General features: G+C 55.7%; 106 protein-coding genes, 1 tRNA gene and 1 other annotated feature (1 of these 108 running past the window's edge). Of the genes, 44 read left to right on the top strand and 63 right to left on the bottom strand.

The window, feature by feature from the left end; translation table 11 throughout:
- The 6 genes from F3J41_RS13915 to F3J41_RS13890 form a co-directional block, all read right to left on the bottom strand.
- On the bottom strand, window positions 1-614 hold the 5' portion of the coding sequence (locus tag F3J41_RS13915; RefSeq protein WP_058757363.1) for an ABC transporter ATP-binding protein. Its footprint begins 136 nt before the window's first position; the window shows 614 of its 750 coding nt (coding positions 1-614); it begins with the start codon at window positions 612-614; its stop codon lies beyond the left edge, outside the window.
- Window positions 607-1,482, bottom strand: a complete 876-nt coding sequence (locus tag F3J41_RS13910; RefSeq protein ID WP_021509824.1) for an ABC transporter ATP-binding protein — start codon at window positions 1,480-1,482, stop codon at window positions 607-609. Before F3J41_RS13910 ends, F3J41_RS13915 begins: the two co-directional genes overlap by 8 nt.
- Window positions 1,475-2,758, bottom strand: coding sequence for a high-affinity branched-chain amino acid ABC transporter permease LivM (gene livM, locus F3J41_RS13905; protein ID WP_058757362.1), 1,284 nt, complete (start codon window positions 2,756-2,758; stop codon window positions 1,475-1,477). The genes F3J41_RS13910 and livM overlap by 8 nt, the downstream gene beginning before the upstream one ends.
- A gap of 10 nt (window positions 2,759-2,768) precedes the next feature.
- Window positions 2,769-3,683 carry a branched-chain amino acid ABC transporter permease gene (locus F3J41_RS13900; protein WP_021509822.1) on the bottom strand — a complete coding sequence of 305 codons (915 nt, stop codon included), beginning with the start codon at window positions 3,681-3,683 and terminating at the stop codon, window positions 2,769-2,771.
- A gap of 81 nt (window positions 3,684-3,764) precedes the next feature.
- On the bottom strand, window positions 3,765-4,823 hold the full coding sequence (locus F3J41_RS13895; RefSeq protein WP_021509821.1) for a branched-chain amino acid ABC transporter substrate-binding protein: 1,059 nt from the start codon (window positions 4,821-4,823) through the stop codon (window positions 3,765-3,767).
- 162 nt (window positions 4,824-4,985) lie between these two features.
- Window positions 4,986-5,147: a hypothetical protein gene (locus F3J41_RS13890; protein ID WP_155519940.1), complete on the bottom strand. Its 162-nt coding sequence runs from the start codon at window positions 5,145-5,147 to the stop codon at window positions 4,986-4,988.
- 74 nt (window positions 5,148-5,221) lie between these two features.
- Here F3J41_RS13890 and F3J41_RS13885 point away from each other — a divergent pair, with 74 nt between their 5' ends.
- The gene (locus F3J41_RS13885; RefSeq protein WP_021509819.1) at window positions 5,222-6,676 is read left to right on the top strand and encodes an AMP nucleosidase; all 1,455 of its coding nucleotides are present in this window, start codon (window positions 5,222-5,224) and stop codon (window positions 6,674-6,676) included.
- A gap of 46 nt (window positions 6,677-6,722) precedes the next feature.
- On the opposite strand, the gene F3J41_RS13880 is transcribed toward F3J41_RS13885, so the two are convergent.
- Together F3J41_RS13880 and F3J41_RS13875 are read right to left on the bottom strand one after the other, a co-directional pair.
- Window positions 6,723-7,097 carry a hypothetical protein gene (locus tag F3J41_RS13880; protein WP_064511415.1) on the bottom strand — a complete coding sequence of 125 codons (375 nt, stop codon included), beginning with the start codon at window positions 7,095-7,097 and terminating at the stop codon, window positions 6,723-6,725.
- Between the two features lie 260 nt (window positions 7,098-7,357).
- A complete protein-coding gene (locus F3J41_RS13875; protein ID WP_021509817.1) occupies window positions 7,358-8,656 on the bottom strand; it encodes an NCS2 family permease in 1,299 nt (432 codons plus the stop codon).
- Window positions 8,657-9,110: 454 nt separating this feature from the next.
- On the opposite strand from F3J41_RS13875, the gene F3J41_RS13870 reads away from it, so the two are divergent.
- Complete coding sequence (locus F3J41_RS13870; protein WP_021509816.1) at window positions 9,111-9,857, top strand: response regulator; 747 nt, start codon at window positions 9,111-9,113, stop codon at window positions 9,855-9,857.
- On the opposite strand, the gene F3J41_RS13865 is transcribed toward F3J41_RS13870, so the two are convergent.
- From F3J41_RS13865 to F3J41_RS13840, 6 genes are all read right to left on the bottom strand, one after another.
- Window positions 9,794-10,846: a carbohydrate kinase family protein gene (locus tag F3J41_RS13865; protein WP_059012353.1), complete on the bottom strand. Its 1,053-nt coding sequence runs from the start codon at window positions 10,844-10,846 to the stop codon at window positions 9,794-9,796. The two genes, F3J41_RS13870 and F3J41_RS13865, sit on opposite strands and share 64 nt — an antisense overlap.
- A gap of 1 nt (window position 10,847) precedes the next feature.
- Entirely contained in the window at window positions 10,848-11,708 is an 861-nt protein-coding gene (locus tag F3J41_RS13860; RefSeq protein WP_166711563.1) for a ketose 1,6-bisphosphate aldolase, read from the bottom strand.
- 12 nt (window positions 11,709-11,720) lie between these two features.
- Window positions 11,721-12,404 (bottom strand): D-lyxose/D-mannose family sugar isomerase, encoded by a 684-nt coding sequence (locus F3J41_RS13855; protein ID WP_021509813.1) that lies wholly within the window; start codon window positions 12,402-12,404, stop codon window positions 11,721-11,723.
- Window positions 12,405-12,460: 56 nt separating this feature from the next.
- Entirely contained in the window at window positions 12,461-13,399 is a 939-nt protein-coding gene (locus F3J41_RS13850) for an ABC transporter substrate-binding protein (protein ID WP_058757358.1), read from the bottom strand.
- 367 nt (window positions 13,400-13,766) lie between these two features.
- The gene (locus F3J41_RS13845) at window positions 13,767-14,750 is read right to left on the bottom strand and encodes a COG4158 family protein (RefSeq protein WP_021509811.1); all 984 of its coding nucleotides are present in this window, start codon (window positions 14,748-14,750) and stop codon (window positions 13,767-13,769) included.
- Between the two features lie 10 nt (window positions 14,751-14,760).
- The gene (locus tag F3J41_RS13840; protein ID WP_059012350.1) at window positions 14,761-16,266 is read right to left on the bottom strand and encodes a sugar ABC transporter ATP-binding protein; all 1,506 of its coding nucleotides are present in this window, start codon (window positions 16,264-16,266) and stop codon (window positions 14,761-14,763) included.
- 144 nt (window positions 16,267-16,410) lie between these two features.
- Here F3J41_RS13840 and F3J41_RS13835 point away from each other — a divergent pair, with 144 nt between their 5' ends.
- Entirely contained in the window at window positions 16,411-18,996 is a 2,586-nt protein-coding gene (locus tag F3J41_RS13835) for an ATP-binding protein (protein ID WP_166711562.1), read from the top strand.
- Here the strand turns inward: F3J41_RS13835 and phnE (F3J41_RS13830) are convergent.
- From phnE (F3J41_RS13830) to phnF, 14 genes are all read right to left on the bottom strand, one after another.
- Complete coding sequence (gene phnE / locus F3J41_RS13830) at window positions 18,950-19,834, bottom strand: phosphonate ABC transporter, permease protein PhnE (RefSeq protein WP_136548083.1); 885 nt, start codon at window positions 19,832-19,834, stop codon at window positions 18,950-18,952. The two genes, F3J41_RS13835 and phnE (F3J41_RS13830), sit on opposite strands and share 47 nt — an antisense overlap.
- Window positions 19,831-20,694 (bottom strand): phosphonate ABC transporter, permease protein PhnE, encoded by an 864-nt coding sequence (gene phnE, locus F3J41_RS13825; RefSeq protein WP_058782066.1) that lies wholly within the window; start codon window positions 20,692-20,694, stop codon window positions 19,831-19,833. The genes phnE (F3J41_RS13830) and phnE (F3J41_RS13825) overlap by 4 nt, the downstream gene beginning before the upstream one ends.
- A 127-nt stretch (window positions 20,695-20,821) precedes the next feature.
- Complete coding sequence (phnD, locus tag F3J41_RS13820) at window positions 20,822-21,751, bottom strand: phosphonate ABC transporter substrate-binding protein (protein ID WP_031280167.1); 930 nt, start codon at window positions 21,749-21,751, stop codon at window positions 20,822-20,824.
- A gap of 26 nt (window positions 21,752-21,777) precedes the next feature.
- The gene (phnC, locus tag F3J41_RS13815; RefSeq protein ID WP_021509805.1) at window positions 21,778-22,605 is read right to left on the bottom strand and encodes a phosphonate ABC transporter ATP-binding protein; all 828 of its coding nucleotides are present in this window, start codon (window positions 22,603-22,605) and stop codon (window positions 21,778-21,780) included.
- 80 nt (window positions 22,606-22,685) lie between these two features.
- A complete protein-coding gene (phnP, locus tag F3J41_RS13810; RefSeq protein ID WP_166711561.1) occupies window positions 22,686-23,456 on the bottom strand; it encodes a phosphonate metabolism protein PhnP in 771 nt (256 codons plus the stop codon).
- The gene (gene phnN / locus F3J41_RS13805) at window positions 23,453-23,989 is read right to left on the bottom strand and encodes a ribose 1,5-bisphosphokinase (RefSeq protein ID WP_104188816.1); all 537 of its coding nucleotides are present in this window, start codon (window positions 23,987-23,989) and stop codon (window positions 23,453-23,455) included. The genes phnP and phnN overlap by 4 nt, the downstream gene beginning before the upstream one ends.
- Window positions 23,989-25,125 (bottom strand): alpha-D-ribose 1-methylphosphonate 5-triphosphate diphosphatase, encoded by a 1,137-nt coding sequence (phnM, locus tag F3J41_RS13800; RefSeq protein WP_021509802.1) that lies wholly within the window; start codon window positions 25,123-25,125, stop codon window positions 23,989-23,991. Before phnM ends, phnN begins: the two co-directional genes overlap by 1 nt.
- On the bottom strand, window positions 25,122-25,826 hold the full coding sequence (phnL, locus tag F3J41_RS13795) for a phosphonate C-P lyase system protein PhnL (RefSeq protein WP_166711560.1): 705 nt from the start codon (window positions 25,824-25,826) through the stop codon (window positions 25,122-25,124). Before phnL ends, phnM begins: the two co-directional genes overlap by 4 nt.
- 244 nt (window positions 25,827-26,070) lie before the next feature.
- The gene (phnK, locus tag F3J41_RS13790; RefSeq protein ID WP_166711559.1) at window positions 26,071-26,832 is read right to left on the bottom strand and encodes a phosphonate C-P lyase system protein PhnK; all 762 of its coding nucleotides are present in this window, start codon (window positions 26,830-26,832) and stop codon (window positions 26,071-26,073) included.
- Window positions 26,822-27,670 (bottom strand): alpha-D-ribose 1-methylphosphonate 5-phosphate C-P-lyase PhnJ, encoded by an 849-nt coding sequence (locus tag F3J41_RS13785; protein ID WP_021509799.1) that lies wholly within the window; start codon window positions 27,668-27,670, stop codon window positions 26,822-26,824. The genes phnK and F3J41_RS13785 overlap by 11 nt, the downstream gene beginning before the upstream one ends.
- Window positions 27,663-28,739, bottom strand: a complete 1,077-nt coding sequence (locus tag F3J41_RS13780; protein ID WP_021509798.1) for a carbon-phosphorus lyase complex subunit PhnI — start codon at window positions 28,737-28,739, stop codon at window positions 27,663-27,665. Before F3J41_RS13780 ends, F3J41_RS13785 begins: the two co-directional genes overlap by 8 nt.
- On the bottom strand, window positions 28,739-29,314 hold the full coding sequence (phnH, locus tag F3J41_RS13775) for a phosphonate C-P lyase system protein PhnH (RefSeq protein WP_059012654.1): 576 nt from the start codon (window positions 29,312-29,314) through the stop codon (window positions 28,739-28,741). Before phnH ends, F3J41_RS13780 begins: the two co-directional genes overlap by 1 nt.
- Window positions 29,311-29,760 (bottom strand): phosphonate C-P lyase system protein PhnG, encoded by a 450-nt coding sequence (phnG, locus tag F3J41_RS13770; protein ID WP_058757348.1) that lies wholly within the window; start codon window positions 29,758-29,760, stop codon window positions 29,311-29,313. Before phnG ends, phnH begins: the two co-directional genes overlap by 4 nt.
- A complete protein-coding gene (gene phnF, locus F3J41_RS13765) occupies window positions 29,757-30,473 on the bottom strand; it encodes a phosphonate metabolism transcriptional regulator PhnF (protein ID WP_132466836.1) in 717 nt (238 codons plus the stop codon). Before phnF ends, phnG begins: the two co-directional genes overlap by 4 nt.
- A gap of 312 nt (window positions 30,474-30,785) precedes the next feature.
- Between phnF and F3J41_RS13760 the strand changes: the two genes are divergently transcribed.
- A complete protein-coding gene (locus F3J41_RS13760) occupies window positions 30,786-32,951 on the top strand; it encodes a bifunctional diguanylate cyclase/phosphodiesterase (protein WP_088518067.1) in 2,166 nt (721 codons plus the stop codon).
- A gap of 423 nt (window positions 32,952-33,374) precedes the next feature.
- Entirely contained in the window at window positions 33,375-33,827 is a 453-nt protein-coding gene (locus F3J41_RS13755) for a transposase (protein WP_166711558.1), read from the top strand.
- Between the two features lie 68 nt (window positions 33,828-33,895).
- Here F3J41_RS13755 and F3J41_RS13750 read toward each other — a convergent pair whose 3' ends face one another.
- From F3J41_RS13750 to nac, 4 genes are all read right to left on the bottom strand, one after another.
- On the bottom strand, window positions 33,896-35,677 hold the full coding sequence (locus F3J41_RS13750; protein WP_166711557.1) for a thiamine pyrophosphate-requiring protein: 1,782 nt from the start codon (window positions 35,675-35,677) through the stop codon (window positions 33,896-33,898).
- 126 nt (window positions 35,678-35,803) lie between these two features.
- Window positions 35,804-36,643, bottom strand: coding sequence for a GNAT family N-acetyltransferase (locus F3J41_RS13745; protein WP_166711556.1), 840 nt, complete (start codon window positions 36,641-36,643; stop codon window positions 35,804-35,806).
- 93 nt (window positions 36,644-36,736) lie between these two features.
- Window positions 36,737-37,696, bottom strand: a complete 960-nt coding sequence (cbl, locus tag F3J41_RS13740) for an HTH-type transcriptional regulator Cbl (protein WP_166711555.1) — start codon at window positions 37,694-37,696, stop codon at window positions 36,737-36,739.
- Between the two features lie 491 nt (window positions 37,697-38,187).
- Window positions 38,188-39,105 (bottom strand): nitrogen assimilation transcriptional regulator NAC, encoded by a 918-nt coding sequence (gene nac, locus F3J41_RS13735; RefSeq protein ID WP_058757341.1) that lies wholly within the window; start codon window positions 39,103-39,105, stop codon window positions 38,188-38,190.
- Between the two features lie 185 nt (window positions 39,106-39,290).
- Here nac and F3J41_RS13730 point away from each other — a divergent pair, with 185 nt between their 5' ends.
- Window positions 39,291-39,440 carry a hypothetical protein gene (locus F3J41_RS13730; RefSeq protein WP_166711554.1) on the top strand — a complete coding sequence of 50 codons (150 nt, stop codon included), beginning with the start codon at window positions 39,291-39,293 and terminating at the stop codon, window positions 39,438-39,440.
- Between the two features lie 122 nt (window positions 39,441-39,562).
- On the opposite strand, the gene F3J41_RS13725 is transcribed toward F3J41_RS13730, so the two are convergent.
- The 3 genes from F3J41_RS13725 to F3J41_RS13715 are packed head-to-tail and all read right to left on the bottom strand — an operon-like array spanning window position 39,563 to window position 43,049.
- Window positions 39,563-40,594 (bottom strand): ABC transporter permease, encoded by a 1,032-nt coding sequence (locus F3J41_RS13725; protein WP_021509787.1) that lies wholly within the window; start codon window positions 40,592-40,594, stop codon window positions 39,563-39,565.
- A gap of 14 nt (window positions 40,595-40,608) precedes the next feature.
- The gene (locus F3J41_RS13720; protein ID WP_166711553.1) at window positions 40,609-42,093 is read right to left on the bottom strand and encodes a sugar ABC transporter ATP-binding protein; all 1,485 of its coding nucleotides are present in this window, start codon (window positions 42,091-42,093) and stop codon (window positions 40,609-40,611) included.
- A gap of 32 nt (window positions 42,094-42,125) precedes the next feature.
- Window positions 42,126-43,049, bottom strand: coding sequence for a sugar ABC transporter substrate-binding protein (locus F3J41_RS13715; protein ID WP_104093152.1), 924 nt, complete (start codon window positions 43,047-43,049; stop codon window positions 42,126-42,128).
- 507 nt (window positions 43,050-43,556) lie between these two features.
- On the opposite strand from F3J41_RS13715, the gene F3J41_RS13710 reads away from it, so the two are divergent.
- From F3J41_RS13710 to F3J41_RS13700, 3 genes are all read left to right on the top strand, one after another.
- A tRNA-Asn gene (locus F3J41_RS13710) sits at window positions 43,557-43,632 on the top strand.
- Between the two features lie 303 nt (window positions 43,633-43,935).
- Complete coding sequence (locus tag F3J41_RS13705; RefSeq protein ID WP_166711552.1) at window positions 43,936-44,781, top strand: DUF3289 family protein; 846 nt, start codon at window positions 43,936-43,938, stop codon at window positions 44,779-44,781.
- On the top strand, window positions 44,778-45,170 hold the full coding sequence (locus tag F3J41_RS13700) for a DUF943 family protein (protein WP_021509783.1): 393 nt from the start codon (window positions 44,778-44,780) through the stop codon (window positions 45,168-45,170). The genes F3J41_RS13705 and F3J41_RS13700 overlap by 4 nt, the downstream gene beginning before the upstream one ends.
- Before the next feature lie 136 nt (window positions 45,171-45,306).
- Here F3J41_RS13700 and F3J41_RS13695 read toward each other — a convergent pair whose 3' ends face one another.
- The gene (locus F3J41_RS13695) at window positions 45,307-45,756 is read right to left on the bottom strand and encodes a GNAT family N-acetyltransferase (protein WP_021509782.1); all 450 of its coding nucleotides are present in this window, start codon (window positions 45,754-45,756) and stop codon (window positions 45,307-45,309) included.
- Window positions 45,757-45,841: 85 nt separating this feature from the next.
- On the bottom strand, window positions 45,842-46,786 hold the full coding sequence (locus F3J41_RS13690; RefSeq protein WP_021509781.1) for a LysR family transcriptional regulator: 945 nt from the start codon (window positions 46,784-46,786) through the stop codon (window positions 45,842-45,844).
- Between the two features lie 146 nt (window positions 46,787-46,932).
- Between F3J41_RS13690 and F3J41_RS13685 the strand changes: the two genes are divergently transcribed.
- The 9 genes from F3J41_RS13685 to F3J41_RS13645 all read left to right on the top strand — a co-directional run bounded on the left by F3J41_RS13685 (window position 46,933) and on the right by F3J41_RS13645 (window position 55,839).
- On the top strand, window positions 46,933-47,883 hold the full coding sequence (locus F3J41_RS13685; RefSeq protein WP_021509780.1) for a PDR/VanB family oxidoreductase: 951 nt from the start codon (window positions 46,933-46,935) through the stop codon (window positions 47,881-47,883).
- Complete coding sequence (locus F3J41_RS13680) at window positions 47,880-49,076, top strand: amidohydrolase family protein (RefSeq protein ID WP_166711551.1); 1,197 nt, start codon at window positions 47,880-47,882, stop codon at window positions 49,074-49,076. Before F3J41_RS13685 ends, F3J41_RS13680 begins: the two co-directional genes overlap by 4 nt.
- Complete coding sequence (locus tag F3J41_RS13675; RefSeq protein WP_021509778.1) at window positions 49,066-49,521, top strand: RidA family protein; 456 nt, start codon at window positions 49,066-49,068, stop codon at window positions 49,519-49,521. The genes F3J41_RS13680 and F3J41_RS13675 overlap by 11 nt, the downstream gene beginning before the upstream one ends.
- 14 nt (window positions 49,522-49,535) lie before the next feature.
- Window positions 49,536-50,414, top strand: coding sequence for a creatininase family protein (locus tag F3J41_RS13670; protein WP_166711550.1), 879 nt, complete (start codon window positions 49,536-49,538; stop codon window positions 50,412-50,414).
- Between the two features lie 13 nt (window positions 50,415-50,427).
- On the top strand, window positions 50,428-51,399 hold the full coding sequence (locus F3J41_RS13665) for an ABC transporter substrate-binding protein (protein ID WP_021509776.1): 972 nt from the start codon (window positions 50,428-50,430) through the stop codon (window positions 51,397-51,399).
- Entirely contained in the window at window positions 51,396-52,226 is an 831-nt protein-coding gene (locus tag F3J41_RS13660; protein WP_021509775.1) for an ABC transporter ATP-binding protein, read from the top strand. Before F3J41_RS13665 ends, F3J41_RS13660 begins: the two co-directional genes overlap by 4 nt.
- The gene (locus F3J41_RS13655; RefSeq protein WP_021509774.1) at window positions 52,223-53,020 is read left to right on the top strand and encodes an ABC transporter permease; all 798 of its coding nucleotides are present in this window, start codon (window positions 52,223-52,225) and stop codon (window positions 53,018-53,020) included. Before F3J41_RS13660 ends, F3J41_RS13655 begins: the two co-directional genes overlap by 4 nt.
- Before the next feature lie 54 nt (window positions 53,021-53,074).
- Window positions 53,075-54,463, top strand: a complete 1,389-nt coding sequence (locus F3J41_RS13650) for an FAD-binding oxidoreductase (RefSeq protein ID WP_021509773.1) — start codon at window positions 53,075-53,077, stop codon at window positions 54,461-54,463.
- Between the two features lie 104 nt (window positions 54,464-54,567).
- Window positions 54,568-55,839 carry a TonB-dependent receptor gene (locus tag F3J41_RS13645; RefSeq protein ID WP_021509772.1) on the top strand — a complete coding sequence of 424 codons (1,272 nt, stop codon included), beginning with the start codon at window positions 54,568-54,570 and terminating at the stop codon, window positions 55,837-55,839.
- Window positions 55,840-56,013: 174 nt separating this feature from the next.
- Here F3J41_RS13645 and F3J41_RS13640 read toward each other — a convergent pair whose 3' ends face one another.
- From F3J41_RS13640 to F3J41_RS13630, 3 genes are read right to left on the bottom strand one after another with little or no spacing between them, the layout of a single operon-like run.
- On the bottom strand, window positions 56,014-56,670 hold the full coding sequence (locus F3J41_RS13640) for a methionine ABC transporter permease (RefSeq protein WP_166711548.1): 657 nt from the start codon (window positions 56,668-56,670) through the stop codon (window positions 56,014-56,016).
- Window positions 56,651-57,775, bottom strand: a complete 1,125-nt coding sequence (locus F3J41_RS13635) for a methionine ABC transporter ATP-binding protein (RefSeq protein WP_166711546.1) — start codon at window positions 57,773-57,775, stop codon at window positions 56,651-56,653. The genes F3J41_RS13640 and F3J41_RS13635 overlap by 20 nt, the downstream gene beginning before the upstream one ends.
- 11 nt (window positions 57,776-57,786) lie before the next feature.
- On the bottom strand, window positions 57,787-58,614 hold the full coding sequence (locus tag F3J41_RS13630) for a MetQ/NlpA family ABC transporter substrate-binding protein (protein ID WP_166711544.1): 828 nt from the start codon (window positions 58,612-58,614) through the stop codon (window positions 57,787-57,789).
- A gap of 212 nt (window positions 58,615-58,826) precedes the next feature.
- Between F3J41_RS13630 and F3J41_RS13625 the strand changes: the two genes are divergently transcribed.
- The 3 genes from F3J41_RS13625 (at window position 58,827) to F3J41_RS13615 (ending at window position 61,795) form a co-directional block, all read left to right on the top strand.
- Window positions 58,827-59,468, top strand: coding sequence for a TetR family transcriptional regulator (locus F3J41_RS13625; RefSeq protein WP_059012086.1), 642 nt, complete (start codon window positions 58,827-58,829; stop codon window positions 59,466-59,468).
- A 78-nt stretch (window positions 59,469-59,546) separates the two neighbouring features.
- Window positions 59,547-60,929, top strand: a complete 1,383-nt coding sequence (locus tag F3J41_RS13620) for a D-arabinono-1,4-lactone oxidase (RefSeq protein WP_166711542.1) — start codon at window positions 59,547-59,549, stop codon at window positions 60,927-60,929.
- Between the two features lie 38 nt (window positions 60,930-60,967).
- Window positions 60,968-61,795, top strand: coding sequence for a glycosyltransferase family 8 protein (locus F3J41_RS13615; RefSeq protein ID WP_058757330.1), 828 nt, complete (start codon window positions 60,968-60,970; stop codon window positions 61,793-61,795).
- 174 nt (window positions 61,796-61,969) lie between these two features.
- Here the strand turns inward: F3J41_RS13615 and F3J41_RS13610 are convergent, their stop codons facing one another.
- Window positions 61,970-62,992, bottom strand: coding sequence for an LLM class flavin-dependent oxidoreductase (locus tag F3J41_RS13610; protein WP_058777956.1), 1,023 nt, complete (start codon window positions 62,990-62,992; stop codon window positions 61,970-61,972).
- Between the two features lie 217 nt (window positions 62,993-63,209).
- Between F3J41_RS13610 and F3J41_RS13605 the strand changes: the two genes are divergently transcribed.
- Both F3J41_RS13605 and F3J41_RS13600 read left to right on the top strand, forming a co-directional pair.
- On the top strand, window positions 63,210-64,277 hold the full coding sequence (locus F3J41_RS13605) for a fatty acid desaturase (protein ID WP_058777968.1): 1,068 nt from the start codon (window positions 63,210-63,212) through the stop codon (window positions 64,275-64,277).
- A complete protein-coding gene (locus F3J41_RS13600) occupies window positions 64,174-64,959 on the top strand; it encodes a phosphate/phosphite/phosphonate ABC transporter substrate-binding protein (RefSeq protein WP_058777957.1) in 786 nt (261 codons plus the stop codon). The genes F3J41_RS13605 and F3J41_RS13600 overlap by 104 nt, the downstream gene beginning before the upstream one ends.
- 39 nt (window positions 64,960-64,998) lie before the next feature.
- Here F3J41_RS13600 and fusA read toward each other — a convergent pair whose 3' ends face one another.
- Window positions 64,999-67,098 carry an elongation factor G gene (gene fusA / locus F3J41_RS13595; protein WP_166711540.1) on the bottom strand — a complete coding sequence of 700 codons (2,100 nt, stop codon included), beginning with the start codon at window positions 67,096-67,098 and terminating at the stop codon, window positions 64,999-65,001.
- 211 nt (window positions 67,099-67,309) lie between these two features.
- Here fusA and F3J41_RS13590 point away from each other — a divergent pair, with 211 nt between their 5' ends.
- A complete protein-coding gene (locus tag F3J41_RS13590; RefSeq protein WP_166711538.1) occupies window positions 67,310-68,221 on the top strand; it encodes a ketopantoate reductase family protein in 912 nt (303 codons plus the stop codon).
- A 170-nt stretch (window positions 68,222-68,391) separates the two neighbouring features.
- On the opposite strand, the gene F3J41_RS13585 is transcribed toward F3J41_RS13590, so the two are convergent.
- Window positions 68,392-69,162, bottom strand: a complete 771-nt coding sequence (locus F3J41_RS13585; protein WP_166711535.1) for a YdcF family protein — start codon at window positions 69,160-69,162, stop codon at window positions 68,392-68,394.
- Between the two features lie 99 nt (window positions 69,163-69,261).
- Between F3J41_RS13585 and F3J41_RS13580 the strand changes: the two genes are divergently transcribed.
- Window positions 69,262-70,329, top strand: a complete 1,068-nt coding sequence (locus tag F3J41_RS13580; RefSeq protein ID WP_166711533.1) for a LacI family DNA-binding transcriptional regulator — start codon at window positions 69,262-69,264, stop codon at window positions 70,327-70,329.
- 43 nt (window positions 70,330-70,372) lie between these two features.
- On the opposite strand, the gene tmaR is transcribed toward F3J41_RS13580, so the two are convergent.
- The 3 genes from tmaR to dacD form a co-directional block, all read right to left on the bottom strand.
- A complete protein-coding gene (gene tmaR, locus F3J41_RS13575; protein ID WP_021509369.1) occupies window positions 70,373-70,693 on the bottom strand; it encodes a PTS system regulator TmaR in 321 nt (106 codons plus the stop codon).
- A gap of 171 nt (window positions 70,694-70,864) precedes the next feature.
- Window positions 70,865-71,923, bottom strand: coding sequence for an FUSC family protein (locus F3J41_RS13570; protein WP_021509368.1), 1,059 nt, complete (start codon window positions 71,921-71,923; stop codon window positions 70,865-70,867).
- Window positions 71,924-72,085: 162 nt separating this feature from the next.
- The gene (gene dacD / locus F3J41_RS13565) at window positions 72,086-73,252 is read right to left on the bottom strand and encodes a serine-type D-Ala-D-Ala carboxypeptidase DacD (RefSeq protein WP_031280074.1); all 1,167 of its coding nucleotides are present in this window, start codon (window positions 73,250-73,252) and stop codon (window positions 72,086-72,088) included.
- A gap of 202 nt (window positions 73,253-73,454) precedes the next feature.
- Between dacD and sbcB the strand changes: the two genes are divergently transcribed.
- Entirely contained in the window at window positions 73,455-74,876 is a 1,422-nt protein-coding gene (gene sbcB / locus F3J41_RS13560) for an exodeoxyribonuclease I (RefSeq protein ID WP_152390676.1), read from the top strand.
- A gap of 377 nt (window positions 74,877-75,253) precedes the next feature.
- Here sbcB and F3J41_RS13555 read toward each other — a convergent pair whose 3' ends face one another.
- Both F3J41_RS13555 and F3J41_RS13550 read right to left on the bottom strand, forming a co-directional pair.
- A complete protein-coding gene (locus F3J41_RS13555) occupies window positions 75,254-76,612 on the bottom strand; it encodes an APC family permease (RefSeq protein ID WP_058757322.1) in 1,359 nt (452 codons plus the stop codon).
- 366 nt (window positions 76,613-76,978) lie between these two features.
- Window positions 76,979-78,394 carry a glutamine synthetase family protein gene (locus F3J41_RS13550; RefSeq protein ID WP_021509364.1) on the bottom strand — a complete coding sequence of 472 codons (1,416 nt, stop codon included), beginning with the start codon at window positions 78,392-78,394 and terminating at the stop codon, window positions 76,979-76,981.
- A 211-nt stretch (window positions 78,395-78,605) separates the two neighbouring features.
- Here F3J41_RS13550 and puuD point away from each other — a divergent pair, with 211 nt between their 5' ends.
- Genes puuD through F3J41_RS13535 form a run of 3 tightly spaced genes read left to right on the top strand, consistent with a single transcriptional unit; the run spans window position 78,606 to window position 81,226 of the window.
- On the top strand, window positions 78,606-79,370 hold the full coding sequence (gene puuD / locus F3J41_RS13545) for a gamma-glutamyl-gamma-aminobutyrate hydrolase (protein WP_166711531.1): 765 nt from the start codon (window positions 78,606-78,608) through the stop codon (window positions 79,368-79,370).
- Window positions 79,367-79,924, top strand: a complete 558-nt coding sequence (puuR, locus tag F3J41_RS13540; protein WP_166711529.1) for an HTH-type transcriptional regulator PuuR — start codon at window positions 79,367-79,369, stop codon at window positions 79,922-79,924. The genes puuD and puuR overlap by 4 nt, the downstream gene beginning before the upstream one ends.
- Window positions 79,925-79,945: 21 nt before the next feature.
- Window positions 79,946-81,226 (top strand): FAD-binding oxidoreductase, encoded by a 1,281-nt coding sequence (locus F3J41_RS13535; protein WP_058771096.1) that lies wholly within the window; start codon window positions 79,946-79,948, stop codon window positions 81,224-81,226.
- 254 nt (window positions 81,227-81,480) lie between these two features.
- Here F3J41_RS13535 and F3J41_RS13530 read toward each other — a convergent pair whose 3' ends face one another.
- Entirely contained in the window at window positions 81,481-82,308 is an 828-nt protein-coding gene (locus tag F3J41_RS13530; protein WP_058757317.1) for an SDR family oxidoreductase, read from the bottom strand.
- Between the two features lie 180 nt (window positions 82,309-82,488).
- Between F3J41_RS13530 and hisL the strand changes: the two genes are divergently transcribed.
- The 15 genes from hisL (at window position 82,489) to F3J41_RS13455 (ending at window position 96,201) form a co-directional block, all read left to right on the top strand.
- Entirely contained in the window at window positions 82,489-82,536 is a 48-nt protein-coding gene (gene hisL / locus F3J41_RS13525; RefSeq protein WP_100396937.1) for a his operon leader peptide, read from the top strand.
- Window positions 82,512-82,633 (top strand) — a sequence feature (His leader region). (Overlaps the previous gene by 25 nt.)
- Window positions 82,634-82,687: 54 nt before the next feature.
- On the top strand, window positions 82,688-83,587 hold the full coding sequence (hisG, locus tag F3J41_RS13520; protein WP_031280070.1) for an ATP phosphoribosyltransferase: 900 nt from the start codon (window positions 82,688-82,690) through the stop codon (window positions 83,585-83,587).
- A 3-nt stretch (window positions 83,588-83,590) separates the two neighbouring features.
- Entirely contained in the window at window positions 83,591-84,898 is a 1,308-nt protein-coding gene (hisD, locus tag F3J41_RS13515) for a histidinol dehydrogenase (protein WP_058757315.1), read from the top strand.
- Window positions 84,895-85,971, top strand: a complete 1,077-nt coding sequence (gene hisC / locus F3J41_RS13510; protein WP_166711527.1) for a histidinol-phosphate transaminase — start codon at window positions 84,895-84,897, stop codon at window positions 85,969-85,971. The genes hisD and hisC overlap by 4 nt, the downstream gene beginning before the upstream one ends.
- Entirely contained in the window at window positions 85,968-87,035 is a 1,068-nt protein-coding gene (hisB, locus tag F3J41_RS13505; RefSeq protein WP_021509354.1) for a bifunctional histidinol-phosphatase/imidazoleglycerol-phosphate dehydratase HisB, read from the top strand. The genes hisC and hisB overlap by 4 nt, the downstream gene beginning before the upstream one ends.
- A complete protein-coding gene (hisH, locus tag F3J41_RS13500) occupies window positions 87,035-87,625 on the top strand; it encodes an imidazole glycerol phosphate synthase subunit HisH (protein ID WP_021509353.1) in 591 nt (196 codons plus the stop codon). Before hisB ends, hisH begins: the two co-directional genes overlap by 1 nt.
- Window positions 87,625-88,362 (top strand): 1-(5-phosphoribosyl)-5-[(5-phosphoribosylamino)methylideneamino]imidazole-4-carboxamide isomerase, encoded by a 738-nt coding sequence (gene hisA / locus F3J41_RS13495; RefSeq protein WP_166711525.1) that lies wholly within the window; start codon window positions 87,625-87,627, stop codon window positions 88,360-88,362. The genes hisH and hisA overlap by 1 nt, the downstream gene beginning before the upstream one ends.
- Window positions 88,344-89,120, top strand: coding sequence for an imidazole glycerol phosphate synthase subunit HisF (hisF, locus tag F3J41_RS13490; protein ID WP_021509351.1), 777 nt, complete (start codon window positions 88,344-88,346; stop codon window positions 89,118-89,120). The genes hisA and hisF overlap by 19 nt, the downstream gene beginning before the upstream one ends.
- On the top strand, window positions 89,114-89,725 hold the full coding sequence (gene hisIE, locus F3J41_RS13485; protein ID WP_021509350.1) for a bifunctional phosphoribosyl-AMP cyclohydrolase/phosphoribosyl-ATP diphosphatase HisIE: 612 nt from the start codon (window positions 89,114-89,116) through the stop codon (window positions 89,723-89,725). Before hisF ends, hisIE begins: the two co-directional genes overlap by 7 nt.
- A 105-nt stretch (window positions 89,726-89,830) precedes the next feature.
- Window positions 89,831-90,307 carry a YbaK/prolyl-tRNA synthetase associated domain-containing protein gene (locus F3J41_RS13480; RefSeq protein ID WP_072209928.1) on the top strand — a complete coding sequence of 159 codons (477 nt, stop codon included), beginning with the start codon at window positions 89,831-89,833 and terminating at the stop codon, window positions 90,305-90,307.
- Window positions 90,308-90,373: 66 nt separating this feature from the next.
- Window positions 90,374-91,171: an ABC transporter substrate-binding protein gene (locus F3J41_RS13475; protein WP_058782016.1), complete on the top strand. Its 798-nt coding sequence runs from the start codon at window positions 90,374-90,376 to the stop codon at window positions 91,169-91,171.
- Window positions 91,172-91,283: 112 nt separating this feature from the next.
- Window positions 91,284-92,399 carry a succinylglutamate desuccinylase/aspartoacylase family protein gene (locus tag F3J41_RS13470; protein WP_166711523.1) on the top strand — a complete coding sequence of 372 codons (1,116 nt, stop codon included), beginning with the start codon at window positions 91,284-91,286 and terminating at the stop codon, window positions 92,397-92,399.
- 72 nt (window positions 92,400-92,471) lie between these two features.
- Window positions 92,472-93,899 (top strand): UbiA family prenyltransferase, encoded by a 1,428-nt coding sequence (locus F3J41_RS13465; RefSeq protein ID WP_166711521.1) that lies wholly within the window; start codon window positions 92,472-92,474, stop codon window positions 93,897-93,899.
- Complete coding sequence (locus F3J41_RS13460; RefSeq protein ID WP_166711519.1) at window positions 93,896-94,234, top strand: hypothetical protein; 339 nt, start codon at window positions 93,896-93,898, stop codon at window positions 94,232-94,234. Before F3J41_RS13465 ends, F3J41_RS13460 begins: the two co-directional genes overlap by 4 nt.
- A 119-nt stretch (window positions 94,235-94,353) precedes the next feature.
- The gene (locus tag F3J41_RS13455; protein ID WP_166711517.1) at window positions 94,354-96,201 is read left to right on the top strand and encodes a hypothetical protein; all 1,848 of its coding nucleotides are present in this window, start codon (window positions 94,354-94,356) and stop codon (window positions 96,199-96,201) included.
- A gap of 71 nt (window positions 96,202-96,272) precedes the next feature.
- Here F3J41_RS13455 and gndA read toward each other — a convergent pair whose 3' ends face one another.
- The 14 genes from gndA to F3J41_RS23305 form a co-directional block, all read right to left on the bottom strand.
- Window positions 96,273-97,682, bottom strand: a complete 1,410-nt coding sequence (gndA, locus tag F3J41_RS13450) for an NADP-dependent phosphogluconate dehydrogenase (RefSeq protein ID WP_166711515.1) — start codon at window positions 97,680-97,682, stop codon at window positions 96,273-96,275.
- 133 nt (window positions 97,683-97,815) lie between these two features.
- Window positions 97,816-98,931 (bottom strand): glycosyltransferase family 4 protein, encoded by a 1,116-nt coding sequence (locus F3J41_RS13445; RefSeq protein WP_072208597.1) that lies wholly within the window; start codon window positions 98,929-98,931, stop codon window positions 97,816-97,818.
- A complete protein-coding gene (locus F3J41_RS13440) occupies window positions 98,928-100,094 on the bottom strand; it encodes a glycosyltransferase family 1 protein (protein WP_166711513.1) in 1,167 nt (388 codons plus the stop codon). The genes F3J41_RS13445 and F3J41_RS13440 overlap by 4 nt, the downstream gene beginning before the upstream one ends.
- Complete coding sequence (locus F3J41_RS13435) at window positions 100,070-100,972, bottom strand: GDP-mannose 4,6-dehydratase (protein ID WP_058776323.1); 903 nt, start codon at window positions 100,970-100,972, stop codon at window positions 100,070-100,072. The genes F3J41_RS13440 and F3J41_RS13435 overlap by 25 nt, the downstream gene beginning before the upstream one ends.
- A 1-nt stretch (window position 100,973) precedes the next feature.
- A complete protein-coding gene (gmd, locus tag F3J41_RS13430; RefSeq protein WP_058776324.1) occupies window positions 100,974-102,008 on the bottom strand; it encodes a GDP-mannose 4,6-dehydratase in 1,035 nt (344 codons plus the stop codon).
- Window positions 102,009-102,022: 14 nt separating this feature from the next.
- Entirely contained in the window at window positions 102,023-105,751 is a 3,729-nt protein-coding gene (locus F3J41_RS13425; protein WP_166711511.1) for a glycosyltransferase, read from the bottom strand.
- On the bottom strand, window positions 105,751-107,502 hold the full coding sequence (locus F3J41_RS13420; protein ID WP_058787691.1) for a hypothetical protein: 1,752 nt from the start codon (window positions 107,500-107,502) through the stop codon (window positions 105,751-105,753). Before F3J41_RS13420 ends, F3J41_RS13425 begins: the two co-directional genes overlap by 1 nt.
- A gap of 55 nt (window positions 107,503-107,557) precedes the next feature.
- Window positions 107,558-108,844: an ABC transporter ATP-binding protein gene (locus F3J41_RS13415; RefSeq protein ID WP_058775754.1), complete on the bottom strand. Its 1,287-nt coding sequence runs from the start codon at window positions 108,842-108,844 to the stop codon at window positions 107,558-107,560.
- On the bottom strand, window positions 108,844-109,638 hold the full coding sequence (locus F3J41_RS13410) for an ABC transporter permease (RefSeq protein WP_058775755.1): 795 nt from the start codon (window positions 109,636-109,638) through the stop codon (window positions 108,844-108,846). The genes F3J41_RS13415 and F3J41_RS13410 overlap by 1 nt, the downstream gene beginning before the upstream one ends.
- Entirely contained in the window at window positions 109,635-111,017 is a 1,383-nt protein-coding gene (gene cpsG / locus F3J41_RS13405) for a phosphomannomutase CpsG (RefSeq protein ID WP_058775756.1), read from the bottom strand. Before cpsG ends, F3J41_RS13410 begins: the two co-directional genes overlap by 4 nt.
- 14 nt (window positions 111,018-111,031) lie before the next feature.
- Window positions 111,032-112,447, bottom strand: a complete 1,416-nt coding sequence (locus tag F3J41_RS13400; protein ID WP_058757298.1) for a mannose-1-phosphate guanylyltransferase/mannose-6-phosphate isomerase — start codon at window positions 112,445-112,447, stop codon at window positions 111,032-111,034.
- 519 nt (window positions 112,448-112,966) lie between these two features.
- The gene (gene galE / locus F3J41_RS13395; RefSeq protein ID WP_166711509.1) at window positions 112,967-113,980 is read right to left on the bottom strand and encodes a UDP-glucose 4-epimerase GalE; all 1,014 of its coding nucleotides are present in this window, start codon (window positions 113,978-113,980) and stop codon (window positions 112,967-112,969) included.
- Between the two features lie 45 nt (window positions 113,981-114,025).
- Window positions 114,026-114,922: a UTP--glucose-1-phosphate uridylyltransferase GalF gene (gene galF, locus F3J41_RS13390; protein ID WP_021509335.1), complete on the bottom strand. Its 897-nt coding sequence runs from the start codon at window positions 114,920-114,922 to the stop codon at window positions 114,026-114,028.
- A 238-nt stretch (window positions 114,923-115,160) separates the two neighbouring features.
- The coding region (locus tag F3J41_RS23305; RefSeq protein WP_211075234.1) for a hypothetical protein at window positions 115,161-115,343 on the bottom strand (183 nt) is incomplete at its 5' end.

The raw sequence follows: 115,343 nt of genomic DNA, 5'->3' as shown, positions 1-115,343 counted from the left end.
TCCGCCAGTTGCAGCGCGTGGCGTGCGTTCTGCTCCACCAGAAACAGCGTCATGCCCTGCTGCGTCAGCTCGCGCAGGATGCTGAAAATCTGCTTTACCACCAGCGGGGCCAGCCCGAGGCTGGGTTCATCCAGTAGCAGCAGACGCGGCCGGCTCATCAGCGCGCGGGCGATCGCCAGCATTTGCTGTTCGCCGCCGGAGAGCGTCATTGCCCGCTGTTTTCGCCGCTCCAGCAGGCGTGGAAACAGCGTGTACATGCGTTCTTTATCCTGCTTCATGTAGCGCTCGCCGATGGCGATGGTGCCCATCAGCAGGTTTTCTTCCACCGTCATATCCGGAAAGATGCGCCGTCCTTCCGGCGCCTGAGCAATGCCGCTGGCGGCGATAAAATGGGTCGACCGCTGGCTGATGGGCTCACCGCGCAGACGGATTTCGCCGCTGGCAATGCGCGGCTGACCAAAAATTGACATCAGCAGCGTGGATTTTCCCGCACCGTTGGCCCCAATCAGCGCCACGGTTTCCCCCTCCGCCACGGTCAGCGACACCTGTTTCAGCGCCTGCACCGGGCCGTAAAACACATCCACCTGTTCAAACGCCAGCATTGCTTCAGCCATGCTCGCTCTCCTCTTCCGCGCCGAGATAAGCGGCGATCACTTTCGCATCGTGACGAATCTGCTGCGGCGTGCCCTGGGCGATCACGTCACCGTGATCCAGCACGACGATGTGATCGGAAATGCGCATCACCATCGGCATATCGTGTTCAATCAACAGCACGCTGATGCGATGATCGGCGCGCAGCTGATGCAGAATCTGACTCAGCGCCTCGGTTTCGACCGGATTAAGCCCCGCTGCGGGCTCATCGAGGCAGATCAGTTCCGGCCGGGTGCACATGGCGCGCGCAATCTCCAGCCGGCGCTGCTGGCCGTAAGAGAGCGTACCGGCCAGCCGGTTGGCACTGCTGACCAGATCAACACGCTCCAGCCAGTAAAAAGCGCGATCGAGCGCGCGACTCTCCGCTGCCCGATAGCCGCGGGTATTGAGGATGCCGGCCAGCAGCTGACGGTTGACCTGCATATGCTGCGCCACCAGCAGGTTTTCCACCACCGACATCTCGCGAAACAGGCGGATGTTCTGAAAGGTACGCGCCAGACCGGCGCGGTTGACCAGATGTGCGCCGCCAAACATCTTGTACCAGATGCGCGAGCCCAGCCGCGCCGGCCGCAGCCAGTCACCCGGCTGAATCTTCTGGCCCAGCACCTGAATCACATCGGTGCTGCGCTGATGGGCATTGAGCACAATGCGCCCGCCGCTGGCGCGATAAAATCCCGTCAGGCAGTTAAATACCGTGGTTTTGCCCGCGCCGTTGGGGCCAATCAGCGCGGTGACCGAGCCGCGCTCCACGCGCAGGCTGACATCATTCAGCGCTTTGATGCCGCCAAAGCGCATCATCAGGTTATCCACCTGCAGGATGGCATCACTCATGGCGTACTCCTTTTCTCAGCGGCACCCCGACGCGTGCGGTGCGCACCAGGCCGCGCGGACGCCAGATCATCATCAGCACCATCAACATGCCAAACAGCAGCACGCGGTACTCGGCAAAGCTGCGCAGCAGCTCGGGCGCCACCGTCAGCACAAACGCGGCCAGCACCACGCCGAGCGTCGAGCCCATCCCGCCCAGCACCACGATGGCCAGAATAAGCGCGGACTCAAAAAAGGTAAACGAGGTGGGATTAACGAACCCCTGATAGCTGGCGAAAAATACCCCGGCAATACCGGCGGTTGAGGCACCGAGCATGAAGGCCGACAGCTTCACCAGCACGTGATTCAGCCCCATAGCGCGACAGGCGATTTCATCTTCACGCAAAGCTTCCCACGCCCGGCCAATCGGCATGCGCGTCAGCCGGTGCTTGATAAACAGCACCAGCAGCACCACCAGCACCAGCACGACGTAGATAAAGATGAACTTCATGTTGGGGTTGTAATCGAGATGCAGAAACTGGTGGTACGGTATGCCGCCCTCTTTTGCCCGGCGGGCGAATTCAAGGCCGAGAAAGGTCGGTGACGGCACCGAGACGCCGTTCGGCCCCCCGGTGAACGACAACCAGTTATTCAGCACCAGCCGGATAATTTCACCGAAGCCGAGCGTGACGATAGCCAGATAGTCACCGTGCATGCGCAGCACCGGAAAGCCCAGCAGCGCACCGGCCAATGCCGCCAGCAGCGCAGCGATGGGGATCATGCTCCAGAAACCCAGCCCGAGATACTGATAGCCCAGCGCCAGCCCGTAGGCACCAATGGCGTAAAATGCCACATAGCCCAGATCGAGCAGCCCGGCGAGGCCGACCACGATATTGAGCCCGAGTCCCAGCAGCACATAGATCAGCCCGAGAATCGCCACCGTCAGCAGATACTTGCTGGAGAGAAACGGAAACGCCAGGGCCACAACCAGCAGCAGCGGTATTATCCAGCGCAGGCGCGAGCGGTACCCGGGTTCACGCACGTATACGCCGTCATCGTTGCCCTCAAACTTGCGCAGAAAACGGCGCCCCACGGCGGTATGCAGAAACAGCCCCAGCAGCAAACGTCCTGCCATCACCACCGCCACCAGCAGCGCCACGCGCAGCGGCGACAGCGTAAAACTGTAGCCGCTGAGCACCACGCCCACTACCGGGCCGAACACCACCAGCGCGACGGCACCGGCCAGCAGCGTGTCGAGCAGCACCTGACGGATGCCGCTTGTTTGCGTCATTGCCTTCATTCTGGCTTCCTCACACTTTGGCGACCAGCGGCCGGCCCAGCAGTCCCTGCGGACGGAAGATTAAAATCACCACCAGCAGCGAAAACGAGAACACATCTTTGTAATCGGAGTTCACCAGCCCGGCGAACTGCGCCTCGGCCACGCCCAGCAGCAAACCGCCCAGCATCGCGCCGGGCAGCGAACCGATGCCCCCCAGCACCGCCGCGGTGAAGGCTTTGATGCCGATAATGAAGCCGGCGTAGAAATCAAACGTGCCGTAGTTCATGGTAACCAGCACCCCGGCCAGCCCGGCCATCGCCGCGCCGATGACAAACACCAGCGAAATCACCCGGTCGGTATTGATACCGAGAATCGACGCCATGCGCCGATCCTGCTGGACCGCACGGCAGATACGGCCCAGTTTGGTGTACTGGATAATCCAGGTCAGCAGCGCCATCCCGCACAGCGCCGCCACCAGGATAAACACTTTGGTCCAGGTGATTTGCACCACGCCGCCGTCGATCTCCATACGCAGCACGCCACTGAGCAAGGTGGGAATGCCCTGCTGATTCGGTCCCTGACTGAGCTGCACATAGTTTTGCAGAATCAGCGACATACCAATGGCAGAGATCAGCGGTGCCAGTCGGGTGGAATTGCGCAGCGGGCGATAGGCAATGCGCTCAATGGCCCAGCCGTAAGCGGCGGTGACCACGATGGTGAACAACAGCGTGCCAAAGATCAGCAGTGGAAAGGAGTGAATGCCAAAGTAGCTGAGCAGCGCCAGCCCGATCGCACACAGATAAGCAGAGATCATGTACACCTCGCCGTGGGCGAAGTTGATCATGCCGATAATGCCGTAAACCATGGTGTAGCCGATGGCGATCAGCCCGTAGACCGCACCCAGCGTCAGGCCGTTAATCAGCTGCTGTATAAAGAAGGCGTCCATATTGTCTCTCGCAGGTGGAAGGCGTGCACAGGACACGCTCAGATGCGAACGGCCCCGCTGCGCGCGGGGCCGCAGAGCGAATTACAGCTGGTGGTATTTGCCTTTGTCATCCCACTGATAGACCACGTAATCCGAGACTTTCAGGTCGCCTTTTTCGTCCCACGCCTTCTTGCCCATCACGGTGTCAACGCTGTTGGCCTTCAGCCAGTCGCTGGCTTTGGCATTGTCTTTACCTGCCGCTTTGTAGGCGGCGGCCAGAGCCTGAATGGAGGCGTAGGCGTACAGCGTATACCCCTCCGGCTCAAAACCGCTGGCGCGGAATTTTTCAATCACCGCTTTGCCATCCGCGATGGTGCGCGGGTCATTGCCGAAGGTCATGTACACGCCTTTAGTGAACTGCGGACCGCCGGCGGCAGTCACCAGTTCTTCCGTCACGATGCAGTCGCCGGAGAAGAAAGCCGCATTGACGCCCTGCTCACGCATCTGCCGCACCAGCGGACCCGCCTCCGGATGACAGCCACCGAAATAGACCACATCCGGTTTCACCGCGCCGATTTTGGTGACCAGCGCGTTAAAGTCTTTTTCACCGCGCGACAGCCCCTCATACAGCACTTCTTTCACGCCGCGTTTCTCCAGCGCCGCTTTGGTGGCATCCGCCAGCCCCTGACCGTAAGTATCTTTATCGTGGATCACCGCCACTTTCTTCGCTTTCAACGTATCGAGAATATAGTTAGCGGCAATTGTCCCCTGCTGGTCATCACGCCCGCACATTCGGAACAGGGTTTTCATGCCGCGCTCGGTGATTTGTGGATTAGTTGAACCGGGCGTAATCGCCAGTACGCCCGCCTCGTCATACACCTCTGAGGCTGGCATGGTCGAGGACGAGCAGAAATGGCCCACCACCGCCATCACTTTGTCCTGATCCACCAGCCGGTTGGCAACGGCCACCGCCTGCTTGGGTTCGCAGGCGTCATCGCCCTGCACCAGCACAATTTTTTCACCGTTTATGCCGCCCGCCGCGTTAATGTCCGCCGCAGCCTGGCTGGCGCCCTTCCAGTATTGTGTACCGTACGTAGCATTCGGTCCGGTAAACGGACCGGCCACGCCAATCTTTATGTCAGCCTGCGCGTAGAACGCCATGCTTAAACAACCTGCCATCACCACCTTCAATGGGTGTTTTATGAATTTCAAAGACATGCTTTCAATCCTCAACGGGTCAGGAACGGAGCCATACCACGGCCTGGGAGAAATCAATCTGAAACACTTCGAGAGCAGTGTGGTCTGTGCGACCACGGTTGAAATTTAAGCAAAAAGCTCGCCAGAGAAGACAATCGGTGACAATTTTTTTGCAGCGGCATCGCAGCCGGGCGGAAAACGTGCGATGTGGCCTCCCTGCACCTGATAAACATAGCCAGCCTTTTGCCGCCTACCAGCACCGTGATGGTGCAGAATGCGGTCGATCACAGATTCTTCATCGTGATGAGAGGTTTATCCGCTATGCTCTGGTCAAATCGGTCCAAATTGCTGAAGGAGAATCTATGAATACGCAACGGAACGGATTGACCACTGAGCAGGCGCTGGATCAACTGGAGCGTCTGTATGACGACGCGGTTGAAGCGCTGCGCAACGCCATTCGCACGTTCACTGCCAGCGGCACACTGCCGGACGCCGGACTGCGCCAGCAGGGGCTGTTTGTCTATCCGGAGCTGCGCATCACCTGGCAGGGTGAAGGCCCGCAGCAAAATCGCACCCGCGCCTGGGGACGTTTTACCCACACCGGCCGCTACAGCACCACCATCACGCGCCCGGCGTTGCTGCGTCACTATCTCAGCGAACAGCTGCAGATGATCGAAAAAGAGTACGACGTGCTGATCGAGGTGGGCCCGTCACAGCAGGAAATCCCTTATCCCTATGTGATTGATGGCTCCGACCTGTCGCTGGACCGCTCCATGAGCGCCAGTATTGCGCGCCATTTCCCGACGACCGAACTATCGCAGATTGGCGATGAAACCGCTGATGGCCTGTTCAACGCCGACGCGCTGTTCCCGCTGTCGCATTTCGACGCGCTGCGCACCGATTTCTCCCTGGCGCGCCTGCGTCACTACACCGGCACCGCGGTAGAACACTTCCAGCCGTTTGTGCTGTTCACCAACTACACGCGCTACGTCGATGAGTTCGTGCGCTGGGCGATTGAGCAGGTGCAGGATCCCAGCACGCCGTACGACAGTCTCGCCTGCGCCGGCGATGTGGTGATCACGGCGGAGACGCAGGACCCAACGGCGATGATGTCGGATCTGGCGTGGAAGAAGCATCAGATGCCCGCCTGGCATTTAACCTCGCCCAACCGTCGCGGCATCACGCTGGTGAATATTGGCGTCGGTCCGTCGAACGCCAAAACCATCTGCGATCACCTCGCGGTGGTGCGCCCACATGCGTGGCTGATGATTGGTCACTGCGGTGGCCTGCGTGAAAGCCAGAGCATCGGCGATTACGTGCTGGCACACGCCTATCTGCGTGACGACCACGTGCTGGACAGCGTATTACCGCCGGATATCCCGATCCCGAGCATTGCGGAGGTGCAGCGTGCCCTGTACGACGCCACCAAAGCAGTCAGTGGTATGCCCGGCGAAGAGGTGAAGCAGCGCCTGCGCACCGGTACGGTTGTCACCACAGACGACCGCAACTGGGAGCTGCGCTACTCCGCATCTGCGTTACGTTTCAACCTGAGCCGCGCAGTGGCGGTGGATATGGAGAGCGCCACCATTGCCGCACAGGGCTATCGTTTCCGCGTACCGTACGGCACCCTGCTGTGCGTCTCGGATAAACCGCTGCACGGTGAGATCAAGCTGCCCGGCCAGGCCAACCGTTTCTATGAGGGCGCCATCTCGGAACATCTGCAGATTGGCATCTGCGCCGTTGAGCTGCTGCGCGCCGAGGGTGACAAACTGCACTCCAGGAAACTACGTACCTTCAACGAACCGCCCTTCCGCTAAATCCGCTGTTCCGGCCCATGGACGGGCCGGATTTCTGCTGGCAACCTTAAATTTTCAGCACCGCCACTTTTACCAACCATGCCAGTACGGCGAGGAGAGTCGGCAGCATGAGGGTCCAGATCAGCCTGTCATTTAATTGTTCGAACTTTTTATCGATGCGCTTCTCCACCTGACCGATCTCATTCATCAGTTGATTGCACATCAGCCCCTGTTCGGTACGCACGCGTTCCACGTCCGCTCTGGTGGCAAGGTTTTCAAAACGCGCGGTCAGGACCGCGACATCCTGCTGTAATAGCTGGGTGGTATTCGCCAGCTGTTCCACGTGTTGGGTTAATCGTACCATTAGCGGTGCTCCCTGATTTCTTAACGCCAGAAGGCGAGGCGGCAACCGATGCGGCAGCGTGCAAACGGGATAATCCATTATCTTGTCCTTCTTCAGCAACCTTGTGTCATCGCCTCACTCCAACGCTATTTAAGCAGAGCGGCAGCGATTAAACATTCCACGATCCCGCCACTGCAGGCAAAAAATTTGCGCATGGCAGAATTTACGGAAAGACAGTAAACAACAGGCCTGAAAGAGAAAAGTGGCGACGGGCAGGAATTGCGAGACATCACGCAAACAATGATTGCGCGCATGTAACAACTTACACGGAAGCCCGGGCGGGCTTCCGTTACACAGCATCAGGCACTCAGCCAGCCGAGTTTAATCACAAACAGAATCGACAGAATCACCAGCGCCGCATTGACCTCTTTGGTGCGGCCACTCAGCAGTTTCACCACCGTCCAGGTAATAAAACCAAAGGCGATACCGTTGGCGATCGAGTAAGTCAGCGGCATGGTCAGCGCGGTCACGGTGACCGGTGCCGCCGTGGTGACATCTTTCCAGTCAATTTCTGCCAGACCGGAAGCCATCAGCACCGCAACGAACAGCAGCGCTGGCGCCGTGGCGTAGACCGGCACGCTACCCGCCAGTGGCGAGAAGAACAGGCTGAGCAGGAACAGAATGGCGACCACAATCGCCGTCAGACCGGTACGGCCGCCGGCGCTGACGCCCGCAGCGGACTCCACATAGCTGGTGGTGGTTGAGGTACCCAGCAGTGAACCGAACAGCGCAGCGGCACTATCGGCGATCAGCGCACGGCCCATTTTCGGCACGTTGCCCTGCTCATCGGCCAGACCGGCGCGTTTCGTCACGCCCAGCAGCGTGCCGGTGTTATCAAACACGTCGACAAACAGGAACGCAAAGATCACGCTCACCAGGCCAACGTTGAACGCGCCGGCGATATCCAGCTGCATAAAGGTCGGCGCAATCGAAGGCGGCGCAGAGAACACGCCCGCGAACGGCGTCAGGCCAATGCCCATCGAGATAAAGGTAACAACCAGAATGCCGATCAGTACGGCTCCGGTCACGCGACGCGCTTCCAGCACCACAATGATAAAGAAGCCAAGCAGCGCCAGCAGCGGACCCGGTTTAGTCAGGTCGCCCAGACCGACCAGCGTAGCCGGGTTATCCACCACGATGCCCGCCCCTTCCAGCGCAATCAGTGCGAGGAACAAACCAATGCCTGCCGCAATCCCGGCACGCAGTGGCAGCGGAATGCTGGCGATAATCCATTCGCGAATTTTAAAAATCGACAGCGCAAAGAAGATCACCGCCGAGAGGAACACCGCACCCAGCGCGATCTGCCAGGTGTAGCCCATATGCAGCACCACGGTGTAGGTGAAGAAGGCGTTCAGGCCCATGCCCGGTGCCAGCGCGATCGGATAGTTGGCGATCAGGCCCATCAGAATCGAACCGATGGCTGCAGCCAGACAGGTGGCGACAAACACCGAGCCTTTATCCATACCGGTCGCCCCGAGGATGCTGGGGTTAACAAACAGGATGTAGGCCATTGCCAGAAAGGTCGTAATACCGGCAATGATTTCGGTGCGCACCGTAGTGTGGTGTGCTTTTAACTTAAAAAGTTTTTCTAACATCATCATCTCTCATCAGCGGAGACGGCCCGCAGGCCTGCTCTCTCTTGCCAAGGCGTTTTCCCGCTATTCCGCGCGTGGTGGCTAAGCTGACGCGGAAAAAGTGAGGAAAATTATTTTTTTATGCCGGCGTTTTGCCACCGCTGGCAGCAGAACGTCGTGTGCTATCCCCTGTCCACATAGCAATTGCTATGCCACTCCCTGACGCAATCGTTTCCGTTTCAGCGTGCCGTTGCGGCTAAGAAAATTCTGAACCAGAACGAGGCGCGATTATGGTGCATTGCACCACCTGCGCGCAAACGTTTTCCCGCCGTGCGCAGCCGGGGGTGAAATATTGCGGTAACGCACGCTTTCACACTCTGCCAGGCGATGGCGCTCACGTTTCTGCTGCGCGTTTCAGCAGCTTAAAAACGCCGGGTTACACTGCGTTTAACCCTTTCGCAACAAAAGAGGCAGTGCAATGAAGCCCGCGATTCTGGTCGTTGATGATGATCGTGCCATCTGCGAATTGCTGCACGATGTGCTGAGCGAACATGTGTTTACCGTTTATAGCTGTCATCAGGGGCGCGACGCCCTGGCGCTACTGGCGCAGCATCCGGAAATCTCCCTGGTGATGCTGGATATGATGCTGCCCGATACCAACGGCCTGCTGGTATTACAGCAGATGCAGCGTCAGCGCCCTGAGCTGCTGGTGATCATGCTGACCGGCATGGGATCGGAAGCCGATATGGTGGTTGGGCTGGAGATGGGCGCCGACGACTATATCGCCAAACCCTTTAATCCCCGCGTGGTGGTGGCGCGGGCCCGTGCGGCGCTACGCCGCTGCGGGCGACTGGCGCAGCCGGAAACGGTGATTGATGAGGGCTGGCAGTTCAATGGCTGGCGGCTGGATGATGTGCGTTGTCAGCTGTTTAATCCGCAGCGTGAAAGCGTACCGCTCACCCAGGGCGAATACAGCCTGCTGCGCGCGCTGGTCGGCCACGCGCGTAAGGTCCTGACGCGCGACCAACTGCTGGAGCTGACCCACAGCGAGAGCCTCGACGTGTTCGATCGCACCATTGATGTGCTGATCATGCGCCTCAGACGCAAAATCGAGGCTAATCCGCATCAGCCGATCCTGATCCGCACCATTCGCGGACTGGGCTATGTTTTTTCCGCCGATGTGATGCGCCCGTCCGCCGCGGCGCGCGAAACGCAAATCGCCTGATCCATCCAGCGCTGCATCTCGCTTAGTGGCCGGATGCCGTCCAGCGCGTTGGCCGCATGCAGATTAAAGCTGGCGCAGGTATGGGCCAGCTTTAACGTCTGCTGCAGGCTGTAGTTCTGATGGCTGGCATACAGCACGCCGGCGCAGAAGGCGTCGCCCGCCCCAACGCTGCCGACAATCTCCTCTGCCGCTAAGCACCAGGCGGGCTGCCACAGGCCGTCGCCCGCTGACTGCTGGCCCCAGGCGCCTTCCGGTGCATGAATTACCACGCGCTGGCGCACGCCCTGCGCCAGCAGCCAGCGTGCCGCCGCAGCAAAAGCCGCCGGTGACGCCAGCGTGCCACTGCTGCGCAGCTCGATGCCGGTGAGCGCCTGCGCTTCCAGTTCGTTAATCACCAGATAATCGAGCCAGCGCAGTGCCGGCTTCACCAGCGCCTGATACTCGCCGGCGCGCGAAACCAGATCGAGCGAGGTGAGATAGCCGCGCTGCTGCATCTCCGCCAGCAGCCGGGCACTGCGGGTACCGTACTGCGCATCGGGCTGGTCGAGCTTATCCAGTAACAGCAGATAGCCGAGGTGGAAGATGCGGTGCGCGGTGGCGAGGTGAGCGAAGTGCGCCACATCGAGCTGCGCATTGGCCCCGCGCGCATGAAAAAAGGTGCGCTGACCGTCCGGCGCGGTCATCACCTGCGTCATTGCCGTGGCTACCGCACCGGTGCGCTGTACGTGCTGACGATCCACATGATGTTCATCCAGCAGCTGCAGCAGGTAATCGCCGTCGCTGTCCTCGCCCAGCATCCCCACGGCGGCCAGCGGCAGACCGACCTGCATGCGCGCCAGGGTAAACAGCACATTCAGCGCCGCACCGCCGCTGCATTTCTCGCTATGGTTAATCTCCGCCAGCCAGCCCTGTTCTGGCCAGTGGCTGATGCGCTGCACGTGATCCACCAGCATGTTACCCGCCGCCAGAATGCCGTTGCGTGCTGCCATGTCAGGCCCTCCCGGCGCTGCCAAACACCTGCATCTGCTGGGCAACAACGCTGGCGATGTCGCGTTCAACCGCCATTAACAGTTCGGCGAACGAGTCGTAGCGCGCGTCGCGCTGGGTGATTTGCGTTTCAATCGCCCCGAGCGCCGCCTGCGACATCCCGGTGTAGAAGTTGATTTTGTGGATGCCGAGGCTGATGGCGCGACGGAAATCGGCGTCGCTGATGCCGGAACCGCCGTGCAGTACCAGCGGAATGCCGGCCGCTGCGCGAATCGCCGCCAGACGGTCAAAATCAAGCTTTGGCTCGCCTTTGTATTTGCCGTGCGCGTTGCCGATGGCCACTGCGAGGCAGTCGATGCCGGTTGCCTGGACAAATTCCGCCGCCAGCGCCGGGTCGGTGAATTTATTGCTGTCCGCTTCGCCAAACAGCGCGCCACCCTCATCGCCGCCCACGGCGCCCAGCTCGGCCTCGACCAAAATGCCCAGCGCGTGGCACATCTTCACCACTTCCCGCGTCTGGCGAATGTTCTCGTCATAGCTCAGGGTTGAACCATCGAACATTACCGAGGTGAAGCCGAGGCGAATCGCCTGCATCACCGCATCATAATGCAGGCCATGATCAAGGTTGAGCACCACCGGGATGGCGTGTAGCGCCGCTTCGGCACGGATAGCGGCGATTAGCGGTTCCAGGCTGACGTATTTAAAATGCACCTCGGCAATGTTGATGATAAACGGCGAACGCTGCTGCTCCGCCGCATGGAACAGCGCGCGCAGAAAGTGGGTGTCGAGAACGTTGAACGCGCCGAGCGCGTAACCGTGCTGCTGCGCATGGGCGAGGCCCTGCGCCAGAGAGATCAGTGCCATGGAACACTCCTGTTATGCCAGCCAGCGGTGATATTCGTTACACAGCAGCCAGCGCGGCGCTTCATCCTCATCAATCGGATTAAAGCGCGCCAGCGGGGTAAGAAAGACGTTGTCGTGCTCATCGTCATTGGGCATGGAGACTTCGCCCACCAGCACATCGCCGTAGCCGGTTTCGCCCCAGAAGCTGTGCCAGACACCGGGCAGTAACGTGACGCTTTCGCCGGGTGACAGCCGCAGCTGGGAGCCGGCGGCATGGGTCTGGCAGATGCCATCCAGCGTGACCTGTACCGGCGAATCCGCCAGCCGATCGCCGTCGCGATTGTGTAGCGTGACAATCAGGTTGCCACCGCCGCGGTTGATAATGTCTTCCATTTTTTGCGGATGATAATGCATCGGCGTCACCTGCCCTTCGCGCACGTGCATGATCTTCTCCGCATACGGTTTGCCCCACGGCTGTCCGCCGCGTGAACCGTTGCGCAGGGTAAACAGCGTCAGGCCGGTCTGGCTGAAATCATCGGCACCAAAACTGGTGACATCCCAGCCGAGGTGCAGCGCCAGCAGTTCGGCAGCGGCTGAGGTGTCCAGCGCACGCCACTGGCTGAGACCGTAATCGGCCCACGGCGGCAGATGCACATCCTGCCGCAGAAAGAATTCACGGGTCAGTTGCAAAATCGCGTTAACTTCGGAACGTTGCATAGCTGCATCTCCGGCGGGCGTCGCGGCGCGCATGTGCACCGCGACGCCCGTGTGGCTTATTTCACCGTCCAGCCTTTGTAGCTGCTGACATTGTTACGATCGATCAGCGTTACCGGAATCAGCACCGGCTTATCCGGCGCTGGCTTGCCCTGCAGGATGTCATAGCCAATCTCAACTGCTTTAGCCGCCATCACCTGCGGATCCTGGGCTGGCGTTGCGACAAAGAGCGAGCCTTTGCGCTTCAGCGCCTCTTCGCCGTCTGGCGATCCATCGACGCCGACAATAAAGAATTCGCTACGCTGCGCCTGTTTCGCCGCCAGATCGGCACCGATAGCGGTAGGATCGTTGATGGCGAACACGGCATCAATCTTCGGATTGGCCGACAGCAGACCGGTCATCACTTCCAGTCCGCCTTCGCGACTGCCTTTGGCGTTCTGGTTGTAAGAGAGCAGTTTGATATCCGGGTGGGTTTTCAGCTCATTCATGCAGCCTTCCACGCGGTTCTGCACCGCTGACACCGGTGGTCCGTTGATGATGACCACGTTGCCTTTGGCTTTCAGGCGGTCGGAGATGTATTTACAGGCCATGGCCCCGGCCTGGGTGTTGTCAGAGGTGATGGTGGCATTGGCACCGTCCGCGGCCACGTCCACCGCCACTACCACGATGCCGGCATCACGCGCACGCTTCACCGCCGGCGCGATGCCTTTGGAGTCGGCAGCGTTGAGGATGATCATGTCCACTTTAGCGGCAATGAAGTTGTCAATCTGCGCCACCTGCTGGCCAAGATCGTAGCCGCTGGAGACCAGCGTCACGTTGACCTTATCGCCCGCCAGCTGACGCGCCTTGAGCTCCGCCCCTTTGGTGATCTGGACGAAGAACGGGTTAGCCAGATCGCCCACCGTAACGCCGATGGATTTCAGTTCTTTGGCCTGCACAAATGGCGCACTGAACAGCGTCGCGGCCAGCAGTCCGGTGATAATCGGATTAAAACGCATAGTCGATGTTCTCCTGCTTTTTTGGTTTTATGCCCTGATTGCCTTTGCCCTCACACTGGCCCTCTCCCGCCCGCGGGAGAGGGAACCGTTCTGCATGGTGTTCAGGTGAAGTACGTTAGTTACCTCTTCTCACCGAGCCGCCCCCTCTCCCGCGAGCGAGAGAGGGAACCGTTCTGCATGGTGTTCAGGTGAAGCACTTGTTTTCTAAATCTTCTCTCCGGACTGCCCCCTCTCCCGCGATCGAGAGAGGGAACCGTTCTGCATGATGTTCAGGTGAAGCACGTTAGTTACCTCTTCGCTCCGGGCTGCCCCCTCTCCCGCAAGCGGGAGAGGGTTGGGGTGAGGGCCAAAGCCAGCGCCCGCCCCCTCACCCCACGTGATGCCGCGTACGGTACTTATCGATCAGCACCGCAATAATGATCACCCCGCCCTTAATCACCAGCTGCCAGAAGTACGACACGCCCATCAGCGTCATGCCGTTGTTCAGCGTGGCGATAATCAGCGCGCCAATCAGCGTGCCGGTAATGGTGCCAATGCCGCCGACAAAGCTGGTCCCGCCCAGAATCACCGCGGCGATCGCGTCCAGCTCATAGCCCACGCCAAGGTTGCCGTTAGCGCTGTACAACCGCGATGCGCTCATCAGGCCACCCAGCCCGGACAGCAGGCCGCTCATGGCGTAGACAAACACCAGCACCGCACCCACTTTGATGCCGGTCAGGCGCGCTGCCTGCATGTTGCCGCCCACCGCATAGATGTGCACGCCAAGCGTGGTGCGGCGCAAAATAAACCAGCACAGCGCAATCACCGCAAAGGCAATGATAATCAGCCACGGGATCGGGCCGAGATAACCGTTGCCTATCCACTCAAAGTTGATATCCGAGTTAATCACCGTGGTGCCGTTAGCCAGCAGATAGGCCGCCCCGCGCAGCGCGGTATAGGTGCCCAGCGTGACGATAAACGGTGGCAGGCCCGCCCAGGCGACCAGAATGCCGTTGAACAGCCCCATGATCAGCCCGGCTCCCAGCGCGGCCGGGATGGTCAGCCCGGCAAACGCCGGATCGAGCGACACCACCATCGCCACCACCGCCGTGGTACCCAGCATTGAGCCAACCGACAGGTCAATACCGCCGGTGAGAATGACAAACGTCATGCCCGCCGCCAGCACAATGTTGATGGAGGCCTGACGCGTGATATTCAGCAGGTTAGCTTCGGTAAAAAAGTTCGGGGCGACAAAGCCAAATACCGCCACGATCAGGATCAGAATCGGCAAGATACCCACGGTTTGCAGCAGGTCACTCATCAACGCACGTTTTAGCGTTGGACTTTTTACGCGTGCGGTTTCACTGGTCATTCCCGTCTCCTCAGGCCTGGACCGGCTGCGCGCCGGTGGCCAGTGTCATTATGTTTTCCTGGCTAATCTGCTCGCCGCTCAGCTCGCCGGCGATGGTGCCTTCGCGCATCACGTACACGCGGTCGCTCATGCCCACCACTTCCGGCAGCTCGCTGGAGATCATCAAAATCGCCACGCCCTGCTGCGCCATCTGGTTCATCATGCGGTAGATTTCACTCTTAGCGCCGACATCCACGCCGCGCGTCGGCTCATCCAGAATCAGGATGCGCGGCGCTATCGATACCCAGCGCGAAATCAGCAGCTTCTGCTGGTTGCCGCCGGATAAACCGCCAGCGCGCACCTGGGCGTGCGGCACGCGGATATTCAGTGATTGAATCGCCTCGCTGGCGATTTTCTGCCCTTTGCGCCGGTTAAGCAGGCCGTAGCTGGCATCGCGCTCAAGTGTGGCCATCACGATGTTTTCCTGCGCCGCCAGTTCCAGAAACAGCCCCTGCTCTTTGCGGTTTTCGGTCAGGAAACCGATGCCGCGCGCAATGGCGTCTCGCGGCGAGTGAATCTGCACTTTTTCACCGTCGATCCAGATTTCCCCGCCGGCTGGCTGATGCACACCAAAAATCAGCTGCGCCAGCTCGCTGCGGCCGGCACCGACCAGTCCGGCCAGTCCGACGATCTCCCCGGCGCGCACCGCGAGGCTGCTGGGATGCACTTTGCGGTTGTCGGTCAGATGATTTACCGCCAGGCGGATTTCGCCGAAGGTAATGGCGCGATCTTTGTTGAACAGATCGCTGAGCGGACGGCCGACCATCATGCGCACCAGTTCGCTGGCGTTCAGCTGTTCGCGCGTCAGGCTGCCGACGTACTGGCCGTCGCGCAGCACGCTGACGCGATCGGAGAGTTCATACACTTCTGCCATGCGGTGGCTGATGTAGATGATCGCCATGCCTTCGCTGCGCAGGCGTTTGATCAGCGCAAACAGCTGTTCGGTTTCGCGATTCGAGAGCGCAGCGGTGGGTTCGTCCATCACCAGGATGCGGCTGTTGCGATGCAGCGCGCGGGCAATTTCCACCTGCTGCTGTTCGGCGATGCTCAGGCGGCTCACCAGATCGGTGGCGCTGAACTGCGCGCCAAGGCGGTTAATCACCTGCTGCGCTTCTTCCGCCATCTGGCGACGCTTCACCAGCCCGCCGCGGGAAATTTCACTGCCGAGAAAGATGTTCTCTGCCACCGTCAGATTCGGCGCCAGGTTGATTTCCTGATAAATCAGGGTGATCCCTGCCGCCAGCGCCTCTTTCGGGCCCCTGATCGCGTAGGGTTGACCATCGATAAGAATTTCCCCGCTGCTGGCGGTATACGCGCCGGCCAGAATCTTCATTAAGGTACTTTTACCGGCACCGTTTTCGCCCATCAGCGCGTGCACTTCACCCGGCCAGACGGTCAGGTCGACGCCTTTCAGCGCATAGAAGCTGCCGAAGCGCCGGGTAATTGCCCGCATTTCTAATATCGGTGTCGCCGCCATCTTCAGGCTCCTGCTGCCAGTGGATAGCCGCGAGTTAAGCAACGCCAGATAAATGGAAAATGTCAGACGCCGTTCATATTTGTCATATTGCGCTCCGGCCGCGCTTCTATACTCGCCGGAGTTGAGCGGTAAGGAGCGGCAGCAATGAGTCACAGTCTGCACTGGCACGCCGGCGCGCGCGGGCGCCTGCTGATGTTTAACCTGTTGGTGGTGAGCGTTACGCTGGCGGTGAGCCTGGTGGCTATTTTTGGTTTTCGCCACGCCGGTCACATTCAGGAGCAGGCGCAGGCACAAACGCTGGCCGATATGAACGGCAGCCTGGCGCTGGCGCGTGATACGGCCAATGTCGCTATCGCCGCGGTGCGGCTGGCGCAGGTGGTGGGCGCGCTCGAATACCAGAGCGAATCGGCGCGCCTGCAGCAGACCCAGCAGGCGCTGCAGCAGTCGCTGAGTCAGCTGGCCAGCGCACCGCTGGCCGCACAGCAGCCGGCGCTGCTGGCACGCATCCGCGAGCGCAGCCAGATGCTGGAGCAAAGCATCAGCCAGCTGCTGCTGGAGGGGCATCAGCGCCATTTACAGCGTAACGTGATGCTCAGCGGCCTGTGGCAGGCGCAGCTGCTGCTCAACCGTATCGACCTGCTGGCCAGCGACGGCGCGTTTCTGCCGCTGCGCCAGCAGACGGCCGCGCTGTTAACCGTGGCAATTAAGTCCGCCACGCCGCAGGCCGCAGTGCAACAGCTCAACAGCGTGCTGCCGATCTGGTCTGCGCTGCCGCTGCAGGGCGTGCTGGCGATGCAGCGCGCGCGGCTGGTCAGCACCAGCCAGCAGCTGCTGCCGGTGGCCGGTCAGCTGGAGCAGAGTGACATCGCCATCGCCTACGCCACGTATCGCATCAAGGCGCTGGTGGCGATGCTCAACGAAGACATCACCCACTACGTTCAGCTGGTGGCGCAGCAGAGCGATGCGCGCAGCGCCACCGCCCATCAGGAACTGGATTCAATCATCGGTTTCATCGGTCTGTTTATGTTACTGGCGCTGCTGATTACCGGTTACGCCGGTTACTACATCTACCGCAATCTCGGTTCCAGCCTTACCGCCATCGCGCACGCCATGACGCGGCTGGCGCAGGGGGAGAAAAGCGTCAGCGTGCCCGGCCTGGCACGGCGCGATGAGCTGGGCGATCTGGCGCGCGCCTTTAACGTGTTCGCGCGCAACACCGCTTCGCTGGCGCACACCTCGCAGCTACTGAAAGAGAAAAGCAACCAGCTGGAATCGACCTTCCTCGCCATGCGCGACGGCTTCGCGCTGTTTGATAACAGCGGTCAGCTGGTGGTGTGGAACGCGCAGTACGCCGAACTGCTGGGCTTCGCGCCGCGCGAGCTGCATCGCGGCATGCACTATCAGCGTTTGCTTGATCGCGTCGATGTGCAGCTCAGCAGCCTGCACGACGCGCAGGAAGTCAGGTTACCGGATGGCCGCACGCTGGAACTGCGCTTCAGCCCGGTGCCGCGGCGCGGCATGGTCAACACGGTGCTGGAGCGCACCTCGCGTAAGGCGCTGGAAGCGGCACTGCTGCACAGCCAGAAGATGAAAGCGGTCGGTCAGCTGACCGGCGGCCTGGCACACGATTTCAATAATTTGCTGGCGGTGATCATCGGCAGCCTGGCGCTGACCGTCGATCAGCTGCCGCCCGGCACGCTGGCCAGCCGCATTGAGCGCGCGCGGCTGGCCGCCGATCGTGCCGCTCAGCTGACGCAGCGTCTGCTGGCCTTCTCACGTAAACAGGCACTTTATCCGCGTGCCGTTGCAGTGGTGGAGCTGGTGGAAAATCTGCAGTCGCTGCTGCAGCACTCCCTGCTGCCCGGCCAGCATCTGGTGGTGGATGCGCAGCGCCCCGGCTGGCCGGCGTGGATTGATGCCGGCCAGCTGGAGAACGCCCTGATGAATCTGGTGGTGAATGCGCGCGATGCCATGGAGCGCCAGAGCGGCGAGATCCGCCTGCGCATCTGGAATCAGCGGATTCAGGAGGCCGATGGCAAGCGCGACCGCGTCACCATTGAAGTGATTGACCACGGCTGCGGCATGTCCGCTGAGGTGCGGGAACAGGTGTTTGAACCCTTCTTTACCACCAAAGCCACCGGCAGCGGCAGCGGGCTGGGGCTGTCGATGGTGTACGGATTTGTGCGCCAGTCCGGCGGACAGATCGAACTGGAGACCGCGCCGGGCCAGGGCACCACGGTGCGGCTGCTGCTGCCGCGCGCGCCGGAAGCCGCGCAGCCGCTGGTGAGCGCGCCGGTGCTGACGCCGCGTGCCAGCCGCGATCGCCTGATACTGGTGCTGGATGACGAGCCGGCGGTGCGCCAGACGCTGTGCGAACATCTGCATCAGCTGGGTTACCTGACGCTGGAGTGTGCTGACGGCGAGAGCGCGCTGACGCTGCTGCGCCAGACGCCGGATATCGATCTACTGATCAGTGACCTGATGCTGCCGGGCGCCCTGAACGGTGCAGATGTGATTCGTCAGGCGCAGCAGCAGTGGCCACAGCTGGCCACCCTGCTGATTAGCGGTCAGGATCTGCGCCAGACGCCGGTGACGCTACCGCTGTGTGAACGGCTGGCGAAACCCTGGCAGCAGGCGCAGCTGGTGCAAACGCTGGAGCGCGCCTGGCAGCGCAGCGAACGGCTCAGTCGCGCACGGCAGGCTGCCACAGCGGCACCCCTTTCCCGGTGATGTAGCGTTTACGCAGCCGGCTGGAGATGGCGTCCATCACCATCACCACGACCACCAGAATCACGGTCAGGAACATCACCACATCCCAGTTCCACAGGCGCATGTTTTCGGCGTAGACCAGCCCGACGCCACCGGCGCCGACAAAACCCAGCACCGCCGCCGAGCGGGTGTTGGATTCAATCTGATACAGACTCAGCGCGAGAAAGGTGGGAAACGATTGGGTAAAAATGCCGTAACGGTGTTTTTGCAGGCTGTTGGCCCCCACTGCGCTCAGGCCGCGACTGGGTGAGCGTTCAACCGCTTCATGCCCTTCGGCATACAGCTTGCCCAGCAGGCCGATGTCCTGCATCACAATCGCCAGCACCCCGGCCAGCGGCCCCATGCCTACCGCCCGCACGAAGATCAATCCCCAGATGGCCATGTCGATGCCGCGCAGCACATCCAGCAGCCGGCGCACCAGCAGCGATATCGGCCGCGTCAGCGGATCGTGCATCACATTGCGCGCCGCCAGAAAGGAGACCGGCAGCGCGATGACGGTGGCGGTGAGCGTGCCGGCAAACACGATAGCCAGCGTGATGCCGACCTGCGAGAAATAGTAGCCAAACGGCCAGTTGACGAAATCCTGCCAGACGAACATGCGCAGGAAATAGCGTCCGAGCTGCTGGCAGCCGATGACAAAGCGCTGCCAGTCGATGCCGAACACGCTGAAGAAGAACAGATAGTAGAGCACCAGCGCCAGCGCAATCAGCGCGATGCGGCGCAGATAACGGTTTTGCGCGGCAAACAGTGCAGCGTGCTGCTGTTTCAGTTTCGCCACGTCGGGCGCTAAGGCGATCATTTTACGTCTCCTTCAACCACACGGCGGCGCAGCCAGCCGGATAGCGTATCCAGCAGCGACACCACCACGATGATCAGCAGCAGCGTCATGCTGACCTGATCGTAGCGATCCAGTTTGATGTTGGTCATCAGCTCCTGACCGATGCCGCCCGCGCCCACCAGCCCGAGGATGGTGGAGGAGCGGAAATTAATTTCCAGCCGCATAAAGCTGTAGGAGAGAAAGGTCGGTTTCACCTGCGGCCAGAAGGCGAAGCGCATACGCTGCAGCTTGCTGGCACCACAGGCGGCGAGACCGCGCACCGGTTTGTCGGAGGCGCTCTCAATTGATTCGTAGAACAGTTTGGTCAGGCTGCCGATGGTGTGCAGTGCCAGCGCCAGAAAGCCGGGGATAGCACCGATGCCGAACGCCATCACGAACATTACCGCCCACGCCAGCTCCGGCATGGTGCGCAGGAAGGCAACAAAGGCGCGAATCGCCATGCGCAGGCTGCGCGGTGTCTGGGTGTTATCAGCGGCGAAAAACGCCAGCACGGCGGCGATCAGCACTGCAATCAGGGTGGAGGACAGCGCCAGCTGCAGGGTTTCCCAGATCAGCGGCAGCTGAAAGTGCAGGCGGTAGCCCCAGTAAGCCAGCGAACCTTCGGTTTTGACGTCCGCGAACAGCAGCGGCAGGTGCAGCACCGGCAGCGTTTCGCCGATGTAGTCAAAAAAGTGTGGCAGCGATTGCCAGACCGTGACCAGGTTGAATTCCGCCACGTTGCCGGCCGCGAGATAAAGCGCCACCAGCAGCAGCGACCACAGCAGCGTGTCGCGCTTTTGCTGGCGGCGGATACGTTGGTAGTAGTGTTCGAAATCGGTCAAGGGAGAGATCCTTTGTTGATGCCGGCAGGGTAATCAGGTCGCCATAAATGGCGACCCTACAATATTGTCTGCATGGCGTCGTAGGGTGCGCATTGATGCGCACCTTGCCACGCGTTGCCCTGAGCGGTTACCCGCGTGCACCCTTCATCAGGTCGCGCTTCATATCGATGATATTCTGGTAATCCGCGACGCTGGCGGCGCCGATGTGCTGGGCACCGCCCACCGCTTTAACAAAGCAGCTGTGATCTTCTTTATCCAGCTTTTTGATCGCGGCCACCACTTTCGCTTTGAAGTCAGCGGGCAGGTTATTACTCACCAGAATCGGGCCGTTAGGAATCAGCGGCGACTGCCAGATGATGCGGATCTGCTTCATCAGATCCGGGTGATCCATACGAATCAGACGACCAAAGGCCCCCGAGGTATAACCACTGTTGTAATCGCCAATCAGCGACGTCCAGGTCACCGCGCCGTCGAACTGGCCATTCAGCACGCCGAGGATGTCCTGCTCGTGGCCACCAGAAAACGTCACGCTGGAGAAGGTGTTGTTGTACTTATCATCCACCGTACCGCCAAACTCTTTCTTAAAGGCCTGATTCGGCATCAGGAAGCCGGAGGTGGAATCCGGATCGGCCATGCCAAACGATTTACCTTTCAGATCTTCCAGCTTCTTATACGGGCTGTCGGCTTTGACGATCACCACCGAGTGGTAACCTTTCGAGCCATCTTTGTCGTCCACCACGATACCGACGATATCCACGGCCTTCGGGTTTTGCAGATAGACCGAGGCGTAAGACGCTGGCGACATGCTCAGCACCATATCGATCTTGTTGCCCAGAAGTCCCTGAATCACGCCGGCATAGTCAGACGAGTTGCGCAGTTGCGTATCCACGCCCAGTTCTTTGTCGAAGAAGGTTTTCACACACTGGTTATCGCCAATCTGCTGGGTGGCGTTCTGCCCGCCCAGAATTCCCAGGTTCAGCTGTTTCGGTGCATCCGCTGCGTTAACGCCAAAAGCCATCAGAGCGCCTGTCAGTAAAGCTAAAGCAGTCAGTTTCATTGTGAGATTTTCTCTTGCCGTGGGAGTTAGTGGAGCTGGTTAATTTCGTCGCCGTACAGCGCATGCAGCAGGCTGTCGGTCAACTGAGCGGGATGGCCGTCAAACAGCACTTTGCCGCGCTGGATGCCGATCACCCGGGTGCAATACTGCTGCACCAGTTCAATCGAGTGCAGGTTGACCATCACGCTGATGCCCTGCTCGCTCACCTGGCGCAGCACATCCATGATGCGTTTGGTATTTTTGGGATCGAGCGACGCCACCGGCTCGTCGGCCAGCAGGATTTTCGGGCGCTGCATCAGCGCGCGGCAGATGGCGACGCGCTGCATCTGGCCGCCGGACAGATTCTCCGCCCGCTGCAGCGCCTGCGGCAGCATGTTCATCCACTGCAGCAGTTCAATCGCCTGCGCACGGTCGGTGTCGGAGAAGATTTTGAAAAAGGATTTCAGCGTTGAAGTCTGGCTGAGCCGGCCCAGCAGCACGTTGGTCAGCACGTCGAGGCGCGGCACCAGGCAGAAGTCCTGAAAGATCATGCCGCACTCGCTGCGCCATTCGCGCATCTGCCGGCTGTTAAGCGTCACCACATCGCGGTCCGCCTCGCCGTGACGCATGCTGAGAATCGCGCCTTCGCTGCTGGCAATGGTGCCGTTCAGCATATGCAGCAGGGTCGATTTGCCTGCGCCCGAGCGGCCGATTACCGCCACCAGCTCGCCCGCATGCAGATCGAAACTGACATCATCCAGCACGCGGTTATCACCGAAGGCTTTGCACAGCCCCTGCACCGACAGCACCTTGTCGCCATGGCGCTGGGCAGGATGTGCATTGTCGACGACGGTTTTGAGTAGTGCCTGTGCCATGTTGCGCTCCATCTCTTCTGAGGTGTTGATTGCCCGTTATTACGGACACTGGCGATGAAGGTCTGATGACAGAACCATGATTAAACGGTGACAGCGTCGCGCAAACCGACAGCAATCTGCTGGCCATCGAACGGTACGCTGACGTTTTCCGGTAACCCATTGTCCAGCAACCAGTTATCCATCTCATGTGACAGGTGCACCAGCCATGCCTGGCGCGGAGCCAGCCGGGCCACGATGTCCAGTGCGCGGGTAACGTCGTTGTGATTACCCGCCGCGGCGCGCGGCGCATCGTTACAATCGATCACCAGCTGATCGAGCGGCTGGCCCTGCAGGAAATCGGCGGTGTCCGGTGGCAAACCACAGGTGTCGCACAGCCACGCCAGCCGCGTGCCATGCCAGTCGAACAGGTAGCCGTAAGTCAGCCGCGAATGCTGCAGTGGCAGCGCCGTCACCTGCAGGCTGCCGAAGCTGTGCGCGACAAAAGGCGTCAGCGCCGGGCGAAACGCCAGCAGGCCGGGATGCTTAAACAGATCGTCGCAGCCCTTTTCATCCGGCGGTGCCCACACCGGAATCGGCGCGCCCCGGCCCCAGCGCAGACTGAACAGGCCGGCCACGTGATCCATGTGGAAATGCGTTAGCAGAATGCGGCTCAGCTCACCGGGCTGGAAGCGCTGATGCAGATCGGGCAGACCGGCATCGAGCAGGATGCGCTCGCGACCGGTGTCGATCAGCGCGCTGGTGGCGTGACGCGCATAGCGTGGCTGCTGCCGGGCGCGTTCACAGGCGCGACAGTCGCAGCCGAACAGCGGCGCGGCCTGCACGCCGCCCGTACCGAGAAAGGTCAGATTCATGGCGGATGCTCCAGTAACTGGCGCAGCTGATGGAGCGTGTCGATCAGCGCGCCGTCGTTGTTGAGCGCGTGGCAGTGGGCGGGCAGCGGTTCTGCCGCACGCGCCAGCCGTCGCTGAATGTCGGCTTCACTTTCGCGCCCGCGCTGGCGCAGCCGTGCCGCCAGCACGGCCGGCGAGACCTGCAGTACCAGCGGCAGCAGCTGCTCGCCGTAGTGCTGGCGCACGACTGGCAGATGCAGACGTGAACCGTTGACCAGCACGTTGAGACCGCGCGCCAGCCAGTGGTCAATCTCCTCGCCGAGCGCGTAGCTCAGGCCGTGTGCGCGCCAGCTGATGGCGAACAGGCCGAGCGCTTCCCGCCGGCGGAATTCGGCTTCGCTCAGCGCCACGTGGTTTTCACCGCCGGCATCGGCCGGCCGCGTGATATAGCGATGGGCGATCACCAGCTTGTCCGGCGGCGCCTCGCGCAGCGCGTTCAGCAGGCTGTCTTTACCCGAGCCTGAGGGCCCGGTCAGCCAGATGAGGCGCGCCATCAGAACACCAGCCTGCCCTGTGACCAGACGTGGCGAATGTGCACATGACCGTGATCGGTGTGTGCCAGCACCAGATCGGCGCGCAGCCCTTCCGCAATCGTGCCGCGATCGTGCAGGCCAATCGCCTGTGCCGGGTTGCGCGTGACCAGCGCCGCCGCCTGCGGTAGCGTCAGCGCATTACGCTCGTCGGCCACCAGGCGGAATACCGCATCCAGCAGGCTGGCCGGATAGTAATCCGACGAGAGGATGTCAAGCAGGCCGTGGCTGGCCAGCTGCCACGCCGCGACATTGCCGGAGTGCGAGCCGCCGCGCACAATGTTGGGCGCGCCCATCAGCACCCGCATGCCGCAGTCGCGCGAGGCGCGAGCCGCTTCCAGAGTGGTGGGGAACTCGGCAATGGCGCTGCCCACCGCGTGTGACTCCGCGACGTGCGCCGCCGTGGCATCATCGTGGCTGGCAACCGGAATACCGCGCGCCTGGCACAGGCCAGCGATGGCGTTGCGGTTCGGCGTGGAGAATTCGGCAGCCAGCGCCAGCTGTTCGCGCTCAAACTGATCCATCTGCTCATCGTTGAGCTGATATTTGCCCTGATAGTAGGTGCGGTACATCTCCAGCGACGCATACTGGCGCTGGCCCGGCGAATGATCCATCAGCGACACCAATGACAGCTCCGGGGTGCTCATCAGCGCTTCAAACAGCGGCAGCGTGGTGTGGTGCGGCAGCTCACAGCGCAGGTGCAGCTGGTGGTCGGCGCGGTTAATGCCCTTGCGGTTGCTGTCCTGAATCGCCGTAATCATTTTACTCAGGTTTTCAAGGCGATGACCGCCGTCGCGCACGTCACCGACGCCGATGGCATCCAGCACCGTGGTGATGCCGCTGGCGACCATCAGTGCATCGTGGCTGCTCATCGCCGAATGCGCCGGCCAGTCAACTTTAGGCCGTGGCGTGAAGAATTTATCGAGGTTGTCGGTATGCAGCTCGACCAGCCCCGGCAGCAAAAACGCGTTCCCGCCGTCCAGCGCGCCCGGCTGCTGACTGCCGCTGTCGCTGAAGCTGGCGATCCGGCCACCGCGCATCTCCAGCGATCCGCTGACGACCTCATTTTCCAGCACCAGCCGGACATTATTCACGATCATGCCTGTTCTCCTGTGTGCAGCGGCTGCATGACGTGCAGGCGGTCGGCCACCCGGGCGCGCACCGCTTCGTCATGGAAAATACCTACGATAGCGGCGCCGCGGGCGCGCGCCTGTTGAATCAGCTCCACCACCGCCGCGCTGTTAGCGCTGTCGAGTGACGCCGTGGGTTCATCCAGCAGCAGCACCGGATAGTCAGCGATAAAGCCGCGTGCGATGTTGACGCGCTGCTGTTCCCCGCCGGAGAAGGTCGAGGGGGCCAGCGACCACAGGCGCTGCGGCACGTTAAGACGCGTCAGCAGTTCGCGGGCGCGCTGTTCACAGCGGGCGCGTTCGACGCCGCGCTCCAGTAGCGGCTGCATGACGATCTCCAGCGTCGGTACGCGCGGAATCACGCGCAGAAACTGGCTGACCCAGCCGACGGTGTCACGGCGGATCGCCAGCATCTGACGCGCCGGTGCCTGTGCCAGATCGACCCACTGGCCGTGATGCTGCAGCCAGATGTGACCGCTGTTGGCCTGATAGTTACCGTACAGCGCACGCAGCAGCGTGGATTTACCGCTGCCGGAGCGCCCGTGCAGCACCACGCATTCGCCGGCGGCCACATCAAGGCTGGCGTGCTGCAGCACCGGCAGCTCGGCGCTGTTCTGGTTGTGCAGCACAAAGGTTTTGCTGAGATTCTCTACGCGCAAAATGGGTTGCATGTTGATGTCCTGAATGTTTTGACCACTGATCCCCGCAGCACGGTCGCCATTAATGGCGACCCTACACGCCATACGGGTGACAGGCGTGTAGGGTGCGCATTAATGCGCACCGCCAGCGCCGCACGGTCGCCATACGGGTGACAGACCTGTAGGGTGCGCATTAATGCGCACCGCCAGCGCCGCACGGTCGCCATGCGGGTGACAGCCCTGTAGGGTGCGCATTAATGCGCACCGCCAGCGTGTTCTATGCCAGCACCGATGAAACCAGCAGCTGGGTGTACGGATGGTGCGGATCGTCGAGCACCCGGTCGGTAAGTCCGCTCTCCACCACTTTGCCCTGCTTCATCACCAGCAGGCGGTGCGCCAGCAGACGCGCGACGCCCAGATCGTGGGTGACGATAATCACCGCCAGATTCAGTTCGCGTACCAGCGTGCGCAGCAGATCCAGCAGGCGCGCCTGTACCGAAACATCCAGCCCACCGGTCGGCTCATCCATAAACACCAGTGTCGGCTGCGTCACCAGGTTGCGCGCAATCTGCAAACGCTGCTGCATACCGCCGGAAAAGGTGGTGGGCAGATCGTCGATACGGTTGCCCGGAATTTCGACGTCCTGCAGCCAGCGCAGCGCCTCGTTGCGGATGTCGCCGTAATGGCGCTGTCCAATCGCCATCAGACGCTCACCAATATTGCCGCCCGCCGTCACCTGCGGACGCAGGCCATCCAGCGGATGCTGATGCACCACACCCCACTCGGTGCGCAGCAGCCGCCGGCGCTCGCTCTCGCTGAGCTGATACAGATCGCGGCCGCGATAAAGAATGTTGCCCTGCTGGGGCGCCAGACGCGCCGACAGGCTGCGCAGCAGCGTGGTTTTCCCCGAGCCGGATTCACCGACAATCCCCAGCACTTCTCCGGGATAGAGCGCAAAACTGACGTCTTCAAAACCTTTGCCCGGCGCGTAGAGGTGCGTCAGATTTTTGACCGCGAGCAGCGGCTGTTCACTGTGCATGCTGTTGTTCCTGCTGCTGGTGGCAAAAATCGGTATCGGAGCAGACAAACATGCGCGTACCGGCATCATCCATCACCACTTCGTCGAGATAGCTGTGGCGCGAACCGCACAGCGCACAGGGTTGTTCCCAGCTCTGCACGCTGAACGGGTGATCGTCAAAATCCAGACTTTCCACTTTGGTGTAGGGCGGCAGCGCATATATGCGTTTTTCACGTCCGGCACCAAACAGCTGCAGTGCCGGCATCATGTGCATCTTCGGGTTGTCGAATTTGGGAATCGGCGACGGATCCATCACGTAGCGATCGTTAACCTTCACCGGATAGGCATAGGTGGTGGCGATATGGCCGTAGCGGGCGATATCTTCATACAGCTTGACCTGCATGATGCCGTACTCCTCCAGCGCATGCATGGTGCGGGTTTCTGTCTCTCGCGGTTCGATAAAACGCAGCGGCTCCGGGATCGGCACCTGGAAAATCAGCACCTGATCCTCTTCAAGCGGCGTCTCCGGAATGCGGTGCCGCGTCTGGATCAGCGTGGCGTCTTTGGTGGCTTCGGTGGTTGCCGCCCCGCTGACGCGCTGGAAGAAGCGCCGGATAGAGACCGCGTTGGTGGTGTCATCCGCGCCCTGATCGATCACTTTCAGCACGTCGCTGTCGCCAATAATGCTGGCGGTGATCTGAATGCCGCCGGTGCCCCAGCCATACGGCATCGGCATTTCGCGGCCGGCAAACGGCACCTGATAGCCGGGGATCGCGACCGCTTTCAGAATGGCGCGGCGGATGGTGCGTTTGGTCTGCTCATCCAGGTAGCCGTTGTTGTAGCCGGTTAACTCACTCATCATTCTGCTCCTGATGCTGTTGGCGCAGCCGCTGCAGCAGCTCCAGCTCCGCCTGGAAATCCACGTAGTGCGGCAGTTTCAGGTGCGAGACAAAGCCGGCGGCTTCGACGTTATCGGCGTGCGACAGCACGAACTCTTCGTCCTGCGCCGGCCCGGCAATGCGCTCCTGATACTCGGGTGCCTGCAGCGCACGGTCCACCAGCGCCATCGCCATCGCCTTACGCTCTGCGCGTCCGAACACCAGACCATAGCCGCGGGTAAAATGTGGGGCGCTGTCGCCCTGGGTGGTGAAGCCGTTGACCATTTCGCATTCGGTCAGCAGGATCTCGCCAATTTCAATCTCAAAACCCAGCTCTTCGGGGCAGATCGACACGCTGAGATAGCCGGTGCGGATTTCACCGGCAAACGGATGGTTGCGGCCATAGCCGCGCTGGGTCGAATAGCCAAGCGCCAGCAGAAACCCTTCATCGCCGCGCACCAGTTGCTGTAAGCGGGCAGCGCGTGACGCCGGATAACCGGGCGGCTGGCGCGTGATGTCACACGGCTCGCTGCCATCATCCTCTTCACGCGCAGCCAGCCCTTCACGCGTCATCATGCTGAACACATGCGGGCAACGCTGTGCCAGCGCCTGATCGTCACGCGCGGCAGCCGGCGTTTCGCCGTTGGCCAGCAGGGTAAAATCCAGCAGGCGGTGGCTGTAGTCATAGGTCGGGCCCAGCACCTGGCCACCGGGCAGATCTTTGTATACTGCCGATATGCGGCGCTCGATGCGCATTTCCGCGGTTTCCAGCGCCAGGCTGTCCGCGAGGCGCGGCAACGTGGTGCGGTAGGCGCGCAGCAGGAAAATCGCCTCGACCAAATCACCACTGGCCTGTTTGATGGCTAAGGCCGCCAGCTGTGTGTCAAAGATGCCGCCTTCAGTCATCACCCGGTCCACCGCCAGCCCCAGCTGTTGCGCCACCTGATCGCAGCCCAGCTCCGCGACGCTGCGATCGCCACGGCGCAGATCGGCCTGCAGCTGATGGGCGCTGGCAATCGCCTTTTCGCCCCCTTTCACGGCTACATACATCAGCACACCTCCACGTCGGTGGTGCGTGGCAGCGCCATCATCGCTTCACCGCAGGTGAAAATCAGATCCACCCCCTGCGGGAACGGATGCGGGCGCTCACGCAGATAGGTCAGAATGGCGGCCGGCAGCTGCGGCGCGATGGCGCGCGGCTCACGCAGGCCGGGCCCGGAGAGGCGCAGCGTCAACCCGCCGTTGAGCGACGGCACTTCGACAATCAGCGTGGTGCTCTTCTCAGGGGACAGATTGTCACCGGCAGCGAAGCAGGCGGGATCGGGATTGGCCGCCGCGTGGGTCAGCGCAAACGGGGCATCGCGCTCATCGATAATCGGTACGCCGGTGTGAAAGCGCAGGTTGCTGCGCAGGATATCGCTGTCCACACGGCGATCCAGCCACAGTGCGCTCTCCTGATCGACCAGCGTCAGCAGCACCGCCGTTGCGGCCGGGGAGAGATCGCCCCAGCCCTGCGCCAGCGGCAGCGAGACCATCACGCCCGGCTCGCTCATCGCTTTGAGAATGCGGCGGAAGGCGCGCTGGGCGTCGGCAACCGGATGGTTAAAACTTGCCAGTAATGTCATTCGTTATCTCCGCGAACCAGCGTAAAGAAATCCACTTTGGAGCTGGCGATCTCCCGCGCGCGCAGCTGGCGCTGCTCTTCACGCAGTGCCGCCAGCGGGGCAATAATTTTTTCCTGCAGCAGCGCCTGGGTTTCCGGCTGTTGCAGCAGCGCATCAATCAGCGCGCAGCGTTCGGCATGCGCCTTATCGCGCCCCAGCACATAGCTAAAACCCAGCGTGCCATCGTGCAGTCTGATCACCGCGCGGGTGACGGTGGCATCGCCCATGACGAAGCGTTTCCCGCTGCCGCCCATGCGCGCCTGCAGACGGGTTAAACCGGTTTCCGCCGGGCGCAGGCGCTCGAAGGCGGGTGTAAGCTGTAGCGACTGCCAGTGGCTGGCCAGCGCGCTGGCTTCACTGTGCGCCAGCACCGAAAGCCAGTGCTGACGGGCGGTTTGCTGTTTCATTGGTGCTCCAGGGTGAGTTCAATCATGTCGCCACGCGTCAGGCTGACGGAGTACTCCGCCACCTGACCGTCCGGCTGTGTGTTCAGGGTGCGCACGCACAGCAGCGGCGCGTGCAGCGTAATCTCCAGCTGTTTGCACTCTTTGGCCTGTGCGCGGCGGGTACTGATGCGGGTCTGACGGCGGCTCAGCTGCAGGCCGAGCTGCTGCTGCATGAAGTCGTGCAGGGAACCGTGCTGGAACGTTTGCAGCGCCGGCCACCAGCGCAGGTCGGGCAGATAGTGGTTGATCACGCACACCGGGACGCCGTTGACGCGCCGCAGGGTGCGTAAATGAATGACGCTGGCGCCCTCGTCACTGCCCAGCGCGGCGGCCACGTCGCTGCTGGCCGGACGCAGTACCGCCAGCAGCCGTTCGCTGGTGGGATGACTGCCCTGCTCCAGCAGGTTCTGGCTAAAGCGCGCCTGGGCATGCAGCGGGTAGTCGTACGGGCGCATCAGCACCAGGATGCCGACGCCATGACGCCGCTGCAGCAGGCCTTTGTTCACCAGCTCATCCACGGCCCGGCGCAGCGTGTGGCGATTGACGGCGTAGTGATCGGCCAGCTGCTGTTCTGACGGCAGATAATCGCCGCAGCGATAGCGCTCCTGCAGCGCCTGCTCCAGCTGGGCGGCAACCGCCTGATAGACAGTGGTCGGATGTCTGGATATCTCCATCACGCTCAATACCTCATTCGCTTCAGGTTGAGGGGCGCAGCGGAAGAGGCTGCGGAATGGCGACTACAGTGCGGGAGACAGATGACAGTGCCGTGACGGCTCAGTGACGTGCGGATGAATTTGCTTTAAGGCAGCAGGATGGCAGCCAGACGGCAACCAATTCAATAAAATCCACTTAACTGTTACCTTTGTGACTATGCGCAAAAAAATTGCGTGCAGTTTCACGCCTTTAACGCTTCCCTTACCAGATGCAGGCTGCGTAAATTCTGCTAATTTAATCAGTAAGCCCTGCCCGGAGCGCGAAACCTTAAAATGATAAACACCTTCAAACTTTCGCACGGTTTTCGCCGCAATTTTTTGCGCGAAGTGATCCTGCCGCTGGTGGCGATTTTGCTGCTGACTTTTCTCGGTGCCGGTTTCGGCCTGTTCTGGAGCACCTCGGCCACCAACCATGAGGCGCGCGAGCAGCAGCAGCGGATGATCGCCGCCTCGTTCAATCAGAGCCTGAGTGAACATCTGCGCCAGCTGCGCAGCCTGACGCGCTGGTCCCCGCTCGCCGATCAACTGGCGCAGCCGCAGCCTGACAGCGACTGGCTGAATCAAAACGTCGGTAGCTGGCTGTACGATATGTTTGATCATCAGCTGATTGTGCTGCTTGACCGCACCAATCAGCCGACCGCCGTGTGGCGCAACGGCCAGCCGGTGGCGGATCTGCGCATCGGCCCGTACCTGCGCGATCTGTTGCAGACGCCACTGGTGCAAAGCAGTGATGAGGTACCCGGTCCGGCCGACCGCGCGGATTTTGTGCGCATCGGCCAGCGTGCGGCAGCGCTGGCGGTGGGCGATATCAGCAGCACGCGCGAGGCCGGGCGCTACCGGCTGGTGAGTATTAAGTTTCTTGATGATGGCTATCTGCGCAACCTGTCTGAACGCAGCCAGCTGCGGCAGCTCTTCTTTAGCGATGGCGTACCGCAGAACGAACACAAAGCGCGCTATCCGCTGACCTCGCGTCAGGGCGATATCGTCGGCTACCTCAGCTGGGATCCGGACAAGCCGGGCGCGCAGATGTTGCGTACCCTCGGTCCTTCCACGCTGATTTCGGTGCTGCTGATCACCCTGCTGTGTCTGTTTATGGTGCGGCGCATCTGGACTTCCTCGCTCGATTTATCGCAGTCGCTGCTGAAGCTCGGGGCAAGCGAGGCGCAGGCGCAGCATCTGGCGTTTCACGATGTGCTGACCGGGCTGCCGAACCGGGCGCTGGTTGAAGATCGGCTGACTCAGGCACTGGCCGCCGCGACGCGTCACGACCAGCGCGTGGCGTTGCTGCTGCTGGATCTGGATCGCTTCAAAATCATTAACGATACCTGGGGCCATCACGCCGGCGATGACCTGATTATTGAGGTGGCGCGCCGCCTGAGTCACCTGGTGCGCGCCAGCGATACCGTCGGGCGTATTGGCGGCGATGAATTTATCATCGTGATGCCGGAGGTTGAGAATATCGGTCAGGTGCAGGCGCTGGCGCAGCGCATCATCGCCGCGCTGGGCGAGCCGTATCAGCTGGTGGGCAACGAGCTGTGGGTTGGCGTCAGCATTGGCCTGGCGCTGGCACCTCGCGATGGTATTGACCGGCTGGAGCTGATGCGCAAAGCCGACATAGCGCTGTACGAGGCGAAAAACGGCGGACGCGGCCAGTATCGCCAGTTTGAAAAGGTGATGGATGAATCGCTGCGCACGCGGCAGCAGATAGCGGCGGATCTGCGTCAGGCGCTGGTCACGTACGACGGTCTGGCGGTGTGGTATCAGCCGCTGATGGAGATCAGCGGCCAGCGGATTGTCGGACTGGAAGCGCTGCTGCGCTGGCATCATCCGCAGCGCGGCGATGTTTCGCCTGCGGACTTTATCGCCATCGCCGAAGAGACCGGCATGATTATTCCGCTGGGCGAATGGGTGCTGCGCGAGGCCTGCAAAACCGCCCTGAAGTTACCGCAGGTGATTGTGGCGGTGAACGTTTCGCCGGTGCAGTTCCGCGCCAGCGGGTTTGTCGAACGCATGATTGAGATTGTGCAGTCGGAAGGTGCCGATCCGCAGCGGCTGGAGCTGGAAATCACCGAAGGCGTGTTGATTGAGGATGAACACGAAGCGCGCAACAGCATCATCGCGCTGCGCGACGCCGGGTTCCGTATCGCGCTGGATGATTTCGGCACCGGTTATTCGAGCCTGAATTATCTCAGCACGTTTCCGGTCGACAAGATTAAAATCGACCGGTCGTTTACCCAGTCGCTGGGCGTGGCGGAGAATTCCACCGCGATTGTTGAATCCGTGGTGCGCCTCGGCCACGCCATGGGCCTGACCGTCACCGCCGAAGGCGTCGAAACCGAGGGCCAGAAAAACGCGCTGGCCGATGCCGGGTGTAATGAGCTGCAGGGATATTTGTTCAGCCGGGCGGTGCCGTTGAGCGAGATTGAGCGGATGGTGTGAGGGGAGTACGGCGTTCAATTTGTTTGTTTTTGTCCTGGTGCGCATAAATGCGCACCCTACAAAATCTTGTACCGTCCTGTGGGTTTGCCATTTACGGCAAACAAACACAATCCCAACCCTGTAGGGGCGCCATTTATGGCGACCTGGTAAAAACCCGCACTCATCTAAAATTATCCTGGTGCGCATAAATGCGTACCCTACAAAACCTTGTACCGTCCTGTGGTTTTGCCAATTACGTCGACCAAACACAATCCCAACCCTGTAGGGGCGCCATTTATGGCGACCTGGTAAAACCCCGCACTCATCTAAAAATAACCCATTCATCGCGCTCTGAATATCTGGAATGCAACTCCCAACGTTCCCCTCTTCTAATGGCTTTACGCAAATAAAAGGAGCACATTCTTTTTGCACAAGGAGGTCATAATGAAAAATCGCAAATATCCCCGCCTGAAGCGTTATAATTATCGTTCGGCAGGCGCCTATTTTTTAACGCTGGTGTGTCATCAGCGTCGCTCCTTATTTGGCGATATACATCATGGCATAATGATAGCCTCGCCTTTAGGGAATATCGTTATCTCCGCCTGGAACGAGGTTCCGCGCCGGACGCGTTTCGCCACGCTTGATACATTTGCGCTGATGCCCAATCACTTCCATGCCATCCTGTGGTTACAGGAACGTAATGAACGCCCCATCAATCAAATAATTAATTTATTCAAAGGCGGCATCACGCGCCAGGTAGGATATAAAATCTGGCAACGCAGCTTCTACGATCGTGTTATCCGCAATGAAAACGAATTACTGCATATACGGCAATATATTATAGATAATGCAAAACAGTGGGAATTAGACCGATTGTATATTTCAGGTGCGCATTAACGCGCACCCTACAGTGAAACAGTAAATATTTAGCCCGGCGTTATCCCGGGCATAAACAGGACAGCGCGCTAACCCTTGCTGTGCAGCAACTGGCTGGCGGTGTCGCTAATCACCTGCGTCATGCCGCGGTCGCCCTTCGCCATTGACGACATAAAAGCTTTGGCCTGCTTAAGCGTGATATGCGGCGGCAGCGGGGCCACTTCCGGATCGGTTTTCACCTCCAGCACTACCGGTCGGGTGGCGCTGAGCGCCTGCTGCCACGCCGCCGCCAGATCCTCCGGCCGGTCGACATAGATGCCCTGCAAACCGAGGCTGTCGGCAAAGCGCGCATACTGCACATCCGGCAGCTGCTGCGAAGCTTCAAAGCGTGGATTGCCTTCCATTACCCGCTGTTCCCAGGTGACCTGATTGAGATCCTGATTATTGAACACGCAGACAATCAGGCGCGGATCGGCCCACTGCTGCCAGTATTTCTGGATGGTGATCAGCTCGGCCAGGTTGTTCATCTGCATCGCCCCGTCGCCCACCAGCGCCACCACTGGCTGAGTGGGAAAGGCAAATTTCGCGGCGATGGCAAACGGAACGGCGGCCCCCATGCAAGCCAGCCCACCCGACAGCGTGGCGCGCTGGCCCTGCTTCACCCGATAATCGCGCGCAAACCAGTTGGCGCAGGAGCCCGAGTCCGAGGTGACAATCGCATCTTCCGGCAGCTGCGGGGACATCTCCCACACCACGCGCTGCGGATTGACCGGGTTGGCGGGCGCCATAGCGCGCTGTTCCATCAACGTCCACCAGTCGCGCACCTGCACCGCAATCGCCTCCTGCCAGTGGCGATCCGCTTTATGGGTCAGTAACGGCAGCAGCGCGCGCAGGGTTTCTGCCGCGTCGCCGTGCAGATTGACCTCGCACGGATAGCGCAGCCCCAGCATCGCCGGATCGATATCGATTTGTACCGCGCGCACTTTACCTTCCGGCGGCAGAAACTCGGTCCACGGAAAACCGCTGCCAATCATCAGTAAAGTGTCGCAATTCTGCATCAGCTCCCACGACGGTTTGGTGCCGAGCAGGCCGATCGAACCGGTGACAAAAGGCGCATCGTCCGGCAGCACGTCTTTGCCCAGCAGCGCTTTGGCCACGCCCGCGCCGAGCACATTGGCGATTTGCACCACTTCGACCGCAGCACCGCGCGCACCGGCACCGATCAGCACCGCGACTTTTTTGCCGGCGTTAAGCACTTCTGCGGCGCGGCGCAAATCCTCGTCGTAGGGCACAATCTTAGGCCGCTGATAGCCCGGCCCGGAATGGGTAAATCCGTGCGCATGCTGCGGCGGCTGCCAGTTCTCATCCTGCAGATCTTTCGGCAGGATGATCACCGCGACGCCGTTCTGCGCTTTGGCAATGCGCACGCCGCGATCGACCAGATGCTGGACCTGCGCCGGCGCTGCCGCTTCCTGCACGAAGTTCGCCACATCGGCGAAGATGCGGTCTAAATTCATCTCCTGCTGATAGCTGGCGCCGCGCGCGGTGGTTTCCGCCTGGCCGGCAATCGCCAGCACCGGCGCGTGATCCATTTTGGCATCATACAGGCCGGTCAGCAGATGGGTGGCACCGGGGCCGCCGGTCGACAGACAGACGCCGAGCTCACCGGTAAATTTGGCGTGACCGGCAGCCATAAAGGCCGCCATCTCTTCATGTCGCACCTGAATAAATTCGATGCCTGCACCGGCTTTATTGGCCCGCTGGATAGCGCCCAGCACGCCGTTGATGCCATCGCCCGGATAGCCATAAATGCGCGTGACGCCCCATGCCTGCAGGCGTTCAACAAAGAAATCGCTGGTTTTCTTGCTCATGACGGGCTCTCCCTTAGACGTTTGCAATAAACGTTAAGGGTAGCCGACGAAATGGAATGTGACAGATAACGCCTGTTCGGCGACGTTCGCCGCGTCTGGCTTAGAAATCACCGCCGTTACGCTTAGTTAACCCAGCGCAGGCGAGACCAGCGCAAAGGTCTGCGGCCCGTTCGGTGCCACCCGCCACGGTGTGCCGTGTACCATCGCATAAGGCGCATCGACCTGCGCCAGCCCAAGGTTGAGCAGCCACGCGCCGAGCCGGGCATCGGGCGTGTCCAGCCGGACAAACTGCTGCGTCAGATCCTGCATCAGCTGCGACACCAGCGCCTGCGCCGCCGCAACATCGTCAGCAATCACCGGGCCGATGGTCCAGCCGTGCCCAAAGCGGCGGCGACTGGCAAACCCCTGCAACCTGCCCTGTGCATCCTGCAGCACCACGCTTTGCGCCAGCAGCTGCTGGTGCAGACGCGTTCGCCGCAGCCCGTTCGCCTGATAATCCAGTGCGTCGATGGCGGCGGCATCCGCTTCAACGGCCGGCCGCAGCGTCAGGCCATCCGGTACGATTACCGCAGGCTGCTGCGCCAGCGCGCGCGTCTGGTGCTGCGCCACGCGCTCGCAGGCCTGGAAGCCGAGCTTCTCATACAGCACCTGCCCCATATCGGTGGCGTGCAGCCGCACGTTGCAGCCGGAGAATTTTTCCAGCATTGCCTGCATCACCTGGCGGCCAATACCGCGTCCGCGCGCCTGTTCGCTCACAATCACCAGACCGATAGTGGCGGCGTCCGGCCCCCAGCGCCAGCCAATCGCCCCGCCGAGATAGTCGCCCTGCGCCTCAACCACCACGCCTTCACCCAGGGCGATGAGCTGCTGCCAGTCTTCACGGCGGTGCGCCCAGCCCAGTTGCTGAGTCAGGCGATAACCCGCTTCGGCGTCCGCGAGGGTCATGGCGCGCAATATCGAATTCATTCTGTTCTCCCTGAGAGGCGTTCTGCCCGCCAGCTTGCCACGTCCGTTTGGGTAAGCAAATAAAAAAGGCCCGCACCGGGCCAGAGAGGAAACTCAGATTTGGAAATCGATGGCGGGTTCGTCGTCGGTTTCGTAAGAGAGCGCCTGCCGTTTGATCTCTTCCAGTGACAGGTTAGCGTTACACAGTTCAAGGAACTGCCAGACGTAGTTGCGCTGGAGCTGGCCGCGCTTCAGCCCGAGCCACACGGTGTTGGCATCAAACAGATGGTGAGCATCAATCTTCACCAGGTCTTCGCCATCGTAAATATCGCACGCCTGATCGGCGAGGATACCGACGCCCAGCCCGAGTTCGACATAGGTTTTCACTACGTCAGAATCCTGCGCGCTGAGCACGATATCCGGGCGGAGGCCAGCAGCCTGGAATGCACGGTCCACGCGCGAGCGACCGGTGATCCCCTGACGATAGGTGATCAGCGGATGGCGGCTGAGGCTGGCGAGCGTGACCGGCTGATTCGCCAGCAGCTCGTGATCGTGCGGCACCAGCAGCGAGTGGTGCCAGCTGAACCACGGGAATGCCGCCAGGCTGGTGTTATTCACCAGCTGCTCCGAGGCGATGCCGACATCGGCCTCACCGGCCAGCAGCATGGCGACGATCTCCTGCGGTGAACCCTGATTGAGTTCCAGCCGCACGTTGGGATAGAGCTGGCGAAACGCTTTGATGACGCGCGGCAGGCTATAGCGCGCCTGGGCGTGCGTGGTGGCGATGGTCAGCACGCCGCTGGTTTCATTGGTAAACACATCCGCCAGCCGGCGCACTTTGCCGGCCTCATCAAGGATGCGTTCAGCAATGGTCAGCAGCGCTTTGCCCGGTTCGGTCATGCCTAACAGCCGCTTGCCACGACGAATGAAGATTTCCACGCCCAGTTCATCTTCCAGATCGCGAATATGCCGGCTCACCCCCGATTGTGAGGTAAACAACGTATTGGCGACTTCTGTCAGGTTGAATTCGCAACGGGCTGCTTCGCGTATAATTTTAAGTTGCTGGAAATTCACACCCTTTTCTCCTGTTTCCTGCCCCTGTTTCGTCCATGTTATGAAGTTGGTGAGATTGCAACAAATAATAAAAAACGGTGTGTTATGCGGAATAGTAATAAGCGTGAGGTTGGGGATGGGTGCGCTTTGCTGCCCTCACCCCGGCCCTCTCCCATAGGGAGAAGGAGTGGATCGCGCGCAGGAGCGGATAAATGTGATGCGATTTGCTGCCCTCACCCCGGCCCTCTCCCATGGGGAGAGGGAGTGGATCGCGCGCAGGTGCGGATAAATGTGAAGCGATTTGCTGCCCTCACCCCGGCCCTCTCCCATAGGGAGAGGGAGTGGATCGCGCGCAGGTGTGGGTAAATGTGCTGCGATTTGCCGCCCTCACCCATGAGGAGAGAGCGGATCGCGCGAGATTGAGATGGCGTGCCGGGATAGATGGCCGCGCCAGACGGTTCCCTCTCCCGCGGGCGGGAGAGGGTTAGGGTGAGGGGAAAAACCTCTCTCTATCACCCCACTAACATCAGCTCGCGCTCTTCCACCATCGGCTTATTCAGCAGCGACAGCAGAATATTTTTGACCGCCTGCGCCGATGGCGACAGCGGCAGGCGCGCTGAGACGTTCAGCGACAGCGGCAGATTCAGCGACGGACTGTTAATGCGTGCCATCCACGCATGCGTTGAACTCACCAGCGCGCGTGCCGCCGATTCCGGCAGTACGGTAACGCCCATGCCGCTCGACACCGCCGCGGTTAAAGTTGAGATCGACTCAATTTCACCGATGATTTTCGCACTCAGGCGACGCAGCGAGAACGCTTCGTCCACGCGTTTGCGCACGGCGCTGTAGTCACGCGGCAGGAACAGGTTCATCTGTGCCACGTCAGCCAGATCCACCGTAGCACCCGGACAGGCCGTCGCCCCTACCAGATACAGCTCCTCTTTCATCAGCGGAATGCTGTTGATGCCGGCAGTCGGCGCGCGATCGTACAGCACGGCCATATCCAGCTGGCCATTCATCACTTTCTCATTGAGTGAAGTGCCGCTGTTCTCGTGCAGATAGACCAGCACATCAGGATATTGCTCGCGCACCGTTTGCAGCAGCGGCATGGTGAGCGAAGAGGCTGCCGTGCCCGGCGCGAGGCCAATCGATACCTGACCATTGAGCGCCTGGCCAGCGTTGATTACCGCTGTCTGCGCCTGTTCGCACTGGCGCAGAATGGTGCGTGCGTGAGCATAAAGAATTTTACCGGCTTCGGTTGGCGTTACGCCGCGCTTGGTGCGGATCAGCAACTGCTGGTCGAGTTCGTTCTCCAGCGTCGCCACCTGTTGGCTGAGTGCAGGTTGTGCGATATGCAGGACTTCTGCTGCCTGCGTCAGGCTGCCGATATCGACGATTTTTACAAAGTATTTCAGTCGTCTTAAGTTCATATTGCCTCCGTCACGGATCCCCGAATGCCCAAATGATGAGTTCTCAGCCTGCTGGCTTGTAACAAAGAAATTGCAATATGCAGGCCAGGTTTGATCTTTACCCGGCGGGCACTGACCAGAATTTTCCTAACGAACGGGAAAATAAGCGTTTCTGATTACCCCGAATGGGTTAATAAGTGCCGCACATGACCCATAACGTTTATCCGCTGGTGATGACGCACCCTGATGGTGCAACATTTGCGAGGCAGATGTGCAAAAAAGTGATGACTGCGCGTGCTGCTGTGGTGCAAAACGGGCAGAAAATGCACGGATTGCGGGGGCAGAAAGGAGAATAAAGAGAAATTGCGCGGTGGCTATCAGTGGGAAAACTTATTGTGTCTGACGATGCCGGCAGCCCGGCAGCGTGCAATTACCGCCTTCACCCTGCTCCTCTCCCGGAAGAGAGGAGCAGAACGGGTTAGCGTTTTTTGCGGTTGCGGTGCATATCGATTGAAACCGCTGCGACGATGATCATCCCTTTGATGATGTCCTGCACGTAGGCATCGACGCCAACAAAGGTAAAGCCACTTTTGATTAAACCGAGGATCACTGCGCCGATCAGCGTGCCGGTAATCCGCCCGACGCCGCCCATCAGGCTGCTGCCGCCGATAACTGCGGCGGCGATGGCGTCGAGTTCATACGCCATGCCCATGCTCGACTGGCCGCTGCTGACGCGTGCCGCCAGCACCACTCCCGCCAGACCCGAGAGCGCCCCGGCGATGGTATACACGATGATCAGGTATTTATTAACGTTGATGCCCGATACTTTGGCGGAGGTCATGTTGCCGCCAATCGCATAGACATATTTGCCGTAGCGGGTGTGTTTGAGTGCGATGTGGAACAGGAAGGCGACCACCAGGAAGATAATCACCGGCATCGCGCCCTGACCGATGGAGGTGAAACCGTCCGACAGGAAGCTGATCGGGTTGCCCTGGGTATAATATTGTGCCAGACCGCGCGCCGACACCATCATACCGAGCGTGGCGATAAACGGCGGAATACCGGTTTTGGTGATCAATACGCCGTTGACCACGCCGCACAGCAGGCCGACGCCGATGCCCGCGACGATCGGGATGGCGGCGGGCAGATTGACCAGTGACGGATACATCGGCGACAGGCTGTCAGACGTCTGTGCCAGGCTGGCGGCGACCACCGCCGTCAGGGCGATAACCGAACCGGACGACAGGTCGATACCGGTAGTAATAATGACCTGGGTGACGCCGACAGCGATAATACCGATGATCGCCACCTGCAGCACAATCAGCACTAAACGGTTGGTGTTGAGCAGAAATGACTGGTCACGCACGTACCAGCCGGCTATTTCAAAGATCAGCGCAATGCCTAACATCACGACAAAGATGCCGGTGTCTTTCGGCAGTTTATGGCGCAGATTGCCGAAGAAAGAACTCTGTTCGGTGGCCTGCGGGGCCGTTATTTTTACGTTACTCATAGGGGTCTCGTGCCTCACTCGGATGCCAACGACAAAATGGTTTCCTGGTCGGCCTCTTCTTTATCGAGGATGCCGGTTATACGTCCGCCGTGCATCACCATCACCCGGTCGCTCATGCCGAGAATCTCCGGCAGCTCAGAGGACACCATGATGATGGCCACGCCACGGTTAGCCAGTTCACTGATCAGGCGGTAGATTTCGGCTTTAGCGCCAACATCAATGCCGCGGGTTGGTTCATCGAGGATCAGAATCTTCGGTTGCGCCAGCAGCCAGCGCGCAATCAGCACCTTCTGCTGGTTACCGCCACTGAGGTTATTGATGATCTGATCCATGGTCGGCGTTTTAATATTGAGTTTGCGGATCTGCTCCATGCAGTCCTGCGCCATCTTCATGTGGCTAACGAAACCGCTTTTGCCGATGTAATCGGGCATATTGACGATGCTCATGTTCTCCAGCACCGACAACATCAGAAACAGCCCGGACTTTTTGCGGTCTTCGGTGAGAAATGCCATGCCCTTCTCAATCGCCGTTGAGGGCGAATCGATTTTCACCGGCACACCATCAATCAGCACTTCACCGGTGTCGAAGCTTTCCATGCCGAACAGGCTCTCCATCACCTCGCTGCGTCCGGCTCCCACCAGCCCGGCCACGCCGAGGATCTCGCCTTTGCGCACGCTGAAGCTGACATCGGTAAAGCGGTCTTTGCAGGTCAGATTGCGCACCGTCAGCACTTCTTCGCCGATGGCACTGTTGAATTTAGGGAACAGCTGCGTCAGTTCGCGGCCCACCATCTGGGTGATCAGCGACTGGCGGGTAAAGGCGGTGGTGCTGTTGCTGCCGACCCAGGTGCCGTCGCGGAAGATGCTGATCTCATCGGTGATGGCAAAAATTTCATCCATTTTATGGCTGATATAGATGATGGCTTTGCCCTGGGCACGCAGGTCGCGGATGATGGTGAACAGATGCGCCACTTCGGTTTCCGTCAGCGCCGAGGTCGGTTCATCCATAATCACGATGTCGGAGTTCCACGACACCGCTTTGGCAATTTCCACCATCTGCTGGGACGCAATGCTGAGCTCGCCGACCAGCAGATCGGCTTTCAGACGGATATTAAGTTTGTTAAGCAGTTCCTGCGTCTGCTGATTGAGCTTGCCGTGATCGACAAAGCCGTATTTCATCGGTTCACGACCGAGCCAGATATTCTCCGCCACGGTCATGTAAGGCACCAGATTCAGCTCCTGGTGAATCATGGAAATGCCGGAACGCAGCGCGTCCATGGTGTCCTGAAACTGCACTGGCTCCCCTTTAATGCGGATGGTGCCCTTATCGGGACGATACATCCCGATAAGGCATTTCATTAAAGTGGATTTGCCCGCGCCATTTTCACCCATCAGGGCATGTACCGACCCCGGCTTAATACGCAGTGAGACATTGTCGAGTGCCTTCACTCCGGGGAAGAACTTGCTGATGCCTTCGGCTTCAAGCGCAAAAGCGGTCATACATCACCTCCGTACGGCTTAAGGGGGAGCGATTATTTCTGGTTACGGTTTTCGAACTGCGTCATGTTGTCTTTGGTGATCAGCTGGTAAGGGATGTTGATGATTTTTTCCACTTTTTCGCCGTTCGCCAGTTTCACCGCAGTCTGTACGGCACCTTCGCCCTGACCTTTCGCATCCTGGAATACGGTGGCAACCATTTTGCCATTCTTCAGCATTTGCAGCGCATCAGGCGTACCGTCCACGCCGGCAATCAGGATGTGGTTCGGGTTTTTACCCAGCGCCTGCAGCGCACCAATCGCCATTTCATCGTTGTTTGAGGCAATAGCCTGGATATCGTCACCGGCGGTCATCCAGTTGCTCACCACGTCTACCGCATCGTTACGCGTAAACTTGGCGGTTTGCTTCTGTACCACCTTAATGCCCGGATATTTGGCGACCACCGCTTCGACGCCTTTAGTACGGTCACGGGTTGATTCGTTCGCCAGGTCGCCCATCAGGATCGCCACGTTGCCTTTGCCGTTCATCGCTTTGGCCAGTGCTTCCATCTGCAGACGGCCCGCCAGTTCAGAGTCGGAGCCGACGTACGCCATCTTGTCGGTCAGCTGACCCGCCGGTTTGCGGTTGACGAATACCAGTGGAATACCGGCTTTGGTCGCGGCATCCATGATCGGCTTCACCGCGTTAGTATCGACCGGGTTAACGACGATGGCGTCGACGCCCTGACCGATGAAGTTTTGTACCTGCTGCAGCTGCTGAGAGACGTCGCCTTTGGCATCTTCCACCTGGCCTTTCACGTTGTCTTTTTGCATCTCTTTTTGCATGGCTGTGCGCAGGATGGTGAGGAAGTTGTCATCAAACAGCGCCATAGAAACGCCCAGCTGGATATCTTTTGCCATCACAGCGGCAGGTAACATGCAAGCTAACAGGGAAGTCACTAACGCTTTTTTGAATTTCATAGGTAACCCTTCTTATTTGTTAACGTGCTCAGGTTGGCTGAGTCCGCGAATGAAAAATATCTTTTACATTCACTCAACGTCGCTGGCGTTTTTTTTCTGTTCGTAGAGGTAAGGCTTCTGGTCTGACGCTATCGGTACCGTGCTGCTCCTTTTTTCAACATCTTCCTTATCAATATGTTACTTTCGAAAGAAGCGTTGAGCGGACAAAACTCGTTTCGGGCGTGATGATAAGCAGTTCATTTGTTTCATCCCTTCTTCTTTTGAAATTTTCATCATAAAAGCACTGAAATGATTGTTTTAAAATCGGCAAATAACAAAACTTTGACACGCATCTAACATCTCAAAGGAAATGCGTTTAAAGTGAGATCTTGCTGGCAGTTTGAAATCTGCCCATTCAAGGCAGAAAAGCAGCAATCCGCTGCTTTTACGCGCACTTAAACCAGAAGTGTGCGATCGGGCTTTGACAACGGGGATCGGCATCGCTAATATTCGCCTCGTTCCAACGATTCCTCTGTAGTTCAGTCGGTAGAACGGCGGACTGTTAATCCGTATGTCACTGGTTCGAGTCCAGTCAGAGGAGCCAGATTTAAAGAAGCCCGCTCAGGGAAACCTGAGCGGGCTTTTTGTCTTCTGCGTCCCTCCCCCTTATCCACACCGCCATCCTGCCATGGCTTGCTGGCTAACCAGCGCTGCATTCACCCTGTCCTCAGTCGCAGGCATGTGCTCCCCGGGGATGCTCCGCAAAAACTCTGTGCCGCTTACGGAATTTAATGACCATTTTTTGTTCTGGCACCAGGCAGTGAAGCGGTAAAAACCGCAGCATGGGCAAATCTGCGCATTCATGTGTGTTTCAACAGGGACAAACACCAGCAAGGGAGCACTTTCTATGAGTAATGCTGTATTTCCAGCAACGGTTTTCACCACCCAGCGGCGTTTTAATGATTACTCTTCTGACGACATGCGTTATGGGGATATCCCGGAAGATAGGCTGAAAAGAGAGTTTGGACTGGTCAACATATCAAACGTGGTGGATCCTTACACCCTGACCCGATTGACTGCCTTTGATACTCCGCAATCGAGGTTCGCAGGGGCATACAATGGCATACACCGTGGTGGCAAACTCAGCGTTGAACAATGTGCGCAACTGCTGTTTGAAGAGATGCAGGTAACCTCTCTGCCTTACTCTTTCATCGGTCCGCACAGATATCTTATCAATCAAATGCTGAGGCATTTTCAGCTTTCACGCGGTTCAGCATTCTATAACGCTCAACTCAATTTAGCGTACCGTGATAAGTTACATTCTGATTATGATGCCAGAAAAACAACGTCGATCATGCGTGAGACCATTGGGTTATTTATTGACTATAACAGCATGGGATTTCCTCAGGAAAAATTAGAGCAATTAACTTCAGCCATTAAATTGTCAATTCTACCGAAATTTGACTCGATGCTACTTGATAAAATCAATGGCATGGGGATTACTGTGCATGATGTCCATGCAACGAAAATAGAAATTATCCGTCTTAATGTTAACAACGCTGGATGGCATGCGAGTATCAAATTTTCCGGGCAGGATCATTTTGGGCTTGACGCCCGTGATATAGGTAAGCAAAAATTCAGCCAGTTCCAGTTTTTCAAAATCTGGTTTGTCTTGCAACATTTTGACAGATTCGGCTTCCGTCCATTTCTCACTAACATGGAAGCGGTGATCGATATCGAGGGAAAGCGATGATGCGTAAGTTAGTTATTCCAGCCCTGGTGATAGCTTTATGCAGCCTCATTTATCTTTTTATCGGGAATGATAAAGTTTCTGTTATTGATGCTCATTATGATGGCAATACAGCAAAAATTATTGTTGATAATTTACCTTTTGCTGAGTCCAGGAAAATTGACTGGTGGAAAAATAATCGTGAAAAAATACTGGATAAATATAATATTCCATCTGGAAATAACACGCCGTTCCTGATCGCTATTTATGCTTTTGGAAAAGGCTATCAAGCGCAAGGTAACGAAGACAGGCTTTGCTTCTCTGATATGAAACCGCCAAAAAATTGTATCGACAAAAATATTCTTATGATGATTTGGCGTACCCGCGAAGGCGGCGTTAAATATCAATTTTAATATCCGGCCAGATTTAAAGAATCCCGCTCAGGGAAACCTGAGCGGGCTTTTTGTTTGTCGGTGGTCGGCGGGAAGATGAAGGGAGATACGCGCCTTCAAGAAAAACCCGCCAGACTGATGGCAGCTAATCGCGCAGTTAAAGTGTCTTACCCAGGCAAATGGCCTCTTCCCGGCCGCGGTAAGGCCCGTAATTTTCAATTTGCCGGTAACCCTGCTTCAGATAAAAATCCACGGCACGCTGATTAACATGCCGCGTTTCCAGCCACAGTTCACGATATCCCAGAGTTTTTGCCGCGGTTTCCAGAAACGCCAGCAAAGCGCGTCCGATGCCCGGTAAACTGCGGTCGGAGAACATTCTTTTCAGTTCGGCGATCCCGGGTGCCAAAGGCCGTAATGCGCCGCAGCCGACGGCACTGCCCTGCGCATCTCTGGCGATCACCCACAATGCGCCTTCACCCTGGAGGGTGTCCACGCTGGCGCGGCTGTTCCCGCCATCGCCAGTAATAGCCGCAAGCTCGGCGGAGAGTTTTTCAATCAGCCACTGTGATTCCGCCGAGCGCGGGTCTGCATGTTCAATCTTTACCATCGTGATACCTGTATAGCAGGAGGCTGCTGGGCCGTTAGTGGGTTGACATATCTTGTGCTGCGGGCCAGTCAGGCCACCCAGGCTTTTATACGCGGTGCTTTTCTTCCTTGCCGGCCTGCGCTTCCTCGCTCTCAATCATGGCAAAAAATAACTCCAGTTGACCCAGCATCATTGACGCGGCGACGGATAACTGGCGTTGGGGTGCCACACACAGCGACAGGGTAAAGGGTTTTAATACCGTGTCGATCAACGGAATGAATTTCAGTTCACCGCGACGATATTCGTCCACGATATCCAGCCAGCACATCAGGCTGATCCCGACATCATCACGCACTAACGATCGCAGCATATGAATGTTATTGGTGCGTCCCACTTCCTTCAGGCGTATGCCGGAACTGTTTACCAGCGCGTCCAGTGGATCGGCCAGCATTAACGGCGCAGCGGGCACAATAAACGGCCACGGCTCGCAATGGCTGAAGCGAATAGATTCCAGCGCTGCCAGCGGATGGTGACGGCTTACCACAATTCCCAGACGAAGATCGGCGAAGGATTTCACCAGCAGTTCACGCGAGCTTTGCGGATTTAGCATGATGCCAAAATCCGCATCGCCGGCGGTCAGCGCATTGGCGATATGGATGTTACTCATGGTAGTGAGGGTAAACGAAATGCCGGGATAATCTTCACGTATGCGCTGCAGGATGGATGAGAAGAAGCCACGATTTATGGCATCAATGGTGGCGATATGCACATGGCCATGTCGCAAACCACGCAGATCCTCTAATTGCGTACAAACCCGGCCAAAATCACGTTGCCAGTTTTTAGCCGCATTAAACAGGATCTCCCCCGCTGCCGTCATACATAAACCTGATGGATGACGTTCAAACAACGGCATATCCAGCTGTTCTTCCACACGTAAAATCTGCCGGTCAATTGAAGAGGCTGAGACGTGTAACACCTCGGAAGCCTTACGGAGCGAACCCTGACGGGCCACTTCGGTGAAATAAATCAGAAAACGGGAGAAGGCAAACATAGTGGGTGCTCTCTTTTTTGCAACGCATCATGCGAATTAAACAGATGGACGCTTACACAACGGCAAAATAATAATCGCCTCCATGATAAAGACAAGGGCATGCGCGGCATTAACGCTGATGACAGCCCTGTAAAGACAGGCTGATTATGAAATCATCACACCTGGCCGCCACCGTCATCGCAAAGCAGTCCAACGGTGCTGGCAATCTGTTACTGACGCTGGAAAGTGCCAGCGGCCAACCGCTCCCGGCCTTTACACCGGGCGCGCACATTGATGTCCATCTGCCAGCCGGCGGGGTGCGCCAGTACTCCCTGTGTTCGCCAGCCAGTGCGGCTGGCTATGAAATCTGCGTGCGTCTTGATCCCGCCTCGACGGGCGGTTCCCGCTGGTTGCATCAACAGCTGAATGTCGGCGATACCTTAACCCTGTCGGCACCGCGCAACCATTTTCCCCTGCCGGATGCACCGCGCACCTTACTCTTTGCGGCCGGTATTGGCCTCACGCCGCTGCTGGTGATGGCGGAAGCCCTGGCCGCGCGGCAGGCGGCGTTTACGCTGCATCTCTACCTCAAACGTCATGATGAACTGGCGTTTGCACCGCGTCTGGCGCAACTCGGTGATCGTGTCGTTATTCACTACAGCAGCGAAGGTGACAGCCTGCGCACCCGTATACCTGACGATCTGGAAACATCAGCCAATAGCGCGCTGGTAGCCTGCGGCCCGGCTGGCTTTATGCAACATCTGCAGCAGCGGGCGCTGGAACAGGGCTGGCAGCCAGAACAATGGCACAGCGAACGTTTCCATGCTGATGCGGCAATCCCCCCTGCAGGCGACAGCTTCGAGGTGGAGATTGCTTCTTCCGGCGCGCGTTTTCACGTCGGGCAGACGCAAAGCATTGCCGGGGTGCTGGCAGCGGCAGGCATCGACATCGAACTCTCCTGCGAACAGGGCATGTGCGGTGCCTGCATTACCGGGGTGTTAGCGGGTGAACCCGACCACCGTGACGAGGTGTTAAGCCAGAAAGAGCGTGCCGCGAATGACTGCATCGTGCTGTGCTGCTCACGTGCGCGATCTCCGCTGCTGGTGCTGGATTTATGAAAATCTATCCGGGCGCGACCGGCGCACGCTTACCCCGCTGGCTGCTGCCAGACAACTGGCCGATGCAGGGCCATCAGCCGCAGCTGGCGACGTTACATTTTCACCCTGACGGGCTGCAATTCGCGCCCTGTGAAGGAGCATGTGCCGATTATCTGCCGCTCAATGGCGCGCTGGTGCTTCCCGCACTGATCGAACCGCATGCGCATCTGGATAAAACGTTCACCTTTGAGCGTAGCCCGGCACGCCAGCCCGGTTTACTGGCTGCGATTTCCGCGATGCATCAGGATCGCGTGCACTGGAGCCGTGAGGATTTGCAGCAGCGCGCTGAGCAGGCGTTGCGCTGGGCGGTGGGGAGTGGCGTAGGTGTATTGCGCACCCACGTCGACTGGTTCAGCCCTGAAGCGCCGCTGGCGTGGCAGGTGATCGGTGAGTTACAGCATCCGCTGTGCCGTATTGAACGCGTGGCGCTCGCCCCGCTGAGCTTTTTTGCCCGCCAGGATGATGCGCAGCATATTGCCGCCCAGGTGGCCGTCAGCGGTCCGGGCGCGCTTCTCGGCGGTTTCATCCACAGCAGCAACTGGGATGCAGTCGCCTTCGCCAATCTGCTGCACGCGGCCGAACAGTGGCAGCTCGATATCGACCTGCACATAGATGAAGAGTTGAATGCCGATGCGCAGGGCATGCGCTGGCTGGCGAACTACCTGCAACAACATCCGTTCAGTGGCCAGATTACCTGCAGCCACAGCTGTGCGCTGTCTCAACAGGAAGATGCCCTGCAAATTCTTGACCGGCTGGCCCTGCACCGCGTGACGCTGATCGCCCTGCCCCTGACCAACCTGCTGCTGCAGGACGCGGTGCCTGATCGCACACCGCGTCAGCGCGGATTGACGCTGGTGAAAGAAGCGCAGGCGCGGGGGCTTTCACTGCTGCTGGGCGCTGATAACGTGCAGGACGCTTTCTGCCCCCTCGGCAGTTATGACCCGCTCGATACCCTGTTCAGCGGCGTATTGAGCCTGCAGCTGGGTTCTGCCTTTGATGAAGCCTCTCAGCTCATCTGCCAGCCCGATGCGCTTTATCACAACGATGTGGTGATTTTTCCGTCTGCCGATGCGGCAAGCTGGCCGCTGCGCCAGCGCCAGCGCTATCGGCTCAAACAGGGTGTGCGTTATGGAGACGAAACAGATGACGCTTGATGATGGCGCGGGTAAACCGCTGGCCAAATATGCGGCGTGGCGACGCGTCGGCGACTTTATTTTTCTCTCCGGCATTATTCCGGTGAACCCGCAAACCGCCACCATCGTGCGCGGTTACAGCGATATCCCTGACGCGGCGCAACGGCTGCTGGGACGCAGCGGTGAATTCTCTACCGATTTCAAAGAGGGCCCGATTCTGGCACAGAGCTGGTATGTGCTGGAGAGCATCCGCACCACCGTTGAACGCGCCGGTGGGCAGATGAGCGATGTGTTCAAACTGGTGCAGTATTTCCGCAATCTGGACCATTTCCCGCACTACAGCCGGGTGCGCAGGCAGTTCTTCCCGGATGAACCGCCGGTGTCAACGGTGGTGCAGGTCAGTGAAATGTTGCCCAGCCCGGACGTATTAATCGAAGTTGAAGCCACGGCGTGGTTGCCACAATAACGCGAGGAAACAGTATGTTGCATGGTTATATCCCGGCAAACCGCTTTTTGCCGTATCTGAGCTGGACCGACATTGCCACGCTGGATAATAAAGCCAACACGGTAATCGTTTTGCCGACCGGGGCGATTGAACAGCACGGCCCTCATCTGCCGTGCGCCGTGGACAGCGTGATTTCATCGGGCGTGGTCGGGCATGCGCTGGCACGTTTGCCCGCTGACATCCCCGCGTACGCCATTCCGCCGATCACCTACGGTAAATCCGATGAGCACCTGCATTTTCCCGGCACGTTAACGCTGACCGGCGAAACCTTATTACATACCATTCTGGAGATTGGTGAATCGCTGTATCGCGCCGGTTTTCGCAAGTTTCTCATGGTGAATGGCCATGGCGGCCAGCCGCAGCCGCTGCAAATGGCCGCACGCGAACTGCGTCTGCGCCACGGTGACATGATCATCATTATGCAGGACACCTTCAAAGTGCCTAACTGCGCCGAAAGCTTTATGGACGATAAAGAGCGCCAAATGGCGATGCACGCCGGTCACGCGGAAACCGCGCTGATGCTGGCGCTCGCCCCCGATACCGTGCAGATGAGCCAGGCCGTGGCGAATTATCCGCCTGAATTTCCCTGCCCGACGCTCTCCACCAGTAAACCGATGGCGGCATGGGCTTCCTATGATTTCGGCCCCAGCGGCGTGATTGGCGATCCACGGCCTTCCACGCCCGAACAAGGCGCGGCGATTCTGGATTCGCTGGCGGAAAGTTGGGCACAGGTCATCACCGAAGTGCATCAAATGAGCTGGGTGACGCGCGCTGAACCGGCATGGGGCATCGGTCACTGGCAGGGCAAAGTGTTAGACCACAACGACGCAGCATCACTCTTACCACCGCGCTAAACGGGGATCGACGATGAATAAAAAATTGAACATGATTGCGGCACTGTCGCTGGCGCTGTCGGCCCAGAGCATGGCGGCGGAGAAATTCACCTTCATGACCAACTGGTATGCGCAAGCCGAGCATGGCGGTTTTTATCAGGCACTGGCGCAGAATCTGTATAAAGATGCCGGGCTCGACGTCAGCCTGAAAATGGGTGGCCCACAGGTTCACACCATGCAGCTGATGGCGGCAGGCCAGGCGGACTGCATCATCAGCGACAACATGCAGGCACTGGAATCCTGGCAGCAAGGCGTGGAAGCCATGCCCGTTGCCACCACGTTCCAGCACTCGGCGATTGCTTTTCTCACCCATCCTGATGTGAAAGATAAAGCCGATCTGCAAGGCAAAACCTTCCTGCTGGCGGCGGAAGCTTACACCTCCTACTGGCCGTGGGCCCAAAGTGCGCTCGGCCTGAAAAATGCGCGCGTGCGCCCTTACACGTTCAGCATCCAGCCATTCCTGGCAGATAAGACGCTGGTGCAGCAGGGTTATATCACCTCGGAACCTTTTGCGGTGCAGAAAGCCCATGCGCAAGCCAATGTCTACCCGATCAGCGAATGGGGCTATCCGCCTTACGGCAACAGTATTGTGTGCATGAAATCGACCATTGAAAAACGTCCGCAAGCGGTGGCCGCGTTCGTCAAAGCCTCAATGCAGGGCTGGAAAAACTATCTGCAGGATCCGCGCGCTGGCAATGCGCTGATCCGCAAAGAGAATCCGCAGATGAGCGAGGAGCAGATCGCCTTCGGCATTGCCCAGATGAAGAAATACCAGATGCTGACGGGCGGTGATGCGCAAACGGCGGGTATCGGTATCATTACCGAGCCACGGCTCAAACAGACATGGCAACTGCTGGTGGACAACAAGCTGATCGATCCGGCCAAAGTGCCGTTTGCAGGTAGCTACACGCTGCAGTTCATCAAAGACGTTAAGGTCATGCCATGAACACCGCCAGCAACATAACGCCGATCAATCCGGATAGCCAGCCGCGGCCTGTAGCGCCGCCGGCGATTGAGGTGCTTTCTGCGGAGAAAATCTATCCCAACGGGACGCGGGCGCTGCTGCCGGTCGAACTGACGGTGCGTCAGGGCGAATTTGTCTCACTGCTCGGTCCCTCCGGCTGTGGCAAAAGTACGCTGCTGAAAATGATTGCCGGCTTAATTGAACCCAGCGATGGCAAACTGATGTTGTTCCGCCGCGATCGCCGGGAGAATCAACGTGACCTGCCGCTTTCCTTTGTGTTTCAGGAAGCGACACTGATGCCGTGGAGCAGCGTGCACAAGAATGTCCGCCTGCCGCTGGATCTGGCGGGCGTTCCGCGCGCCGAAGCCGATACCCGCGTGCGCGAGATTCTGGAACTGGTTGGCCTGGGCCAGTTTGGTCACGTATTACCGCGCGAGCTTTCCGGTGGCATGCAGATGCGGGTGTCGATTGCTCGCGGTTTAGTGACGCGTCCCAGGGTGCTGTTGATGGATGAACCGTTCGGCGCCCTGGACGAAATCACCCGCAACAAACTGGACAGCGACCTGCTGGAGCTGTGGCAGGAACAGAAGCTGACGGTCGTGTTTGTTACCCACTCCATTCAGGAAGCCGTATTCCTGTCGCAGCGGGTGATCATGATGGCCGCACGACCGGGCCGCGTGGTGGATGATATCCGCATTGACACCAGCCAGCCGCGTGATGATGCGTTTCGTGTCAGCCAGCCGTTTACCCATTATGCGCAGTTGCTGCAGCGCGGCCTGCTGGCAGCCAGTCAGGAGAGCCAGTCATGAAACCGCTCGCAGCAAACCGTAGATTTCAACAGTGGCTGTTTCCAGCGGTGGTGGCCGTCGCCATGCTGCTGTTGTGGCAGTTTCTGGTTACCGCGTTTAAGGTCCCGGCGTTTCTGGTGCCTTCGCCGGTGGTGGTGGCACAAAGCCTGGCGCAAAACTTTCCTGCCTTGTTTATGTCGCTGCTTTACACCCTGAAAATCACGCTGATCTCGTTTGCGCTGGCAACGGTGATCGGTTCCCTGATTGCCTTTTTGCTGGTGCAAAATCGGTTTATCGAGACGGCGTTATTTCCTTACATCGTCTTTCTGCAAGTCACGCCGATCGTGGCCATTGCACCGCTGATCATTATCTGGGTGAAAGACACCACCGCATCGCTGGTGGTGTGCGCCACCCTGATGGCGGTGTTCCCGATCATCTCCAGCACCACCCAGGGTTTACGCAGCGTGTCGCCGGGTCTGCTGAGCTACTTCAGGCTGAACCATGCCTCGCGGCTGCAAATTTTACTCCGCCTGCGCATTCCATCTGCATTGCCCTACTTCTTTGGCGCGCTGCGTATTTCCAGCGGTTTGTCACTGATTGGTGCCGTGGTGGCGGAGTTTGTGGCGGGCACCGGCGGCACGGATACCGGGCTGGCCTACCAGATTTTACAGGCTGGCTATCAACTCAATATCCCGCTGATGTTTGCCGCATTGTTACTGATTTCTCTGGCCGGCTTTCTGCTGTTTGCCCTGATGTCGTGGCTGACGCGCCGCGTATTAGCCGCCTGGCACGAGAGTGAGTTAAGCCCGAATTAATGCCAAACGGGCGGAAAACCTCCGCCCTGCGCCCCCTACGAACAGGAGCATTACATGTCTGAACCCGATCGCCAGTCTGCCCTGGCGGCGCTGGTCGCGGCGTTGCCGGAACTGGAGTGGATTAAAGAAGCGCCGAAAGTGAAACGTCTGTCACGCGACTTTCACTGGTTCAGCCCGGTGCTGAAATCCCAGCTGGAAGAGAAATTTGCCGAGCTGGCCGTGCGTCCTCGCGATGAAAACGAGCTGCTGGCGGTGGTGGCCGCCTGTGCAAAAGCCCGTGTGCCACTGAACCTTCGCGGTGGCGGTACCGGCAACTATGGCCAGCTGATTCCGCTCAATGGCGGTGTGATAGTCGACATGACACGCCTGAACAGCGTCACCGCGCTGGGCACCGGTACGGTGCGCGCGCAGGCGGGTATTCGATTAGGCGATCTCGAAGCCCACACGCGCCCGCACGGCTGGGAGTTACGTTGCATGCCCTCAACCTGGAAACTTGCCACACTTGGCGGGCTGTTTGGCGGCGGTTTTGGCGGGGTGGGATCGATTAACTACGGTCCACTGGCCGCGCCAGGCAACGTGCTGTCGATTCGGATGATGACCATGGAAGAGACGCCGCGCATCATCACTTTACAGGCACCGGATGCGCTGCTATTGCATCATGCCTATGGCAGCAATGGCATCGTGCTGGAGATCGAACTTGCGCTGGCGCCCTGCCATGACTGGATCGAACGTCTGGATACCTTTGCCGATTTTCCCTCCGCGATGGCTTATGCCGATGCGCTGGCGCGGTCGCCGGGCATCGTTAAACGCCAGATTGCCGTGTTTGCCGCACCGGTACTGGATTATTTCAGCGATTTAGCGGATGCGCAGGTTAAGGGGCAACACGGTGTCATTTCGGTAACAGGAAGCGAGAGTGATGGTCTGCTGCCCGCCCTTGTGGCGCAACACCATGGCCATAATGCATTGCACTTTGCCGAAGGTGAAAATAGCGGCCACTCCCTGATTGAATATTGCTGGAACCACACGACCTTGCAGGCATTGAAGATCGACAAGACCCTGACCTATCTGCAAACCGCGTATTCCCCGGATAATTATTATCAACAGGCACTGGCGATGGAAGCCGAATTATCGGATGAGGTGATGTCACATATTGAATTTCTGCGCGACATGAACGGTGCGCTCACCTGTAGCGGCCTGCCATTAATCCGTTACAGCAGCCCGGAACGGCTCAACGCCATTATGGATATTTATCGTAGCCATAATGTGAAAATAAATAATCCGCATGTCATTCATATTGAGGATGGCAAACAAGGTATGGTGCGGCCTGATGTGGTTGCCCTAAAATCCGCCTGCGATCCTTACAACTTATTAAACCCCGGCAAGCTACGTGGCTGGGAAGTACGTGAAACCTTGCCGGCGGTACATATTCCCGGCGTTAATTGATCATCACTTTTTATTTACGGCATAACTCACCGCCGGGTGATCCTCTCACCCGGCTGGCATCGTTACGCTTTCCTCATCGGGTGTGTTTATTCAGGGATCATGCAATGAGAGCACTAAAACGTGTCGGTTTACTTGCGCTGTTTTTCCCCTTCGCGCCAGCAACACTGGCTGCGACACAAAGTAATATCAGCGACTGTCATTACGATGCCAGCGGTGTAGACAGCTTCAGCGATATATTCACCTGCGGTACCGTTAGCGGCAGTTTACGTACGCTCTACTACTCCACGCACAATGCCTATTTTTCCAAAGGCTTTAATCAGGACACCACCAGTTACGGCGGCAGTGTGAAATATGAAACGGCTCCCGCGTATGGTTTTCGTGCTGGCGTGAGCGCCATCTTTTTGCGGGGGATTGATCACCCGGATGAAGCGCATACCATCAGCGACATTGGTGATAATCAGACCAATATCGGGGAAGCTTATTTAAGCTGGCAACAGGATGATTTTAAAATTACTGCCGGCGATCAACGCATTAACATTCCCTTCGTCGGTGACTATGACTGGCGTATTACACCGATACTCTTCAGGGGCGTTGATGCCAATTATGGCGACAGCACCCAGTATTTACATGCGACCAAAGTCTGGCGCTACAAGCCCTGGGGCGACGATCAGTTCCTGGATACCACGGCCTATTCGGATATCGATGAGCGCACTAACGGCATGTGGGCGATTGGTGGCGGACAGGGCACGCAGTGGGGTAACAAAAAACTTACCGGACAAGTGTGGTATCAGGAATATGCTGATTATTCCCGCGTTGTCTATGGCGAAAGTCATGTGCAGTGGCAGGATACATTGTTGCAGCCGGATGTGGCTCTGCAGTTTATTCGCGGTACCAGCTTAGGGAAAGCGCTGGCCGGAGAGGTCAATAGCACCTCTTACGGTGCTCAGCTCGCGCTGAGTTTCACTCCTGCACTGAACTGGAAATTGGGCTACGACCATATTGCTGCCAGCCCCAATAGCTGGGGTAACGGTTCACTGGTGGTGCCTTATGCCCACAACAGTTCATCGGGTCCCTATTTCGCCCAGCCGTTTTTCACCAGTACCCAGGATCTTGGCAGTGGCAATGCATATATGACCAACCTGAACTACGTGCTTAATGAGCATCTTTCTCTGGGTACACAATATTCGTTTATGGATTTAAAACCCTCGGCACAGTCTGCCAGCATTAATCAGTCGGAATATCTGGTGTATTTCACCTGGGCGTTCAGCGGTGTATTAAAAGGATTAAGTGTGACCGATTTTGCCGGCGTGCAGACATCGCCTCTGTACGATTCACATTTCTGGCAGAATCGTTTGAGTTTGCAATACGACTTTTAATCATTCATTCCATCAGAATTAACTGTCTTTACCTGCTGCCCAGGATGGATGAATTGCTGATTAACCCATAGGCCCCTTTAACAGGGGCCTGTTGAGTTTTTGTACAATATTCACCGCCAGCGCCTGATGCGAAGCATTTGTCTGCAGGAGAGCGTACTGGCGCAGACGTTTTTCTCAGTGCCGCCTGTCAATGCGCTGCACCAGCCGATCGCCGAGCCACTGGATACCGCACACCAGCACGATCAGTACGGCGATCACCGCCACCATCACCGCAGTGTCAAAACGCTGATAACCGTAGCGAATCGCCAGATCGCCCAGGCCGCCCGCCCCGATGGCACCCGCCATTGCCGAGGCGCCGATCAGCGCCACCAGCGTGACGACAAAACCAGAAAGAATGCCCGGCAGCGCTTCAGGAATCAGCACCTCCCAGACAATACGTAATTTGCTGGCACCCATGGCACGCACCGCATCAATCAGCCCGCGATCGACATCGCGCAGTGAAACTTCCGCTACCCGGGCAAAATACGGCGTGGCGGTGATCGATAACGGTACAATTGCGGCCCAGGTGCCCAGAGAGGTGCCGACCAGCAGACGGGTAAAGGGAATCAGCGCCACCAGCAGAATAATGAACGGCAGCGAGCGAAAGCCGTTGATCACTACGCCCAGCAGACGATTGATGCTCCGGTTTTCAGCAATGCCGCCGGGGCTGGTGGTCACCAGAATCAGTCCCAGCGGTAATCCGGTCAGCAGCGAAAACAGGCCGGCCACCGCCGTCATCAGCAGCGTTTCACCCAACGCGTTGAGCAGTAAATCAATCATCACTGGCGACATAACCGACCAACTCCACCTGTGCCTGCTGCGCACGCAGCCAGCTGAGAACCTGATACTCATCGGCCGCGTTGGCAGCCGGGAGCGCAATAAAGAAACGCACTACCGCGTAGTGCTGAATGTGGTCGATGCCCCCCTGCAGCAGGCGAAATTTACCCGGCAGAGCGCTGGCAAACTGCGTCAGCAAATCCCCCTGCGCCGCCACACCAGCAAAGTGAACGCTATAGATCGCCTCACCTTCACGCTGTTCGCTTAGCCGCGCTGCGAGATTTTCCGGCAGCTGCGGCAGCAGTCCGCGCAGCAGCGTGCGCGTCAGCGCGGATTGCGGATGGGCGAACACCTGCCACACCGGGCCCTGCTCGACAATCTCCCCGGCGTCGATGACGGCCACGCGATGCGCCACGGATTTAATCACCTCCATCTCATGCGTGATCAGCAGAATGGTGATACCAAGCTGCTGATTGAGCGATTTCAGCAGTGCGAGAATCGAGCGGGTGGTTTCCGGATCGAGCGCTGACGTGGCTTCGTCACACAGCAGCAGCGCCGGGCTGGCGGCCAGCGCGCGGGCAATACCGACACGCTGTTTTTGTCCGCCGGAAAGCGCTGCCGGATAGTGTCCGGCCTTGTCGCTCAACCCCACCAGCGCCAGCAGTTCCGCTACGCGCTGGTTGCGCTGTGCCTTTTCCATGCCAGCTATTTTCAGCGGCAGCGCCACATTCTGCGCCACGGTTTTTGCCGACAGCAGATTGAAGTGCTGAAACACCATGCCAACGCGACTGCGCACCGCCTGCAGCTGCTGTTCTGACAGACCGGTAATACGCCGCCCTTCAATCTCGATTACGCCTTCGTCGGGCTGCTCCAGCCCGTTGAGACAGCGAATCAGCGTCGATTTTCCGGCGCCGCTGCGCCCAATCAGGCCAAGGATTTCGCCTTTTTGCACTGTCAGTGAGACATTGCGCAGCGCCTGTGTCTGGCCGAAACGGCGCGACACGCCCTGCAAACGCACCACGTTGCTGTGCTGCGCCACGCGATCGCGTACCTGAGCCTCTTCGATCACGCCGCGCGCCACGGCGGTCAGGGGCACGGTGGCCTCGGAAAATAGCGTCATGGATGGGTTCCTTACCAGGCGGTTTCGCCCGTGCCTTTGTAGACCTTGTCAAACACCGTTTTGACGGCATCGTTCTGGTACGATGCCACCAGGGTTTTCACCCACGGGGCGCTGGCGTTCTCTTTTTTCACCGCGATAAAGTTGTTGTACGGATTGTCTTTCACCGGCTCCTGCGCGATACGATCCGCCGCGGTCAGGCCGCTTTTCAGCGCCCAGTCGGTATTGACCACTGCTGCATCGAGATCCGGCACCGAGCGACCAATGATGCCGGAATCCAGCTCTTTGATTTTCAGGTGGTGGGGATTGTCAGTGATGTCGGCCGTGGTCGCGGCAATGCCGGCGCCCGGTTTGAGTTTGATCAGCCCCTGTTGCTGCAGCAGCAGCAGACCGCGCGCCTCGTTCGACGGATCGTTAGGCACGCCGATTACCGCTCCCTCTTTCAGACCGGCGGCGCTTTTCACTTTCTTCGAATAGAGACCGATCGGCCAGACGGCGGTATCGCCGACGCGCACGATATCGTAATGATTGACCTTGATTTGATTATTCAGGAACGGCTGATGCTGGAAGGCATTGGCATCCACTTCACCATTCTGTAACGCTTCGTTGGGCTGGTTATAATCATTGAAAATCACGGTTTTCACCGTCAGCCCTTTCGCGGCGGCCTGCTTTATTACTTCACGCCAGACGTCTTCGTCCTCGCCGCTCATAATGCCGACCTTCACCGCGGTTTTATCCGCCGCCTGCGCCACAGAAAACGGCGCGACCACGCTGCCGGCAACCAGTAATGCGCCGACGGTTAACAACAATTTCTTTTGGGCTGATGCGAAGCGTGTGTGCATAAATTATTTCCTGAGTGTTATTATTACGCGAGTCAAAATAAGCTGCCGTCATCGACAGATACGCGCAGTATACGCAGTTGCTTATTCCAGCATTATGATTTATCCGGGAATGCTATTCCTGAAATGAATAAAGCCATGCCGCCGCCCGTCGCGCCAAAAGGCCCCGGGCGGCTGTGCTACCATGCCTGTTTGATTGACCGTTATTGAGCGCTATGTCGGATACCACACCCAAACGTAAAAATGACCCGGAAGGGTTGAAAAAACGCATCCTCGCGGGTGCGCTGCAAACCTTCGCCGAATACGGTATGCAGGGCGCGCGAATGGAGCAGATTGCTGAACTGGCACAGACCACCAAGCGCATGGTGGTGTATCACTTCATCAACAAAGAGAAGCTGTATATTGAGGTGCTGGAGCAGGTGTATCAGGCGATCCGCCAGCATGAGACCGGCCTGAATCTTACTACGCTGGAGCCGGAAGAGGCGATGGTCAAACTGGTGGAAGCCAGTTTTGACTACCACGTCACGCATCCCGATTTTATGCGCCTGGTGTGTACAGAAAACCTGCTGCGCGGGCGTTACATCATGCAGTCGGAGCGCATCAAAGCGATGAACAAAAGTACCCTCGATTTGCTGGATGACATCCTGTCCCGCGGCCAGCGTCAGGGCATCTTTATCGACGGCCTGGATACCGTGGACGTACACCGCCTGCTCAGCAGTATTTGTGTGCATCACGTCTCCAACCGCTACACCTTCCACACGCTGTTTACCCCCCACGACAGTGAAGAGGACAGTATTCGCCGCAACCGTCAGCTGGCGGTGACGGCCACGCTGCGCTATATCCGCAAAGCCCCGTAATCTGCGGGTTCGCTGTGATGGTCTACGCTTGATCAAATAAACGGGACCGTGACAGACCTCAGATTAAGGAACGCTGTAGTGAAGAAAGATGCTCTCCTCTATCCGTTACGCAACACGCATAATACCGATGACACCCCTGCGCTCTGGAACTGGGCGCAGAATTCGGTAGTTGGCCAGCCCCAGCAGTTGCATCAGCCGCGTAGTGAAGCCGAGCTGCAACAGCTGTTGCGCGACTCGCACGGCAAAGTGCGCGTGCTCGGCAGCCGTTTGTCGCCCGGTCGCATGCTGTGCGTACAGCCGCAGGACGTACTGCTGGATCTCAGTGCGCTGCGCGGCATCCTCGCTCAGGATGAAGAGAGCGTCACGTTTGCCGCGGGCACGCCGCTGCAGCAGGTGTATGACAGCCTGACAAAGATGGATCGCATGCTCGCCTCCTCGCCCGGCGTGATTGCGGTGCAGACGCTGGCAGGCGCGCTGGCAACCGGCACCCACGGTCAGGGCCTGGCACAGAGTTCGCTGGCGGACGAAGCGCTGCATATCCGCATGGTGCTGGCCGATGGCAGCGTGCGCGAGTTTCAGCGCGGTGACGCTGATTTCCCGGCGGCGATGGTGTCACTTGGCGCGCTCGGCATCGTCACCGCCATTACCTTGCGCACTGAGCCATTTCGCCTGTTTACCTGCCATAAATTCGCCGCGTCTGCCGATTCACTGGAGCAGGATTTGCTGACGTGGAATGAGCAGCACGAACTCAGCAAAGCCTGGTGGTTTGTCGATGACAACCTGATGCATGTCTGGAACGCCGATGTCGCCAGTGCCGAAGACAGCCAGGCGTGGTACGACCATCAGCGCGAAGTGATTGAGCACGGCGATCAGGCCGACAGCAGCCTGAACGACACCATCGATCAGACGCTGGAACACATGCATCGCGACACGCAGATTCACGGTAAAGGCGGCAAACAGTTCCGTACCGTCACCCGCTTCCGTGACTTCACCGACATCAGCGGCGATATTTACCAGCTGTTTTGTCGTGGTATCGCCGTACCGCAGATCAACGTTGAGATTGGCGTGCCGCTGGCCAAAACGCCGCAGATTATCAGTAAGATCAAAGCCTGGTACGCACAGAATCGTCCGCACATGCACTATCCCATCATCCTGCGCTGCACCGGCGCTTCACAGGCGTGGATGAGCCCGGCGCATCAGCAGCCGACCTGCTTTTTTGGTTTCGTGGTGTATTACGCGGATGACGGCTCGCTGTCGCAGGACGGACTGCATTTCCTCACCGAAGTGGAAAAACTGCTGGCGGCGGAAGGCGGACGTCCGCACTGGGGTAAATATTACGATCCGCAGCGCTATCAGTGGCGCGCCATCTATCCGCAGTGGGATGCGTTTCGTGCAGTGCGTGAACAGCTGGATCCGACGCACCGCTTTAGCAATGACTATGTCACGGCTTTGTTTGATTGAGTTTGATTGATTTTGATTGATTTTGATGGGGAGAAGCTATGTACGCCTGGGTAACGCTGTTAACGCAGCCGGAATATTATGTCGGGGTGAAAGCGCTGCATCGCTCACTCAAACGCAGCGAAACGCGCTGGCCGCTGATTGTGATGGTCACCGATGCCATCGACCTGAGCATGCGCGAAGCATTACAGGCGCTGGGCTGTGTGATCCATCCGGTCCAGCCGCTGATGCCGGACGCCGCGCTGGAGCAGCATTATGCCTCAGCACAGTTTGGTGAAGTGTGGAGCAAGCTGCGCGCCTGGGAGCTGACCGGTTGCGAGCGCGTGGTCTTTCTTGATGCCGATATGCTGGTGCTGCGCAACATGGATGAGCTGTTTACGCTTGACCTCGGCAAGCATGCGCTGGCGGCCTGTCACGCCTGCCGCTGCAACCCGAATCAAATCGCCAGCTATCCTGACAGCTGGCAGCCGGAGCAGTGTCACTACACCTGGCAGGCGCGCGGTGAGACCCCGCCCGCCGATCTTGATAACTATCTCAACGGCGGTTTTCTGGTGCTGCAGCCGGATCAGGCGGTTTTCGACTGGCTGCAGCAGAAAGTGGCTGAGATTGACGACCTGCGCCGCTATCCGTTCTCCGAACAGGATTTGCTCAATGAAGTGTTTGCCGGACGCTGGCTGCCGCTGCCGTACATTTATAACGCGCTAAAAACCCTGCCGTTCCAGCATGCCGGCTTATGGCATGACGATGAGGTGAAGAATCTGCACTACATTCTCGCCAAACCGTGGAAGCGCGACCTGAACCAGCCAGAGGCGCAGCGCGACCGTTATTACGCGCTGGATAAGCTGTGGTGGGAGCTGGGCGCGGATTAATGGCTGGTCGCGGCGCGATTTATCGGGCAACGGTTGGTCGCCATAAATGGCGACCCTACAGAATCTAAAACGGGTCAAAGCCTTTGCTGAATTTCCCAGGGTGCGCATTTATGCGCACCTGGTAGCGGCGCGATTTATCGCGCAATAATTGTGCGCTTCCCTGCGCACTGTGGCTTAACGCCAGCCGAGCTCTGGCGCGACGTGGGTCAGAATGCTGTCGATCACGTGCGCGCAATAGTCCACGCCAAGCTGATTAGGGATGGTCAGTAACAGAGTATCGGCTTCCGCAATCGCTTCATCCTGTGCCAGCTGTTTGATCAGCTGCTCCGGCTCTGCGGCATAGCTACGCCCAAAGATGGCGCGGGTTTTCTCATCGAGGAACCCGACGGAATCCTGCTCCTGTCCGCCGCGACCGAAGTAAGCGCGATCGGTGTCGTTCATCAGGGCAAAAATACTGCGGCTGACCGACACGCGCGGTGCACGCTGATGCCCTGCCGCCTGCCAGGCTTCTTTATAGGCGAGAATCTGCTTCGCCTGCTGCACATGGAACGGTTCGCCGGTCTCGTCATCCTTCAGCGTCGAACTCTGCAAATTCATCCCCAGCTGGGCTGCCCAGATCGATGTGGCGTTCGAGCCGGAGCCCCACCAGATACGCTCGCGCAGGCCTTCGGAATATGGCTCCAGGCGCAGCAGCCCCGGTGGATTCGGGAACATCGGCTGCGGATTGGGTTTGGCAAACCCTTCGCCACGCAGCACTTCCAGCAGCTCTTCGGTGTGACGACGTCCCATATCCGCATCGGTTTCCCCTTCGCGCGGATTAAAGCCAAAGTAGCGGTAGCCTTCAATCACCTGCTCCGGCGAGCCACGGCTCAGGCCGAGCTGCAAACGGCCGTTGGCGATCAGGTCCGCTGCCCCGGCGTCTTCCGCCATATACAGCGGATTTTCGTAACGCATGTCGATCACACCGGTACCAATCTCGATGCGGCTGGTTTTGGCACCGACCGCCGCCAGCAGCGGAAACGGTGAACTCAGCTGGCGGGCAAAGTGGTGTACGCGGAAATAGGCACCGTCGGCACCCAGTTCTTCGGCGGCGACAGCCAGGTCAATCGACTGCAGCAGCACATCCTGCGCCGAACGGGTGGCCGAGTGTGGTGACGGGGTCCAGTGACCGAAAGATAAAAAGCCAATTTTTTTCATGCTAAATGCTCCTCGCGGGCCAGAACGGCGCCGGCGTCATCAATCAGAATTCGATGAGGTAAGGTTACGCCTGTGCGAAGAGGACTGATAGCCAATAGTTTTCGCGCGCTTCTTCAACTTTTTTGCATAACAAAGCAATTTTCCGTCTTTGTGTTTATCACGCGTATCGCGCATCGTGAGCGCATCTTTTCCCGTCTCGCTGACTGAACACATGAACATGGTCAAAGGAACCTCCGCCTACCTCAGTGCGCAACAGCGCGAAGTGGTGCATCAGCTGGCGCGCAGCTGGCTCTGGCGCAGCGAATTGCCGACCTGGCTGTTAATCATTACCGTTTATAGCGGCTGGTTCGCCAGCGTGCTGTACTGGCAAACGCTGGGCCTGCCCCTCGCCACGCTGCTGCTGATCCTGTTCACCACCTGGTATTTGTCGCTGCAGCATGAGTTGATTCATGGCCATCCGACGCGCCTGCCGCGCCTTAATCAGCTGTTTGGCACGCTGCCGCTGGCGGTGTGGTATCCGTATGGTCTGTACCGGGATTCGCACCTGGCGCATCACCGCAACCACACCCTGACCGATCCGCATGATGATCCGGAAACCTATTATCTGTCGCCGGCGCACTGGGCTCGGCTCAAACCCTGGCAGCAGCGCGTTATCCATCTGCGCAACACCTTTCCGGGACGTCTGCTGCTGGGACCGCTGCTGGATATCCTCGCCACGCTGCGCGCGCTGACGCAAAGCGTGGTGCAGCGCGACGTGCCGGCGATGATGATGTGGCTGGTGCACCTGCTACTGCTGGCCGGACTTTTTTACTGGCTCAGCCTGCACGGCTTTTCCCCGCTGTGGCTGGTGCTGGCGGTGAGCTATCCGGCGCTGATGCTGACCAAGGTGCGCTCATTTTACGAACATCGTGCCGATGAGGCGCCGCTGGCGCGCTCGGTGAATAACGAAGCGGCCTGGCCGTGGCGCCTGCTGTTCCTGAATCTCAACTATCATTCTGTACATCACGATCTGCCCGGTTTACCCTGGTACGGTCTGCGCAAAGTCTATTTGCTCTACCGCGACGGCTACTATCAGCGTAATCAGGGTTTTCGCGTTGCCGGTTACGGCGAATGGATGAAGCGCTTCTGGCGTCAGCCGATCGACGTTAACGCCCACCCGGGACACCACAAGGACGCACAGAATGCACATCATCTCTTTACCGATGTACGACATCGACCACCCGAGCACGCTGGCAATGACCTCAGTGCTGACGCGGCTGCTGGCGAAGCGCGGCGTGCAGGCTGAGGTGCAGTGGCACGACGACCTGCTGCCACACTGGCGTGATGACAATCTGCTGCTGAGTCAGACCTGCGGCTATCCGCTGGTCGCGCTATTGCCTGACGTGCAACTGGTGGGCACGTTTCAGTCCAATGCGCCTGGCTGCCATGATCTGCGCTATCGCAGCTGGCTGGTGGCACGGCAGGAAGATGAGAACCTGAGCCTCGCCGATTTCCGCGGCCGTCGCGCAGTGTGCAACAGCAATGACTCACACTCCGGATACAATTCGCTGCGCTACGTGGTCGCGCCGCTGGCCCAGGACGGCAAATTCTTCGCCACTACCCGGTTCAGCGGCAGCCACCGCCAGTCGCTGGCCGCGCTGCACGCCGGACAGGCCGACCTCGCCGCCATTGATTGCATCACCTGGGCGCTGCTGCGCAAATACCGGCCGCAGGAGCTGCAGGGCTTAGCCATTATCGGTGAAACCCCGCTGTGTGCCGCGCTGCCGCTGATAACCTCGGCGAAAACCGACAGTCTGCTGCTGGAAAAGCTGCGCAGCACGCTGTTTGAGCTGGCCAATGTGGAGGACTACAAGGATGTGATGAAGGCCAACCTGCTGGCGGGCTTTTCTGTGCCGCAGCGCGACTGGTTTGACGAGGTTAAACGCTGGGAAGATGACGCCGCCGCGCTGGGCGTGACGGCGCTGTAAATAAAGCACTAACCGGCGGCATCCCTGCCGCCAGCGGACTTACTGTGCGCGAGCCGCGATAATCGCCTCTGCGACGTTACGCGGTGCTTCGGCGTAGTGGGCAAACTCCATGCTATACGTGGCGCGACCCTGCGACATTGAGCGTAGCGTGGTGGCGTAGCCAAACATCTCGGCCAGCGGCACTTCAGCACGGATAATGCGCGCGCCGAAACGCTCGTCCATGCCCTGCAGCGTGCCGCGCCGGGATGACAAATCGCCCATCACGCCGCCGGCATACTCTTCCGGCGTCTCCACTTCCACCTGCATCACCGGCTCAAGTATCACCGGATCGGCCTGCTTCGCTGCCGCTTTGAAGCCAAAGATCGCCGCCATGCGGAACGCCATCTCCGACGAGTCAACGTCGTGATAAGAGCCAAACGTCAGCGTGGCTTTGATGTCGACCACCGGATAACCAGCCAGCACGCCGCTGTTGAGCGCTTCGCGAATGCCCTTCTCCACTGAAGGAATAAATTCGCGCGGCACCACGCCGCCTTTGGTCGCGTCTTCAAAGGCGAAACCGGTTCCGGCCGCCTGCGGCTCGAGCGTCAGCACCACGTGACCATACTGGCCCTTACCGCCCGACTGACGCACAAATTTCCCTTCTACCTCGCGCACCGTTTTGCGGATGGTTTCGCGGTAGGTTACCTGCGGCCGGCCAATATTGGCTTCCACGCCAAACTCGCGTTTCAGACGGTCGACGATGATCTCCAGATGCAGTTCACCCATGCCGGAGATGATGGTCTGACCGGACTCCTCATCGGTGTGCAGCCGGAACGACGGATCCTCTGCCGCCAGCCGCTGCAGCGCCAGCCCCATTTTTTCCTGGTCGCCTTTGGTCTTTGGCTCAATCGACAGCGAAATCACCGGATCGGGAAATTCCATGCGCTCCAGCGTGATTACCGCATTAGGATCGCACAGCGTTTCGCCGGTGGTGACCTCTTTCAGCCCGACGCAGGCGGCAATATCGCCGGCGCGGATCTCATCAATTTCGATGCGATCGTTAGCCTGCATCTGCACGATGCGGCCGATGCGCTCTTTACGCCCTTTCACCGCGTTCCACACGCTGTCACCCTTGCGCAGCACGCCAGAATAGACGCGCACAAAGGTAAGCTGACCGACGTAAGGATCGCTCATCAGCTTGAACGCCAGCGCCGAGAAAGGTTCCTCATCGTCAGCATGGCGTTCGTCGTGTTCGCCGCGCTCGTTGATGCCGGCGACCGGTGGCACGTCGAGCGGCGAAGGCATCAGTTCGATGACCGCATCAAGCATGCGCTGCACCCCTTTGTTTTTAAACGCGCTGCCGCACAGCATCGGCTGGATTTCGCCCGCCAGCGTGCGCTGCCGCAGCCCGGCAATCACCTCGTCTTCACTGAGATCGCCCTGCTCCAGATAGCGATCCATCAGCGCTTCGCTGGCTTCTGCCGCTGCTGCCACCATGTTTTCCCGCCACTCCGCTGCCTGCGCCTGCAGCGCGTCCGGAATCGGCGCATAGCTAAAGCTCATGCCCTGGCTGGCGTCGTCCCAGTAGATGGCGCGCATTTTGTTGAGATCGATGACCCCGCTGAACTGCTCTTCAGCGCCGATGGGAATGACAATCGGCACCGGATGCGCCTGCAGGCGATCTTTCATCATCTGCACCACGCGGAAAAAGTCCGCGCCCTGGCGGTCCATCTTGTTGACGAACGCAATGCGCGGCACGTGGTATTTATTCGCCTGCCGCCACACGGTTTCTGACTGCGGCTGAACGCCACCGACCGCGTCGTACACCATCACGGCACCATCCAGCACGCGCATTGAGCGCTCCACTTCAATGGTGAAGTCAACGTGTCCGGGAGTATCAATGATGTTGATACGGTGCGGCGTAAAACTGCCGTCCATGCCCGGCCAGTAGCAGCTGACCGCCGCCGAGGTGATGGTAATGCCGCGCTCCTGCTCCTGCGCCATCCAGTCGGTGGTTGCCGCGCCATCGTGCACTTCACCCAGCTTGTGGCTCATTCCGGTGTAAAACAGGATGCGCTCAGTGGTGGTGGTTTTACCGGCATCGATGTGCGCGGAGATGCCGATGTTGCGATAACGTTCGATGGGGAGGGGTCGGGGCATGATGCGTCCTTAGTCTGTTGACGAAAAAAACCGGCAGGCACCATTGCCCGCCGCTGTGCCCCAGCATAAACCCATTGTACGAATGAATACGAACAGTTTGAGCTTTTTTTGCTCATCGCTGAGATTGTCACGGTTTTCCGCATTTGCGGTGTGGCGCAGTGACGCGCAGCGCTTTAAGGTAAGGCTTTCATGCTTAACGGGAAAACAGTCCATGCGTATTCTGATTGTGGGAGCCGGTGCCACCGGCGGGTACTTTGGCGCGCGCCTGGCGCAGGCCGGCCGTGATGTGACCTTTCTGGTGCGCGAGCGCCGCCAGCAGCAGCTGCAACAGACTGGACTGGTGCTGCAAACGCCGGAGGGCAGCACGGTGCTGCAACCGCAGCTGGCGCTGGCCTCGACGCTGACCGGTGATTACGATCTGATTATCCTGACGGTGAAAAGCTTTGCGCTGGAACAGGCGATGGAAGACATCGCCCCGGCGGTTGGGCCGCAGACGCTGATCATGCCGATCCTCAATGGTATGCGTCACATTGATGCGCTGCGCGCACGTTTCGGTGACAAGGTGATTGGCGGGCTGTGTAAGATTCACGCCACGCTGGGCGAGCACGGCGAAGTGATGCAGCTGTCGCCGCTGCACATGCTTTACTACGGCGCGCTGGACGGCAACAACGATGCCCGTCTGGCGCGCGTGGATGCCGCGCTGCGTGATGCGCAGTTTGATAGTGTGTTCGCCGATAACATTATCAGTGAGCTGTGGGAGAAGTGGCTGCTGCTGAGCACGCTGGGTGCCGTGTGCTGTCTGGCGCGCGGCAATACGCAGCACATCCTGCGTTCAGCCGGTGGTGAAGCGCTGTTACAGGGCATTTTCGCCGAGGTGCTGGCGGTGATCACCGCCGATGGCTACCAACAGCGTCCGGCCGTGACGGCGAAGATTTATGAGACGCTGAACAATCCTGATACGGCAATGACCTCATCCATGTACCGCGATTTAACCCAGGGCTACGATATCGAAGCCGATCAGATCATTGGCGATTTGCTGGTGCGCGGCGCGCGCCATGCGGTGGCAACGCCGCTGCTGAACGCGGTGTATGTGAATTTGCAGGTATATTTGCAGACGCGGTGATCAGTCCGGTGCGTGGCGTGCCTGGTGCGCATGAATGCGCACCCTACGGCCCGGTACGCGGGAATAACCTGGTGCGCATGAATGCGCACCCTACGATACTGTAGGGTCGCCATTCATGGCGACCGATATCACGCCGGAACCATCGGATTCACCCAATCCTGGGGAACGGCTTAACCCAGCCGCGACTGCACGCCGGGCAGCTGCATCAGGCGCTGCCAGGCTGCTTCGACCGCGTCGGGTACATCAACGTGTCCGAAGAACCCCTTGCCGTTCGGGCCGTAGCCGCTGGCGTCGTCACGCAGGCGCTGCACCTCGCCCATCAGCAGCGACAGAAAACGCTCCACTGACCACACCCCCTGCGGCGGCGCGCCAACGATGCGCAGCATGCCCGCATCCATCATCACCTGCGGCACAAACACCGGCCAGCTGATGAATTCCGGCGCATGCTCGCGATCGCGCCACTGCCAGCGGAAGGTTTCCCAGCTGCGGCGCTGCATCAACGGATCCTGCACCAGCAGCACGCGCTGTGGCTGCCACTGCTGCTCATCCAGCAGGCGCTGGCTCAGGGCGGCGTTTTCGCCACAGTTGCGTGAAGCGGTTTCCAGCAGCAGCTGATCGTCAGGCAGCTCAGCGAACACGCGTGCCATCTCGCCCAGCAGCTGCGCTTCGCCCTTGCCGGCGGTGTCGATCTGGCGGTAGAGCGGATGGCTGGCAATCATCGCGGCCAGCAGCGCGGTTGAATGACCGATGCCGCCGCTGATCAGCAACGGCAGCTGATATTTCTTCGCCAGCGCAATCACCGCTTCGACGTTTGGCAGCACCGCATGTCCGGCAAGTATGGCTAAATCGACCTCCAGCGTACCGTCCTTTGGCAGCTGATCGAGCGCCAGCCAGGCGGCAATGGTGTTGATATCCTGAATTTGATGGTCATTGAGCTGCATCACTTTCTCCTTGCGTTATCACTGGCAGTGTAACGCCTTAATACCGCGACGGCAGGGAAAAATTTGCTACACTCGCCGCATTCTCATCAGGAGGGATCAATGACAGCGCGTTCCGTAACGCTTGACGATGTCGCCCGGCTGGCTGGCGTCTCCTATCAAACGGTTTCCCGGGTGCTGAACCATTCCGCGCAGGTGTCACCCCGCACCCGCGCGCGGGTGGAAGCCGCGATGCAGCAGCTCAGCTACGTGCCAAACCGGGTCGCGCAGCAGCTGGCCGGCAAGGCCACGCGCACGCTCGGGCTGGCGACCAGCGATCTGGCGCTGATGGCGCCGGCGCAGATTGCTTCGGCGATTCAGCAGCGCGCGGCGGCGCAGGGCTATCATCTGGTGATCGCCATGGCCAATGCCACCAGCCACGCGCAGGACACGGTGCATGAATTGCTGGCGCAGCGCGTCGATGCTCTGCTGATCAACCTGCCGCTGGATGCCGCGCAGGCGGCGCAGATTCAGCAGCAGTGCGGCAGCAAACCGACGCTGTTTCTGGATGTGGAGCGCAGCGCGGCCGTGGCGCAGTGTCAGTACCGAAGCACCAGCGGTGCGCAGCAGGCGGTGGATCATCTGGTGGCGCTCGGCCACCGGCAGATTGGCGTGCTGAACGGGCCTGCCAGCTCCGCGTCAGCGCGGGTGCGATTTAGCGCCTGGCAACAGGCGCTGGCGCGTCATCAGCTGGTGCCGGACTGCGTACTGAGCGGCGACTGGAGCGCAGCGTCCGGCTACCAGGCGCTGCTGACCCGGCTGCCCGACCAGCTGCCGCAGGCGCTGCTGGTGGCCAACGACCAGATGGCGCTAGGCGCGATGCGCGCGCTGCATCAGCATGGCGTACGAATTCCGGCGGAGATGTCGATCATCGGTTACGACGATACGGCGGAGAGCGCGTGGTATCAGCCACCGCTGACCACGGTGCGCCAGGATTTACAGCAGTTAGGCACAGTGAGCGTCGATCGTCTGCTGGCGCAGCTGGAGGGAGAGATGCCGGACAGTCAGCCGCTGGAGACCGGGCTGGTCCTGCGCGCCACCACGGCGGCGCCGTTGCAGCAGCAGGTGGATGTGGCGGAGATTGCGCAGCAGTTACAGCAGCTGGCGCGGGCATTAAAAAGGTCGCCATAAATGGCGACCCTGGAGCAAAACGCGGCTATCAGGCCCGTGAAGCTTACTGCCCTTTTGGTTCGCCCATCGCTTTGAGCTTTTTCGACAGCTCGCGACGCTCTTTCGACAGATCGGCGTTTTTGATGATGTACTCATCTACGCGATCTTCATAATCCACGCGCATGCTGGCGATGATTTCCTGAATCGCTTCCACGCTCATACCAGGTTTGATGTACTCGCTCAGGTTGTCCAGCAGCAACACACGTTTCTGGTTATCACGGATTTTCTTTTCGTTGTCCGTAATTTCGCGCTGCAGTTTGTTTTTACGACGAAACATACGCACAAACTCCAGTACGTCCTGAAATGATTGCTTGGCATTTTCCATGTTGGCACCTTTCTTGTGGCCTGCCGCGGCAGGCAAAATAGTCATAAACCGGGAAGACATTTAGCTTAGCGGCTTATAAGCCGGGTTCGCAATTTTCACCGCTAAATTCGGACTGGCACTTATCTTAGCGCAAAGAAAGGGCAATTCGCACTAAGTCATTGCCTGAGAAAACTATTTGCGCAGCGCCAGACGCACCAGGTCTGTCATGCGCTCCAGCTGACGCGCCTGCTCCAGACTCAGCCAGACGTAACCGTAAATCGCGGTGGTCTCCAGCCGCGCGCTGCCGTTGGCGATCAGCGCTTCCAGCTCCTGGGTGATGGCTTCCAGCTCGTGGCTGTTGGCAATCACCTGTTCGGTCTCGCCTTTCACCATCAGCGCCGCCAGCGCGTTCAGGGTGTTCTCGGTCATCTGCTGCGTGCGGCGCAGCGTCGGCGCGTTAAGTAAAATCAGATGGCTTTCGCGCGACGCCCACCAGGCTTCAATCTGCATCTGCATGGTGTTAACCATATTACGGTTAATGGTCTGAATGGCTTCAAACACCGATTTAGGGATGCGCGTCTCTTTGCTCGCCGGCTCCAGCAGCGCGCGCATTTTGATCACGCTGGTGAGCAGCTTCTGGAAGCGCGGATTGAGGCGCGGCTTCTCCACCAGATTGGCAGAAAAGCCGGCGTGATGAATCTTCGCCATGTTGATAAAGGCGTCCGACAGCTGAATGCGCCAGTGAGTATAGGCGCGCTGCGCCCAGATGGCGCTGAACAGTAAAGCCATCAGCGAGCCGAGGATCACATCGCCACCGCGCCACAGCGCCACGGTGAAATCGCCGGCCGGCGCGCCGACCACCACGCCGAGCGTGATGCCGATCAGCAGTGCCATATACGGGTGTTTGCCCAGCGTCAGATAGCCGCAGACGATCATCACGATAAAGCACCACACCAGCATCAGCGGCAGTGACAGCAGCTCCAGCTTCAGCGCGATCAGCCCTGATATCAGCCCGGCAAAGGTACCGCTGATACGCTGCACCACGCGCGGCAAAACATTGCCCCAGGTGGAGATCGGTCCCATCACCACCACCAGCGTGATCAGCGGCCAGGTGCCTTCCGGAATATCGGTGAGACGGACAAACAGAAAACACAGCACAAAGGCGATAGCGATGCGTACGCCGTGCACGGCGCGGTAGTGGCGGTAAAACCAGAACTCAATCGGAGAGATGGGCTTGTCAGCGCGTAACATGGTGGTCCGGGTGCGATAAAAATTTGCGCGCTATGTTACCCTGGCACAGCACGAACATTGAGGGGCTGGCGCAACTTTTTGCGCAATAATACAACTGCGCTACATCTTGTTTTCTCAGTACACACAAGGATGTAACGCAGTGTTTGCTTATCGCCCGACGGCTTACAGTTTCTGTTTCACGTAATCGCTGATGCGCGTGATGATGCCTGCTTCATCGACCGACTGCAGCGCGTACAGCGGATAGCTGGCCAGTTGCTTGTCTTTATCCAGCACCTGAATTTCGCCCACCTGCTCGCCGGCTTTGAGTGGCGCTTCGAGGTCTTTACGATTGATCACATACTTCGCCATCACGTTCGACACTTCGCTGCGCGGCAGTGACAGATAGATATCTTCGGTGGTACCGACGTCCACTTTGTGCGGGTTGCCGTACCAGACGTTTTCGCTGCCGATCTTTTTCCCGGCGTGGAACAGCTGCACGGTGTCGAAGTTGTTCTGTCCCCACACCAGCAGTTTACGCGCCTGCTCTTCACGTCCCTTTGAACTTTTCCCGCCCATGATCACCGCAATCAGACGATGGCGACCGACGATGTTCGAGGCGACGATGTTAAACCCGGCGCTCTCGGTGTGGCCGGTTTTCATGCCGTCAACGTGCAGATTCTGGTCCCACAGCAGGCCGTTACGGTTGTTCTGGGTAATGCCATTGAAGCTGAGGGTTTTCTCGCTATACATGGCATAGAAATCCTGCTCACCGTTAATGATGGCGCGCGACAGCACCGCCAGATCGCGCGCGGTGGTGTGCTGCCCCGGCGCATCAAGACCGTGCACGGTTTCGAAGTGGGTGTGCGTCAGACCGAGCTTCTGCACGTAGCTGTTCATCATGTTGACGAAGCTCTCCTGACTGCCGGCCACATAGTCGGCCAGCGCCACGCAGGCGTCGTTGCCGGAATCGATGATCACGCCGCGCATCAGGTCGCGCACGGTGACTTTATCGCCCGGCTTAAGAAACATCAGCGACGAGCCTTTAAACACCGGATTGCCGGCGGCCCACGCGTCTTTACCTACCGTGACCACATCGTCACGGGTGATTTTCTTCTGATCGACCGCGCGGTCGACGACATAACCGGTCATCAGTTTGGTCAGGCTGGCCGGGTTGCGCTCCGCATCCGGGTTGCCTGCGGTGAGGATCTGCCCGGTGGTGGCGTCCATCAGCACCCAGGACGCGGCATCAATGGCCGGCGGCGTCAGGGGAAACGGCATGCTGTCATCCGCGTGCGCCAGCGATGCCCAAACAATCATTCCAGATACAGTTACCAACAGACGCCTTTTCAACACTTCTTCCTCAACATCAAATAAATGAATTTACCGCCGCACGTTTTACGGCAAATAGCGCTTTGATATCTGAATAAATTGAAAAAAAGTATGAACCGCGGACAAATGCTGCGCGCCCACTCGCAGCGATGGCGATCGAGGTTGTGCTGTACCGGGCTGACGACTATTCTGTGCGTTGATTTTCCATAGCCAGGATAACGCCGTGCCCGCCTCTGAGTTCACTTTTCTGTTCCACGATTATGAAACCTTCGGCAAAAGCCCGTCGCTGGATCGTCCGGCGCAATTTGCAGGCCTGCGCACCGACAAAGCCTTTAACGCCGTGGGCGAACCGCAGGTGTTTTACTGCCAGCTCGCGGACGATTACCTGCCGCAGCCGGAAGCGGTAATGATCACCGGTATCACGCCGCAGGTGGCCAACGCGCGCGGCGTGCCGGAAGTGGAGTTTGCTCAGCGCATTCACGCGCTGTTCAGCGAACCGCAGACCTGTGTGATCGGTTACAACAACGTGCGCTTCGATGACGAAGTGACGCGCAATATCTTCTACCGCAACTTTATCGACCCGTATGGCTGGAGCTGGCAGAACGGCAATTCGCGCTGGGATCTGCTCGACGTGATGCGCGCCTGCTATGCGCTGCGCCCGGAAGGCATCGTCTGGCCGGAGAACGACGACGGTTTCCCGAGCTTTAAGCTGGAGCATCTCACCCAGGCTAACGGCGTAGCACACGAACAGGCGCACGATGCGATGTCCGATGTGTACGCCACGCTGGCGATGGCAAAGCTGGTGCAGGAGAAACAGCCGAAGCTGTTTGAGTTTCTGTTTACCCATCGCAACAAGCAGAAACTGATGACGCTGATTGATATTCCGCAGATGAAGCCGCTGGTGCACGTTTCCGGCATGTTCGGCGCGGCGCGCGGTAATACCAGCTGGATTGTGCCGCTGGCATGGCATCCGGATAACAAAAACGCGCTGATTGTGGCCGATCTGGCCGGCGACATGACGCCGCTGCTGACGCTATCGCCGGACGAGCTGCGTGCGCGGCTGTATACGCGGCACAGCGATCTGGGCGATTTGCCGGCGGTGCCGATCAAGCTGGTGCACATCAATAAGTGCCCGGTCCTGGCCCCGGCCAATACATTACGCCCGGAAGATGCCGAACGACTGGGTATCGATCGTCAGCACTGTCTGGCGAATCTCGCCCTGCTGCGCCAGCATGCCGAGGTGCGGGAAAATGTGGTGACGCTGTTTGCCGAAGCGGAGCCGTTCACGCCGTCGGAGGATGTTGATGCGCAGCTGTATGACGGCTTCTTCAGCGACGCCGATCGCGCCGGCATGAACATCCTGCGCCAGACGCCGCCGCAGAACCTGCCGGCGCTGGATTTGACCTTTGAGGATAAACGTATCGCGAAGCTGCTGTTCCGCTATCGCGCCCGCAACTTCCCCGGCACGCTGGATGACAAAGAGCAGCAGCGCTGGCTGCAGCATCGCCGCGAGCAGCTTAATGCGGAGCGGGTACAGGCGTTTTTGCTGGAGCTGGAGTCGCTGGCCAGTTTACATGAGGGTGATGCAGAGAAGATGGCGCAGCTGAAGGCGCTGTATTTGTATGCGCAGGAGCTGGTGTCGTAGCAGGGTTTCGTGCGGGCTGATGCCCTCACCCCGGCCCTCTCCCACGGGGAGAGGGAGAGGTATAGTGCGTTTTGGTGCCCTCACCCCGGCCCTCTCCTGCGGGGAGAGGGGGAGGTATGGTGCGGGCTGATGCCCTCACCCCGGCCCTCTCCCACAGGGAGAGGGAGAGGTCTAGTGCGTTCTGGTGCCTTCACCCCGGTACTCTCCCACGGGGAGAGGGAGAGGTATGGTGCGGGCTGATGCCCTCACCCCGGCACTCTCCTACGGGAGAGGGAGAGGTATAGTGCGTTTTGGTGCAGCTACTGGGCTGATACCTGACTCACGCTCGGACGGTTCCCTCTCCCGCGGGCGGGAGAGGGTTAGGGTGAGGGAAAGCCTTACACCTCTTCGCTAAACTGCGGTACCGGATTGCGGAACGTGCGGGTCACAAACGCCAGGTAAACAATACCAATCGCCGCCCACACCAGGCCGAGCACCATCGAGGTCTCTTCCAGGTTGATCCACAGCGCACCCACCGTCAGCGCACCCATAATGGGCAGCACCAGATAGTTGAGGTGGTCTTTCAGCGTCTTGTTACGCTTCTCACGAATCCAGAACTGGGCAATCACCGACAGGTTAACAAAGGTGAACGCCACCAGCGCACCGAAGTTAATCAGCGCCGTTGCGGTAACCAGGTCGAAGTTGATCGCCAGCAGCGCTACCGCACCAACCAGCAGCACGTTCAGCGACGGCGTGCGGAATTTCGGATGCACGAAGCCAAAGAAACGCTGCGGGAACACGCCGTCACGGCCCATCACGTACATCAGACGCGAAACGCCAGCGTGTGCCGCCATGCCGCTGGCCAGCACCGTCACCACGGAGAAAATCAGAATGCCGATCTGCAGCGCTTTACCCGCCACGAACAGCATGATTTCCGGCTGTGATGAGTCCGGATTCTGGAAACGTGAGATGTCCGGGAAGTACAGCTGCAGGAAGTAAGAGACGCCAATAAAGATCACCCCACCAATCAGCGCGGTGAGGAAAATCGCGCGTGGAATGGTGCGCTCGGCGTCTTTGGTCTCTTCCGACAGCGAACTGATACCGTCAAAGCCAAGGAACGAGAAGCACAGAATGGTCGCACCGGTAATCATCGGTACCACCTGCGCATTTTCAGACCAGAACGGCTTAGTGCTGGTCAGCGTACCGGCGCCAATACCGTGTGCCACACCATACACCACCATACCGGTGATCACTGCCATCACCACTACCTGCAGCACCACAATGACGCTGTTGAAGTTGGCCACAGTTTTGATCCCACGCAGGTTGGAGATGGTCATAAACGCCACCAGCAGCACCACGAAAATCCACGACGGAATGCCCGGCACCAGCGACTCAAAGTAGCTTTTCGCCAGCAGGATGTTGATCATCGGCATGAACAGATAGTCCAGCAGTGATGACCAGCCCACCATAAAGCCGACGTGCGGACTGATAGCCTTCTGAGCATAGGTGTAAGCGGAGCCCGCAGATGGGAAGCGGCGTACCAGCTTGCCGTAGCTCACGGCAGTAAACAGTATCGCGATCAGCGCGAAAGCATAAGCGGTGGCGACGTGACCGTCGGTGAGGCCTGACACGATGCCAAAGGTATCAAACAGGGTCATTGGCTGCATATACGCCAGGCCCATCATGACGACCGGGATCAGAGTCAGAGATTTTTTCAGATGTGCACGCTGTGGTGCGGCAGAGGTATTAAGCGACATTGTTCAGGCCCCCTACAGCAACAACTGAGTTCAGTTGTACCACAGGGATACTGCGCAATGTGCTGCAGTGAGAAGTGATATTAGTGTTTGCGATTGTCGCCGCGCCATAATCATCACGGAAGCGAGAACCAGCCTGCGCTGGTGCAATTGTAAACAGTCCCATCTTTGTTCCTCAAATCTCACGCACAAGCGTGTTTCAGTGTCTATCTATCCGGATGCGTGTCCGGCCTCGTTCATGTAGTGAAAGCACCATGCAAAAAAATAACCGACGTAATAAGCGTCGGTTATGTTTTGTCTTTTGCAGGGCGCGTATTTTGCCCCAACTTAGGCCATCGACACAAGATGTTGGATCAATTCTTCTGTCGGTCAGGCGTTCTTTAACATCCAGTCAATTTCCGTGGCGGTGATCAGCCGTTCAAACTCGCGCAGTTCATACTGTTTGCAGCTGTGCCACACGCCGCTGAAACGCTCGCCGAGCAGCTTTTGCAGCGGATAGCTGTTTTCAAACTCATACAGCGCATCGCTCTGGCGAATCGGCAGTTCCAGCCCTTCCGCCTCGTGACCGTTGCCCTTCACCGGATGCGGTAAGGGTAGCTGATTATCCAGACCGTGCAAGATACCGGCAATAATTGCTGACACCACCAGATACGGATTGGCATCGGCGCCCGCCACACGGTACTCGACGCGATGGTTTTCTACATCGCCGCAGGGAATGCGCAGCGCCACCGTGCGGTTGTTGTGCCCCCATGACGCCTGCAGCGGCACAAACGCCTCCGGCAGGAAGCGACGAAACGCATTGACGTTGGGCGCCAGCAGCGCCATTGATGCCGGCATCAGATCGATCATGCCAGCCAGCGCCCGCTTCAGCAGCGGCGAATCGCTGCCATCATCCAGCGCAAAGGCGTTGTGGTCGGCGGCATCCAGCATACTGATGTGTACGTGCATGCCGCTGCCCGCATACTCCTCATACGGCTTGGCCATAAAGGTGGCGGTCATGCCGTGGTTTTCTGCCACCTGACGCACCAGCCGCTTCAGCAGAATGGCGTCGTCGCAGGCTTTGAGGATATCGCGCGTATGGTGCAGGTTGATTTCGAACTGGCCCGGCGAGGCCTCCGCCAGCGCGCCGTCGGCGGGGATATTTTGCAGTTTCGCCAGCGCGTCGATGTCGCGCAGTACGTCGGCGAAATGGTCGAGATTATCCAGCGAATACACCTGACTCTGCATGTTGCGCTCTTCACTACCCGGCGCACACGGCGGCTGAATATAGCCTTCGGCATCGCGCTTTTTGTCCACCAGATAGAACTCCAGCTCTACCGCTACCACCGGAAACAGACCGCGATTGCGCAGCTGTTGCCACAGCCGGTTCAGCACGTTTCGGGGTTCAACGTCAAAGGGAGTGCCATCTTGGTCGCACATGGTCAGCAGCAGCTGGGCGATGCGTTGCGGGTCAGAGGCGGAAGGAATTAAGGTCCCAGGGACCGGTATGCAGAGGTTATCAGGTTCGCCGAGCGCCTGTCCGAGGCCGGCTTCCTCGACGGTGTTGCCGAGAATGTCCATGGCGAAAACCGAGGCCGGAAAGTAACACCCTTTTTCCAGCTTGGCTAACGCGGAGACGGGAATGCGTTTACCGCGAAATACCCCGTTGAGATCGTTTAACAGAATATCGACATACTGCGTTTCCGGATGGCGTTCCAGCCAGGTTTTCACCTCCAGCTGGAACGCGCTGGTTCGTTTTTCTTCACTGTGTCGCGTGAAGTCTTCTACTTCCACGAGGTTCGTCATCTTCCCACCCGCCCTATACCGTTTAAGATGGTTTGCACATGCTCAAAATAACAGCCACACCTCTAACATAGCTCTAACGCAAATGGTGTGCAAATGTAACAATTCTGTTTGAAGAACAACCAGACGGTTGCTAGATTGACAATATATTGCACACTTTTTCTACTTGGCGCGCAAAATCGGCGAAAATATTGAACAGCAGCGTGGAGACGTAATGGGCATTATTTTTGACAAGCCTTTGATTGGCGTAGTGATGTGCCAGAACCCCATCGGCAACCACGTTGGGCAGACCGTGCATAACAAATACCTCGACGCCGTGGTGCTCGCCGGTGGCGTGCCGCTGCCTTTACCGCATCAGCTGATGCACGCGCCGCAGCTATTAGAAAACAGTATGACGCTGCTGGACGGCATTTTGCTCACCGGCAGCCCAAGCAATATTGAACCCTGGCATTACGGTGAAGAGGGTCATGAGGCGCATGCCGATCCGTCGCGTGACCGCTTATCCTTTGCGCTTATCACCCACGCCAGCGGGAAAAAGATGCCAATGCTGGGCATCTGCCGCGGTTTGCAGGAGCTGGTGGTTGCCAACGGCGGCGCGCTGCATCGCCAGCTGCATCAGACGCATCTGTTTCAGGAGCACCGCGAAGATGACAGTCAGCCGCTGGAGCAGCAGTACGCGCCGGCGCATCTGGTGCAGCCCGAACCCGACGGCCTGCTGAGCCAGCTGCTGGGCAGTGCTGCTGCGTTCGCGGTCAATTCGCTGCACGGCCAGGGCATCCGCGAGCCTGGCCCGCAGTTACGCATTGAAGCCCGCGCGCCGGATGGCCTGATCGAAGCCGTCAGCCTGCGCCAGCATCCGTTTGCGCTGGCGGTGCAATGGCATCCGGAGTGGCAATCCGCTCGCGATCCGGTCTCGCGCCGTTTATTCGAGGCCTTTATCCACGCCGCAGCACGTTATCACAAGGAAAAGCAGCCATGAATGATGCCACTCTGGCGCCCGGACAACGCTTATCGCAAATCCGGCAGGAGTTGGGATTGTCTCAGCGTCGCGTCGCTGAGTTGTCAGGTTTAACACACAGCGCCATCAGTACCATTGAGCAGGATAAAGTCAGCCCGGCAGTCAGCACGTTACAAAAGCTACTCAAAGTGTATGGGCTGTCGCTGTCGGAGTTTTTCTCGGAGCCGAAAGTGAATGCCACGCCGCGCATCATCGTACGGCCGGATGATTGCGTTGAGATCGGCAGCCTCGGTGTTTCTTTACAGCTGATTGATAACGGTGCGGCGAAGCGCGCGCTGGCCATGCTGCTGGAGCGCTACGAGCCGGGGGCCAGCACCGGTGAAAAGCTGCGCCATCCCGGAGAAGAGACCGGCACGGTGCTGGAGGGGGAAATCACCCTGGTGGTGAACGGTCAGAGTTATCACCTTAACCGCGGCGAAAGCTACGTGATTGATACCGGTTTGCCGCACAGTTTTACCAATACGTCAGATCAGCCGTGTCGCATTGTCAGCGCGCATACGCCCGCCAATTTCTGAGTTCACGCGCTACAGGAGGTTATGATGCACCACGTGCAAAGTTATTACGCCGCGACCGCCAATGCGCACGCGCCGTGGCCGCAGCTGCAGGAGAGCATTCAGTGTGACGTCTGCATCATCGGCGGCGGGTTTACCGGGCTCTCTTCCGCGCTGTTTCTCACCGAAGCCGGTTACGATGTGGTGGTGCTGGAAGCGGCCCGCGTCGGCTTTGGCGCCAGCGGCCGCAACGGCGGCCAGGTGGTGAATTCTTACAGCCGCGATGTCGATGTCATTGAGCAGCGCTACGGCAAACAGACTGCGCAGATGCTGGGCAGCATGATGTTCGAAGGGGCGGAGATTATCCGCGACCGTATCGATCGTTACGCCATCGCCTGCGACTATCGTCCCGGCGGCATTTTCGCAGCCCTCAACCAGCGCCAGATGGGGCATCTGCGCAGCCAGCAGGCCAGCTGGGCACGTTACGGCAACAGCGATCTGGAGCTGCTGGACGAGCGCGGTATCCGCCGTGAAGTGGCCACCGACCGTTACGTCGGCGGCCTGCTGGACCGGCGCGGCGGTCATCTGCATCCGCTCAATCTGGCGTTAGGTGAAGCCGAGGCAATTCGCCGGCACGGCGGCCGTATTTATGAGCAGTCGGCGGCGCTGGCAGTGACCTACGGCGCACCCAACCGGGTCAAAACCGCGCAGGGTGAAGTCAGTGCCACCTTTGTGATTTTTGCCGGCAACGCCTATCTGCCATCGCAACTGGAACCGCGGCTGGGGCGCAAAAGCATGCCGTGCGGCTCGCAGATTGTCACCACTGAGCCGCTGAGCCGCGATCAGGCGCTGGGGCTGATGCCAAATAACCACTGTGTGGAAGATTGCAATTACCTGCTGGATTACTTCCGCCTGACTGCCGACAACCGCCTGCTGTACGGCGGCGGCGTGGTGTATGGGGCGCGCGAACCGGAAGACATCGAGGCGTTGATCCGGCCCAAGCTGCTGCGCACCTTTCCGCAGTTGCGCGACGTGAAGATCAGCCATCGCTGGAGCGGTAACTTCCTGCTCACGCTGTCGCGCATGCCGCAGTTTGGTCAGCTGGAGAAGAATGTGTTCTTTATGCAGGGCGATAGCGGACATGGCGTGACCTGCACGCACCTCTCCGGCAAGCTGATCGCCGAAGTGCTGCGCGGCCATGCAGAACGGTTTGATGCGTTTGCGAAGCTGCCGCACCTGCCGTTTCCCGGCGGAAGACGCTTTAAGGTGCCACTGACGGCGATGGGCGCGGCCTGGTATGCGTTAAGGGATCGGCTGGGGGTTTAGGTGGGTGCGGTTTGCTGCCCTCACCCCGGCCCTCTCCCACGGGGAGAGGGAGAAGGATGGTGCGTTCATCTGCATAGAGAGGGAGAATGACAGTGCGTTCATCTGTATGGAGAAGGAGAATGGCCGTGAGATCATCTGTCTGAGGTTAATGCTGCCGTTTGTCAAAGTGACGAAACCAGCGAAATAAACGCTAGGGCGGTTCCCTCTCCCGCGTGCGGGAGAGGGTTAGGGTGAGGGCAACCCCGCACCGCCCCCTACTCCAGCGGCATCTTCATCGGGTCATCGTAGCTGTACTCAAACCCCAGCTCGTGACAAATCTTCGAACCGTCAATCACCTTGCCGCTGGCGCGCACCGGCTCGGCAACAAACGTCGGTGGCACCAGGCCTAACTGCTTCGACACGCTCGGGTAGAAGCTGTCGCGTGATGGATGTTTCGGGGCGCACAGATTGTAAACGTGCCCGCCTTTTGGCGTTTGCAGCAGCAGCACAATCGCGTCGACCACATCATCAAGATGCACCAGGTTCACCGCGTGCGCGCCGTTTTCCAGGTTGGTTTTACCGGCGAGGAAACGCCCCGGATGGCGGTTCGGGCCGACCAGGCCGGCGAGACGCACGATATCTACGCTGGTGCCCGGCAGGTCATGCAGCCAGTTTTCCAGCTCTACCAGCGTTTTGCCTGCCACCGTCTCGGGCTGCAGCGCACTGCTCTCTTTTCTCACGCCGTCGCCGCTGCCGTATACCGAGGTAGAGCTGGTAAAGATGATGCGCGGCACTTTATTCGCCAGCGCGGTATCGACCACGTTCTGCACCGCCTGCATGTAATCTTCGCCGCCCTGCACGGTGCGGCTGGCGGGCAGCGTCACCACCAGCGCATCCACCGCCATCAGCGCGGCCAAATCGTCTGCTTCACACTCCAGCTCCGGTGACAGCACCAGCTGAAACGCATCAATACCACAGCGGCGCGCCGCATCGACGCCGTCCGGTGAGGTTTTGCTGCCGGTCACCTGCCAGCCGCGCGCTGACAGCGCCATCGCCAGCGGCATTCCCAGCCATCCCAGACCTACAATCGCGACCTTTTTCATATCGACTCCTGCTCTCCCGCGCTAAGACACCCCATCTTAGTGCCAGCGCGTCAGCCAGACCAGCGCAAACTGTTGCCGAAGGTTGCGAAAACTGACGTTAAAAAAGGGTTGCCAAGCGCCGCCATCTTCGTTAGGTTAATCAGCACGCAAATGAATACTCATTCAGCAACGGAATTTTTTATGACACGCGTTCAGTTCAACCACCATCATCACCATCACCCTGACTAGTCTTTCAGGCGATGTGTGCTGGAAGACGTTTAGGATCTTCCAGTGGTGCGAGCGCAAAGAGAGCCCCCGGAAGATCATCTTCCGGGGGTTTTTTTATGGGCGAACGCAACCCGATACGCTTCAGACAGGATTGAATAAGAGGACAGGAACCATGTTAGATAACACCCGTTTACGCATAGCTATGCAGAAATCTGGCCGTTTGAGTGATGAATCACGCGAACTGCTGGCACGCTGCGGTATTAAAATTAACCTTCAGCAGCAGCGTCTGATTGCGTTTGCGGAGAACATGCCGATCGACATCCTGCGCGTGCGCGATGACGATATCCCTGGCCTGGTGATGGATGGCGTGGTCGACCTCGGTATCGTTGGCGAAAACGTGCTGGAAGAGGAGCTGCTGACGCGCCGCGCGCAGGGCGAAGACCCGCGCTACTTTACGCTGCGCCGCCTCGATTTCGGCGGTTGCCGCCTGTCACTGGCAATGCCAGTCGATGCCGAGTACACCGGTCCGCAATGCCTGAATAATGCCCGTATCGCCACCTCTTACCCGCACCTGCTGAAGAAATACCTCGATAAACAAGGCATCGCGTTTAAATCCTGCCTGCTGAACGGCTCCGTTGAAGTGGCACCGCGCGCCGGTCTGGCCGATGCCATTTGTGACCTGGTGTCCACCGGCGCCACGCTGGAAGCTAACGGCCTGCGTGAAGTTGAAGTGATCTACCGCTCTAAAGCGGTGCTGATCCAGCGCGACGGCGAACTGCCAGCGGCGAAACAGCAGCTGGTAGATACGCTGATGACGCGTATCCAGGGCGTGATTAAAGCGCGTGAATCCAAATACATCATGCTGCACGCGCCGAGCGAGCGGCTGGAAGAAGTTATCGCCCTGCTGCCGGGTGCCGAGCGCCCTACCGTGCTGCCGCTGGCCGGTGAAGTGAGCCGCGTGGCGATGCACATGGTGAGCAGCGAAACACTGTTCTGGGAAACCATGGAAAAACTGAAGGCGCTGGGCGCCAGTTCGATCCTCGTGCTGCCAATTGAAAAAATGCTGGAGTAACCGATGAGCGCAATCATGCAACCTATCGACTGGCAGGCGTGCAGTGCCGAACAGCAGCAGGCGCTGCTGCAGCGTCCGGCAATCTCGGCATCGGCCAGCATCAGCGCCACCGTGCAGGACGTGCTGGTGCAGGTTAAACAGCAGGGCGACGCGGCACTGCGGGCGTTCAGCGCGCGCTTCGACAAAGCCCAGGTGGAGAATCTGCGCGTGTCCGCCGCTGAGATGCAGGCTGCCGGCGAGCGGCTGAGCGACAACTTAAAACAGGCGATGGCAGACGCCATGGCGAATATCGAAACCTTCCACAATGCGCAGATTCTGCCGCCGGTGGACGTGGAAACCCAGCCGGGCGTGCGCTGCCAGCAGATCACCCGTCCGGTGAAGTCGGTCGGGCTGTACATTCCCGGCGGCTCCGCGCCGCTGTTCTCCACCGTGCTGATGCTGGCAACGCCGGCACGCATTGCCGGCTGCGGCCGCGTGGTGCTGTGCTCGCCGCCGCCAATTGCCGATGAAATTCTCTACGCGGCGCAGCTATGCGGCGTGCAGGAAGTGTTTCAGGTCGGCGGCGCGCAGGCGATTGCTGCCCTCGCCTTCGGCACAGAAAGCGTGCCGAAAGTAGACAAGATTTTTGGCCCGGGCAACGCGTACGTGACCGAAGCAAAACGCCAGGTCAGCCAGCGTCTCGACGGCGCAGCGATCGACATGCCTGCCGGTCCGTCTGAAGTGCTGGTGATTGCCGACGAAGGCGCGACGCCGGCGTTTGTCGCCTCAGATTTGCTGTCGCAGGCCGAACACGGTCCGGATTCCCAGGTGATCCTGCTGACGCCTTCACTACAGCTGGCAGAAGGCGTGGCGCTGGCGGTTGAACAACAGCTGGCGCAGCTGCCGCGTGCCGCTACGGCCCGTCAGGCGCTGGAGAGCAGCCGCCTGATCGTAGCGCAGGATCTGGCGCAGTGCGTGGAAATCTCCAATCAGTACGGCCCGGAGCACCTGATTATCCAGACGCGCCAGCCGCGCGCGCTGGTTGAGGAGATCACCAGCGCCGGTTCGGTATTCCTCGGCGACTGGTCGCCGGAATCCGCCGGTGATTATGCCTCCGGCACCAATCACGTGCTGCCGACCTATGGCTACACCGCGACCTGCTCCAGCCTTGGGCTGGCCGATTTCCAGAAACGCATGACGGTACAGGAGCTGACGCCGCAGGGCTTCCTCAACCTCGCCGCCACCATTGAAACCCTCGCCGCCGCGGAACAGCTGGACGCGCACAAAAATGCCGTGACCCTGCGCGTCGCCGCCCTGAAGGAGCAAGCATGAGCAACAACGTTGAAGATTTAGCCCGCGCCAACGTGCGCGCGCTGACGCCCTATCAGTCTGCTCGTCGCCTCGGTGGCAACGGTGACGTATGGCTGAATGCGAACGAATTTCCGCTGCCGGTGCCGTTTGAGCTATCGCAGCAGACGCTGAACCGCTATCCGGAGTGCCAGCCCAAATTAGTCATTTCGCGCTACGCCGCCTATGCCGGCGTTCAGCCGGAGCAGGTGCTGGTGAGCCGCGGGGCGGATGAAGGGATTGAGCTGCTGATGCGCGCCTTCTGCGAACCGGGCAAAGACGCCATTCTGTTTTGTCCGCCAACTTACGGCATGTACAGCGTCAGCGCCGAAACCATCGGTATTGAGTACCGCACGGTGCCGGCACTGGACAACTGGCAGCTCAACCTGCCCGCCATCGCGGACCAGCTGGACGGCGTGAAAGTGGTGTACATGTGCAGCCCGAATAACCCGACCGGCAATCTGATTGATCAGGATGACATCCGCCAGCTGCTGGCGATGACCGCCGGCAAAGCGCTGGTGGTGGCCGACGAAGCCTATATTGAGTTCTGCCCGCAAGCAACGCTGGCCGGCTGGCTGCAGGAGTTCCCGCACCTGGTGATTCTGCGTACGTTGTCGAAAGCCTTTGCGCTGGCTGGCCTGCGCTGCGGCTTTACGCTGGCCAACAAGCCGGTGATCGGTCTGCTGCTGAAGGTGATTGCACCTTACCCGCTGGCGACGCCGGTGGCCGACGTGGCGGCGCAGGCGCTGAGCGAGCAAGGCATCGCGCTGATGCGTCAGCACGCGCAGCAGCTTAACGACAACCGCGCCTGGCTGTGCGAACAGCTGCCGCAGCTGAGCGTAGTGCAGCAGGTCTTCCCGAGCGAAACCAACTATATTCTGGCGCGCTTCACCGACTCGCCAAAAGTGTTTAAAACGCTGTGGGATCAGGGCATTATTCTGCGCGACCAAAACAAAAACCCTGGCCTGGCGGGATGTCTGCGCATCTCCATCGGCACCCGTGAAGAGTGCGAGCGCCTGATCGCCGCGCTGCAAGCCTTATCTGTGGAGCAAGCATGAGTCAGAAGATCCTTTTTATCGACCGCGATGGCACCCTCATCTCTGAGCCGCCGACGGATTTTCAGGTGGACCGTATGGAGAAGCTGGCGTTTGAGAAGAACGCCATCCCGGCCCTGCTGGCGCTGCAGGAAGCGGGTTATCAGCTGGTGATGATCACCAACCAGGACGGCCTCGGCACTGAACGTTTCCCGCAGGCCGATTTTGACGGCCCGCACAACCTGATGATGCAGATCCTGCGCTCACAGGGCGTGAACTTCAGCGACATCCTGATCTGCCCGCATCTGCCAGAAGAGAACTGCGACTGCCGCAAGCCAAAGACCAAAATGGTCGAAGCCTGGCTGGCCGACGGGGCGCTGGATACCGCCAACAGCTATGTGATTGGCGACCGTCTGACCGACATCCAGCTGGCGCAGAACATGGGCATTCAGGGCCTGCGCTACGGTGCGGAAGGCGAAGACTGGGACGCGATTCAGGCGCGCCTGACCAAACGCGATCGTCACGCGCTGGTGAACCGCAACACCAAAGAGACACAGATTAAAGTGGAAGTGTGGCTGGATCGCGAAGGCGGCAGCAAAATCAACACCGGCGTCGGCTTCTTTGATCACATGCTGGATCAGATCGCCGTGCACGGCGGCTTCCGCATGAACATCGAGGTGAAAGGTGACCTGTATATCGACGATCACCACACGGTAGAAGACACCGGCCTGGCGCTGGGCGAAGCGCTGCTGAAGGCGCTGGGCGACAAGCGCGGCATCGGCCGCTTCGGCTTCGTGCTGCCAATGGATGAGTGCCTGGCGCGCTGTGCGCTGGATATCTCCGGCCGTCCGCACCTCGAATACAAAGCCGAGTTCAGCTATCAGCGCGTTGGCGACCTGAGCACCGAAATGGTCGAGCACTTCTTCCGCTCGCTGTCGTACGCCATGATGAGCACGCTGCACCTGAAAACCAAAGGCCGCAACGATCATCACCGCGTGGAAAGCCTGTTCAAAGCCTTTGGCCGCACGCTGCGTCAGGCGATTCGCGTTGAGGGCAACACCCTGCCGAGCTCGAAAGGAGTGCTGTAATGAACGTGGTGATTCTTGATACCGGCTGCGCCAACCTCTCTTCGGTTAAGTGGGCGATTGAACGCCTCGGCTACACGCCCGCAGTGAGCCGCGATCCGGACGTGGTACTGCGCGCCGACAAACTGTTTCTGCCCGGCGTCGGTACTGCGCGGGCGGCGATGGACCAGCTGCAGGAGCGCGATCTGATCGAGCTGGTGAAAGCCTGCACTCAGCCGGTGCTCGGCATCTGTCTCGGTATGCAACTGCTCGGACGCGGCAGCGATGAGAACGGCGGCGTCAGCACGCTGGGCATCGTTGATGAGCCGGTATCGCTGATGGATACCCAGGGTTTACCGCTGCCGCATATGGGCTGGAACCAGATCACCGCGCAGGCCGGCAATCACCTGTTCCGCAACATTCCGGACGGCAGCTACTTCTACTTTGTGCACAGCTACGCCATGCCGGTGAATGCCGCCACCATCGCCCAGTGCGACTATGGCCTGCCATTCACCGCTGCCCTGCAGAAAGATAACTTCTTCGGCGTGCAGTTCCACCCGGAGCGCTCGGGTAAAGCCGGCGCGCAGCTGCTGAAAAACTTCCTGGAGATGTGATGATTATCCCCGCATTAGATTTGATCGACGGCAAAGTGGTGCGCCTGCATCAGGGCGACTACGGCCAGCAGCGCGATTACGGCAACGATCCCCTGCCGCGCCTGCAGGATTATGAACGCCAGGGCGCGGAAGTGTTACATCTGGTGGATTTGACCGGGGCGAAAGATCCGGCAAAGCGCCAGATCCCGCTGCTAACCGCGCTTTTACGCGGCGTCAGCGTGCCGGTGCAGGTTGGCGGCGGTATTCGTCATCGTGACGATGTGGCCGCCCTGCTGGCAGCCGGCGCCACGCGCGTGGTGGTTGGCTCCACCGCAGTCAAGCAGCCGGAAGAAGTGAAAAGCTGGTTCAGCGAATTCGGTGCCGACGCCATTGTGCTGGCGCTTGACGTGCGCATTGACGCCAGCAATCGCAAAGAAGTGGCGATCAGCGGCTGGCAGGAAGCGGCAGGCGTGACGCTGGAAGAGGTGATTGGCTGGTACCAGCCGGTGGGCCTGAAACATGTGCTGTGCACCGATATTTCGCGCGACGGCACGCTGAGCGGTTCCAATGTGGCGCTGTATCAGGAAGTAACCCAGGCGTTTCCGGACATCGCGTTCCAGTCTTCCGGCGGCATCGGTTCACTGGACGATATCGCTGCCCTGCGCGGCAGCGGTGCACAGGGTGTGATTGTCGGTCGCGCCCTGCTGGAAGATAAATTTACGGTAGCGGAGGCAATTGCATGCTGGCAAAACGGATAATCCCCTGTCTGGACGTGCGTGACGGGCAAGTAGTGAAAGGCGTGCAGTTCCGCAACCACGAAATCATTGGCGACATCGTTCCGCTGGCGCAGCGCTATGCCCAGGAAGGCGCTGACGAACTGGTGTTTTACGATATCACCGCCTCTTCCGACGGCCGCGTGGTAGATAAAAGCTGGGTATCGCGCGTGGCGGAAGTGATCGATATTCCGTTCTGCGTCGCCGGGGGCATTAAAACCCCGGAAGATGCGGCGCGCATTCTGCAGTTTGGCGCAGATAAGATCTCCATCAACTCACCCGCGCTGGCCGATCCGACGCTGATTACCCGGCTGGCGGACCGCTTCGGCGTGCAGTGCATCGTGGTCGGCATCGATACCTGGTTTGATGAAGCCAGCGGCAAGTATCACGTCAATCAGTATACCGGCGACGAAGCGCGCACCCGCGTCACCCAATGGGAAACGCTGGACTGGGTAGAGGAAGTGCAGAAGCTGGGCGCCGGCGAGATCGTACTGAATATGATGAACCAGGACGGCGTGCGTAACGGCTACGACCTGGTGCAGCTGAAGAAGGTGCGTGACGTGTGTAAGGTGCCGCTGATCGCTTCCGGCGGTGCAGGAACCATGGCGCACTTCCTCGAAGCCTTCGAGCAGGCAAACGTCGACGGCGCGCTGGCGGCTTCGGTGTTTCACAAACAAATTATCAATATCGGCGAGTTGAAAAACTTCCTGATCGACAACGGTGTGGAGATTCGCGCGTGTTAACTGCAGAACAACTGGCCAGACTGGACTGGGCCAAAACCGCGGGCATGATGCCCGTCATCGTCCAGCACAACGTCTCCGGCGAAGTGCTGATGCACGGTTATATGAACGAGGACGCGCTGCACAAGACGCTGGCCGACGGCAACGTCACCTTCTTCTCCCGCACCAAAAACCGTTTATGGACCAAAGGCGAAACGTCGGGCCACTTCCTCAAAGTGGTCAGCATCACGCCGGATTGCGATAACGACACACTGCTGGTGCTGGCCAATCCGATTGGCCCCACCTGCCATCTCGGTACCTCGAGCTGCTTTTCGCCTGCCGCACCGGACTGGACGTTCCTGTATCAGCTGGAGCAGCTGCTGGCCTCGCGTAAAAGCGCCGATCCGGCCAGCTCCTATACGGCGAAGCTGTACGCCAGCGGCACCAAGCGCATTGCACAGAAGGTGGGAGAAGAAGGTGTTGAGACCGCGCTGGCCGCTACCGTCAATGACCGCCACGAACTGACTAACGAAGCCTCCGACCTGCTGTACCATCTGCTGGTGCTGCTGCAGGATCAGGAGCTGGACCTCAGCACCATCATCAACAACCTGCGCGCACGCCATAAGTAACGATTGTGCGCCATGCTGCTTAAAACGGGCTTTCTGGCTCGATTTTGAGCAGCATACTTCGCAAAAGAGTGCGATCAATTGCGCTTCATCAGAATGGAAACCCCCATGACCACGCATGAAAAACTGCTGGCCCTGCTCGATCAGCATAACGCCCGTTACCGACTCATGGAGCATGAAGCGACCGGAAAGTGTGAAGCCGTGGCCGCGATTCGTGGCACGGAAGTGGGACAAGGTGCCAAAGCGCTGGTGTGTCACGTCAAGGGCAACGGCATCAAACAGCATGTGCTGGCGGTGCTGCCAGCCGACCAGCAGGCTGACCTGAGTAAAGTGGCAGCCGCCGTGGGTGGCCGTCGCGCCTCGCTGGCCTCGCCGGCTGAGGTGGATGCGCTGACCGGCTGCGTGTTTGGCGCGATTCCGCCGTTTAGCTTTCATGCGGATTTACAGCTGGTGGTCGACCCGCTGCTGTTCGAGCGCTACGACGAAATTGCCTTTAACGCCGGGCTGCTGGAGAAGTCGGTGGTACTGCAGGTGGAGGATTACCGCGCACTGCATAATGGTAACGTGATGAAAATAATACTCTAATTGCCATACACCACGCTGAGCGGTACTCTCGATGACTTATCATCACGACAAAAGAAGACCGCAACTATGGCAAGTTCCCGTTTTACCGCCCGTCTGCGCCAGACGCTGGCACTGGCTGTGCTGGCAGGCTGCGCGTTCGGCGCTCAGGCAAAAATCGATCAGGTGCGTTTCGCCGTTGATCCTACCTATCCCCCTTTTGAATCCAAAACGCCGCAGGGCAAGCTGGTCGGGTTTGACATCGACCTTGGCAATGCGCTGTGCGCGCAGATGCAGGCCAAATGCGTGTGGGTCGAGAGCCAGTTCGACGGCATGATCCCGGCGCTGAAGGCGCGTAAGTTTGACGCCATTCTGTCGGATATGGGTATCACCGAAGAGCGTCTGAAGCAGATCGACTTCACCGTGCCGCTGTATGACACCCACACCCAGCTGATTGCGCGTAAAGGCTCCGGCCTGCTGCCCACTGCGGAATCGCTGAAAGGCAAAACCGTGGGCGTGGAACAGGGCACCGTGCAGGAGCGCTACGCGCTGGCAAAATGGCAGCCGCACGGCGTGAACGTGGTGCCGTATGGCGATCAGGCACAGGTTGAGAGTGACCTGATTTCCGGACGCCTTGACGTGGTGTTCACCGATGCCGCACAGGCCGCAAATGGCTTCCTGAAGCATCCGCAGGGCAAAGATTTCGAGCTGGCTGGCCCGATTGTGCAGGATCCGATTATCGGCCCCGGCACCGCCATCGGCCTGCGCAAAGGCGACACCGAATTAAAAACCGCGCTGGACAATGCCTTCGCGGAAATCAAAAAGAACGGTACCTTTGATACCTTGCAGAAGAAGTATTTTGCGACGGATATCTCTATTAAGCCGTGATCGATGGGGCGGCGCATTTGCCGCCCTTTTTCCAGCAGAACTATAATTCCCTTCATCAATTTCATGCGGCGCGGCCACGAGCGTGCCCCAGACACAGGACATCGACAGCGTTATGCAACAACAACATCATCCTTTGTTAAGCGCGACGCTGGGCACCCAGCGGGAAATTGTCAGCTTCCACTTCGGCACCGACTCACAGCAGCGGGTGTATATTCAGGCGGCGCTGCACGGCGATGAACTGCCGGGCATGGCGGTGGCGTGGTATCTCAAGCAGAAGCTGCTGGCGCTGGAGTCGGCGGGCAAGCTAAAAGCCAAAGTCACTTTGGTGCCGGTCGCGAATCCGCTCGCGCTGGGTCAGCACTGGCACGGCACTCACCTCGGACGTTTTCATACTCTTTCTGGTCAGGATTTTAACCGTCGCTTCCCGGCGCTGGGCGATACGCTGGCGGCTGAACTGGCGGGATCGCTGACACAGAGTGAATATGAAAACAAACGACTGATTCGCGACGCCATCGATCGTCACTACCGCGACCGCATTGCCAAAAGCGAACTGGAGGCCCAGCGCTTCACCCTGATGCGCATGGCCAGCCAGGCAGACCTGATGATTGATCTGCACTGCGACTGGGATGCCTTGCCGCATCTTTACACCACACCGCACGCCTGGCCGGAGATTGAGCCGCTGGCGCGCTGGCTTGGCAGTGAAGTGCAGCTACTGGCGCAGATCTCCGGCGGTGAGCCTTTTGATGAAGCCTGCTGCGAACCCTGGCTGACGCTGGCTGAGCGTTTTGGCAAAGACTACCCCATGCCGCGCGGCCTGCTGCCGGTGACGCTGGAACTGCGCGGCGTAGCCGATGTATCGCCGGAACAGGCGGAGAAAGATGCGGATGCGATTATCAACGCGCTGATTGAAGGGGGATATATTGCCGGAGAAACCGGAGACTCCCCTGCCCTGATCCATGCGCCAACTCAACTGGCGGGCTGTGAGTACATCCACGCGCCACACTCCGGACTGCTGCTGAACCGCAGAAAATTAGGCGAGTGGATTAAAGCGGGCGAAGTGGTGGCGGAGGTTGTCGACCCGATCAATGACTACGTGACACCGCTGGTGGCTGAGTTTGGCGGCGTGCTGTATGCAAGGAACCTGACCAAGTTTGTCACGGCTGGAATGCTGGTGGTGAGGCTGGCGGGGGAGAATGCGGGACGTAAGGGGGAGTTGCTGGTGGTGTAAACAAGTAAGATTGAGAAGAAACTTATAAAAATGTTACTATATCCTTACACAACCTAGCTAAAAAATGTATTCATGGAAAATAGAGATTGCCCACTTTGTGTGGATTTAGATGGGACATTGGTGCGCACCGATACTCTCGTAGAATCTGCCTTGTTATTAGTTAAAAAGAATCCTTTTAACATTCTCTTTTTGTTTTTGTGGCTACTCAAGGGTAAAGCTCAACTAAAACACAAGATTGCTGAGAAGGTTGAGTTGAATGCGTCTTTGTTGCCATATAATGAAGAAGTATTAAGTCTTATCGAAGAAGAAAAAAAGAAAGGACGGGAAATATGGCTCTGCACCGCGGCTAATAAGAAAATTGCCACTGCGGTAGCCGACCATGTGGGCTTATTTGATCAAGTTCTATCGAGCGACAATTCAGTTAACCTCTCATCAGGTAAAAAAGCACAGAAGCTGGCCACGGAAATTGGCGAGAAAAAATTTGATTATATCGGTAATTCAAATGATGATTTGAAAGTGTGGGATAAAGCCAGAAATGCGCTCATTGTAGATTTACCTGGTAAGTTTGTTAAAAAAGTCAGCGCTCCCGTTGTGGTTAAGATTGACTCACCTAAAGCCACTCCAAAAGTCTGGTTAAAGCAGCTGCGGATACATCAATGGGCAAAAAACATGCTCATTTTTGTTCCATTTATTGCTGCGCATCAGTTTACAGACTTTATAAGCCTGAATAAAAGCATCCTGGCTTTTTTTGCTTTTTCACTTTGCGCATCAAGCGTTTACATCCTGAATGATTTACTTGATCTTGAAGCAGACAGAAAACATGTAAAGAAAAAATTTCGTCCACTGGCCTCAGGTAAAATCTCGCTCATTAGTGGAGCGATAATGACGGTTGTATTACTTTTGGCCTCGGCACTGTTATGCTTATTTTTACCTGTAGAATTTACAGGCACATTAGCCATTTATTATATATTGACCTTACTGTATTCCTTCTGGCTAAAAAGGAAAATGGTATTTGACGTCGCTACACTTTCACTTCTTTATTCGATCAGAATTCTTGCGGGCGGCGCAGCAACAAACATTATATTATCGAACTGGTTAATCAGCTTTTCGATGTTTATTTTCTTTAGCCTTGCCATCATAAAAAGGGTTGTAGAATTAAGATGTGCCAAAGAAGATAACGTTAAACTTGCTGGTCGTGGTTATACACCGATGGACTTACCTATTCTGGTCGCAGCAGGCGTATCTTCAGGCTATATTTCGATTCTTGTTTTTACTTTATATATTGAAAGCGTAAGGTTGATTGCAGATAAAGAAAACTATGAATTCCTCTATTTTATTTCACCATTGCTCTTCATATGGCTAACACGCATATGGCTGCTAACCTGGCGTGATGAAATGCATGACGATCCCGTAGCTTTCGCATTGAAAGACAATGCCAGCAGGATGATTGGTGCATTGATTCTTGTCATTTTTGTGATTTCATCAGGAATTCTACAATGAGTTTTTTAAGCCTTTTACTTTTATTCTTAAGCTCTACTTTCAGCGCTCTGGCAAGTGTAGCAATAAAGTATTCACATCAATTGTTTCAGAGAGGACTATTTGAGAATCCAATAATCAATAAGTTACCTGCAATAGTACTCTATGGCTGCGGGTTCGTTTTATATTCGTTTGCATTGAAATATGCATCTGTGTCTAAAGCATATCCCATAATGGTGGCATTCGCTGTGTTACAGTTGATGGCACTGGGAGCCTACTTTGGTGAAGATATCAATGCAAAAATTTTCGCAGGCGCTTTTTTTATCCTGCTAGGCATATTTATCATAAACTATAAGTGATAATCAAAATGTACAATAAAATTTCCTGGTGCGTTTTTATATTAATCTTACCAGTACTCTTTGTTTTTATTAAAGATAAAAACTATCCGATAACTGGGGATGGCAAAGAATACATTCTGATGTCTCAATCTCTGTTGAACCATGGTTCACCAGACCTCAGGCCCGATGATGCAATCAGAGTACTTGAGCAGTTTAAAAAGAGACAGCCACAATTCAGAGATGGTTATCTGGAGTGTGCGACTTCAAAGGAATGTCTGGCTGAGACTAATAATGTTATTAATTATAACTATTTTAAATCCATTAATAACAAATATTATTCATGGCATTTTTTTGCATATTCACTGCTCAATGCGCCAGTCTATTATTTTTATCAAAGCTTAAATGCATCGCCAACAGCGTCGTTTGCATTTTTAAATGCAGCTTTACTTTTACTCGCTATAGTATTGATCATTACCAAACTGCATGAATCTGTCAGTTATAAAGCAATAATACTGTTCCTGACGATTACACCAACAACTTTAAGTTATGTGCGATGGAATCATCCGGAATCCATAACGTTTAGCGCATTGATCATCTCTTTAATCCTGCTCAAGAACAAAAATTATTTTTCCTCCTCATTTGTTATGGTTATTTGCTCCATGCAAAACCCACCATTGGCATTTGCAGCATTGATTGTCTTCTTATTATCAGCATATGAAAATATTGGGGTAAATAAAAGAATATTTGTTAAGATTAAAGAAATGGACCGAGAATTAGTTAAGCATGTCTGCTTCGGTGCTATCATTTCAATTTTAATTTTACTGCCTACGCTATTTTATTATTACAATTTTAAAGAAAGCAATCTAATCGTCAGTCACGGCTTTTCTGATGCTGGATTAATCTCAGGGTATCGTTTGTATGATTTTTACTTCGACCTGAACCAGGGGATGCTCCTGCTTATACCTGCTCCCATGATTCTGTTAATAACAGGATTAGTAATTAATTGCTTCAGATCAAACACGCTAAAAAAAGACTTCCTGGTCTTTTTATTGATAATTTTAAGCATCGTTACAGCAATACCTTGCCTCACCACAATCAACTGGAATCCTGGTGGCGAAGATGTATTACGCTATGTTTACTGGAATTCAGTATTCATTATCTTCGCTTTCGCAGAAGTTTGTAAAAATCTGAAGCCACGAGTTCTTAAAATGGCAGTGCTGGTACTCTTTGTATTGTCGCACTTAACAATTTTAGCTCTGACTATAAAATTGGATTGGTTCGCACGGGATGCGGTTCAATTGTCAAAGCCAGCTTTATACACGCTGAAGAATTATCCGGCACTTTACAACCCAACAGCAGAAATTATTGTTGAAAGGACCTTAAATTTTGAGGCCGGCTCAGCGCAATTTTTTAAAGGTGACCGCTCGCTCGTGGTATTGAATCGAGGATACGCTGTTAAAGCAATAGGAAGAGAAGCGACGTCAGTTAATAACTGCGATCATAGTAGCTTGAGCCATCAGGGCGACATTTATTATGTTAATTTTGGGAAAAAATGTAAGCTACTGAATGACAACATCAGTGGAATAATAACTTATCCATTTATTGCTGCTGGCATAGAAAATCCAATCACCTATAACACGCCTGGTTTAAACTATTCAATGGGCTGGAGCGTTGTTGAAAATGGTTTCCGCTGGAGTGATGGAAAAACATCTTACATCACCTTTGATTATAATAAAGATAATACCAATAAAATTAAAATCTATGGTTTCAAATATAATAATGATGCGAAGTTAAAACTATTTCTCAATGGAAATAAAATCTATGATGGTGCTTTAACTCTCTCTGACGGTAGCATTACCGTGGAGCCTAGCCAGAACTTGCTCAATGGCAATAACGTTCTTCGATTTGAATGGGATCACCCAGCCGATCCAAGTAATGGTGATTTTAGGCGTATAACATTCGCTCTACAAAAAGTTGAGTTTCAATAGTTAATAAAAAACCCCTCATGTGAATGATCACATGAGGGGTTAACAAAAGAACAGGTTATAGCTTCAAATAATTAAGCAAGCCACTCGGTATGGAATACACCGTCTTTATCAATACGCTTATAAGTATGCGCACCAAAGTAGTCGCGCTGCGCCTGAATCAGGTTGGCAGGCAGTACTTCTGAGCGATAGCTATCGTAGTATGCAATTGCCGCTGAGAAGGTTGGCGTTGGAATACCGTTCTGGATGGCATAAGAGACAACATCACGCAGCGCCTGCTGATATTCATCAGCGATATTTTTGAAGTAGGGATCCAGCAACAGGTTTGCGATGTTAGCATCGGTCGCATAAGCATCAGTAATTTTCTGCAGGAACTGTGCACGGATGATGCAACCAGCACGGAAGATCTTCGCGATTTCACCGTAATGCAGATCCCAGTTGTTCTCTTCTGAAGCCGCACGCAGCTGAGAGAAGCCCTGAGCATAAGAAACGATCTTACCCAGATACAGTGCACGGCGCACTTTCTCAATGAACTCAGCTTTGTCACCAGTGAAGGCTTGCGCCTGAGGGCCGCTCAGCACTTTAGAAGCTGCAACACGCTGTGACTTGAGTGAAGAGAGGTAACGTGCGAACACAGACTCAGTGATCAGAGAAAGTGGCTCGCCAAGATCCAGGGAGCTCTGGCTGGTCCATTTACCGGTACCTTTGTTGGCTGCCTCATCCAGAATCACATCAACCAGGTATTTACCGTCTTCATCTTTCTTGGTGAAGATATCTTTGGTGATGTCGATCAGGTAGCTGCTCAGTTCACCGTTGTTCCAGTCAGTGAAGGTTTTAGCCAGCTCTTCATTGTTCAGACCTAGTGCGCCTTTAAGTAAAGCGTATGCTTCTGCAATCAGTTGCATATCGCCATACTCGATACCGTTGTGCACCATCTTCACATAGTGACCAGCACCGTCCGGACCGATGTAAGTAACGCAGGCTTCACCGTCTTCTGCACGCGCAGCAATTTTATCCAGAATTGGCGCTACCAGTTCATACGCTTCTTTCTGACCGCCAGGCATGATCGATGGGCCTTTCAGTGCGCCCTCTTCGCCGCCGGAGACACCGGTACCGATGAAGTTGAAGCCCTGATCAGACAGTTCTTTATTACGACGGATAGTGTCTTTATAGAAGGTGTTACCACCATCAATCAGAATGTCGCCCTTATCAAGGTGTGGCGTCAGTGAAGCGATGGTTTTGTCTGTCGCTTCACCTGCCTGTACCATCAGAAGGATGCGGCGGGGTTTTTCTAACGACTCAACAAACTCTTCCACGGAGTAATAAGGAGCAAGTTTTTTGCCCTGATTTTCAGCGATAACTTCATCAGTCTTTTCACGTGAACGGTTAAAGATTGAGACTGTGTAACCGCGGCTTTCGATGTTAAGAGCAAGGTTGCGCCCCATCACTGCCATACCTACAACGCCGATCTGTTGCTTGGACATTACATACTCCTGTCTGTGGTCTCGCTAGGTGTTACCAGTAACACCATTCAGTAAGTGACCAATATGTTAACTCATGAGAGGTGATAAGAGGTAATTATTGATGCTTTTTAAGAAATGCAGCGAGTGATGAAATTTACTTATTTAACAGAGACATATACAAACCTGCATAACTTTCAATCATCTTGTCTGCTGTAAAAAGTTTTTCGAATCGTTGTTGAGCAGCCTGGCCAAAGGTACGAGCCTTCTCTGGGTTGAACCAGATCTCATCCATAGCTTTGCGTAAAGCCCTGGGGTCTGAAGGCGGGACAACCAGACCGGTAAGACCGTCAATGTTGATGAAAGTAGTACCGGTTCCAATTTCGCTTGAAATCAGTGGTTTTGAGTACAAAGCCCCTTCAAGCAAAGAAATACCAAAAGCTTCTGAACGAAGATGTGAAGGAAAAACTAAGCAAGTGCAAAGCTGTAATAACGCAGATTTATCGTCATCCTGTAATGCACCAAGGAAATGAATATTGTCGATACCCAATGACTGGGCTTGCGCTTTCAGTTCAGATTCAATGGGTCCCGCACCAACAATGACAACAGGATAATCACTACCAGCGACAGCATCGATGAGTATGTGAAGCCCTTTATAGTAACGAAAGGTCCCAATGAAAAGAAAAAAGCCGTTAGGGAATCGCTGGGACCACTTTTCTAATACCTGGGGATCATTGTTTTGATAAAAACTTTCATTCAGACCGTAGGGAATAACCTTAACTTTATCTTTAAATTTTTGCAGAATCGGGCTACTTTCGACATAATTTGGTGATGCAGCGACAATGCAATCTACACTGGAAAGGAACCTATTCATCAATGGTGTATAAAGTTTTAGCAGGGCCTTTTGTTTAACAATATCGGAATGATAGCTTACAATCGATGGCTTTTTTGTAAAATTCGAGAAATGCAGGACATCCATAAACGGATAGGGAAAATGATAATGAATAATATCTGCCTGTGTTGCTAGCTTTTTAAACTCAGTAATAGCAGCAAATGAAATTGGCGTAGATGCATACTCTAATAATGTTTTAACACGATGAATAGTATGATGATCCAACATTGAAATAGCATCATCAAAATCAGGACTATGCGTAAAAACCGTTGATTGGATATTTTCTTTCACCCCGCCTTCAGCGAGCTGATAAATAACTTGCTCAATACCACCAAAAGTATCCGGGTAATATGTTTTATAGCAGTGAAGGACTTTTATCATATTAATTTAGAAACCTGATCATACGCTTCTATCGTTTTATCGGCACAAAATGACCATGAAAAATTTTGGGCCTGACTAAGACCAACCTGGATCATTTTCTGTTTCAACTCCTCATCATTAATCATCAATTTTAGATAATGCGTGAGCAATTCTATGTCTTCCGGTTCATGCATTAACGCGGCATCTCCAACGACTTCAGGTAATGACGTTGCATTTGAACAAATAACGGGAGTGCCAGATGACATAGCCTCCAAAACTGGTAATCCAAACCCTTCATAAATCGAAGGGAAGAGGAAACTGTTAGCAGCGCTAAAGAGCATGGGTAAATCGCTACCTGGTACAAAGCCTAAATATTTCAACCAGCCTTCCCGCTCACCTTTATCAAAAAGACGAAAGAGCTCTTCATTTTCCCAGCCTTTATATCCGCTAATAACGAGCGGGAAATTGTTCTTCTCTTGTAATGACAAGCGATCGTATGCACGTAGAAGCGTTAAAATATTTTTTCTGGGTTCGATTGTACCAGTATAAAGAAAGAAGCGACGCCATTTTAAACGATACTTATCCAATACTGCGTGAACATCCTCTTGAGTGCGCGAATGAAATTGGTGATTACACGCCAATGGTGCAACTGAAATTTTCTTTTCATCCAAAGAAAAAAATTCCATCAACTCATTTTTGGTATAATACGAATCCGTAATCAATACCGAAGCACACTTTACAGTGTTACGCAACTCTTTCTGCATGAGATGTACTCTCCCAGCAGGATGGAACTGTGGCCAATGAAATACTGACAGATCGTGAAAAGTCGCAACGCAATTTTTAACACGCGGAGGGAGATAATAATTAGGACTATGGTAAATGTATTCTTTGAATTTCTTAAGTGCCCGGGACTTTAAATGAGGAAAAACAAGGCGATAAACTTCACTAACTATTTTGCTTTTTTGTAACTCTCGCTTAAGCGACTGAACGGATTGCGAAGATTCACTTGCAACCGCCAATGAATCTCTTATTCTTGTTCCATGCAAAAAAGTAAGTGAAAGTTTATCTTCCCGTTGCTGAAGTTGTTTCGCCAGTTCAAAAGCATAACGCCCGATACCCGTTAAAGGATATTTTATGCAATCAGTCGAGAAAACAACCTCTAGCTTTTTGTTTCCAGCATCCATTTCAGAGTTTCCCTAAGTGGTACTTTTTGCATTTCATGGCCAATCAGACGATTGAGCAACGAAATATCACCGCACAACTCTTTGATTTCATTTGGTCTAACAAAACCAGGGTTCACCTCAATAGTTATGGAGTGGCCGGTAATGTCTTCACAAAGGCTAATAACATCTCTAAGTGAGTGCATCTCTCCAGTAGCAACATTGACCACTTCCCCAAAAGCTCTACACTTCAGTAATTCAGCATAGCATTTAACTAAATCTCGTACATCAGAGAAGTCACGCCATACATCTATATTACCAAGTTCAATAACGCTTTTGCGTTCGCGGAAATGTTTTACAATTTTAGGAATTAAAAAATTCTCAGCTTGCCCTACTCCCGTATAGTTAAAAGGACGGGTAATAATTAATGGCAACTTATCTTTAAACAGGTTAGCCATGTATTCCATAGCAAGTTTGCTAACGGCATAATCATTGGCAGGATTCGGAAGCGTTGATTCATCAAGCTTACCAGCAATATTATTTCCATAAACGTTTGCACTACTTGCCACTAATACGGCTTCAGGCTTTTTCTTTGTTTCTGTTAACGCAGATAGCAAGTTGCGCGTGCCGGAAAGGTTGACATCATAGAATGCGTTCGGATTTGAGTGACCAACAAAAGCAATTGCTGCCAGATGAACGACTACATCGGGACTTATACAATCTACTGCCTTTTTAACTTGAATATTATCTGTGAGATCTACTTGAAAATAGTTATCGATATTATCCGAGCAAGCTGAACCCAGGCCATAAACATCATATCCAGCAGCGGAAAGTTCCGCTGCCATATAATGGCCAGTAAAGCCCTTGATCCCGGTGATCAATGCTTTTTTGCCATTAGTCATATCAGAAAGAGAATCCTTGTTCGTTACGGCGAAGGTCTTCTTTAACCATCATGGCACATAACTCTTCAAGAGTAGTTTTAGGTTCCCATCCAAGAATATCCTTAGCACGCTGAGGATTACCGATTAGTAATTCAACTTCGGCTGGACGGTAGAATTTCGGATTCACTTTTACAACAACTTTATTTGTTGCCACGTCAATTGCCACTTCCTGTTCGTCTTTACCTTCGAAACGTAATTCAATACCAGCAGCTTTAAATGCCATGGATACGAAGTCACGTACAGTTTCTGTTCGGTTGGTAGCAAGTACAAAGGTATCCGGTTCATCTGCCTGAAGCATCAACCACATTCCTTCTACATACTCTTTAGCAAAGCCCCAGTCGCGTTTCGCATCAAGGTTGCCCAGTTCAAGTACATCAAGCTTACCAAGTTTGATTTTTGCCACTGAATCAGTGATTTTGCGAGTAACAAATTCCTGACCACGCAGCGGGGATTCATGGTTAAACAAAATTCCGCTTGAAGCAAAAATGTTATAGCTTTCACGGTAGTTAATCGTCATCCAGTGCGCATACAACTTAGCCACGCCATATGGGCTGCGCGGATAAAATGGTGTATCTTCTTTCTGTGGAATCGCCTGAACCTTGCCAAACATTTCAGAAGTTGAAGCTTGGTAAAAACGAATTTTGGGATTAACAATACGTATTGCTTCTAATAAATTAACTGGGCCAATCCCAGTAATTTCCGCTGTAGTCAATGGTTGGTCAAATGAGACGCCTACGAAGCTTTGTGCTGCAAGGTTGTAAACTTCAATTGCCTGACTTTCCTGCAGTAAACGAATGCTAGAGGATAGATCTGTCAAATCATATTCAACAAGTGTGAGTTGTGGATGGTTTTTAATACCTAACTCTTCAATGCGCCAAAAGTTAACAGAACTTGTACGACGGTATGTGCCATAAACTCTATAGCCTTTATTCAATAAAAGTTCTGCCAGGTATGCTCCATCCTGACCAGTAATACCTGTGATAACCGCACTTTTCATTTATAGATAACCTTTTAATCAAAGAGTTTTTTAACAAGATTTTCTGCGCTTTGCGCCCAAGTTAACCAGCTTATGTTAGCTGAATCAGGATGGGCATTTTTTTTAAAGAGTTCGATCCACTCTTCAACGGCATGAGACAATGCTTCTGGCCGATTGGATTTGAAATAATAAGCGCCTTCACCAGCCACCTCACGAAGCACCGGAATATCACGCGCTATCAAAGGCTTATTATGCTGTGAGGCCTCAATTAACGGTAGTCCAAATCCTTCATCCTCAGATGGATAGAGCAAACAATCTGCGTTTGCGTAAAGTTCGCTCAAGAGTTCATCGCTGGCATTATCGAACCAGAAAAGTTTTTTTCCCAGGAGCGGATGATTTTTAATCGTATGTACAATTTCCGGGATGGTACGCCTCGCATTATCAGGCAACCCCTTCCATCCTTCTTTACCTACAATGACCAGACTAGACTCATTACCAGACGCCCAAAGCCGATCAAAAGCAGCAATAGCCTGTAAATGCCCTTTACGCGGCTCAACTGTTCCCACCATCAAAAAGGAAAGATTCTGTTTAATTGCACTGACCTTGTCAAGGTCATGTGAGTTAGTCCCAGCTGAAGGAATAGTGGACAAAATATCTGCACCATGATGTGAATATCCCATCTGCAATCGTGGGTTACTTAGATTATTATTATTGATATATTTATTTACTTCATTAACTACCGCGTCAGTTACACAAATAATTTTATCAGAGTATTCAATCACAATGTTGAGCCACGTTGAAAAATTTTCATTAGCCCCCGGTGGGAAGAAATCTTTTTTCGTAACAGGCAGAATATCATGAATCATGAACGTAATATTGACACTCTTCTTTAACAAATGTTCATAAAATCCGTTTTTCTTTACATCTATAACTAAATCACAAGCCAGTTCAGATGAAAAATAAATATCATCCTCATGTAAATCCACACACCTGTCGCCTTCGACATAAGAGGCTATTCCAGGATAAAGTTTCTGCATAAAACCATTAGCTTCACGCAAGATATATCCGTCCAACTCTTTGCTTAAATATACAGGTACGACACTGAAATGATTATTGGAAAGCTTTATCATTTCAATTAGTAAAGCCCGCGTCACACGCTCTATACCTGTCCATAAATCAGAATCTTTTATAAGAGAGACGTCAAAGAATATTTTTCTGGTTGATTTTAGTCGTGGGAAGTTATTAGCTATTAAGTTAGCATAGCGTTTAACTTCATCATTATTAATCTCAAGCTTCTTGATAACATCGTTAACAGTAACATTTATTTTATTATAAGCTGCTTCAATGTGATTAAAACAGGATTCGGCACACACTTCCGGACTATGTTCCGATGCAACATATAGATGTGCATCTTTGCCTAAAGCACTTCTATATTCTTTATCATTGCATAGTTTATCAATTGACTCTATTAAATCACTGATCAAAAAATCATCATCAAGCTTAATAACTTTATCGTCAGGAAGTTCAGCCATTGAACCATTTGCATTGACAATAGTCGCAAGACCGTAATTCATACAATCTAATACTGCAGCGGAGGTTTCTCCACGTGACAGACAGCGCAGCTGAACACCAATATCTGCCGCTGCCAGGTATTGACGATAAAGCGCATCAGATGCCCAACCTGTAACTTCTATTACATCTTCAAGTTGATGAGTTTTAATCAAAGACTCAATTGTGATTTTATAATCACCACCAAGTTCGCCAACAAAAACCATCTTGATTTTATCTTTTGATTTTTTAGGTAAGGCACCCAATGCTTCAATAAGCATATGGTTAAGCTTAGAGCTATCAAGCATACCAAAAGAGCAAATAAGTATGGTGTTGTCTGAAATATTTAATTCATTTCGAACTTGATTCTTATCTAATGGATGAGGAGTTGCACGCAGTAGAGGAATACGCTCCCAGTCCAGCACTCGGCTATTATAATACCATTGTTTAGCCAGTTTCCTTGAATAATCAGAATGTACTATTATTGCTATAGCATTACTCAGCACATTAAAATTAGATGGATAATGATACATTATTCTATCATCATCACAGACTTCTGCTCTATGGATAATTGACTTATATCCATGGGAAGATAGTAATTGGTCGCTCCAATGGCGTTCATTTCCAGCAAGTGTTTCTTTATAGCGAAAATAGTTACTTAGATAAAAATCATGCAAACAAACAATACCGGGATAAATCTCAAGTATTTCATGCATATAATCATGAAACACAGAATTACCCATTTGATAAATAATGCGCTCATAGCATTCTGCAGCATTCAAAAATTCATTTACCTTAATGACAGAGTATAATGAATTCTCGTTAATGTCTGATTGATTCTCATCGATTACTACATCAATATCATAGAATTTAGATAATGCAGGAAGTAACTCTTCACTATAGAGAGAAATTCCCGATCGGGCCGGGCTTAGAGGCGTAAAAAATGCTAATTTTTTTCTGGGCGTATCCGCATTAATAGGCGAACATTCTGGCCTCTTACGAACAACTTCTTCTATAGCAGCAAGTGCAACTTCCGCAGAATTCTTCCACGAAAAGATCTGAGCTCTTGCTAAACCCTTTTCCTTCAAAGTTCTGTAAAGAGCCTGATTTGTTAAAACGTGAGTGATTTTTTCTCTAATATCAGCCACACTATAAGGATCAAATAATGCCTCTTCTATGCCTATAACCTCTGGTAAACTTGTATTGTCAGCGCCAATGACGACAGCTCCACAAGCTAAAGCTTCCAAAGCCGGTAAGCCGAACCCCTCATGCCAGCTAGGAAAAACAAAAAGGCTACACATGTTGTAAAGTCGAACAAGTTCTTCATCAGAAACATAGCCGGTCATGACCATAGACATATGTTCTAATTTATATTTGCGTGCATAATGATTTAGGTTATCAATATCAAACTGTGATAACTTTCCAGCTAAAACGAAATCGTAAGTTTCACGCAATGTACCAGGAAGTTCACTTAGGGCCTTAATTAATGCCGGAAGATTTTTTCTTTCATCTGCCCCACCTGAATACATAATAAAAGGTTTCGTTATTTTGAATTTTACCTTTAATTGATTAACTTCTTCGTCATTTAGTGATACAACTCTGAAAATGTCGTCACATGCAGTAGAAACATTAATGATATCATTAGCTTTATCTTTAAAATATTCCTGCCCCTCTTTCATGGAAAAGTCAGAAATGGCCAATAATTTTTTGCATGCCTGTAGGTAAGAAATTTTCTCGAGGTAAAACTTTTTATAGTTAGGATTAGGATCCAGATATTGCTCAGGATTATGTAGTGGTATCAGATCGTAAAGCGTTGTAACAACCGGAGTTTCTTTATCGAATTCATTGACACTTAAGACACTGTTATCCTGATAACCTTCGAACATAGCTGGAACATAAATAACATCGGGTTTTAAGCTTTTGAAAAATGCTTCACGAACTATTTTAGCATTTTTATTGTTGTGATGATTTACTGGCTGCTCAAATGCACAATCTCCTGGTGGATACCAGAACTTGATAGCGCGCCGGCCAACGATCGGAGCGAACTCATCAAGTATTTCCTTTACTGGGAATGCGCCATTACCTATTAGTATAACTTCATATTTCTTAATAAAAGAAAGACTGATCAGAGACTTAATTATTGCGCGAGTATAGCGGCCAATACCTCTGAAACGGCTTTCCGACTGTAATCCTTGAATATCAATTGCAATGCGCATTAATCATTTCCTCGTAGATTTTTGAGCATTTTGATTTTTTTTGTATTTGTTATCGTATCTCTGGATTGATCACTTTGGTTCGATACATCAACAATTGACTGAGTAACTGGACTCGTATTTATCAAATAAATTGATTTCAATTTCCCATACAATCCAGTTTTTTTAGCAATATAAATAACTATTTTTCTAGACTGATAGTTAGAAAGTACTTTTCGTGCCAAAGACATAACAAGAGAAATAACTCTTCGCTTTAAGGGAAGTGATGATTCCTTTTTGAATCTTATACTATTTAATAACCTCAATGGTTGTGTCAGTCGCCAGGATTTGCTTGCATAAACATTTTGCAGTGTGTTTTGATGATGTAACAATTCATTAGATAACGATTTAACCTTATCATGCAGATTATTTACATCATCTTTATATTTCGCTAACTCCGCCTCTAACTTTTTAATTTTAATAAATTCTTTATTTTTATATTGAGTTAACTCCTTCTTTAAAGCATCAACTTTAACCGTTAGATTTTTCTCATTTTCAACAAATTGTAAATTCAAATTTCTAAAAAGAATTTTCTCTAGCTCGACAGGTATTTTATAGAAATCAATATTTTCTCTGTTCCAGCCATGCTTTTGATTGAGATAATGGAATAAATGTTTTTCAGCAATACTGTTTTCATCTGGCATAGTAATACGCCAGTCGTAGTATTCTATATTAAAAAGAAAATCAAAAGGCGTCAGGTAATTAAGAAGGGCAAATCGAAGCGCGCTCATATAATTCTTACTCTCATAATTAATATATGAAAATGGAGAATCACCCAATACCTTTCCTGGCTTTCCCCATAATAACGCTTCAAAACCAACACTCGAATTTATTGTAAGCACTTCTTTGCAGAGAGCAATAAATTCCTGTGGAGATAATTTTTCAGCTCCACTTTCAATGTCTTTGTAATCAACGCGGCCGTAAGGATGTTTACGAACCAGGACACTGTTGGATTTACTCTTCGCGTAATCAATAAGTTCAGAATTATCAAAACCATTACTGTAAGCAATTATATTAGAATCATCTTCAACTTGCAGAGGCAATCCAATATCAAATTCATCGAACTTACGGATCGGCTTAACGTCTTTCAAAAACAAACTTAGCAACGCCAAGCGTCCGAAATGAGCGAAATTTTCGCCTTTTCCTTCATATCTTTCAAAACGATTTGCTGCTTCAGTATTACCATTAACGCCGCTGAAGTCAAAATAGCAGGTAGGCAAATAAGTCGGTTCTCTTAGTGGCCCAAGTTCATTGTGGATTACTGGGATTTGATGGGCACTCGCAACTTTTTTAACAGAAGGACAATTCGACCATAAGATTATTGCCTTGATATCTTTTTCTTTTTTAATACGCGCTATTTCAGCGTCAAACTTGTCTACTAATGGCTCATATTCTTTAGTTAGAATATGCTCCCAAACTAAATTCTTTGATTGCAACTTATCTTCTAACTTTGCAAATACTTCACTGCTCCAGATGATTTTATCTAAATTTCTCAGTTCTTCGTTATCTGGCAAAGAAGAGTTGTAACCAGCAAGCCAGTCCTCTGGAATATGGGAGGGTACATCCTTAAAGAGCTGCTCATGCCCAATATGTATTGCATCATTACCAGGAAATCTTTTAACGCTCAGATAAAAAGCAGTCAGGAATGTCTCATATGAATATTTGACATCATAGGGAAGCCAAAAGAACAGGTACTTGGATTTCTTACTCGCCATCACTAACTTTCACCTCGTATGATCAAAACCCAGCAACATAATTTTCGTTTCTTGATTATTTTTTTATCACTTTCATTTCTGCTGGAATATGAAGCATGCCACCAAAGTTTTCCTTCAGAAGCTCAACTGGGGTATTAACAGTAAAAACTTTAACACAAAATATTCTATCGTAAAAATCTGATGAATATGGCTCGGGTTTAATACCAATATCGACTCGGTATTCTCCCATGAAAAACGGTATAACAAAATCCCAACTAATAATCACATGCTCGCCTTCTTTAAGGCTGTCAAGTCGTGTATCATAGTAGTTAGAATTCATACTGAGAACTGGAAATCCATTTTTGTCCCCAATCAGCATACCTACACAGGCCCCGACAGGAACATCTCTATTGCAGCGTATGACAGCTTGCACAGTCACTTTGTCTTTTGCGTAAAGAGTGGCAACTTCTTTCCCCTCGTTATTTAACATTTTGAAATCGAGGAATTCCAGATCGAGATTTCCTGCATTTTCCTGAAGAGAATTTTGGCGAAGTGTAGGATTGACCGAAATATCAGGATCAAGATTATGATTTACTATTAATCCTGTTTTCTCTTGCTCTTTAATTGAAATTTTATTTTCAACAAGTGAGTTTTGATAGAGATCACAAACTTTTGCCGCTGCTCCAAATGCTTTTAGTTCACCATCTGCGATATAAACCGCGCGTGAACAAAATTGTCTAACCTGGAAAAGCGCATGACTCACAAACAAGATGGTGACGTTATCTTCTAACATCTTGTTCATTCGCTGCATACATTTGGCCTGAAATGCTAAATCGCCTACGCTTAAAGCTTCGTCGACAATTAATATGTCCGCTTTAACCGCTGTTGCGACTGAAAATGCTACTCGTGCTTGCATTCCGCTAGAATAGGTTCGTACAGGAGAATCAAAATACTCGCCAATACCTGCAAAGCTTTCGACATCCCGAATGACTTCGTCCATGTCTTCTTCAGTAATACCCAAAAGCTGACCAGCAATAATCGCGTTTTGTCTCCCTGTAAAATCAGGATGAAAACCCATACCAAGCTCAAGTAATGCAGCAATGCGGCCCTGGAATTTAACCTGTCCTGAGGTCGCAGCCGTTGTACCCGTGATAATTTTTAATAGCGTACTTTTCCCGGCACCATTGACACCGATAATACCTACAGCCTCACCTTTTTTAATCTCAAATGAAATATCATTCAACACTCGCTTTTCATGATAACGTTTTTTTTTGCCTGGCAAGATCCATTCTAATAACCTATCAATCTTTCTCGGATATTGCTTATAGCTTTTGGATACATTTTCAACTTTGATGCTATACATTATAATTCATCCACCATATCTGCCGCATGTTTACGGAAGAGATAAAGACCTAGCCCACAAAAAATAACAGCAATCCCTATTGTCCATTTCATGGCAAAAAAATCTGGTATTGAGTTGTGCACAAAGATCTCATGATAGCCATTGATGACAGATGTCATTGGATTATAACTTAACCATCCCTGAGCCCAGACAGGGAGCGTTGTATAGACATAAACTACGGGCGTAAACCAAAACCAGAATTGCAACAGTACTGTGACAAACTGTCCGACATCACGGAAGAAAACATTTAAAACTCCGAGCGTAATCCCCAGACCACTGGCTAGCAAAATCTGAACAATTAGCACAGGAATAACATAGAAAAAATTCCAGCCCGGGAAATTTCCTGTTAAGGAGAGAAAAAACAAGAATAAGAAAAAAATGATTAAGAAATTCAGAATACAGGATAATATAATTATCACTGGTAAACAGATTCGCGGAAAAGTAACTTTCTTGATTAGATTCGCATTTTCAATGAATACAACTTGCATTCTTGAAAGTATTTCAGCAAAAAGCCCCCAGGTAAGAATACCTGAGCATAAATAAATGCTATACGCAAAAGGCCCTGTTGACTGAGGTAACCTCGCCTGCATCAGTTGTGAAAAAATCACCGTGTATACAGTAATCATCGCCAGGGGTTGTAACACCAACCACGCTGCGCCGAGTATGCTCATCTGGTAGCGGGACTGAAAGTCTCTTTTCACACTACTCCATATAAAACCACGATATTTGAATATCGCTAAGAGTATATCTTTCACTTCTTAACTCCATTGAGCAAGGCCAGAATATCTGATGTTTTTTCATTCACTAGCGTCAAGTCATTTTTTGCTTCGACATTTAACCTGACTAATGGCTCGGTATTCGAAGTTCTTATATTGAAACGCCAATCTGAGAAATCAACGCTTATGCCATCAGTCGTATCTAATATGCACTCTGTGGTAGCATAGCGGTCTTTGATGATTTGAATTTTTTTAAGTGCATCAACAACCCTGGAATTAATTTCTCCACTGCAAGGAAACGCTTTCATACGTTCCGAAACCAGTTCAGACAGCGTCATTCCTTTCACCGCCAGCAACTCTGCTACCAGCAGCCACGGAATCATTCCGCTATCGCAATAGGCAAAATCACGGAAGTAATGGTGTGCGCTCATTTCGCCGCCGTACACCGCATCTTCTTCACGCATGCGCTCTTTAATAAACGCGTGACCTGTTTTAGACATAACAGGTATGCCACCCGCTTTAGTGACGACGTCGATGGTGTTCCAGGTCAAACGGGGATCGTGAATGATCTTCGCGCCAGGCTCTTTCTTGAGGAACGCTTCGGCCAGCAGGCCAACAATGTAATACCCTTCGATGAACTCTGCGTTCTCATCAAACAGGAAGCAGCGATCAAAGTCGCCATCAAATGCGATGCCCATGTCGGCTTTGTTCGCGTTCACCGCGTCAGAGGTATCTTTCCGGCACTCTGGCAGTAAGGGATTGGGAATACCGTTCGGGAAATGACCATTCGCTTCATGATGAACTTTAACGAAGGTGACCGGTGCATTCGCCAGCTGGAAGCGCTTTTCGATCTCATCGATAACATGGCCGGCTGCGCCATTACCCGAGTTGATGACCAGCGTCATGGGTTTGGTGAAATTTGCCAGATCAATGTAGCCCATCAGGTGATCGACATAGGCATCCAATACCGAGATCTGTTTGTAGCTGCCGCGCTTCGCTGCATCCACCGGCGCAAAATCGTTAGCTTCAGCCAGACGCTGAACATCACGTAAGCCTGTATCGCCACTGATCGGACGGGAACCTTCACGCACCAGCTTCATGCCGTTATAGTTCATCGGATTATGGCTTGCCGTCACTTCGATGCCACCATCAATGCCTAAATGGAAGGTGGCGAAATAAATCTCTTCCGTGCCGCTTAAGCCGATATCAAGTACATTGGTACCCGCATCCATTAAACCATTGGCCAGGGCCATTTTCAGGCTTTCGCTGGTCAGCCGCACATCGCCGCCCACGACAATCGTGTTCGGCTTTAAAAATTCGCCATAAGCGCGACCAATACGATATGCAATTTCTTCATTTAATTCCGCGCCAAGCTCACCGCGAATGTCATAAGCTTTAAAACAGGTCAATGCTGCCATGATCTCGTCTGTCCTTACTTACTTGCAAATTGTTCTTTAATCAGAATTAAATCGTCATCGCCCAGATAGGAGCCTGACTGAATTTCCAGCAGCTCTAACGGAATCTTGCCTGGATTTTCTAACGTGTGCTGATGGCCAATAGGAATAAAGGTCGATTGGTTTTCCGTCAGCAATAAGGTTTTATCCTGAATAGTCACTTTGGCAGTGCCGGATAAGATCACCCAGTGTTCAGTTCGGTGATAATGCATCTGTAATTCGAAACGTTCACCCGGTTTAACGGTGATACGATTTACATTAAAACGGCCGGTATTGACCACCAGATCGCAGCGTCCCCATGGCCAGTAAGTTTCACGATGACGACGATATTCCGTACGGCATTCGCTCTTCAGGAACTCCACCACGCGTTTGACGTCCTGAACCTGATCTTTGCGCGCCACCAGCACGGCATCTTTGGTGTTAACAATCACCAGATTTTCCACGCCGATAGCTGCCACTAACTGATCTTCGCTGTTGATGTAGCAATTTTTAGTGTTGTGCAGGAAGGTATCGCCTTTCAGCGAGTTACCGGCTGCATCTTTTTCATTCACTTCCCACAGCGCGGACCAGGATCCGACATCGCTCCAGCCCGCATCCAGCGGCACCACGACGGCTGCGTCCGTTTGCTCCATCACGGCATAATCAACGGACTCATCCGGGCAGGCAATGAAATCGTCTTTATCAATGCTGATGAAGTCGTTACCTTCTGCCACGTTCGCCATCGCACGGCGGCAGGCATCCAGAATATCAGGACGGAACTTTTCCAGTTCCTGCAGATAACGTTTGGCGCGGAACATAAACATCCCGCTGTTCCAGTAATATTCACCGGAAGCCAGATAATCCTGAGCCGTTTTCAGATTCGGCTTTTCAACAAAACGCTGCACGCTAAACGGCGCATGTTCATCACCCGCCAGCTGCTCACCGCGATGAATATAGCCGTAACCGGTTTCAGGTCCGGTGGGCACGATGCCGAAGGTGACCAGATGACCCTGCTTGGCATATTTCGTTGCGGTGGTGATGGCCTGGTGGAATGCCGCGCGGTTCTCAATGACATGGTCGGCAGCTAACACTAACAGCACCGGATCATCGCCTTGCTCAATCGCGTTAATCGCTGCCAGAGCAATCGCTGGCGCCGTGTTGCGACCAACCGGCTCAAGGATGATGTTATGGGAAAGTTTGTTGATCTGACGAAGCTGTTCAGCGACGAGGAAACGGTGCTCTTCGTTGCAGATGACCAGTGGAGCTCGCGCTTCAACACCGGTCAGGCGGTTGACAGTCTCCTGCAGCATCGAGTGCTGTCCGTGCAAGCTGATGAACTGTTTCGGATACAATTCACGTGAAAGGGGCCACAAACGACTGCCGGTTCCTCCGGCCATGATTACGGGAAGTAACATTCCACAACCTCTAATGTGTCTTTTAGACTGCTCTATCATTTCCAGCGGGACAATTTTTCAGCAAAACAAAAAATAGCCACGCTACCGCCCTTGGCTTGCAGCAACCAATATGCTGTGTAACAAGTCAATCCTGTGCTTTCCGTCTCGGCTAATTATGGTCAATATTGCAGCATCAACCGCTTTGTCTGAGACCATCGCAAATAATACATTTTGTGCTGCCGAATTAACATGGTTATTGTCCGATGCCAGCGCGACGAATCTTAATTTTCTTTCACCGGTGCGTTTATCGCCAAGCTACTGAGTCTGAAAGAATATAGTCGCCGATTCGCAGAATGAAAGGCTGCAGCGAGGTTTCACTAAATCAATATGATGTGTTACCACCGCCAGGTATTGCTTCATCACGGATTAGGATAATTCTGCATTCGGAAATGGAAAGCCTGGATAAAAAAACAACAAGATAATTAATTTGTACATAAAAAAACCCGGCACAGGCCGGGTTTTTACGCTTTGCGAGTTCAATCACTCAAACCCATTCGGGTTCTTCGACTGCCAGTTCCAGGTATCGCGCATCATCGCATCGATACCGCGCGTGACGCGCCAGCCGAGCTCTTTGTTGGCCAGGCTGGCATCCGCCCAGAACGCTGGCAGATCGCCGTCGCGGCGCGGTTTGAACTCGAACGGAATCTGTTTACCGGACGCCTGCTCAAACGCCTTGATCATCTCCAGCACCGAGAAGCCTTTGCCGCCGCCGAGGTTGTAAGCTTTGTAACCTTCAACTTTTGGCAGGTGATCCAGCGCTTTCAGGTGCCCTTCCGCCAGGTCGACGACGTGAATGTAGTCGCGCTGGCAGGTGCCATCTGGCGTCGCGTAGTCATCGCCAAACACGCCCAGCTTGTCGAGACGCCCAATCGCCACCTGCGCAATGTACGGCAGCAGGTTGTTCGGAATACCGGTTGGGTCTTCGCCAATCTCACCGGATTCGTGCGCGCCGACCGGGTTGAAGTAGCGCAGCGCGATGGCTTTGAAGTTCGGCTCGGCTTTGGCGAAGTCGCGCATCACGAACTCAATCATCAGCTTGGAGGTGCCGTACGGACTGGTGGTGCCACCAATCGGCGTCGTTTCGACGTACGGAACCGGTGCGTCAGCGCCATATACGGTGGCGGATGAGCTGAAGATAAAGTTCCACACGCCAGCGGCGCGCATCTCTTCCAGCAGCACCACGGTCCCGGCGACATTGTTCTCGTAATATTCCAGCGGCATGCGCGTGGATTCGCCGACCGCTTTCAGCGCGGCGAAGTGGATGACGGCCGAGATGTCATTGCTGGCAAACAGATCGCGCAGGCAGGCGCGGTCGCGGATGTCGCCTTCAACGAAGACCGCTTTCTTACCGGCCAGCTTCTCAACGCGATTGATTGCTTCGCGCGAGGCATTGCAAAGGTTATCCAGGACTACAACGTCGTCGCCGCGCTCTAACAGCGCCAGCACCGTATGGGAGCCGATGTACCCTGCTCCGCCCGTTACCAAAATAGCCATGTGTACTCCTTTAAAACCGCGCAACCTGCGCGGCGGGGAAAGAGATTATTTTGCCAGAATTTTTTGGATTGCTTCGCGGAAATCGCGGCCCTGGGTGTTGTTGCGCAGACCGTAAGAGACGAAGGCCTGCATATAGCCGAGTTTACGGCCGCAGTCGAAGCTGGTGCCGGTCAGCAGCTGGGCATCAACCGGTTTTTTCTGGCTCAGGGAAGCGATGGCATCGGTCAGCTGGATACGGCCCCAGGCGCCTGGCTCCGTGCGCTCCAGTTCACCCCAGATATCCGCAGAAAGCACGTAACGGCCCACGGCGGTCAGGTCTGAGTTCAGCTCGGACGGATGCTCGGGTTTTTCCACAAAGTTAGTGATGGTGCTGATATCGCCCGGATTATCCAGCGGCTGCTCGGTGGTCAGCACGCCATACTCAGACAGGTCTTCGCCCGGCATGTGTTTCGCCAGAACCTGGCTGCGGCCGGTCTCTTCAAAGCGTGCCACCATCGCGGCAAGGTTGTAACGCAGGTGGTCAGCGGTGGAGTCATCCAGCAGCACGTCTGGCAGTACCACCACAAATGGGTTGTCGCCAATCATCGGACGGGCACACAGTACCGAGTGGCCAAGACCCAGCGGGTTCGCCTGACGCACGTTCATGATAGTCACGCCCGGCGGGCAGATTGACTGCACTTCGCTCAGCAATTGGCGTTTCACGCGCGCTTCAAGCAGCGCTTCCAGCTCGTAGGTGGTATCGAAGTGGTTTTCCACTGCATTTTTGGAAGCATGGGTGACCAGCACAATCTCCTTGATGCCCGCCGCCACGCACTCGTCGACAATGTACTGAATCATTGGTTTATCGACGATAGGCAGCATCTCTTTCGGAATGGCTTTAGTCGCAGGGAGCATATGCATACCGAGACCCGCAACCGGGATTACTGCTTTAAGCTTGGTCATATTTATTCCATTTCATGAAGTGAATACGTGGGGTCGATTATGCAGGATCGGCCGGTTGAGCAAGTATAATCTTTATCTGAAAAACCGGCACTAACTCTCTGTCAACACATAAAAAATCGTCAAAAAGTCCATCTGCCACCCGGTAATCAGGCGGGAAAAAAAAGCGGCTAAATGGCTGAAAAACAGTGGAAGGCAGAGTGATGAGCGATGACCGGTGAGGCCAGTGATTGTTGAGCGTTCAGACCGGCGTTGCGGAAACATCATTGGGGCGAAGATGGAAGCGTATTTTTGAAAGGTCGCCATGAATGGCGCCCCTTATATCCCGATCATTCTCCTCCGGGTATGATGATCCCCGACTGATCATCGGGAAGTTGCTGGTGAGATGGGGGCGCCCCCTGGGCATAAAGCCTGCTTCGTAGAT

Origin of the sequence: Pantoea sp. Ap-870 (assembly GCF_011752515.1) — a bacterium.
GTDB lineage: Bacteria > Pseudomonadota > Gammaproteobacteria > Enterobacterales > Enterobacteriaceae > Pantoea > Pantoea dispersa.
The sequence above is the reverse complement of the archived record's forward strand: the minus strand, read 5'-3'. Positions and strand labels throughout refer to the sequence as shown.

Bases quoted from the DNA above. Each gene is read 5' to 3' on its own strand.
- F3J41_RS13910 (WP_021509824.1), bottom strand. From the start codon at position 1,482: ATGAGTGATGCCATCCTGCAGGTGGATAACCTGATGATGCGCTTTGGC.
- livM (WP_058757362.1), bottom strand. From the start codon at position 2,758: ATGAAGGCAATGACGCAAACAAGCGGCATCCGTCAGGTGCTGCTCGAC.
- F3J41_RS13900 (WP_021509822.1), bottom strand. From the start codon at position 3,683: ATGGACGCCTTCTTTATACAGCAGCTGATTAACGGCCTGACGCTGGGT.
- F3J41_RS13895 (WP_021509821.1), bottom strand. From the start codon at position 4,823: ATGGCGTTCTACGCGCAGGCTGACATAAAGATTGGCGTGGCCGGTCCG.
- F3J41_RS13885 (WP_021509819.1), top strand. From the start codon at position 5,222: ATGAATACGCAACGGAACGGATTGACCACTGAGCAGGCGCTGGATCAA.
- F3J41_RS13880 (WP_064511415.1), bottom strand. From the start codon at position 7,097: ATGGATTATCCCGTTTGCACGCTGCCGCATCGGTTGCCGCCTCGCCTT.
- F3J41_RS13875 (WP_021509817.1), bottom strand. From the start codon at position 8,656: ATGATGTTAGAAAAACTTTTTAAGTTAAAAGCACACCACACTACGGTG.
- F3J41_RS13870 (WP_021509816.1), top strand. From the start codon at position 9,111: ATGAAGCCCGCGATTCTGGTCGTTGATGATGATCGTGCCATCTGCGAA.
- F3J41_RS13865 (WP_059012353.1), bottom strand. From the start codon at position 10,846: ATGGCAGCACGCAACGGCATTCTGGCGGCGGGTAACATGCTGGTGGAT.
- F3J41_RS13860 (WP_166711563.1), bottom strand. From the start codon at position 11,708: ATGGCACTGATCTCTCTGGCGCAGGGCCTCGCCCATGCGCAGCAGCAC.
- F3J41_RS13855 (WP_021509813.1), bottom strand. From the start codon at position 12,404: ATGCAACGTTCCGAAGTTAACGCGATTTTGCAACTGACCCGTGAATTC.
- F3J41_RS13850 (WP_058757358.1), bottom strand. From the start codon at position 13,399: ATGCGTTTTAATCCGATTATCACCGGACTGCTGGCCGCGACGCTGTTC.
- F3J41_RS13845 (WP_021509811.1), bottom strand. From the start codon at position 14,750: ATGACCAGTGAAACCGCACGCGTAAAAAGTCCAACGCTAAAACGTGCG.
- F3J41_RS13840 (WP_059012350.1), bottom strand. From the start codon at position 16,266: ATGGCGGCGACACCGATATTAGAAATGCGGGCAATTACCCGGCGCTTC.
- F3J41_RS13835 (WP_166711562.1), top strand. From the start codon at position 16,411: ATGAGTCACAGTCTGCACTGGCACGCCGGCGCGCGCGGGCGCCTGCTG.
- phnE (WP_136548083.1), bottom strand. From the start codon at position 19,834: ATGATCGCCTTAGCGCCCGACGTGGCGAAACTGAAACAGCAGCACGCT.
- phnD (WP_031280167.1), bottom strand. From the start codon at position 21,751: ATGAAACTGACTGCTTTAGCTTTACTGACAGGCGCTCTGATGGCTTTT.
- phnC (WP_021509805.1), bottom strand. From the start codon at position 22,605: ATGGCACAGGCACTACTCAAAACCGTCGTCGACAATGCACATCCTGCC.
- phnP (WP_166711561.1), bottom strand. From the start codon at position 23,456: ATGAATCTGACCTTTCTCGGTACGGGCGGCGTGCAGGCCGCGCCGCTG.
- phnN (WP_104188816.1), bottom strand. From the start codon at position 23,989: ATGGCGCGCCTCATCTGGCTGACCGGGCCCTCAGGCTCGGGTAAAGAC.
- phnM (WP_021509802.1), bottom strand. From the start codon at position 25,125: ATGATCGTGAATAATGTCCGGCTGGTGCTGGAAAATGAGGTCGTCAGC.
- phnL (WP_166711560.1), bottom strand. From the start codon at position 25,826: ATGCAACCCATTTTGCGCGTAGAGAATCTCAGCAAAACCTTTGTGCTG.
- phnK (WP_166711559.1), bottom strand. From the start codon at position 26,832: ATGCACAGTGAACAGCCGCTGCTCGCGGTCAAAAATCTGACGCACCTC.
- F3J41_RS13785 (WP_021509799.1), bottom strand. From the start codon at position 27,670: ATGAGTGAGTTAACCGGCTACAACAACGGCTACCTGGATGAGCAGACC.
- F3J41_RS13780 (WP_021509798.1), bottom strand. From the start codon at position 28,739: ATGTATGTAGCCGTGAAAGGGGGCGAAAAGGCGATTGCCAGCGCCCAT.
- phnH (WP_059012654.1), bottom strand. From the start codon at position 29,314: ATGACATTACTGGCAAGTTTTAACCATCCGGTTGCCGACGCCCAGCGC.
- phnG (WP_058757348.1), bottom strand. From the start codon at position 29,760: ATGAAACAGCAAACCGCCCGTCAGCACTGGCTTTCGGTGCTGGCGCAC.
- phnF (WP_132466836.1), bottom strand. From the start codon at position 30,473: ATGGAGATATCCAGACATCCGACCACTGTCTATCAGGCGGTTGCCGCC.
- F3J41_RS13760 (WP_088518067.1), top strand. From the start codon at position 30,786: ATGATAAACACCTTCAAACTTTCGCACGGTTTTCGCCGCAATTTTTTG.
- F3J41_RS13755 (WP_166711558.1), top strand. From the start codon at position 33,375: ATGAAAAATCGCAAATATCCCCGCCTGAAGCGTTATAATTATCGTTCG.
- F3J41_RS13750 (WP_166711557.1), bottom strand. From the start codon at position 35,677: ATGAGCAAGAAAACCAGCGATTTCTTTGTTGAACGCCTGCAGGCATGG.
- F3J41_RS13745 (WP_166711556.1), bottom strand. From the start codon at position 36,643: ATGAATTCGATATTGCGCGCCATGACCCTCGCGGACGCCGAAGCGGGT.
- nac (WP_058757341.1), bottom strand. From the start codon at position 39,105: ATGAACTTAAGACGACTGAAATACTTTGTAAAAATCGTCGATATCGGC.
- F3J41_RS13730 (WP_166711554.1), top strand. From the start codon at position 39,291: ATGACCCATAACGTTTATCCGCTGGTGATGACGCACCCTGATGGTGCA.
- F3J41_RS13725 (WP_021509787.1), bottom strand. From the start codon at position 40,594: ATGAGTAACGTAAAAATAACGGCCCCGCAGGCCACCGAACAGAGTTCT.
- F3J41_RS13720 (WP_166711553.1), bottom strand. From the start codon at position 42,093: ATGACCGCTTTTGCGCTTGAAGCCGAAGGCATCAGCAAGTTCTTCCCC.
- F3J41_RS13715 (WP_104093152.1), bottom strand. From the start codon at position 43,049: ATGAAATTCAAAAAAGCGTTAGTGACTTCCCTGTTAGCTTGCATGTTA.
- F3J41_RS13705 (WP_166711552.1), top strand. From the start codon at position 43,936: ATGAGTAATGCTGTATTTCCAGCAACGGTTTTCACCACCCAGCGGCGT.
- F3J41_RS13700 (WP_021509783.1), top strand. From the start codon at position 44,778: ATGATGCGTAAGTTAGTTATTCCAGCCCTGGTGATAGCTTTATGCAGC.
- F3J41_RS13695 (WP_021509782.1), bottom strand. From the start codon at position 45,756: ATGGTAAAGATTGAACATGCAGACCCGCGCTCGGCGGAATCACAGTGG.
- F3J41_RS13690 (WP_021509781.1), bottom strand. From the start codon at position 46,786: ATGTTTGCCTTCTCCCGTTTTCTGATTTATTTCACCGAAGTGGCCCGT.
- F3J41_RS13685 (WP_021509780.1), top strand. From the start codon at position 46,933: ATGAAATCATCACACCTGGCCGCCACCGTCATCGCAAAGCAGTCCAAC.
- F3J41_RS13680 (WP_166711551.1), top strand. From the start codon at position 47,880: ATGAAAATCTATCCGGGCGCGACCGGCGCACGCTTACCCCGCTGGCTG.
- F3J41_RS13675 (WP_021509778.1), top strand. From the start codon at position 49,066: ATGACGCTTGATGATGGCGCGGGTAAACCGCTGGCCAAATATGCGGCG.
- F3J41_RS13670 (WP_166711550.1), top strand. From the start codon at position 49,536: ATGTTGCATGGTTATATCCCGGCAAACCGCTTTTTGCCGTATCTGAGC.
- F3J41_RS13665 (WP_021509776.1), top strand. From the start codon at position 50,428: ATGAATAAAAAATTGAACATGATTGCGGCACTGTCGCTGGCGCTGTCG.
- F3J41_RS13660 (WP_021509775.1), top strand. From the start codon at position 51,396: ATGAACACCGCCAGCAACATAACGCCGATCAATCCGGATAGCCAGCCG.
- F3J41_RS13655 (WP_021509774.1), top strand. From the start codon at position 52,223: ATGAAACCGCTCGCAGCAAACCGTAGATTTCAACAGTGGCTGTTTCCA.
- F3J41_RS13650 (WP_021509773.1), top strand. From the start codon at position 53,075: ATGTCTGAACCCGATCGCCAGTCTGCCCTGGCGGCGCTGGTCGCGGCG.
- F3J41_RS13645 (WP_021509772.1), top strand. From the start codon at position 54,568: ATGAGAGCACTAAAACGTGTCGGTTTACTTGCGCTGTTTTTCCCCTTC.
- F3J41_RS13640 (WP_166711548.1), bottom strand. From the start codon at position 56,670: ATGTCGCCAGTGATGATTGATTTACTGCTCAACGCGTTGGGTGAAACG.
- F3J41_RS13635 (WP_166711546.1), bottom strand. From the start codon at position 57,775: ATGACGCTATTTTCCGAGGCCACCGTGCCCCTGACCGCCGTGGCGCGC.
- F3J41_RS13630 (WP_166711544.1), bottom strand. From the start codon at position 58,614: ATGCACACACGCTTCGCATCAGCCCAAAAGAAATTGTTGTTAACCGTC.
- F3J41_RS13625 (WP_059012086.1), top strand. From the start codon at position 58,827: ATGTCGGATACCACACCCAAACGTAAAAATGACCCGGAAGGGTTGAAA.
- F3J41_RS13615 (WP_058757330.1), top strand. From the start codon at position 60,968: ATGTACGCCTGGGTAACGCTGTTAACGCAGCCGGAATATTATGTCGGG.
- F3J41_RS13610 (WP_058777956.1), bottom strand. From the start codon at position 62,992: ATGAAAAAAATTGGCTTTTTATCTTTCGGTCACTGGACCCCGTCACCA.
- F3J41_RS13605 (WP_058777968.1), top strand. From the start codon at position 63,210: ATGGTCAAAGGAACCTCCGCCTACCTCAGTGCGCAACAGCGCGAAGTG.
- F3J41_RS13600 (WP_058777957.1), top strand. From the start codon at position 64,174: ATGCACATCATCTCTTTACCGATGTACGACATCGACCACCCGAGCACG.
- fusA (WP_166711540.1), bottom strand. From the start codon at position 67,098: ATGCCCCGACCCCTCCCCATCGAACGTTATCGCAACATCGGCATCTCC.
- F3J41_RS13590 (WP_166711538.1), top strand. From the start codon at position 67,310: ATGCGTATTCTGATTGTGGGAGCCGGTGCCACCGGCGGGTACTTTGGC.
- F3J41_RS13585 (WP_166711535.1), bottom strand. From the start codon at position 69,162: ATGCAGCTCAATGACCATCAAATTCAGGATATCAACACCATTGCCGCC.
- F3J41_RS13580 (WP_166711533.1), top strand. From the start codon at position 69,262: ATGACAGCGCGTTCCGTAACGCTTGACGATGTCGCCCGGCTGGCTGGC.
- tmaR (WP_021509369.1), bottom strand. From the start codon at position 70,693: ATGGAAAATGCCAAGCAATCATTTCAGGACGTACTGGAGTTTGTGCGT.
- F3J41_RS13570 (WP_021509368.1), bottom strand. From the start codon at position 71,923: ATGTTACGCGCTGACAAGCCCATCTCTCCGATTGAGTTCTGGTTTTAC.
- F3J41_RS13555 (WP_058757322.1), bottom strand. From the start codon at position 76,612: ATGTCGCTTAATACCTCTGCCGCACCACAGCGTGCACATCTGAAAAAA.
- F3J41_RS13550 (WP_021509364.1), bottom strand. From the start codon at position 78,394: ATGACGAACCTCGTGGAAGTAGAAGACTTCACGCGACACAGTGAAGAA.
- puuD (WP_166711531.1), top strand. From the start codon at position 78,606: ATGGGCATTATTTTTGACAAGCCTTTGATTGGCGTAGTGATGTGCCAG.
- puuR (WP_166711529.1), top strand. From the start codon at position 79,367: ATGAATGATGCCACTCTGGCGCCCGGACAACGCTTATCGCAAATCCGG.
- F3J41_RS13535 (WP_058771096.1), top strand. From the start codon at position 79,946: ATGATGCACCACGTGCAAAGTTATTACGCCGCGACCGCCAATGCGCAC.
- F3J41_RS13530 (WP_058757317.1), bottom strand. From the start codon at position 82,308: ATGAAAAAGGTCGCGATTGTAGGTCTGGGATGGCTGGGAATGCCGCTG.
- hisG (WP_031280070.1), top strand. From the start codon at position 82,688: ATGTTAGATAACACCCGTTTACGCATAGCTATGCAGAAATCTGGCCGT.
- hisD (WP_058757315.1), top strand. From the start codon at position 83,591: ATGAGCGCAATCATGCAACCTATCGACTGGCAGGCGTGCAGTGCCGAA.
- hisC (WP_166711527.1), top strand. From the start codon at position 84,895: ATGAGCAACAACGTTGAAGATTTAGCCCGCGCCAACGTGCGCGCGCTG.
- hisB (WP_021509354.1), top strand. From the start codon at position 85,968: ATGAGTCAGAAGATCCTTTTTATCGACCGCGATGGCACCCTCATCTCT.
- hisH (WP_021509353.1), top strand. From the start codon at position 87,035: ATGAACGTGGTGATTCTTGATACCGGCTGCGCCAACCTCTCTTCGGTT.
- hisA (WP_166711525.1), top strand. From the start codon at position 87,625: ATGATTATCCCCGCATTAGATTTGATCGACGGCAAAGTGGTGCGCCTG.
- hisF (WP_021509351.1), top strand. From the start codon at position 88,344: ATGCTGGCAAAACGGATAATCCCCTGTCTGGACGTGCGTGACGGGCAA.
- F3J41_RS13480 (WP_072209928.1), top strand. From the start codon at position 89,831: ATGACCACGCATGAAAAACTGCTGGCCCTGCTCGATCAGCATAACGCC.
- F3J41_RS13475 (WP_058782016.1), top strand. From the start codon at position 90,374: ATGGCAAGTTCCCGTTTTACCGCCCGTCTGCGCCAGACGCTGGCACTG.
- F3J41_RS13470 (WP_166711523.1), top strand. From the start codon at position 91,284: ATGCAACAACAACATCATCCTTTGTTAAGCGCGACGCTGGGCACCCAG.
- F3J41_RS13465 (WP_166711521.1), top strand. From the start codon at position 92,472: ATGGAAAATAGAGATTGCCCACTTTGTGTGGATTTAGATGGGACATTG.
- F3J41_RS13460 (WP_166711519.1), top strand. From the start codon at position 93,896: ATGAGTTTTTTAAGCCTTTTACTTTTATTCTTAAGCTCTACTTTCAGC.
- F3J41_RS13455 (WP_166711517.1), top strand. From the start codon at position 94,354: ATGTCTCAATCTCTGTTGAACCATGGTTCACCAGACCTCAGGCCCGAT.
- gndA (WP_166711515.1), bottom strand. From the start codon at position 97,682: ATGTCCAAGCAACAGATCGGCGTTGTAGGTATGGCAGTGATGGGGCGC.
- F3J41_RS13445 (WP_072208597.1), bottom strand. From the start codon at position 98,931: ATGATAAAAGTCCTTCACTGCTATAAAACATATTACCCGGATACTTTT.
- F3J41_RS13440 (WP_166711513.1), bottom strand. From the start codon at position 100,094: ATGGATGCTGGAAACAAAAAGCTAGAGGTTGTTTTCTCGACTGATTGC.
- F3J41_RS13435 (WP_058776323.1), bottom strand. From the start codon at position 100,972: ATGACTAATGGCAAAAAAGCATTGATCACCGGGATCAAGGGCTTTACT.
- gmd (WP_058776324.1), bottom strand. From the start codon at position 102,008: ATGAAAAGTGCGGTTATCACAGGTATTACTGGTCAGGATGGAGCATAC.
- F3J41_RS13425 (WP_166711511.1), bottom strand. From the start codon at position 105,751: ATGCGCATTGCAATTGATATTCAAGGATTACAGTCGGAAAGCCGTTTC.
- F3J41_RS13420 (WP_058787691.1), bottom strand. From the start codon at position 107,502: ATGGCGAGTAAGAAATCCAAGTACCTGTTCTTTTGGCTTCCCTATGAT.
- F3J41_RS13415 (WP_058775754.1), bottom strand. From the start codon at position 108,844: ATGTATAGCATCAAAGTTGAAAATGTATCCAAAAGCTATAAGCAATAT.
- cpsG (WP_058775756.1), bottom strand. From the start codon at position 111,017: ATGGCAGCATTGACCTGTTTTAAAGCTTATGACATTCGCGGTGAGCTT.
- F3J41_RS13400 (WP_058757298.1), bottom strand. From the start codon at position 112,447: ATGTTACTTCCCGTAATCATGGCCGGAGGAACCGGCAGTCGTTTGTGG.
- galE (WP_166711509.1), bottom strand. From the start codon at position 113,980: ATGGCTATTTTGGTAACGGGCGGAGCAGGGTACATCGGCTCCCATACG.
- galF (WP_021509335.1), bottom strand. From the start codon at position 114,922: ATGACCAAGCTTAAAGCAGTAATCCCGGTTGCGGGTCTCGGTATGCAT.